Origin of the sequence: Lentzea albidocapillata subsp. violacea (assembly GCF_900100275.1) — a bacterium.
Classification (GTDB): Bacteria; Actinomycetota; Actinomycetes; order Mycobacteriales; family Pseudonocardiaceae; genus Lentzea; species Lentzea violacea.
In genome coordinates, this window is sequence record NZ_FNET01000017.1 from 54377 (window position 1) to 150916 (window position 96540).

General features: G+C 69.5%; 74 protein-coding genes and 1 pseudogene (1 of these 75 running past the window's edge). 31 read left to right on the plus strand and 44 right to left on the minus strand.

Annotation, left to right across the window (positions count from 1 at the left end; genetic code table 11):
* The 5 genes in view from BLR21_RS42820 to BLR21_RS30520 are tightly spaced (each overlapping or abutting the next) and all read left to right on the plus strand, a layout consistent with a single transcriptional unit that may run on beyond the window.
* On the plus strand, positions 1-55 hold the end of the coding sequence (locus BLR21_RS42820) for a hypothetical protein (RefSeq protein WP_176929864.1). Its footprint begins 95 nt before the window's first position; 55 of the gene's 150 nt are visible here — the last part of the coding sequence; the start codon falls outside the window, past its left edge; it ends in the stop codon at positions 53-55.
* Positions 52-1302, plus strand: a complete 1251-nt coding sequence (locus BLR21_RS30505; protein WP_090011380.1) for a glycosyltransferase family 87 protein — start codon at positions 52-54, stop codon at positions 1300-1302. The genes BLR21_RS42820 and BLR21_RS30505 overlap by 4 nt, the downstream gene beginning before the upstream one ends.
* Entirely contained in the window at positions 1299-2699 is a 1401-nt protein-coding gene (locus tag BLR21_RS30510; RefSeq protein ID WP_090011382.1) for an oligosaccharide flippase family protein, read from the plus strand. Before BLR21_RS30505 ends, BLR21_RS30510 begins: the two co-directional genes overlap by 4 nt.
* Positions 2696-3763 carry a glycosyltransferase gene (locus tag BLR21_RS30515; protein WP_090011384.1) on the plus strand — a complete coding sequence of 356 codons (1068 nt, stop codon included), beginning with the start codon at positions 2696-2698 and terminating at the stop codon, positions 3761-3763. The genes BLR21_RS30510 and BLR21_RS30515 overlap by 4 nt, the downstream gene beginning before the upstream one ends.
* Positions 3760-4857, plus strand: a complete 1098-nt coding sequence (locus BLR21_RS30520) for a glycosyltransferase family 4 protein (RefSeq protein ID WP_090011386.1) — start codon at positions 3760-3762, stop codon at positions 4855-4857. Before BLR21_RS30515 ends, BLR21_RS30520 begins: the two co-directional genes overlap by 4 nt.
* Here the strand turns inward: BLR21_RS30520 and BLR21_RS30525 are convergent.
* Both BLR21_RS30525 and BLR21_RS30530 read right to left on the minus strand, forming a co-directional pair.
* Positions 4838-6007, minus strand: coding sequence for a putative glycoside hydrolase family 15 protein (locus BLR21_RS30525; protein WP_090011388.1), 1170 nt, complete (start codon positions 6005-6007; stop codon positions 4838-4840). The two genes, BLR21_RS30520 and BLR21_RS30525, sit on opposite strands and share 20 nt — an antisense overlap.
* A gap of 47 nt (positions 6008-6054) precedes the next feature.
* Positions 6055-7398, minus strand: coding sequence for a sugar transferase (locus tag BLR21_RS30530; RefSeq protein ID WP_256335035.1), 1344 nt, complete (start codon positions 7396-7398; stop codon positions 6055-6057).
* Positions 7399-7736: 338 nt separating this feature from the next.
* Here BLR21_RS30530 and BLR21_RS30535 point away from each other — a divergent pair, with 338 nt between their 5' ends.
* The 5 genes from BLR21_RS30535 (at position 7737) to BLR21_RS30555 (ending at position 13725) form a co-directional block, all read left to right on the plus strand.
* Entirely contained in the window at positions 7737-8561 is an 825-nt protein-coding gene (locus tag BLR21_RS30535) for a glycosyltransferase (RefSeq protein WP_256335036.1), read from the plus strand.
* A complete protein-coding gene (locus tag BLR21_RS30540; RefSeq protein ID WP_090011393.1) occupies positions 8561-9895 on the plus strand; it encodes an NAD(P)/FAD-dependent oxidoreductase in 1335 nt (444 codons plus the stop codon). Before BLR21_RS30535 ends, BLR21_RS30540 begins: the two co-directional genes overlap by 1 nt.
* The gene (locus BLR21_RS30545; protein ID WP_090011395.1) at positions 9871-10827 is read left to right on the plus strand and encodes a lysyl oxidase family protein; all 957 of its coding nucleotides are present in this window, start codon (positions 9871-9873) and stop codon (positions 10825-10827) included. The genes BLR21_RS30540 and BLR21_RS30545 overlap by 25 nt, the downstream gene beginning before the upstream one ends.
* A 448-nt stretch (positions 10828-11275) precedes the next feature.
* Positions 11276-12298 (plus strand): tryptophan dimethylallyltransferase family protein, encoded by a 1023-nt coding sequence (locus BLR21_RS30550; RefSeq protein ID WP_256335037.1) that lies wholly within the window; start codon positions 11276-11278, stop codon positions 12296-12298.
* Positions 12299-12363: 65 nt separating this feature from the next.
* Positions 12364-13725, plus strand: coding sequence for a tryptophanase (locus BLR21_RS30555; RefSeq protein ID WP_090011399.1), 1362 nt, complete (start codon positions 12364-12366; stop codon positions 13723-13725).
* Between the two features lie 47 nt (positions 13726-13772).
* Here the strand turns inward: BLR21_RS30555 and BLR21_RS30560 are convergent, their stop codons facing one another.
* From BLR21_RS30560 to BLR21_RS30575, 4 genes are read right to left on the minus strand one after another with little or no spacing between them, the layout of a single operon-like run.
* A complete protein-coding gene (locus BLR21_RS30560) occupies positions 13773-14381 on the minus strand; it encodes a GTP-binding protein (RefSeq protein WP_090011401.1) in 609 nt (202 codons plus the stop codon).
* Positions 14362-14739 (minus strand): DUF742 domain-containing protein, encoded by a 378-nt coding sequence (locus BLR21_RS30565; RefSeq protein WP_030475699.1) that lies wholly within the window; start codon positions 14737-14739, stop codon positions 14362-14364. The genes BLR21_RS30560 and BLR21_RS30565 overlap by 20 nt, the downstream gene beginning before the upstream one ends.
* Complete coding sequence (locus BLR21_RS30570; RefSeq protein ID WP_030475700.1) at positions 14736-15173, minus strand: roadblock/LC7 domain-containing protein; 438 nt, start codon at positions 15171-15173, stop codon at positions 14736-14738. The genes BLR21_RS30565 and BLR21_RS30570 overlap by 4 nt, the downstream gene beginning before the upstream one ends.
* 25 nt (positions 15174-15198) lie before the next feature.
* Complete coding sequence (locus tag BLR21_RS30575) at positions 15199-17643, minus strand: sensor histidine kinase (RefSeq protein ID WP_338061078.1); 2445 nt, start codon at positions 17641-17643, stop codon at positions 15199-15201.
* A gap of 790 nt (positions 17644-18433) precedes the next feature.
* Here BLR21_RS30575 and BLR21_RS30580 point away from each other — a divergent pair.
* The 7 genes from BLR21_RS30580 (at position 18434) to BLR21_RS30610 (ending at position 27855) form a co-directional block, all read left to right on the plus strand.
* Positions 18434-18916 carry an AAA family ATPase gene (locus BLR21_RS30580; protein WP_256335038.1) on the plus strand — a complete coding sequence of 161 codons (483 nt, stop codon included), beginning with the start codon at positions 18434-18436 and terminating at the stop codon, positions 18914-18916.
* Positions 18917-19385: 469 nt separating this feature from the next.
* Positions 19386-20687, plus strand: a complete 1302-nt coding sequence (locus tag BLR21_RS30585) for an NsdA family TPR-like regulatory protein (RefSeq protein ID WP_090011406.1) — start codon at positions 19386-19388, stop codon at positions 20685-20687.
* 36 nt (positions 20688-20723) lie between these two features.
* The gene (locus BLR21_RS30590; RefSeq protein ID WP_090011407.1) at positions 20724-21680 is read left to right on the plus strand and encodes an AAA family ATPase; all 957 of its coding nucleotides are present in this window, start codon (positions 20724-20726) and stop codon (positions 21678-21680) included.
* On the plus strand, positions 21677-22846 hold the full coding sequence (locus BLR21_RS30595) for a DUF58 domain-containing protein (protein ID WP_218131003.1): 1170 nt from the start codon (positions 21677-21679) through the stop codon (positions 22844-22846). Before BLR21_RS30590 ends, BLR21_RS30595 begins: the two co-directional genes overlap by 4 nt.
* Entirely contained in the window at positions 22843-25050 is a 2208-nt protein-coding gene (locus BLR21_RS30600) for a transglutaminase TgpA family protein (protein WP_090011409.1), read from the plus strand. The genes BLR21_RS30595 and BLR21_RS30600 overlap by 4 nt, the downstream gene beginning before the upstream one ends.
* Positions 25047-27617, plus strand: coding sequence for a PKD domain-containing protein (locus tag BLR21_RS30605; RefSeq protein ID WP_143027924.1), 2571 nt, complete (start codon positions 25047-25049; stop codon positions 27615-27617). The genes BLR21_RS30600 and BLR21_RS30605 overlap by 4 nt, the downstream gene beginning before the upstream one ends.
* A 58-nt stretch (positions 27618-27675) precedes the next feature.
* On the plus strand, positions 27676-27855 hold the full coding sequence (locus BLR21_RS30610) for a hypothetical protein (protein ID WP_090011413.1): 180 nt from the start codon (positions 27676-27678) through the stop codon (positions 27853-27855).
* 4 nt (positions 27856-27859) lie between these two features.
* On the opposite strand, the gene BLR21_RS30615 is transcribed toward BLR21_RS30610, so the two are convergent.
* The 3 genes from BLR21_RS30615 to BLR21_RS30625 are packed head-to-tail and all read right to left on the minus strand — an operon-like array spanning position 27860 to position 30751.
* Entirely contained in the window at positions 27860-29245 is a 1386-nt protein-coding gene (locus BLR21_RS30615; protein ID WP_090011415.1) for a toll/interleukin-1 receptor domain-containing protein, read from the minus strand.
* Between the two features lie 37 nt (positions 29246-29282).
* Complete coding sequence (locus tag BLR21_RS30620) at positions 29283-30260, minus strand: MFS transporter (RefSeq protein WP_090011418.1); 978 nt, start codon at positions 30258-30260, stop codon at positions 29283-29285.
* Positions 30257-30751 (minus strand): magnesium transporter CorA family protein, encoded by a 495-nt coding sequence (locus tag BLR21_RS30625; protein ID WP_090011419.1) that lies wholly within the window; start codon positions 30749-30751, stop codon positions 30257-30259. Before BLR21_RS30625 ends, BLR21_RS30620 begins: the two co-directional genes overlap by 4 nt.
* 319 nt (positions 30752-31070) lie before the next feature.
* On the opposite strand from BLR21_RS30625, the gene BLR21_RS30630 reads away from it, so the two are divergent.
* Together BLR21_RS30630 and BLR21_RS30635 are read left to right on the plus strand one after the other, a co-directional pair.
* Positions 31071-31313: a hypothetical protein gene (locus tag BLR21_RS30630; protein WP_143027925.1), complete on the plus strand. Its 243-nt coding sequence runs from the start codon at positions 31071-31073 to the stop codon at positions 31311-31313.
* On the plus strand, positions 31307-32986 hold the full coding sequence (locus BLR21_RS30635; protein WP_176929865.1) for an HEXXH motif domain-containing protein: 1680 nt from the start codon (positions 31307-31309) through the stop codon (positions 32984-32986). The genes BLR21_RS30630 and BLR21_RS30635 overlap by 7 nt, the downstream gene beginning before the upstream one ends.
* A gap of 4 nt (positions 32987-32990) precedes the next feature.
* Here BLR21_RS30635 and fxsT read toward each other — a convergent pair whose 3' ends face one another.
* Genes fxsT through BLR21_RS44070 form a run of 3 tightly spaced genes read right to left on the minus strand, consistent with a single transcriptional unit; the run spans position 32991 to position 40371 of the window.
* Complete coding sequence (gene fxsT / locus BLR21_RS30640) at positions 32991-37226, minus strand: FxSxx-COOH system tetratricopeptide repeat protein (protein WP_090011424.1); 4236 nt, start codon at positions 37224-37226, stop codon at positions 32991-32993.
* On the minus strand, positions 37223-38257 hold the full coding sequence (locus BLR21_RS30645; RefSeq protein WP_256335039.1) for an AAA family ATPase: 1035 nt from the start codon (positions 38255-38257) through the stop codon (positions 37223-37225). The genes fxsT and BLR21_RS30645 overlap by 4 nt, the downstream gene beginning before the upstream one ends.
* The gene (locus BLR21_RS44070) at positions 38254-40371 is read right to left on the minus strand and encodes a VMAP-C domain-containing protein (protein ID WP_256335040.1); all 2118 of its coding nucleotides are present in this window, start codon (positions 40369-40371) and stop codon (positions 38254-38256) included. The genes BLR21_RS30645 and BLR21_RS44070 overlap by 4 nt, the downstream gene beginning before the upstream one ends.
* Before the next feature lie 153 nt (positions 40372-40524).
* On the opposite strand from BLR21_RS44070, the gene BLR21_RS30650 reads away from it, so the two are divergent.
* On the plus strand, positions 40525-41151 hold the full coding sequence (locus BLR21_RS30650; RefSeq protein WP_176929866.1) for a Crp/Fnr family transcriptional regulator: 627 nt from the start codon (positions 40525-40527) through the stop codon (positions 41149-41151).
* An 82-nt stretch (positions 41152-41233) separates the two neighbouring features.
* A complete protein-coding gene (locus BLR21_RS30655) occupies positions 41234-41557 on the plus strand; it encodes a hypothetical protein (RefSeq protein WP_143027926.1) in 324 nt (107 codons plus the stop codon).
* A 216-nt stretch (positions 41558-41773) separates the two neighbouring features.
* On the opposite strand, the gene BLR21_RS30660 is transcribed toward BLR21_RS30655, so the two are convergent.
* From BLR21_RS30660 to BLR21_RS30670, 3 genes are read right to left on the minus strand one after another with little or no spacing between them, the layout of a single operon-like run.
* On the minus strand, positions 41774-42799 hold the full coding sequence (locus BLR21_RS30660; RefSeq protein ID WP_090011431.1) for an NAD(P)-dependent alcohol dehydrogenase: 1026 nt from the start codon (positions 42797-42799) through the stop codon (positions 41774-41776).
* Positions 42796-43446 carry an iron-sulfur cluster assembly protein gene (locus BLR21_RS30665; protein WP_218131004.1) on the minus strand — a complete coding sequence of 217 codons (651 nt, stop codon included), beginning with the start codon at positions 43444-43446 and terminating at the stop codon, positions 42796-42798. The genes BLR21_RS30660 and BLR21_RS30665 overlap by 4 nt, the downstream gene beginning before the upstream one ends.
* Positions 43443-44456 carry an amidohydrolase family protein gene (locus BLR21_RS30670; protein ID WP_090011433.1) on the minus strand — a complete coding sequence of 338 codons (1014 nt, stop codon included), beginning with the start codon at positions 44454-44456 and terminating at the stop codon, positions 43443-43445. Before BLR21_RS30670 ends, BLR21_RS30665 begins: the two co-directional genes overlap by 4 nt.
* 149 nt (positions 44457-44605) lie before the next feature.
* Here BLR21_RS30670 and BLR21_RS30675 point away from each other — a divergent pair, with 149 nt between their 5' ends.
* Entirely contained in the window at positions 44606-46030 is a 1425-nt protein-coding gene (locus BLR21_RS30675; protein ID WP_256335041.1) for an AAA-type ATPase lid domain-containing protein, read from the plus strand.
* A 104-nt stretch (positions 46031-46134) separates the two neighbouring features.
* On the opposite strand, the gene BLR21_RS30680 is transcribed toward BLR21_RS30675, so the two are convergent.
* The 4 genes from BLR21_RS30680 to BLR21_RS42825 all read right to left on the minus strand — a co-directional run bounded on the left by BLR21_RS30680 (position 46135) and on the right by BLR21_RS42825 (position 51767).
* Positions 46135-46803 (minus strand): phosphoribosylformylglycinamidine synthase subunit PurQ, encoded by a 669-nt coding sequence (locus BLR21_RS30680; protein WP_090011437.1) that lies wholly within the window; start codon positions 46801-46803, stop codon positions 46135-46137.
* Positions 46800-49583: an AIR synthase-related protein gene (locus BLR21_RS30685; RefSeq protein ID WP_143027927.1), complete on the minus strand. Its 2784-nt coding sequence runs from the start codon at positions 49581-49583 to the stop codon at positions 46800-46802. The genes BLR21_RS30680 and BLR21_RS30685 overlap by 4 nt, the downstream gene beginning before the upstream one ends.
* 196 nt (positions 49584-49779) lie before the next feature.
* Positions 49780-51165: a DUF4407 domain-containing protein gene (locus tag BLR21_RS30690; protein ID WP_176929867.1), complete on the minus strand. Its 1386-nt coding sequence runs from the start codon at positions 51163-51165 to the stop codon at positions 49780-49782.
* On the minus strand, positions 51162-51767 hold the full coding sequence (locus BLR21_RS42825; RefSeq protein ID WP_176929868.1) for a hypothetical protein: 606 nt from the start codon (positions 51765-51767) through the stop codon (positions 51162-51164). Before BLR21_RS42825 ends, BLR21_RS30690 begins: the two co-directional genes overlap by 4 nt.
* A 146-nt stretch (positions 51768-51913) precedes the next feature.
* On the opposite strand from BLR21_RS42825, the gene BLR21_RS30695 reads away from it, so the two are divergent.
* Positions 51914-56371, plus strand: a complete 4458-nt coding sequence (locus BLR21_RS30695; RefSeq protein WP_143027928.1) for a tetratricopeptide repeat protein — start codon at positions 51914-51916, stop codon at positions 56369-56371.
* A gap of 3 nt (positions 56372-56374) precedes the next feature.
* Here BLR21_RS30695 and BLR21_RS30700 read toward each other — a convergent pair whose 3' ends face one another.
* The 3 genes and pseudogenes from BLR21_RS30700 to tnpA form a co-directional block, all read right to left on the minus strand.
* Positions 56375-57829, minus strand: coding sequence for a vWA domain-containing protein (locus BLR21_RS30700; protein ID WP_143027929.1), 1455 nt, complete (start codon positions 57827-57829; stop codon positions 56375-56377).
* A complete protein-coding gene (locus BLR21_RS30705; RefSeq protein ID WP_090011447.1) occupies positions 57823-58752 on the minus strand; it encodes a coiled-coil domain-containing protein in 930 nt (309 codons plus the stop codon). The genes BLR21_RS30700 and BLR21_RS30705 overlap by 7 nt, the downstream gene beginning before the upstream one ends.
* An 81-nt stretch (positions 58753-58833) precedes the next feature.
* A pseudogene (gene tnpA, locus BLR21_RS30710) lies at positions 58834-59261 on the minus strand (IS200/IS605 family transposase).
* A 23-nt stretch (positions 59262-59284) separates the two neighbouring features.
* Between tnpA and BLR21_RS30715 the strand changes: the two are divergent.
* Positions 59285-60472 (plus strand): RNA-guided endonuclease InsQ/TnpB family protein, encoded by a 1188-nt coding sequence (locus BLR21_RS30715; RefSeq protein ID WP_218131005.1) that lies wholly within the window; start codon positions 59285-59287, stop codon positions 60470-60472.
* A gap of 88 nt (positions 60473-60560) precedes the next feature.
* Here the strand turns inward: BLR21_RS30715 and BLR21_RS30720 are convergent, their stop codons facing one another.
* From BLR21_RS30720 to BLR21_RS30750, 7 genes are all read right to left on the minus strand, one after another.
* Positions 60561-61757: a hypothetical protein gene (locus tag BLR21_RS30720; protein ID WP_143027932.1), complete on the minus strand. Its 1197-nt coding sequence runs from the start codon at positions 61755-61757 to the stop codon at positions 60561-60563.
* Positions 61744-64233 carry a hypothetical protein gene (locus BLR21_RS30725; protein WP_090011453.1) on the minus strand — a complete coding sequence of 830 codons (2490 nt, stop codon included), beginning with the start codon at positions 64231-64233 and terminating at the stop codon, positions 61744-61746. The genes BLR21_RS30720 and BLR21_RS30725 overlap by 14 nt, the downstream gene beginning before the upstream one ends.
* Positions 64230-65282, minus strand: coding sequence for a hypothetical protein (locus BLR21_RS30730; protein WP_090011455.1), 1053 nt, complete (start codon positions 65280-65282; stop codon positions 64230-64232). Before BLR21_RS30730 ends, BLR21_RS30725 begins: the two co-directional genes overlap by 4 nt.
* A gap of 8 nt (positions 65283-65290) precedes the next feature.
* The gene (locus BLR21_RS30735) at positions 65291-67066 is read right to left on the minus strand and encodes a hypothetical protein (protein ID WP_090011457.1); all 1776 of its coding nucleotides are present in this window, start codon (positions 67064-67066) and stop codon (positions 65291-65293) included.
* Positions 67063-69624, minus strand: coding sequence for an AAA family ATPase (locus tag BLR21_RS30740; protein WP_090011459.1), 2562 nt, complete (start codon positions 69622-69624; stop codon positions 67063-67065). Before BLR21_RS30740 ends, BLR21_RS30735 begins: the two co-directional genes overlap by 4 nt.
* A gap of 12 nt (positions 69625-69636) precedes the next feature.
* Complete coding sequence (locus tag BLR21_RS30745) at positions 69637-71037, minus strand: hypothetical protein (RefSeq protein WP_143027933.1); 1401 nt, start codon at positions 71035-71037, stop codon at positions 69637-69639.
* A 65-nt stretch (positions 71038-71102) separates the two neighbouring features.
* Positions 71103-72053 (minus strand): effector-associated domain EAD1-containing protein, encoded by a 951-nt coding sequence (locus tag BLR21_RS30750; RefSeq protein WP_090011462.1) that lies wholly within the window; start codon positions 72051-72053, stop codon positions 71103-71105.
* 221 nt (positions 72054-72274) lie between these two features.
* Here BLR21_RS30750 and BLR21_RS30755 point away from each other — a divergent pair, with 221 nt between their 5' ends.
* A complete protein-coding gene (locus BLR21_RS30755) occupies positions 72275-72946 on the plus strand; it encodes a DUF6338 family protein (protein ID WP_090011464.1) in 672 nt (223 codons plus the stop codon).
* Here the strand turns inward: BLR21_RS30755 and BLR21_RS30760 are convergent.
* Positions 72876-73502 (minus strand): 4Fe-4S single cluster domain-containing protein, encoded by a 627-nt coding sequence (locus BLR21_RS30760; RefSeq protein ID WP_090011466.1) that lies wholly within the window; start codon positions 73500-73502, stop codon positions 72876-72878. The two genes, BLR21_RS30755 and BLR21_RS30760, sit on opposite strands and share 71 nt — an antisense overlap.
* Positions 73503-73808: 306 nt before the next feature.
* Between BLR21_RS30760 and BLR21_RS30765 the strand changes: the two genes are divergently transcribed.
* A complete protein-coding gene (locus BLR21_RS30765) occupies positions 73809-74012 on the plus strand; it encodes a cold-shock protein (RefSeq protein WP_030475722.1) in 204 nt (67 codons plus the stop codon).
* 94 nt (positions 74013-74106) lie between these two features.
* Here the strand turns inward: BLR21_RS30765 and BLR21_RS30770 are convergent, their stop codons facing one another.
* From BLR21_RS30770 to BLR21_RS30790, 6 genes are all read right to left on the minus strand, one after another.
* Positions 74107-75105: an ADP-ribosylglycohydrolase family protein gene (locus BLR21_RS30770; RefSeq protein WP_218131006.1), complete on the minus strand. Its 999-nt coding sequence runs from the start codon at positions 75103-75105 to the stop codon at positions 74107-74109.
* Between the two features lie 68 nt (positions 75106-75173).
* Complete coding sequence (locus tag BLR21_RS30775) at positions 75174-75347, minus strand: CsbD family protein (protein WP_090011470.1); 174 nt, start codon at positions 75345-75347, stop codon at positions 75174-75176.
* A 107-nt stretch (positions 75348-75454) separates the two neighbouring features.
* On the minus strand, positions 75455-76837 hold the full coding sequence (locus tag BLR21_RS30780; RefSeq protein ID WP_090011472.1) for a serine hydrolase: 1383 nt from the start codon (positions 76835-76837) through the stop codon (positions 75455-75457).
* Between the two features lie 9 nt (positions 76838-76846).
* The gene (locus BLR21_RS42830) at positions 76847-77023 is read right to left on the minus strand and encodes a hypothetical protein (RefSeq protein WP_176929869.1); all 177 of its coding nucleotides are present in this window, start codon (positions 77021-77023) and stop codon (positions 76847-76849) included.
* A 275-nt stretch (positions 77024-77298) separates the two neighbouring features.
* Positions 77299-77610 carry a hypothetical protein gene (locus BLR21_RS30785; RefSeq protein WP_090011474.1) on the minus strand — a complete coding sequence of 104 codons (312 nt, stop codon included), beginning with the start codon at positions 77608-77610 and terminating at the stop codon, positions 77299-77301.
* A gap of 129 nt (positions 77611-77739) precedes the next feature.
* Positions 77740-77976: a hypothetical protein gene (locus BLR21_RS30790; protein ID WP_090011476.1), complete on the minus strand. Its 237-nt coding sequence runs from the start codon at positions 77974-77976 to the stop codon at positions 77740-77742.
* Between the two features lie 482 nt (positions 77977-78458).
* Here BLR21_RS30790 and BLR21_RS30795 point away from each other — a divergent pair, with 482 nt between their 5' ends.
* Positions 78459-79622, plus strand: a complete 1164-nt coding sequence (locus tag BLR21_RS30795; RefSeq protein ID WP_176929870.1) for a glycosyltransferase — start codon at positions 78459-78461, stop codon at positions 79620-79622.
* A 221-nt stretch (positions 79623-79843) separates the two neighbouring features.
* Here the strand turns inward: BLR21_RS30795 and BLR21_RS44455 are convergent, their stop codons facing one another.
* The 5 genes from BLR21_RS44455 to BLR21_RS30820 are packed head-to-tail and all read right to left on the minus strand — an operon-like array spanning position 79844 to position 86955.
* A complete protein-coding gene (locus BLR21_RS44455) occupies positions 79844-82564 on the minus strand; it encodes a DUF5682 family protein (RefSeq protein WP_090011480.1) in 2721 nt (906 codons plus the stop codon).
* Entirely contained in the window at positions 82561-83673 is a 1113-nt protein-coding gene (locus BLR21_RS30805; RefSeq protein WP_030475730.1) for an ATP-binding protein, read from the minus strand. Before BLR21_RS30805 ends, BLR21_RS44455 begins: the two co-directional genes overlap by 4 nt.
* Positions 83674-83714: 41 nt before the next feature.
* Positions 83715-85079, minus strand: coding sequence for a VWA domain-containing protein (locus tag BLR21_RS30810; protein WP_090011482.1), 1365 nt, complete (start codon positions 85077-85079; stop codon positions 83715-83717).
* Positions 85076-86488: a hypothetical protein gene (locus tag BLR21_RS30815; protein ID WP_090011484.1), complete on the minus strand. Its 1413-nt coding sequence runs from the start codon at positions 86486-86488 to the stop codon at positions 85076-85078. The genes BLR21_RS30810 and BLR21_RS30815 overlap by 4 nt, the downstream gene beginning before the upstream one ends.
* A complete protein-coding gene (locus BLR21_RS30820) occupies positions 86458-86955 on the minus strand; it encodes a hypothetical protein (RefSeq protein WP_090011486.1) in 498 nt (165 codons plus the stop codon). The genes BLR21_RS30815 and BLR21_RS30820 overlap by 31 nt, the downstream gene beginning before the upstream one ends.
* A gap of 432 nt (positions 86956-87387) precedes the next feature.
* Between BLR21_RS30820 and BLR21_RS30825 the strand changes: the two genes are divergently transcribed.
* A complete protein-coding gene (locus tag BLR21_RS30825) occupies positions 87388-87678 on the plus strand; it encodes a hypothetical protein (protein WP_090011488.1) in 291 nt (96 codons plus the stop codon).
* Positions 87679-87753: 75 nt separating this feature from the next.
* Here the strand turns inward: BLR21_RS30825 and BLR21_RS30830 are convergent, their stop codons facing one another.
* A complete protein-coding gene (locus tag BLR21_RS30830; protein WP_090011490.1) occupies positions 87754-88953 on the minus strand; it encodes a S8 family peptidase in 1200 nt (399 codons plus the stop codon).
* A gap of 614 nt (positions 88954-89567) precedes the next feature.
* On the opposite strand from BLR21_RS30830, the gene BLR21_RS30835 reads away from it, so the two are divergent.
* Genes BLR21_RS30835 through BLR21_RS30845 form a run of 3 tightly spaced genes read left to right on the plus strand, consistent with a single transcriptional unit; the run spans position 89568 to position 92800 of the window.
* Complete coding sequence (locus tag BLR21_RS30835; protein ID WP_090011492.1) at positions 89568-90479, plus strand: alpha/beta fold hydrolase; 912 nt, start codon at positions 89568-89570, stop codon at positions 90477-90479.
* Positions 90480-90515: 36 nt separating this feature from the next.
* Complete coding sequence (locus tag BLR21_RS30840; RefSeq protein WP_143027934.1) at positions 90516-91811, plus strand: hypothetical protein; 1296 nt, start codon at positions 90516-90518, stop codon at positions 91809-91811.
* 26 nt (positions 91812-91837) lie between these two features.
* Positions 91838-92800, plus strand: a complete 963-nt coding sequence (locus BLR21_RS30845; RefSeq protein WP_090011495.1) for an SAM-dependent methyltransferase — start codon at positions 91838-91840, stop codon at positions 92798-92800.
* Between the two features lie 406 nt (positions 92801-93206).
* Here the strand turns inward: BLR21_RS30845 and BLR21_RS30855 are convergent, their stop codons facing one another.
* Positions 93207-95885, minus strand: coding sequence for a tyrosinase family protein (locus tag BLR21_RS30855; RefSeq protein ID WP_176929872.1), 2679 nt, complete (start codon positions 95883-95885; stop codon positions 93207-93209).
* 104 nt (positions 95886-95989) lie between these two features.
* Positions 95990-96540: MFS transporter (locus BLR21_RS30860; protein WP_143027935.1), on the minus strand; the 551-nt coding region annotated here is incomplete at its 5' end.

The following is a 96540-nucleotide window of genomic DNA, read 5'->3' on the forward strand; positions in this document are numbered from 1 at the left end:
CGCGGTCACCGCGGTGGCCGCGACCTCGATCGTGATGGCGGTGCTGCCGGAATGATCACCGCGACCAGCCGTGCAAGCCTCGCCAAGACGATCGGCATCGCCCTCGTCGCCCTCGCCGGCGCCCTCAGCGCATTCCGCGCCCTCAAGCCGTCGTGGGAGGTGCCGCTCCCCACCGAGGCGAACCTGCCGGAAGAACGCATGCAGGACTTCCGGGACGCGCTGTACTTCCCGATCCGCGAGTTGCTGGGCGGCGGCAACCCGTACGACCCGGCGGTGATGTTCGAGCACTGGCCGGTGCGCCAGAACTTCAACCTCTACCAGCCCTACCACCTGGTGCTGCACCTGCCGTTCGCGCTGCCGGAGTACCGGGTGAGCGCGGTCGCGTTCGCGCTGGCGTGCCTGGTGCTGCTGGTGGGTCTCGCGGTCATGGCCGCGGGGCGGGCGAAGCTGCCCTTGGTCGCGGGCACGGTCGTGATCAGCACGCTGCTGGTCACGAGCCAGGTCGGCAAGGCCCAGCTGTACGTGGGGCAGGTCAACCCGCTGATCGCGGTCGGCGCGGCCGGGGCGTTGCTGCTGCGCACCAAGAGCCCGGCGTGGGCGTCGGTGGCGCTGGCGCTGGCCTGGCTGAAGCCGCAGTTCGGGCTTCCGCTGGCGTTGCTGCTGTTCGTGCGCGGTGATCGGAGGGTCGCGCTGCTGGGTACGGTGATCGCGGCGGTGGCCAGTCTGCCCGTGGCCGCGCTCCTCGTCATCAGGGGCGGCGGGATCGGCGAGTTCCTCGACGTGATCTCGCGGAACCTGGAGTGGGCCGGCAGCACCGGGTACGGCGCGGTCGACTCCATGACGGCGCAACGGGTCGACCTGCCGGCGGTGTTCTTCCGCACGACCGGGTGGCTGCCGCCCGCGGCGGAACTGCTGGCGCTGTGCGGGGTTCTCGCGGTCACCGCGCTGCTCGCTCGCAGGCTCGACCGCACCGCGAACGGGTCGGAGGCGGCGGATCTGCTGACCTGCCTGGGCGTCGTGGTCGCGCTCGTGCACCAGCCGGGCGACGTGCTGATCGCGGTCCCGGCGATGACGGCGCTGGCCGTCGTGTGCTGGCGGCGGCGCAGGGACAGCCACTGGCGGTGGGCTGGAGTGGCCACTCTGCTGCTCGTGGTTCCGTTCGCGCACCTGTACTTCGTCGACACGGCCATCAAGAGCGTTCTGGGAGCGCGGGCCGCCGTCACCCTGGACGGGGTCGCGGTCGTGGCGGCCTGGCTTGTCCTCACGGTGTTCGCGACACGGCACGTCCGGCGCGCCGCATGACAGACGTGGCGGTGCGGGGGTCGCTGTGGCTCTTCGCGGTCAACCTGGTGAGCAAGAGCAGCCAGATCGTGGTGACCCTCGCGCTCGCCCTGTTCCTCACGGAGGCCGACCTCGGCGCGGTGGCGCTGGTCGTGTCGGTCGTCAACATCGGCCAGGTCGTCCAGGCCATGGGCGTCTACGACATCGTCAGCCGCACCGCCCTGGATCCCCTCAGGACGGCGGGGACCGTGCTCACGATGAGCGTCGTGACCGGAGCGGCACTCACTGTGGTCATCATCGCCGCCGCACACCCGATCGCCGCCGCACTCGGGGCACCGGAGGCCGCCGGGATGCTGCGGCTCGCGGCGCTGACCCTGCCGTTCACCGCGGCGGGCGGGGTGCAGATGGCGTTGATGCACCGCGACCTCGACTTCCGGCGGCGCATGCTCCCCGACGCGGGCGGCATGCTCGTCGGCGCGGCGGTCACGGTCACGCTGGCGGCGAACGGAACCGGGCCCACGGCGTTGGTCCTGGGCCTGCTCTGCACGGCGGTCGCGCAACCCGTGCTCGCCGCTGTGGCCGGAGCGCGGATCCGTCCGGTCTGGGACCACGAAGCCGCGGCGGAAGCGGCGAAGTGGCTGGCAGTCGTGGGTCCTGGCGCGTTGATCGCCGTGCTGCTGATCAACGTCGACTACCTCGCGATCGGGCACGTCCTCGGCCCCGAGGCGGTGGGCGGGTACTCACTCGCGTTCCGCATCGCCTGGGTGCCGTACATCATGATCGCGGTCGTGCTGGGCGGGGTGCTGTTCCCGATCTGCGCCGAGCTGGTCCGAAGTGGACGGAAAGACCGGCTGCCCGCCACCCTGCACCGGTTCACCATCGCCACCCTGGTGGTGACCGGCGGCCTGTACGTCGTGGTCGCGCTGTCCGCGCAGGGAATCGTGGTCCTCGGCGAGCAGTGGGCGGACGCGGCCGGGTTGCTGGTCCTGCTGTGCGGCTACGGACTCGGCCTGAGCCTGCTGCACGTCTGGTACCAGGTGATCAGGGCCGCCGGGCACGCCCGCCAGTACCTCGCCCTCGAAGCCGCCCACCTCGTCCTGCTGCTGACCGCGCTGGTCTTCACCACGCAACGGGGCCCGGCGGCGGTCGCCCTCACCCAGGTGACCGTGGTGTGGCTGCTGGTGCCGGTGACCTGGCTGGTCCTCGCCCGCAACGGCCTCGTGTTCCCCGTCCCGCTGCGCGCCCTCGCCGGCGTCGCCGGAGCGGCGGCGGCCTGTCTCGCCATCAGCACCGTCCTGCCGGACAGCACCACCCTCACCGGGCTGATCGCCACCGGCCTGCTGCTGCTCGCCACCTACTGCGCGATCGCCCTGCCGCTGAACCGCACCGTCCTCATCGGACTGAAGGAGCGCGCGTGAAGATCGTCCACGTGACGCAGCCGGTCGAGGCCGGCGTCGCCGTCGTGGTCCTGGACCTGGCCAAGGCCCAGCAACGACGTGGCTGGGACGTCAGCATCGCCTGCCCGGCCACCGGCTGGCTGCCGGAGGAGGCCGCCAGGGCCGGGATCCCGCTGCACCGCTGGCAGGCCACCCGAAGCCCCGGCCCCCGCACCGCGCTGGAACTCTGGGAACTCCGCAGGACCCTCAGAAACCTCAAGCCCGACGTCGTCCACCTGCACAGCTCCAAGGCCGGTCTGGCCAGGCTCGTCCTGCGTGGCCGCATCCCGACGCTCTTCCAGCCGCACCTGTGGTCGTTCCGCGTCGCCACCGGACTGCTCAGCCGAGCGTGCCGGTTCTGGGAGGCCCGAGCCTCCCGCTGGACGACCCTGCTCCTGTGCGTCAGCGACGACGAACTCAAAGCCGGGCGCGCCGCACAGGTGACCGCACGAGCCGAGGTCGTCTGCAACGGCGTCGACACCCGACGCCTGAGCCCGGAACCCAAGCCCCACGACACCCCCACGGCGGTGTGCGTCGGACGACTGGCCTTCCAGAAAGGCCAGGACCTGCTGCTCGAAGCCTGGCCCCAGGTGCTCGCGAAGGTCCCGGACGCCGAACTCCTGATCGTCGGCGACGGCCCGATGGCCGCACAGCTGCGTGCCACCGAACCCCCGAGCACCCGCTGGCACGGCCACAGCGACTCGGTCGCCGGCTTCTACGCCGAGGCCGACGTGGTGGTCCTGCCCTCTCGTGCCGAAGGCATGGCGCTGGTGCCGCTGGAAGCCATGGCCTGTGGACGCTCCGTCGTCGCGTTCGACGTCGAAGGCGTCGGGCAAAGCCTCGGCGACGCAGGCGAAGTAGTCCCCTCAGGCGATACGAAAGCCCTGGCGCAAGCGATTGCGCTCCGGCTCGCCGACCCGGAACTCGCCGCTGCCGAAGGAAAACGCGGCCGGCTCCGGGCCGAGACCCTGTTCGACCGCGAACGCATGACCGGCCGGATCGCGACGCTCACCGCGCGACTGGTCACCGAGGAAGGACGACGATGACACGGATCGCCTACCTGCTCACCCAGGACAGCGGTGGCCCGGTGGACGTGACGGTGCGCCTGGCCGCCGCGCTGGCCAAGTCGGGCGACGCCGAGGTGCGGGTGTTCGGCCCGCGGCCCCGGCGCGGCGCGGAGCTCATCGACCCGTACTTCGAAGAGACCCTGGTGACGCGCAAGGGAGACGTGGCCGCCGCACGGCAGGCGCGGGCCGCGATCAAGGCCTGGCGCCCGGACGTCGTGCACGCCCAGGACCGCCGGTCCGGACTGGTCAGCGCGGCACTCGCGACGACCGGCACCAAGATCGTGCACACCTACCACGGCGTGCCCGACGAGGTGGCCGAGCCGTGGTTCCGCAACGTCCGCGGCGCCACCCCTCCCCCGGCCTACACCAGGGCGGTGCTGGCCGCCGACGCCGCCGTCGCGCGTGTCGTGCACCGCACCGTGGTCCCGGCCAGGGAGATGGGCCGGTTCCTGCGCGAACGGCTCTACGTGCCCCCGCACCGCATGACCCACATCGACAACTGCGTCGAGGTCGGTGCCGCGAGCCCGCCCGCCGAACCCGTGCGCAAACTGGTGTTCGTCGGGCTTCTGGTGGAACGCAAAGGTCTGCTGGACCTGCTGGACGCGCTGGAGACCACCATGCCGGAGGACGCGACGCTCACCGTCGTCGGCGACGGTCCACAACGGACCCAGGCGGAGGGCCGGGTCACCCGCCGCGGCCTCGCGAGCAGGGTGACGTTCCTGGGCTTCCGCACCGACGTCCCCGCTCTGCTGCTGGAGCACGACGCCCTGGTGCTGCCGTCCACAATGGAGCAGCAGCCGCTCGTCGTCGCGGAGGCCATGGCCGCGGGCAAGCCCGTGGTCGCCACGGACACCGGCGGTGTCGCGGACATGCTGGGCGTTCCCGGCGACGACTGCCCGAAGCCCGGCGACGTGCCGGCGCTGGCCGCGCGGCTGCGCGCACTGTTCGCCGACCCCGACCCCGCGAGCACCGGACACCGGCTCGCCACGAGGGCACGGGAGCGGTTCACCCCGGAGGTCTGTGCCCGCAGGCACCTGGACCTCTACCGCAAGCTCACCGCTTCGGGCCGTTGACCAGCACCACCGCGTCGGCCGCCGGCAGGTCGAGCTGGGCCGGCACCGGTTCGCCCTTGAGCGTGACGAGACCCGGTGGAGGCGTCAGCAGCACGGACGTCTTCGTCGGGTTCACGGCCACCCAGCCACCCGAGTAGCGGCGGTTCCACACCCCGCTCGGCAGGCGGTTGGCCGTCTCGACCGCCTCGCCGAGCCGCGCGTCCTGGTACAGCGACCAGTACGGGTTCTTGTAGTCCGGCACGGCCCTGGTCCAGCACGTGTGGGGGCTCGCCAGAAGCGCGGCGGAGGCGTACCCGACGCGTTCCTCCTTGTCCGACTTCGTGTGCGTGATCAGCAGCAGCCAGGACTCGCCGAGCGCGGCCTGCGCGCGCTGCTCCTTGAACTGGTTGCCCTGGAACGTGATCAGCTCGCCGGTGCCGTCGTCGCCCCGCAGGCCGAAGTTCTCCTCCATCGCGCCCGCGTACCGGGAGTGCGCCGACCAGCGGCCGGGGGTCAGCTGCGACTCCGACACGTTGGGGATCAGCATCTTCCCGGACTTCTCCAGGGCGTCACCGGTGAGTTCGAGCATGGCGTCGAGGCCGTCGCGCAGCAGCCGGTCGGACCCGGCGGCGTCGGCGGTGCCCGCGATCACCGCGCTCGAGTAGTACTTGAGCGAGCTGAAGTCGTTGTCCGCCAGCACGCCGTCCCAGCCCTCGCGCAGCACCTCGCCGACGACCGCGTCCGCCCAGGCCTTCTGGTAGGCCGGGTCCCAGACCGTCATCTGCCAGTGCTTCGGGTAGCCGTCCCACTCGATGCGCTGCCCGAGCGTGCTGATCGCGAACCACCCCGGCTGGGTCCGTTCCGCGGCGTGGTACCCGATCCCGGTGGGCAGGTACCTGGCGTCGCGGTCGCCCTCGACGGCGCCGGAGTAGTTGCGCGTACTGGAGAAGTCCTTGTACACGAGCACTTTGACCTTGGGGTTCAGCTCGTGCAGCTTGCGCATGGCTGCCGTCTCCCACGCGTTGAGCACGACGACGTCGTAGTGCTTGGCGGCGGACCTGATCTCCCACTGCGTCGGCGAGTCGCCGATGCCGTACCACCACGCGCAGGGCGCCAGCGGTTTCGGCACCGGCCCGGTGACGATCGGGTCCGGGTCCGCCGCACTGACCATGCACGCACTCGAAAGAAGTACGAGAGCGACAGGTGCGAATCGACGTATCAGCGATTTCTCCGACAACACAACTCACCCGCTGTCATCAGTAGAATCCTCAGGTCGAGCCACAACGACCAATTCGCGATGTAGTAGTTGTCGTATCGAGACCTGTCGGCGATGGAGGTGTCACCTCGCAGACCGTGCACCTGGGCTAGTCCAGTCAAGCCGGTCGGAACGCGATGGCGCGCCCAATATAGCTCGTGAATAGCCGAAAACTCGCGAACGAAACCGGGACGCTCCGGGCGTGGCCCCACGACGCACATGTCGCCGCGCAGCACGTTCCAGAGCTGGGGCAGTTCGTCGAGCGAGGTGCGGCGCAGGAACCGGCCGACCGGACCGACCCTGGAGTCGCCGACGACCGACCACTTCACCTGCGAGTCGTCCTCGCCGGACTGCCGGACGCTGCGGATCTTGTAGAGGGTGAACGTGCGGTCGTCCATGCCGACGCGGACCTGCCGGAAGAACAGCGGCCGGCCGCTCTCGACCAGCACCGCGAGCGCGCACAGGCCGATCACCGGCGACAGCACGACCAGGGCGACCGCCGCCAGCAGCAGGTCGGCCGCGCGCTTGATCCACCAGGTGGGCCTGCTGGTCGGCGCCGTGCCGAGGCGCATCAGCGGGTAGCTGCGCAGCCGTTCGATGCCGGGCCCGTCGGGGTGCAGTTCGTACATGCGGGGCACGACGAGCGTCGAGCAGCCGAGCCGGTGCGCGGTGATCGCCGCGTCCACCAGCGGCGAGTCGCGGGTGTGCGAGAACGCGAGCACGACGGTGCCCGCCTTGAGCCGCACGATCGCGTCGGCCAGGTCGCCGTCGACGACCTCGAGCATCGGCGGCTGCCGGTCAGGGTCGGGGCCGGAGTCGGCGAACGCGACGGGCCGCAGCCCGAACTGGGGGTGCTCCAGCATGGTCCTCGCGAGGTTCACGCCGACGTCGCCCGCGCCGACGATGATCGTGCGGTCGCAACGGTCGAACCTGCGCCGGCACCACCGGCCGAACGCGAACACGCACCACCGCACCGGCTCGATGACCAGCGCGAACACGATCATCGCCCACTGCGCGGCGGCGAGGCCGGCCTGCTCGGTTCCACTGATCAGGCCGATGCCGGACAGCAGCGCGAAGGCCAGTGCCGTGCTCGCCGCGGACCTGGGGAGGTCCTGCAGCCACGACAGCCACAGCCGCCGCCGGTAGAGCCGCCAGGTTCCCCTGATCGTGACCACCGCGGCCAGGACGGCGCCGCTCCAGCCCCAGCCGAGACCGCGCTGCGCGCACAGCACGGCGAGCGTCACGGTGTCGGCGAGGACGAGCAGCACCGCGACCGCGTTCACCCGGCTGAGCAGGTCCCTGCCCACCGACGACGGCTTGAGGGGGCGCTGCGGCAGGCGTCCGGGATCAGCCTCGCGCGCGTGAAGTGGTCCAGCTGGAACGGCAACCGCCGAGAATCGCCTCATTGAAAGATCATCCGATCGAAGGAGTTATGGTCGCAGGAGTGCACGAAAGAGTGAATGAACTCTGAGAAATCATCTCTTCGGGTATCAACATCCCTCTTCAGTGTCCCGCGCGAACGCAATTAGTGAGGTTTCGACGTTGTTCCTGCCCTGAACTCACCCAGGGCCGCACTCAAAGCTTTAGCACGCCGTGTCAATAATTCATGCCACCATCCACGAGCCACCGAAGAGGGGGCGCCAGAGTGAGAGTCGACGAACACGGCATCCGGCATTCGGCCGGTGAACCGGTCGCGATCGTGCAGAAGCCGATCCGCACGTGTGGCGACGTGCACGTCGTCCTGCCCGCCTACAACGAGGCCGTGGCGCTGCCGTCACTGCTGGCGCGGATCGCCCGCACCGACCTCGCCGACCGGATCACGGTGTGGGTGGTCGACGACGGCTCGTCGGACGGCACCGGCGACAGCGTGACCGGCGTGCACGGGCTCGACGTCCGCCTGGTGACCCACCCGGTCAACCTCGGGCTCGGCCAGGCCGTCCAGTCCGGACTGCGGGCGGCGCTCGCGGTGGCCGCTCCCGAGCACGTGCTGATCGTCATGGACGCCGACGACACGCACGATCCCGGCGTGTTCCCCGCGATGCTGGCCGAGATCAAGGCCGGCGCGGACGTCGTGATCTGCTCCCGTTTCGTCGAGGGCGGCGACGACTCGACCGCGCCGCAGTGGCGCCGGTTGCTCTCGCGCGGCGCCCGCGTCGTGTTCGGCAAGGTGCTGCACTTCGACGGGGTCCGCGACTTCACCAGCGGCTTCCGCGCCTACCGGGTGAGTCTGCTGCGCCGGGCCACCGCGCACTGGGGCGAGCGCCTGGTCGAGGAACGCGGTTTCGCCTGCATGGTCGAGCTCCTGCTCAAGCTCCGGCACTGCGGGCCGATCGTCAGCGAGATCCCGCTGCACCTGCGCTACGACCGCAAGCCCGGCGCCAGCAAGCTCCGGCTCGGCCGCACGCTGCGGCAGTACCTGCTCCTGCTCACGCGTGACCGCCTCGCGCCCGTGCCGTTCCGGAAGCTCTGATGCCCCAGCGCGTCGTCGTGATCGGCGGGGGCATCTGCGGCCTCGCCACCGCGCACCGCCTCGCCCGCGAGGGCATGGCCGTGACGCTGCTGGAGGCGAGCGACCAGCTCGGCGGCCTCGGCACGTTCTTCACCTCGCGGGGCCGGTCGGTGGAACGCTTCTACCACTGCGTGATGCCGACCGACACGGCGTTGCTGGCGTTGCTGGACGAGGTCGGCCTGCGCGAGAGCGTCGGCTGGAACCCCACCTCGATGGGCATGATCGTCGAGGGCGAGCACCGCTCGTTCAACTCCGCGCTGGACCTGCTGCGGTTCCGGCCGCTGAGCCTCGTGAACCGGATCCGCTTCGGCGTGGTCTCGTTGCTGCTGCGCAGGCTGGGCAAGGGCAAGGACCTCGACGGGATGCGCACCGAGGACTGGCTGCGCGGCCTGTACGGCGACAGGATCTGGGAGCTGCTGCTCGCGCCGCTGTTCGGCGCGAAGTTCGGCGCCGCGTTCGGTGACGTGCCCGCGCTGTACGTGTGGCAGCGCCTGGGCCGCGAGAGCAACGAGTCGGTGCGCGGCTATCCGGCCGGTGGCTACGAGAGCGTGATCGACGCGCTGAGGGCGTCCATCGAGGCGCACGGCGGCGAGGTCCGTACCTCGGCCCCGGTCGGGCGGCTCGAAGCCGGCGAGGACCGGGTGCTCGTCACGCTGTCCGGCGGCGAGACGATCGAGGCGGATCACGCGGTCTCCACGGTCCCGCTGCCGGCGTTGCGGGCCATCGCGGACCCCGATCTCGTACCGCTGCTGCCCGACGTCCAGCTGCCGTACCAGGGCGTCGTCAACACGTTGTTCTTCCTGCGCAAGCCGTTGTCCGGGCACTACTGGGCACCGGTGATCCGCTCGGGCACGGACTTCGACGGCGTGATCGAGATGACCCCGCTGACGGGTTCCGAGCGGTACGGCGACCGGCACCTCGTGTACGTCATGCACTACACCGATCGCGAGTCCGCGCTGTACCGCGAGGACTCCGAGAGCATCGCCCAACGGTGGACCGAGCAGCTGCTGAGCCTCCACAAAGGACTCACGGCCGACGACGTCGACGAGGTGCGCGTGTTCAAGGCGCCGTTCGTCGAACCGGTGTACCCGCTCGGGTACCTCACGAAGCGCCCGGCCGTCGAGGTGCCCGGCACGCGGCTGCTGCTCGCCACCACGGCCCACGTCTACCCCGACGTCACGAGCTGGAACTCCAGTGTCGAGCTCTCCGGCTCGGTGACGGACACGCTCCTGCGCGCCGCCAGGAGTTCCTCGACCCAGGAGAACGCCGCATGGTCAGCAGATTCGGCGCGGTGATCGCAGCACTGGCGATCACCGCGGTCAACCTCGTCTCCTCGCAGCACGTCCAGGCCGATCCCGCGCCGCTGCTGCCCGACCTCCGCCAGGCGCCCATCGGCTGCCCCGGCGGCCACGACGGCTCCCCGCTGCTGTGCCGGGCCTGGGACGTGTGCCTCGTGGAGGACGCCTCGGCGCCGCGCGGCAAGTGCATGTTCCGCGGCGGCAGCGCACAGGCCGTGCGCCTGAGGTTCACCACCTCGATCGACAACGTGGGCGACGGCCCGTTGCTGCTGCACGCGCACCGCGACAGCACCGCCACACCGACGATGAACGTGCGTCAGGCCATTCAGTCCGGTGTGGACGGTTCGATCGCCGGGTCGTACAACGAGGCGCGCCGCGAGACCAGGTCCAGCGCCTACTACGAGCCCGCTCCCACGCACACGCACTGGCACCTGCTCAACTTCGAGTACTTCCAGCTGCGTGCGCCCGACGGCAGCGTGGTCGAGACGGACCGCAAGAACGGTTTCTGCATCGGCGACCGCTACACCGTGTCCGACCGCCTCCCGCGCCGGCCCGAGGATCCGGAGAGCCCCGAGGGCAAGCTCGCACAGCGCCTGGACGGTCACATGTGCGAACACCACAACCCGTCCGCTTTGGACGTCATGTTCGGCATCTCGGTCGGTTCCGGCGACGACTACAAGCACGAGGTCGACTTCCAGTGGCTCGACCTGACCCACGTGAAGTCCGGTGTGTACGACGTCGTGAACGTCGTGAACTCCGACCGTGCGTTGCTGGAGAAGAACTACGACAACAACGCGTCGTCGATCGCGATCTCCGTGCAGTGGCCCGGCGGCGCGGTGAATCCGCCGGGCACGATCGACGAGGCGCCGTCGGTGCGAATGATCCGCAGTTGCCCCGGCAAAGCGAAGTGCGCGAAGCCGAGGGGCTGAACAGTTTCCGCACAAGCCCCGAACGGGGGTGTCCGCGCCGCGGACACCCCCGTTTTTCTTGGGTACCGGGACAAACGGGCGTGATGCGGACGCTTTACCACGTGGGCCGCTAATCGCACAAACCTTACTCTGCGACACCATGAGCGGCCGCGCATAGCACACCCGTACTCGCAGACGCAATTACCCGCGAGAACAGTCGAAACGGTCAAGTCAATAGACCGAGTGGTGCAATCTTCATCACAGCGCAGAGTGTCGCACGCAACCCCCTTGGCTCTTGACCTGGGCATGTGGCGGGTTGAGAGAATTCACTTCGCGATTCCACCCCGTCAGGATTGCGACCCGACCTGATTCCCCGGCCGATCAGGAGTGCCCCATCTTGAGCGCGCCAGTCGTCTCGTTGCACGATTTCGCCATTGGCCAGTTACGCAACCTCCTGCGCGCCGTCGGTTTGGCGGACTCCGCTAATACGGCGACAAAACTGCTGGGTGAGGCATTAGGCCCCGGCTGCCGGATGCCCCTCTCCGCAGTTCCCCATTGGCCCTCATTCGTCGCCGACGACCACACTCCCGTGGAATTCTCGGTGGCTTTGGCCCAAAACGAACGGCCCGCCGTTCGCATGATCGTCGAGTCGCTCGCCGAGCAGCCCGGCAGGCAGACCAACCTGGCCGCCGCGCTCGGCGTCCTGGACCGCCTCGCGGACCGGCACGACCTGCGGCTCGGGCAGTTCGACCAGGTGCGCGACCTGTTCCTGCCGGACGACCCGCAGGGCGCGTTCGCGTTCTGGTACTCGCTGATCGTCCAGCCGTCGGGCACGCCGGCCGTCAAGGTCTACCTCAACCCCGAGGCGCGCGGCCGGGACAGCGCGACCGGCCTGGTCGCGGAGGCACTCGCCCGGCTCGGCCTGGACTCGGCGTTCCCCGTCGTCGCCGAGCACGGGTTGCGGCGCGAGGGGCTGGACCGGTTCTCCTTCTTCGCCCTCGACCTCACCGACGAGAACCGCGCACGGGTGAAGACCTACGTGTCGCACGACGACGCGATGGCAGCGGACGTGGTGCGGGCCGCGGCGGCGACCCCGGACGTCGATCCGGCGCTCCTGGCGGACGTCTGCGAGCTCGCCCGCGGCGGCGACGGGGCGTTCACCCGGCGCCCGCTGATGTCGAGCTACACGTTCCTGTCCGGCGACACCGACCGGCCCAGCGGCTACTCCCTCTACATCCCGGTGCGGGACTACGTGCAGGACGACCTGGAGGCGTGCGCGCGCGTGCTGGCGATCATGGCGCGGTGCGGGCTCGACACCACGCCGTTCGTCATGGCGCTCGCGAGCCTCGTCCAGCGGCCGCTCGGCGACGGTGTGGGGCTGATCGCCCACGTGTCCCTGCGCCTGGGCCGGCCGAAGCCCGGCGTCTCGGTCTACCTGTCCTCCGAGGCCTACGACGTCACGCCACCCCGCACCACCGCACTATCCGCTTAGGGGTCTGTTCCATCGAACGAGACCGATGGAACAGACCTCATCGCTGCACCAGGAAGGCCACCGCCGTGGAGCCGTACCGCATCAAGGTCGTCGAGCCCATTCCCATCACCACCCGCGAGTACCGGGAACGCCGCTACGCCGAAGCCGGGTACAACCAGTTCAACCTCACGGCGGAGGACGTCACGATCGACCTGCTGAGCGACTCCGGCACCGGCGCGTTGTCCGCGGAACAACAGGCCGCCGGCATGCGCGGCGACGAGACGTACGCGGGGTCGCGGTCCTGGTTCCGGTTCCGCGAGGTGACCGAGGAACTGACCGGGTACCGGCACATCCTGCCCGTGCACCAGGGCCGGGCCGCCGAACGGATCCTGTTCAGCGCCTTGCTGAAGCCTGGACAGCTCTCGGTCAGCAACACGCACTTCGACACCACCCGCGCGAACGTCGAACTGGCCGGCGGCGTGGTGCGGGACCTCCCGTCGCCGGCCTTCGCGGACCTCGACAGCGACGAGCCGTTCAAGGGCAACATCGACCTGGTCGCACTCGAGGAGGTGCTGGAGGGACCCGAGGACGTCGGCCTGGTGCTCATGACGATCACCAACAACGGCGGCGGCGGGCAGCCGGTGTCGATGGCGAACCTCAAGGCCGTGCGGAAGTTGTGCCGCAGGCACGACGTGCCGTTCATCCTCGACGCGGCCCGGTTCGCCGAGAACGCGTGGCTCGTGACGCAGCGGGAGGAGAAGTACCGCGGCCACAGTCCACGTGAGATCGCGAAGAAGGCGTTCCGGCTCGCCGACGGCTGCGTGCTGAGCCTGAAGAAGGACGGCATCGTCCACATCGGAGGGATGCTCGCGCTGCAGGACACCGACCTGGCCAAGCGGTGCGAACTCCTGCTGATCGCCACCGAGGGGTTCAGCACGTACGGCGGGCTGTCCGGCCGCGACCTCGACATGTGCGCGCAGGGCCTCCTGGAAGTCACCGATCCGCTGTACCTGCGCGAGCGCGCCGCGGCTACCGCGTACCTCGCCGACTGCGCGCGTGAGGCCGGTGTGGACAGTGTGCGGCCGGCGGGCGTGCACGCGGTCTACCTCAACGCGGGCAGGCTGCTGCCCCACATCCCGCCGAGCCGCTTCACCGGCCACGCGCTCGCGTCGGAGCTCTACCTCGCGGGCGGAATCCGTTGTGCCGAGGTGGGTTCGCTCTACCTCGGCGACATCGACCCGTCCGGCGACCTGATCACGCCCGCGCCGTTCGAGCTGGTGCGGCTCGCGATCCCGCGCCGTGTGTACACCCGCAGCCACCTGGAGTACGTGGCGGAGACGCTGGCGGGCATCGCCAAGGATCCCGAGCGGGTGCCCGGCTACCGGCTCACCGAGGTGCCGCCGATCCTGCGGCCGTTCCGGTGCCGGTTGGAGCAGGTCAGGTCGTAGCAGTGACTGAAGCCCTTGGCGCACAGCACCAAGGGCTTCAGTTCGTGTCAGGCCATCACGTCGAGCCGGTTCATCGCGTGCTCGATCACGCGGACCAGCACCGCCTTGCACGACTCGCGGTCGCGGGCGTCGCACAGCACCAGCGGCACCGTGTCGGCGACGTCGAGCGCCACGCGCATCTCCTCCGCCGTGTAGGAGTGGCTGCCCTGGAAGCAGTTCACCGCCACGACGAACGGGATGCCCCTGCGCTCGAAGAAGTCGATCGCGCCGAAGCCGGCGTCGAGCCTGCGGGTGTCGACCAGGACGACGGCGCCGATCGAGCCGATCGAGAGCTCGTCCCACAGGAACCAGAAGCGGTCCTGACCCGGCGTGCCGAACAGGTAGAGGACCAGTTCGGGGTTGATCGTGATGCGGCCGAAGTCCAGCGCGACCGTCGTGGTGGTCTTGCCCTCGACGCCGTAGAGGTCGTCGATCTCCTCGCCGGCCTCGGTGAGCAGTTCCTCGGTCCGCAGCGGGGTGATCTCGCTGACCGCGCCGACCATCGTGGTCTTGCCGACGCCGAAGCCGCCGGCGACGACGATCTTGACCGACGAGGGGACGAGGAGCTCTTCCCCGCCCTGCCCGGAACCGGGCCGATCAGATTGCACGGACACCATCGAGCACCTTCTGGAGTAGGTTCAGGTCGACCGGGGCCACCGTGGTGGCCGGGCCGCTGGTGATGACGTCGCCGCGCTGGATGAGGTCGCTCAGGAGCACCTTCACCACGACGAGCGGGGCGTGGAGGTAGGCGGCGACCTCCGCGACGGACAGCGGCTTCCGGCAGAGTTTGATGATCTCCAGGTGCTCTACCGACAACGTGCCCTGCTCCGTCGTCGTGCGCAGCGCCCGGACCTGGGTCGTCAGGGTCAGGTCCTCGCCGGCGGGCTTGGGCCTGGTGCGGCCGCTCACCATCGCGTACGGGCGGACCATGGGGCCCGCCGCCTCGTCGTACCACCAGTCGGAGGAGTTACTCATGACAGTCCGAGGGGGTTGGGCATCCTCGGCGACGCCAGTGTTCTCGGCGCCGACGAGAGGTACGCGCCGACACGCTTCACGAGCATGTTCATCTCGTAGGCGATCATGCCCATGTCCGCGTCCTCGTCACCCACCACCGCGAGACAGGCGCCCTGTCCCGCCGCGGTGACGAACAGGTGCGCGCGTTCCATCTCCACGATGGTCTGGCGGACCTGTCCCCCTCCGAAGTGCCGTCCGGTGCCGCGAGCGAGGCTCTGGAACGCGGACGCCATCGCCGAGAGGTGGTCGGAGTCGTCCTTGGATAGCTCGGGAGAGTGGGCGAGCAGCAGGCCGTCCGCGGAGAGCACCACCGCGTGCCGGGCACCGACCACTCTCGCGACGAGGTCCTCCAGCAGCCAGTTGAGCTCGGGGTGCCCGCCGGTCAGGTCGTCCACGGAAATTGCCCTTTCGGTTTCGTGATCACGGTTCCACGACGTCGTCGGCCTGGCGGGCGCTACGCGTGCCCTGCTGGAAGGCGGACATTCCGTCGCGGGTGCGTTCCGCCCGTTCCTCGGGGTCGAACTCCGCGAGTTCGGGCATCGGCCGGGGTTCGTCGTTGGCCAGCTGCGGTACGAGGTGCTGCTGGCGCCTGCGGCGGGGCAGCTCCGGCCGGGTGTTCTGACTCGTCGCCGCCTCACCTTCCGCCGGGTCGCCGACCGGCCAGACCCCGGCCAGGCGGTCTTCCCGGGGCAGCTCGATGTGTCCGCTGCTGCTGTCCAGGTCCCTGTCCGGGCCTGGGGTCAGGTCGTTTCCCACTGCCCTGCCGGCCCAGAACTCGTCCAGCTGGAAGGTCTCGGTGGACCTGTCGCCCAGCCGGGGGTCGTGCACCAGGTCGCCCTGCATCGGGACCGAGGCCTCCAGGGCCTCCGGTGACCGCGAGGCCTGCTGCAGCGCCTGCTGGCGGAACGTCGGCTTGGGCATCTGCTGCGAGTCCGCCGGATCGGCCGCGCCGACCTCGCCGACGATCAGCTCGGACGGGATCAGGACCAGCGCGATGGTGCCGCCGGACGGGCAGTCGCGCAGCTCGACGTGGATGTGGCGGCGCGCGGCCAGCCGGGCGACGACGAACAGGCCCAGGCGGGACTCGCCGCGCAGCCTCATCGCCTCGAAGTCCGGCGGCGCGGTCAGCATCTTGTTGTGCAGCTCGCGGTCCTCGGGCTTGATGCCGAGGCCGTGGTCCTCGATCTCGATGACGAGACCCTGCGGCACCTCGCTGCTGTGGATCTCGACCTGCGAGCGCGGCGACGAGAACGACGTCGCGTTGTCGACGAGCTCGGCGATCAGGTGGATGGTGTCCGCGACGGCGGCGCCGACCAGCGCGACCTCGGGCACCGGGTGCACCTTCACGCGGGCGTACTGCTCGGTCTCCGCGACGGCGGCGCGCACGACGTCCAGCATGCGCACGGGCTTGCGCCACTGCCGGCCCGGCTGCTCGCCGGTGAGGATGATCAGGTTCTCGGCGTTGCGGCGCGCGCGGGTGGCGAGGTGGTCGAGCTGGAAGAACGCGTCGAGGTGGTCGGGGTTCTCCTCCTCGCGCTCCAGCTTGTCGAGGATCTTGAGCTGGCGGTGCACCAGGCCCTGGTTGCGGCGCGCGATGTCGAGGAAGACCCGGTTCACGCCTTCACGGGTCTGGCTCTCCTTCACCGCCGCGGCGACGGCGGTGTACTGCGCGGCGTTGAACGCGTCGGCCACCTGCCCGATCTCGTCGTTGCCGTAGTCGAGCGCGGGCACCTCGGCGGCGACGTCGACGTGCTTGCCCTCGCGCAGCCGCTCGACGATGTCCGGCAGGCGTTCGTGCGCGAGCTTCAGGGAGTCGCTCTTCAGGCTGATCAGGCGGACGATCAACGCCTTGTTGACCAGCCGGTTGGAGACGCGCACCGCGACGAAGATGCCGGCGATGACCGCGATCAGGGCGATGAGGCTGCCGATCAGGACGGTGGTGAACTTCTCCTTGCCGTTCGCCATGGCGATGTTGACCGCGCCGGTGGACTGCTCCTGCACCATCGTGGTGAGTTCCTGCGACACCGCGCGGGTGGCGTTCTCGTAGTCCGCCAGCGTGACCTGCTGCCCGACGGGCCGTTCCGCGTTCTGCAGCAGGCGGTTCTCCAGGGTCACCAGCTGCTGGTACGGCGCGCTGCCGGTGAGCTGCTTGAAGTGCTCGCGCACGTTCGGCAGCGCGGTGGGCTCGATGACGTTGAGCGTGAAGTGGTACGCGCCGACCAGGCTGACGAACTCCCGGTGCTCCTCGGGCGTGAACCTGCCCGTGACGATCGCACCCGCGGCGACCGAGCTGGACCGCGACATGGCGTCGGAGGCCTGGAAGTACTGCAGCGCACCGAGTGCGCCCTGCACGGTCTCGGCGTCGGGCACGATGCGGGCCTGGGTGCCGAACAGCGAGCCACCGGCGTCGAGCACGCTGTTGTAGTAGCGGTAGACCTCGTCCTTGGACGTGGCACCGGACTCCAGGCGCTCACGCTGTTCCGGCAACTGGTCGAGCAGGCCATTGAGCTTGTTGATGCCGTCGACGATCTCCTGCGGTGCCTGGGAGGCGAGCTCCGCGAACGCCGACTTCATCTGCTCGACGTCCTTGTCGGTGTCCTGCTGCTGCTTGAGCAACGCCGACGTGCTCGAGCCGGCCCGGCTCAGGCTCGTCATGGACAGCTCGCGTTCCTTCTGCAGCGACGCGAACGACTGGACCGCGGGGATCGACGCGTCCCGCGCGCCGGAGGCGACCAGCTGGAGGTAGAGCCCCTCGAACACCGTGTAGGACGAGAACAACGCCCACATGGCCAGAAGGACGACGCTGGGAACCACCACGACACCAGTGAGCCGGGAACGAATTGTCTTGTAATTCGTCTCAGGCACGTTCTTCAGCTTCACAACGCTCCACGACCACCCGAATTGGCGACGGAAAGATAACACCACATGATCAACATGACCAACAGCGATGATCTTGAGGGGGTGAGTGCAGAGTACTCAGTCGGATGCACAACGCAACACCCCCCTTTCGTGGTTCAGTCAAGGCCGTTGTGGTGAAGGAACATGCTCTCGCGGGCAGGCCGGACCTTCGTGACCGAGCGGGCGAAAGGATGCCGAGCTGGGCTTTTGCCAACTGAACTGTGGAAACGCGGCGCTATTGACCGCGAACTTGACAGCGACGCAGGGCGTCTTCTACGCCGAACGGAGCGCAACCCGGTCGTCGCTATCCGTCACCAGCACTTATTCGGGAATTCGCATGACGATCACTGCGACCGGCCGTGATCAGCACAGGTCCACCGCAGTGGCCTCGGCCACAGCCGTACGGACGACATGTGGGGCGGCTCAGCCGCAGGGCCGGATCTGCGCGTTTCCTGCCTGATTTCTGCCCGCACCCGCCCGCGCCCAATCCGGCAAAGCGCGCGACTCTCCGATACCCGGCCGCTCGATTCCGGCGCGGGCCAAAAACTTTCGTCCGGTTCGGGCGTCTCCGGAAGTCCTCCGACGACGATGAGGCTCGGCGGTTGTCCTTCTGCCTGACCGGCGAGCACCTCGCGCGACACGGTGAATCAGCCCGCGACGGACAGTGACTACCGCTACGGTGGGTAGGTGCTTGCAGCGTGGGGGGCAGGCAACGATCGCGGGGCGCGCGTTCACCGCGTGATCCAACCCCTCTCACGTGGCGGGCGTGCTGCTCGACGCGGCGGCCGTCCATCCTGGACGGAGCGGCCGGAGTCAGCTGCGGATGGCGGCGACGCTGTCCGGGGTGCCCGCTCGCCGGGCCGACGAGGTGCTGGGGCCGGCCGACGCCGCCACCCGCAAGATCGGCAAGTACAGCCTCGGCATGCGCCAGCGGCTCGGCATCGCGCACCCGCTGCTCGCCGATCCGCCGTTGCTCGTGCTCGACGAACCCATCAACGGTCTCGACCCCGAAGGCATCCGCGCGGTGCGCAACCTGTTGCGGGGGCACGCTTTCCGGGGCGGCACCGTGCTGCTGTCCAGCCACTTACTGTCCGAAGTGGACCAGACGGCCGACCGCGTGCTGGTGATCGGCGGCGGGCGCATCGTGGCGGACGGGCCGCTGGCGAGCCTGACCACGTCCTCCCGTTCCCGCGCGGTGCAGGCCGTGAGAGCCGCGATGCAGGCCAGTAGTGCGGTGTAACGGATCGTGCGCGTGCCCATGCCGCTCAGTTCAGCACGTCCGTGATCTTCCGGCCCCGGTTCGGCGCGGTTGACCGGGTGCACGACCGGGTGACGCGTGATCAGGAGGGCGCGCCCGTCCAGTCCCTGTTCACTCTTCGGTTCCTCTTCTCCCCGTTTGTCTGTGGCGGCAGGACTGAGCCCCCAGCCCCGGCCTGCCGCCACACCCCCCAGAAACCGGACGACGTGTTCCGTGCCGTCCGGAACCAGCATGTCCCGCAACGGTTCCGCGGGGCAGGGGTCTCCCGTCTCCCGATCACGAAGGCGACGGGAGACGCCTGGGATTCGGCCGGGCGGCGGATCAGACTCGGAGGCGGCCAGGCGTCCGACGACGCCGGCGCTCCGGGGGACTGGGCCTGCGACCAGTGGCTCAGTAGTCTGCAACGGTCGATTCACCGGCCGCCGGGAGCGGCGGTCGAGGGCGGGGACGAATGGCTGAGCAGTCGGATGTCTTTGGGGTGGAGCTGCGGCGCCTGCGCACCGCGGCGGGCCTGTCGCTGGCGGCGCTGGCGCAGCAGGTCCACTACAGCAAGGGCTATCTGGGCAAGATCGAGACTGGCTTCAAACAACCAGGTGTTGATCTGGCCCGGCGCTGCGACGCGGTTCTCGGAGCCGGTGGACGTCTGGCAGCCCTGGTGGACCAGCCCGCCCCCGCGAGCCCGCTCGCTGCCGTCGAGGCCGACGGCGACGGCGAAGTGTGGGTGATGAGCATGGCTCCGGACGGGTCGAGCTGGATGGTTCCGATGCCTCGGCGCGAGGCGATCGCGACGGGCGCCGCCTCGTTGCTCGGGCTGACGCTCGGGACTCCCCGCGCCGCCTCCGCGAGCGCGGCCCACGACGGCACGCTGACGGCGTTCCGCTCGCTGTTCACCGAGGTCAGGAAGCTGGGGCAGACGACGAGCCCGAGTGTGGTGCTGCCGATGGTGACGGTGCACACCCACACGTTGCGCGGCATGGCCAACGGCGCGCCCACACCCGTTCGCGAGCAGCTGCTGGGGCTTGCCGCCCGCTACAGCGAGTACGCCGGGTGGATGGCCCAGGAGGCCGGTGACGACCGGGCCGCGATGTGGTGGACCCGCAACGCCGTCGAGATGGGCGCCGCGGCCGGTGACACCGAGATGGCCACGTACTCGTTGATCAGGCAGGCGTTGATCACGCTCTACCGCGAGGACGCCGCCGGCACCGTCGACCTAGCCCAGCAGGCGCAGGCCGCACCGGGCACCTCCGCCCGCGTTCAGGGGCTGGCCGCGTTGCGCGAAGCCCAGGGCCACGCGCTGGCCTGCGACTACGACCACTGCAGGCGGGCGCTCGACCGTGCCGCCGTCCTGCTCGCCAGGGCGGACACCGCCGACGGCATGGTCATGGGCTCGGCCTCGGTCAGCGGCGCCGACCTGATCAGCCTCGTCGAGGCCTGGTGCCTGCACGACCTGGGCCAGTCCCGCCAGGCGGCGGACGTCTTCGACCGGCAGCTGGCCCTGGTGCCGGACAGCGCCCACCGCACCCACGCGCGCTTCGGCGCCCGCCGCGCCCTGGCCTACGCCTCGGCAGGCGACATCGACCACGCCAGCGCGTTGACGGCGAAGGTCCTCGACGCCGCGGACCTGGTCGACTCGGCCACCGTGCGCCAGGACCTCAAGCAACTGGCCCGCCTCCTCGGCCGCGAACGCAGGCACGCCGCGGTCAGCGAGGTCTACCCCCGCCTCAACACGGCGTTGCGCAGTCAGCTCCACTGACGATTCACCGAACACCAGCACGATGGGGGCGTCGAAGTGTCCGATGCGGCGATTTTCCAGCGCAGGTTCGAGGCGCTGGCCGCGAACGTCGAGGACTTCATCCGGGGCAAGCCCGAGGTGGTCAGGCTGGCACTCGTGTGCCTGCTCGCCGAGGGACACCTGCTGATCGAGGACGTACCGGGCGTGGCGAAGACCTCGCTCGCCAAGGCGATCGCGCGGTCGATCGCGGGCGCGGAGGTGAAGCGGATCCAGTTCACCCCCGACCTGCTCCCGTCCGACGTGACCGGCGTGCAGGTCTACGACCAGGGCCGCTCGCGCTTCGAGTTCCGCCAGGGCCCGGTCTTCACCCACATCCTGCTGGGCGACGAGATCAACCGAGCCTCCCCCAAGACCCAGTCGGCACTGCTGGAGGTCATGGCCGAGGGCCAGGTGACCGTCGACGGCCGCCCGATCCCCGTGCCCTACCCGTTCCTGTGCATCGCCACCCAGAACCCGGTCGAGCACCAGGGCACCTACGCCCTGCCGGAAGCGCAGCTGGACAGGTTCATGATGCGCATCAGCATCGGCTACCCCGAGAACCTGGCCGACGAGATCAGCATCCTGTCCTACGGCGTCACCCGCCGCCGCCCGGACGAGCTCAAGTCCGTGATGGAACTCGACGACCTCCGCCTGATGATCCGAGCCGTCCGCGAACAGCGCGTGGCCGACGACCTCCGCGAGTACGTCGCCCGCCTGGTCCGCGCCACCCGAGTCCACCCGGACGTCGAACTGGGCGTGAGCCCGCGCGGCGGCATCGCCATGATCACCGCCGCCCAGGCCTACGCGCTGGCCGCCGGCCGTCCGTACGTGACGGCGGACGACGTGAAGGCCGTGGCCGTGCCCGTGCTGAACCACCGCCTGCTGCTCACCCCGGAAGCCCGTATCCAGCAACGCACCCCGCAGTCGGTGCTCGGGGACGTCCTGGCGACCGCGCCGGTGCCGGCGGGCCGATGAGCGCCACTTCCCGGCTCAGCAGAATCGGGCTGACCTCGACCGGGGCCTGGATGGCGATCGCCGCCGTGTGCCTGGTCGGCGCCGGCACGTGGGCGAATTACCCGGAACTGGTGACGCTCGGTCTCGCCGCGGCGGGCGCCCTGCTGGTCGCCGCCCTCTGGCTGGTGGCAACACCCCGGCTGACGGCCGTTCGGGAGGTGCGGCCGAGGCGCGTGTTCGAGGGCAGCGCCGCCCAGGGCACGCTGACCGTGACGAACGTGGGCAAGCGTGGGAGCCCGCCGTTGGTGATCACCGAGACGCTCGGGGAGAACCGCGCGACCGTCACGGTGCCCCCGCTGGCCGCCGGCCACGACTGCACGGTCAGCTACCCGCTTCCGGTCGGGCGGCGCGGACGCTATGTGATCCCACCTGTGCGGCTCGGGCACTCCGATCCGATGCGCCTGCTGCAGCGCGGCCGCGCGGCCGGGGGCGAACTCGTCGTGCACGTCTACCCGCGCGTGCACCTGCTGGCCATGAACACGCTCGGCGGAGCGCAGGACGCCGAAGGCCACACGACCAGCAACGCTCCGCTGGGCGGGGCGGCGTTCCACAGCCTGCGGGAGTACGTGCCGGGCGACGACTGGCGGCGCATCCACTGGGGCGCGACGGCGAGAACCGGCACCGTCATGGCGCGCCACGTGGTGGTGCCCGACGAGCCGCGCCAGCTGATCGTGCTGGACACCAGTTCCGCGCCGTATCCCGGAACGCTCTTCGAGGACGCGGTCCGCGTCGCCGCGTCGTTCTGCGTCGCCGCCGAGGGATCGAGCCTGCCACTGCTCCTGCGCACCACCGGCGGGGCGGAGCGGGAGTCGAGCGGTACCGCGCTGGAGCTGCTGTCCACCGTGCGGCGGGATAGCACCGATCGGGGACTCGCCGCGCTGTCCGATCTGGTGCGGGACGTGGTCACCGATACCCAGGGCGTCGCCCTCGTCGTCGTCACCGGTCGCGTGGACGCCGAGGCGGCCCAGCTGCTGATGTCGTTACGTCCCCGATTCCTCTCGGTCAGCCTGGCCCAGCTCGTCTCGCCGGACGCCGCGGTGCCGGCCAGGCCGCGCGGTGTGCTCGCGGTCGCCGCGGCGAACAGCGACCAGTTCGCCACGAACTGGAACCGGCTGGTGCTGCGATGAACTGGCAGAGGTTCACGCCGGGCAGCACGGCCGAGGTAGCGCTCGCCTTGGTGGCCGCCGCGGCGGGAACGCTCGTGTACCAAGGGTTCTTCGCCACCGCCGGCTACCTCCCGGTGCTCGCGCTCGCGTGCCTCGTCGGCGCGCTGACCGCCGCTGCAGGCCACCGGCGCATGTGGGCGACGGCGGTGCTGGGCTCCCTGGGACTGGCCCTCGTCATGGTCTACGGAGTGTTCGGCGGCGCAGCCTCCGCCGTCTTCAGCGGAACGCGCGGCAGCTGGAACCGCCTGCTCACCGTGACCGCCCCCGCCGACACCTGGCCCGAACTGCTGGCGGCGCCGGCGCTGCTGACGTGGGCGGCGGCGTTCTCATCGGTCCTGCTCGTCCTGCGGACTCGGCACCCGCTGGCACCGCTCGCCCCACCGCTGGCCGGCTTTCTGTTCGCTCTCCTGGCCGTCGGCAACCAGGCAGGCGGCCACCTGACCGCCACTGTCGTGTTCCTGCTCGCCGCTCTGCTCCTGGTCGCGGTCCGCACGCACCGAGGGAGCGCGGTGCGCGCCGCACGCCCGTCCGGCAGGCCGGTCATCGCCCTCGTTCTCGTGGCCGCGATGGTCGCCGCCAGTGCGTTGTCCGGTGTGGTGGGCGGGCAGGTGCTGCCCTTCGCGTCCGGCGATCGCCGCTTCGACCCGCGCGACGTGCTCGCCCCACCGGTCCTCGGCACCGACACGCTGACCCCGCTGGCAGAGCTGAAGAAACAGCTCAACGAGACCCCGCCGCGACCGTTGTTCGTCGTGCGAACGGACGCCGCGACCGCCGGGAAGGTCGACAGGGTCCGCACCGCCGCCCTCGACCGGTTCGACGGCACCACCTGGACCGCGGACGACACCTACCGCGTGGCCGGGAGCCACCTCACCGTCGACCCCGACATGACGAAACGCAGACAGGTGAAGATGCGGGTCGAGCTGCAGGAGCTCGCCGGTCCGTACCTGCCCGTCGTCGGCTGGCCGTCCCGGTTGGACGTGCGCGCCGGAACCGGTGGGAGGTTCGGGTTCGACCCGGACTCGGGCGTGGTCGTGCGAACCGGTTCGATCACGCCGGGATTGCAGTACGACCTCACGGCCGAGACCAATCAGGGGCACATCGAATGGGGACGGTTCACGCCGACGGCGAACCACTCGGCTCCACTTCCCGACGGCATTCCCGATTCGCTGCGCTCGCTGGCGACAAAAGGTCACGAACTCCACGCGCACGCCCGTAGCGACTGGCTGCTCTTCCTCGAGACTGAACTGAGGAGGTTGCTCTACCGGCTGGATCGGCCGCCGGGGCATTCGTACGCGGCCATCAACCGTGCGCTCATGGGTGGAGCCGGCGGGTACGCGGAGCAGTACGCCGCCGCGTTCGCGGTGGTCGCCAGGATGTGGGGATTCCAGGTCAGGATCGCGGTCGGCTACCGCCTGCGGTACCCCAAGGACGGCGCCTTCCACGTCACCACCGCCGACGCCCACGCCTGGGCCGAGGTGCACTTCACCGGACTCGGCTGGGTCAGGTACGACCCGACCGGTAGCAGCACCGCGAGCACGCCGCAGCCGCAGGAGCCACCCCGCGTGGTCCCGCCGCAAGCCGCCCCACCGACCGGAACTCCAGAGCCCGCGCCACAGGCGGAGGCGGAGGCCACCATCGCGCCGGAGGCGTGGGCGCTGCGCTGGAGCGACGTCCTGAACGGCACCCTGGTCCTGGTGCCGGCAGCGGTTCTGATCCTGCTGCTCGCCGGCGCGCTGGTGGCGCTCGGCAAAGCCGGCCGCCGCCGACGGAGGCGCCGCGGCGCGGACGACGCGGCGCGGATTCTCGGAGCATGGCACGAACAGCTCGACCGGCTGGCCGAACGCGGCGTCTCGCCACCGGTCTCGCTCACGTTCCACGAGGTGGCTCAGCACGTGCGAGGCAGTCGGGGCGACGTGGCGAACCCGATCGCCGCGACCGCTCAACTGGCGACCACGGCGATCTACGCACCGGAACTCCTCGGCCGGCCGGAATCGGACCAGGCCTGGGAACACGAGGCGCGGCTGAACGCAGGGCTCCACCCGCGACGCCTGTCCGCCGCACGGGTTCGTGCGGCGGTCGACCCGCGTCCACTGTGGACCTCGTGGAGCGTCGCACGGCGCAGGCGACGGGCAGGCGAAAGTCTGGAAATGGGGCGATACCGATGAAACCGAGACACGTCCGAATCCTGCTCGCCGTCGTCGCCGCGCTCACCGGCGCAATTGTGGTGGGAGGTCCTGGGTACGAGACCTCCCAGGCGCGGATGTACTCCGGGGCGGTGTGGCTGGCGTCCGAACGAGTCGGCCAGGCGACGCTAGTGGACGGCGCCTCCGCCGAGGTGAAGGCCCAAGTGGCGGTCGGTGATCCGAGCACGGCGCTGAACGTCACCCAGCAGGGCGACGCCGCCCTGGTCCTGAACGAGAAGACCGGTGCGCTGCGCCGAGTCGACAGTGCCACTGAGGAGGTCTCGCCGCCGGTGTCCGTTCTGCCCGCGAGCGACGGACTGGTCGTACTGCTCTCGCCGGACGCGCCGCGGGTGATCGACGTACACAGTGGAATGACCACGGCGGTCGATCCCGTGACACTGGCGCCGACCGGCGAACCCGAACACCTGGCCGACAGGATCAGGCCGGGCAGCGGCGTCGTCGACGGCGAAGGCCGGGTGTGGGCGATCGACGACGAGACCGGCGACGTGGTCTGGCTGAGCAAGGGCAAGCGGCGAGTGCGTGCCGCCGCCACCGGCAACGGCCGTCTCGCGATCACCAGGGGCCTGCCCGTGCTGGTGGACCCCGAGCACGGCACGGTCCAGCTGATCCACCCCGAGAGCGGGGGCGTCAGCCGATCACTGCGACCGGAACTCCGTCCCGACGACGACGTGATCGTCAGCGGCTCCCCCGGCATCGCCAGGGTGCTGATCGTGGTTCCTTCTCGCGGTGAACTGATCACGTGCGCCTTCGACGCCGGTTCCTGCGCCGCGCCCGTGAAAGTCGCTGCCGCGGGTGCCGACCTCGGCGCCCTGGTCGAGGCCGACAACTACGCGGTGGTGCCCGACCACTCGACCGGGCAGGTGACGATCGTCGATCTCGGCACGTCACGCGTGGTGGCCCAGCGCAGGCTGTTCGACCAGCCGATCCCGTTCGAGCTGGTCACCCGCGACGACATCGTCTTCTTCAACGACCCGGAGGGCAACAAGGCAGGCGTGCTCGACCTGTGGGGCGACGTGCGCACGATCACCAAGTACGCCGACGACCCCGCCACGCCCGCCCTCTCGCTGGTGCCCGAGAGCAAGCCGTCGGACGACGTGCAGCAGACCGGTCGGCAGAGGCCGGACGCCGGTCTGGGGCTGCCCGGCCTGACCGGCGATCCCAGCCAGAGAATTCCAGGCCCCGCGGCGTCCATCCTGGTCAAGCCCGGCAATCGCGGTGCGGTCGGCGACGAGTTCGAGCTGAGCTTCGTGCTGCGACCCGCCGTCGACGCCACAGTCCGGTGGTCGTTCGGCGACGGAGCCGACGCGTCCGGCTTGTCGGTCCGGCACAGGTGGACCGAGCCGGGCACCTTCACCGTCCGCGCGACCGCCACCTTCAGCACGGGCAAGCGTGCCGAGGCGGAGACGAGGGTGGTCGTGGACCCCCCGGATGCCCCACCGGCCATCACCGCGCTCGACATCCGGCGGCCGAAACCGGTGATCGGCGAGTCGGTGCGCTTCAGCGCCGACACCACCCGCGATCCGGACCGGTGGGAGTGGACCGTCACCAGGTCCGGCCGGTCGGAACCCGAAGTGACCGCGCGGACGGCCGAGTTCGCCCACGCGTTCGCCGCAGCAGGCCGCTACGTCGTCACGCTCACCATCACCAAGGGATCCCGGACCGCGCAGTCTTCGCGGCAGTTCAGCGTGGGGCGGGGTGCCGTCAAGGGCTGGGGTGACGAAGACAAAACCCTCCAGTCCGACATTCCGGAGGAGGCGGAGAGCGGTGTGATCGCGATCGACGCGGGAGAGAACCACAGCGTGGCGTTGAAAGCGGACGGCCGCGTGATCGCCTGGGGCGACGACACACACGGCCAGTTGAAGGTGCCCTCGCAAGCGTTGAGCGGCGTGATTGCGATTTCCGCCGGGGCGGCTCACAGTCTGGCGCTCAAGGCCGACGGCTCCGTCATCCAATGGGGCAGGAAGGACAACGGAGAGCGGGACGTACCGGACGAGGCACAGCACAGCGTCGTCGCCATCTCCGCCGGGCAGTCGGAGAGCATGGCGTTGAAGAACGACGGCCGCGTGATCGTGTGGGGTGGCGCCCAGATGCAACCGGTGCCCGAGGCGGTGACCAACGGTGTGGTCGGGATCGAGGTCGGGAACCAGAAATTCACAGCGTGGAAGGCGGACGGCTCCATCATCGTCTGGCCCTTCGGCGAGGACGCGGGCGGCCGGCTGGACGGTGGAGTACGAGCAGCCGGCTGGTCGGACTCCGTCACTCTGGCGTTGGGAGAAAACGGCTCGGTCACCAGTTGGGGCTTCCCCATGACCTCCCTCTACTTCGTGCCTGAGGCAGCCAAGAGCGGCGTCGTCGCGCTGAACTGGGGTCGACAGCACGTCCTGGCGCTTAAAGAGGACGCCACCATGCTCGGCTGGGGCCTCGGATACGACTTCAAGCCCCCGCCGCCGCCCGAGTACAACCGCGGGGTGATGGCAGTCGCGGCGGGCGAGGGGTTCACCCTGGTCCTGCTGGACGGGATCGACTGACCGATGCGACCGCGGCCGTTTGCTGGTGGGGCCCTGCTAACACGCGGACCAGGTGCGCATGCGCACCGGTACGGTCTGGCTCGCGTCCGGTCAGACCGGTGAGGTGACGCTGGTGAACGGTGCCGCCGCCGAGACGGTGGCCCGGGTGCCCGTCGCCACTCCGGCACGGACGTGGTCGACGTCCACAGTGGAATGGCGGTTGCGTACGGCCTGGCGGCGGTGGAGTGATCCGCGCTGAGCGGTTACAAGTAGCGGGCGCGGGTGGCCTGGCGCAGCTCCCGCCAGGCCGCGGCCACGTTGTCGTGCTCTCCTCCGAACGCCCCGGCGCGCAGCAGTGCCGAGTCGGCGTCCAGCCGCGCGACGTTGCGCTGGTAGATGACCGAGTCGTCGTGGTCGAGGCGCACCGCGAACTCACCCAGCGACGAGAACGGCGCGTCGTGCAGTTCCAGCAGGCTGCGCAGGAACTCGTAGTCGGCGAACGCCCAGTCGAACGCGCTGCCGTCCACGACGTTGAAGAAGACCCGGCTCAGGACGTGCCGCAGTTGCACACTCAGCGCCTGGTGAGGAGCGGCTCCTCCCCACGTGGGGAGCGCTGCCGCATGCCGGGGGTCGACCACGTTGCGCAGCGCCAGTTCCCGCAGCACCGGCGTCGTGCGGCCGTCTGCATAGGTGGCCGAGGTGCGGCACAGCAGGCGGTGCAGGAGATCCTCCCTGCCCGCCGCCACGGCGGCGACGCCGATCACGCAGGTCAACAGCAACGCCGGGTACGCGGAGGCGTTGACCCACACATCCTGCGCTCCGTGGTGCCGCGGCCTCGGGCGGAGGAAGCGTTCGACCAGACTGGTCCACACCTCGTCGTGACGCCGGTCGCCGGAGCGCACACCGATGGCGACCAGGCGCAGTAGCGGCGCCAGGTCGTGCTCGTAGCCGGTGAGCCGCTTCTCCAGGTCGGCGGGCAGGTCGCTGTCGTCCAGGTGGCCGGTGACGGGGTACCGCGACTCCGTCAGCAGTTCGAGCGCCGCCGACGCCGCAGCCTGGACGCGTTCGTACACCGACTGGCCCAGCGGCTCGGACAGGGCCTGGCGGAACTCGGTGATCGGGCTGCGCAGTTCGCCCTCGGCCGGGCGGCCGGGGCGTGGGCCGGACGACGAGCGCGGTGCGACGAGTTCCGGCACCAGTTCGACCAGTTCGTCGACCAGGCGGGGCAGGTCCAGGTCGTCGCTGCGGTGGTGGATGCGCAGGTACTGGCAGCGGGCCACGCGCTGCAGCGCGTCGGGCAGGTCGGCCTCGCGCAGCGGGTCGATGCCGTCCATCAGGACCGGGATGACGCGCAGGCCGCAGTCGAAGGCCTCGAGGATCTCGCGGCGCACCCAGTCGTCGGGCTTGTCGAGGCGGCGGACGCCCTCGCGGTCGACGGCGTGCACCCAGCGGGGGCCGATGAGGGCCAGCAGGACCTCGCACCGGCGCAGGCCGCTCAGGATCTCGCGGGAGAAGTCCTCGCCGAGGCGGATCGACTGGCTCGCGTAGAAGACCTGGTCGCCTCCGAAGCGCGCGCTCAACTCCCGCTTGACCAGGGCAGCCGCCCATTCACCGTCACCGGTGCGGTAGTTGACGAACACGCCAGGCATCGCCCAAACCCTCTCACGTGAGGCTGTGACGAGGAGATTACTGACCGCCTCCAAAGCGGTTTGCCACCCGGCGCTCTTCGCGGGCCTGCTCTACGCGTTCCTCCAGGGCCGCGAACCACTCACGGCCCTGGGTGCCGCAGTGGTCGCGGATCTCGTGTTTGAGGTCGGCGGTGTTGGCGTTCAACGTGCGGACCATGCCCAGTCCCTCGTCCACGTGGGTCCGCAGCTCGCCCTGGGAGCGGTCCAGGTGGGCCGCGGCGGCCCTCATCTCGGCGCGGGCCCGTCTGCTCACGGTCAACTGGTAAGGCGCGCGCCGGGCGTGGCGGACCAGGCTCGCCATCGTGCGCAGCGAGGTCTGGGCGGAGTGGTAGGCGAGGTGGGCGGTGTCGGCGCACTGGTACGACTCGCGGTGGAACACGCGCAGGGAGTGGAACTCCACTTCGGGCCGCTCCGAGCGTTGGAGTTTCTCCACGCGTGCGCGCACTTGCTGGGCCTGGCGGCGCACGCGGTCATTCTGGGTGCGGACGCGCCGCAACGCCTGGTCGGCCTCGGCGGCCGCCGCCCGCACCTCCTCGACGGTGACCCTGCGGGCGCGGCGGTCCCAGAGCCTCATCGCGACCAGGACGGCGACTCCGGTCAGTGCCGCGGCGAAGAGCGGTGTGCCGGCGTCGATGACGTGGTCGCCGGGGAGGGAAGGCTTCTTCCGCAGGAACACGAAGGCGTTCACAGCAGCCAGCAGCACCAGGCCGCGCAGCAGGAACCCCGGCCAGCGGCGCACCAGTGGGGAGCGGCGCAGCCGGCCGTGGCGGTTCAGCGCGAACCGGACGACCAGCGCGGCCAGCGGCACCGACACGGCCGAGCCCCAGAGCCACTCCTGCAGGTGAACCGCGTGTTCGGGCAGGCCGTCGACGACGATGCGTGCCGCGACCGCCGGTGACACCAGCACGATCGCCAGCGGCATTCCGAGGAACAGGGCGAGGAACGCGAACGCGCAGCCGCGCCGGTTGCCACTCACCGGGTGCGGCGCGGCTTGCGGCGGGCGGGTGCGAGCGCGGCGGCGCCGGATCCGTTGAGCACCTTGTCGATGACGTCCGCGACGCCTCCGGTGAGTTCGGAGTGGTGCTGCACGAGCATGGTGGTGAAGTGCCGGGTCAGGTCGATGTAGGCGCGGCGCTCCGCCAGCTCCAGTCCCGGCTTGACGGTCGCGCGCTGCATGTTGACCATGCATTCCCGCAACGCCGCCGCGCTCTGGCCGGCCCTGCCCAGCTCCTTCTGCATGCCGCGCAACGTGGCGGTGGACTCCCGGCGGCGCTGGTCCAGCACCGCGAGCCTGAGCTCCTTGTCCTCCACGGCCTTCGCCTCGCCGAGGCGGCGAATCTCGGTGGCCAGGGCGTACGACTCGGCGACGCACCGGCCGGCGTCGCCCAGCGGGCTCAGCTGCTCGGCGACACGTGACAGCGCCTCGGTGAAGCCGACGTGGCGACCCTCGACAGTGACCAGACCCATGGATCTCTCATCCCACCGCCCGCGCGGAGCGTTACACCCCCGGAAAGCACCTGGCCCGCAACGGGTTCGGCGGACATGACACCGCTATTCCGCTGTGCCGGGAATCCGTGTCCATGAATTGTCCATTTTGGCCTCCTACAAGGATTTCCGCTGGTCATGAGATCCTGAAGTGACCGAACATCACTCATCGTGCCGAAATTCCCGGTGGTGGCGCAGATGGAGCAGCACCCATGTACGCGAAAGGATCTCCCATACACCAGGCCGATTGGGCATGATGCAAGTGACATCGGTGTCACGGTCGGTAGTCGGGAGGGAACCCGTGGAAGAGGCTCCAGAGGTGAACTGCGCGCTCGTCGACCTGACAGGCATCTGCCTCGACGAACTACGGCACACGACCGACGGGTCGGTGGCCGCGTCGGTCCGCGCGGTGCTGCTCGACGTCGCTGATCCGGACGCCCGGGCGGCGCGGATGAACGACTCCGGCGGCAACAACGACTGCGTCGGGAGTCGGGTGCCCGAGCGCCGGGGCAAGCGGAAGCCGGTACCGCTGATCACGTGCTGACCCCGCACCGGCTGCCGCCCCGGTTCGTCGACCAGCTCGCCAGGGGCGGTGGTGACGACGCGGTCCTGACGTTGCTGAGCGACGGTCAGTTCAGCGCCCGGCTGGTCGCCCTGCGCGCTCTGCTGGACGAGGTCTCGGGCCGGTCGCTCCTGCTCGAGGTCGGCGAAGCGTGGGATCTGCTCGTCGAGGCACAGCGGAAGTCTCCTGGCCTCGTGCGGGAAACCCTGTTGCTGCCCCAGGTCGGCGTGTGGCTCACCGATGTGCTGAGAAGCCTGCGCGGGACCATCGAGTCCGCGGCGCCGCTGTGGGTGGACGTCGGCCACCTGAGGTGCGTGGCCGTGGTCGCGGCCCACCTGAGCGATCTCGACTTCTCCCTCGACGTCCCGGTGAGCCGGGGGGTGATCTCGCTGCCCTCACTGGGTGTCGCGACCTTTCCGGAGGTGCGCACGTGGGCCGTCGCACGAGCGGAGCGCCGCGCGGGCGTGCTGTCCCTTTCCCTCGGAGCCCGCACGATTCGCGTCCCTGACGACGAGGACTGGCTGCCCGTGCGGCGGATCGGCGCCGGTGGCTTCACTCCCCTGCTGGACGACGTCGAGCCGCACCGCGACTACCGCGCCGCGTCAGGACTGCACCGGTTGACCGACGCCGAGGTCGGGCACTGGGAACAACGGCTGCGGGCAGCGTGGCCGTTGCTGCGTGCCGAACACGCGGAGGCGCTGCGCGAACTGGTGAGCACGATGGTGCCGGTGCCGCCGAGGAACGGCGGCACTCCCTACAGCGGCTCGTCCGCGGACGCGTACGGGGCGGTGCTGATGTCGGTACCGCCCGACTCCTTCGCGTTCGCCGAAACGCTCACCCACGAGGTGCAGCACACGAAACTCGCCGCGCTCACGACCATCGAACCCCTTTGCACCGTGGGCGGAAGCGCGTACTGCTACGCCCCGTGGCGCGACGACCCGCGACCGGTGAGCGGGCTTTTCCAAGGGGTGTACGCCTTTCTCGGCGTGACCGACTTCTGGCGGGCGCACCGGGAGACGGACCCGTCGGAGCGAGCCGACTTCGAGTTCGCCTACTGGTGCGGGCAGACCCTGCACGCGGCCCGGTTTCTGCGCGGCTGCCGCGAGCTGACCGCGCTCGGGCGCCGTTTCGCCACGATCGTGGCGGCGAGACTGGCGTCGTGGAGCCGGATCCGGGTCGGCGCCACCGCCGCTCACACCGCGCGCGTCGCCGCCCGGGACCACCGCGCCACCTGGCTGGCCCGGCACCTGACACCGGAGCCCGCCGCCGTGGAGAGGCTCGCGGAGGACTGGCTGGCGGGGCGGCCACGCGGAGAGCTGCCGGTCTCGGCACTGACGCCCAGGCCGGCGTCCCCGTTGCCGCGCATGGAGTTGCGGCGCCTGCTGCCGCGAACACCGTCCGGCTTCACCGGTGCGACGGCCGCCGATCTCCGGCACCTGGCGGGCGACCAGGACGCCGCCGCGCGCCTCTACGCCGCCGACATCGCCGCGAATCCGGACGACGTGTCCGCGTGGATCGGCCTCGGGCTCGCCGATCCGTCGGCGCGGGCCCTGCTGCGCGTGCCCGCCGTGGTCATGGCGGTGCACGCCGAGATCCTCCGCCGTACCGGCGAGTTCCCCGACCCACGCGTGCTCGCCGCGTGGGTCGGGAGGTGATCGCTCAGCCCGTCGGCAGTGCTTCCAGGTCGCAGTCCGCGCGGGTGCTGCTGGCGGCCGCGACGGTCGCCGGGTGGTTCTTGCCGAGTGCGCGGCGGAACCTGCTGATCACGTCGATCTGGAGCGACTCGGCGTCCGCGGTGCGGCCCAGTCCGCGGAGGTCCAGGACGATGTTGGCGAGACACGCCAGCGTCGACGGGTGGTCTTCACCCAGCGCCCGCTGGGAGCGTTCGAGCACCCTCTGGTTGAGCGCGTAGGACTTCTCGAAGTCGCCGGACGCCGCGTGGTCGCTCGCCCTGTTCGTGGCGCAGACGAGCGTGAACGGGTGGTCGTAGCCCAGCGCGTCCTGCATCGTGACGAACGCGTCCTCGTTGAGCTCGGACGCCCTTTCGAGCTCTCCCATGAGCCTCAGGGTGACCGCGAGGTTCGTCTTGGCCGCCAGCACGTACGGGTGGCACTGGCCGAGCGTCTCCGCGTACCCCGCGAGCACCTGCTCGCCGAGTGCCCTCGACTCGGTCAGCGCACCGGCCTGCCGCAGGTCCACCGCGAGGTTCAGCGACGCGGCCAGCGAACCGGGGTAGGTCTCGCCGTACCGCTTCACGTACCTGAGCACCGCTTCCTCCGAGAGGCGCAGCCCACCGGGGTGATCACCCGCCTTGCGCCGCGCGACGGCGAGGTTCTTGATGGCCCTCAACGTGTCCGGGTGGTCGTCGCCGAAGAGCCTGCGGTGTTTCGCCACCGCGGTCTCGAGCATGTCCCTGGCCTGGACGTACTCACCGCACTCACGGATGTCCAGGCACAGGTTGTTGAGCATCGACAGCGTGAACCGGTGCTCGTCACCGAGGATGCGGGCGCGGTGCTCCCAGGTCGCCTGGTCGATGTCACGGGCCTCGGCGAACCGCCCGACGAGCCGCAGCGCGATCCCGAGGTTGTCCGCCGCGGCAAGAGAAAGACCGTCCTCCTCGCCGTAGACCGCCTTCGCGGTGCGGTACGCGCCATCGCTGAGCTGCCAGGCCTTGGTGAACTCACCCAGTGCGCGCACGTCCTGAGCGACCATGTTGGCGAGCACGAGGGTGTTCTCGGACTCCTCACCGAGGTTCTCCCGCGCCACCGCGTACGCGCGCTCGTCGACGGCGAGCGCTTCGGTGTAGCGGCCGAGCGCGCGCAGGCAGACGCCGACCTGTTTCGCCGTCGACAACGTGTCCGGCTTCTCCTCGCCGAACCGCTCACTCCAGTACGCGAGCAGTTCGCGTCCGTAGTCCAGACCGCCCTGGTCGTCGCCCCACGCGGCGAGGAACACGGCACTGTGCAGGGCGGTGCGCCGGACCCACGGGTCGTCGCATTCCTGCATCTTCGACGCACGCACGTGCGGCAGGAGTTCGATGTACTTGGCCCAGTTGTTCTGGGTGGCGGGACCACGTGGGTCGTCCGTGGCGAGCAGCACGTGGGCGGCATGGCGCATCTGCGCGCGTTCCTGCGGTGTCATGCGGTCGAACAACGCGCCCTGCACCAGCCTGTGCAGCAGGATCGTGCCCTTGCTCTGGTCGATCTGCGCCAGGCTGTACCTGTTGATCTGCCGCATCGCCTTGCCGAGCAGCAACGGGTCGCGCAGCGCCTCGCCGAGCTCGTCCGGCACCGGGATTCCCTGCAGCTCGATGAAGAGGCTGCGGCTGATCGGCTCGGGAGCGAAGAACGCGCACACCTGCAGCAGCTGCAGGGCCGCCGGGTTCTCCACGCTCAGGCGGTCGAACGACACGTTCCACGCGGCGGCGACCGGCACGTGGTAGTCCACGGGCAGTCCGGCTTCGAGCAGTTCCGCGCGTTTGCGCGCGAAGAGCGAGAGGTACTCGCCGGCGTTCATGCCGGTCTCCCGCAGCCAGGACGCCGCCTGTTCGATCGCGAGGGGCAGGTCGCCGAGCACGTCGGCGACCTGTTCCGCGTCGGAGTCGGTCAAACCCTGGTTGCGCCGTTGCAGGAGCTGTTTGCTCTCGGATCGGCTGAAGAGGTCGACCTCGACCGTCTGCGCGACGCTCGACCAATGCGTGTTCCGTGAAGTCACCAGGATGTGTCCTGATCCGCCGGTGGGGAAAAAAGGTCGGACGTCCTCGGGTTTGTCCGCGTTGTCGAACACCAGCAACCAGCGCCGATAGGGATGTCCGCGGCGCAATGATTCCCGTACCGCCGCAATGACGGAGTTGACCGCGCCGGTGTTGGGGATTCCGAGCTGTGCGGCCAGCTCCACGAAAACCGAACGGATGTGCGTCGGGTCTTCCGAGGGAATCCACCAGACGACGTCGTAGTCGTCCGCGTGCAGATACGCGTACTCGACCGCGACCTGCGATTTCCCGATGCCGCCGAGGCCGTAGAGCGCTTCGGGGAGCACCGCGGTCGGGTTCGTGTCACCCGAGGTCAAACGGGTGTTCAGGGCCGCCAGCATGGCGGTTCGGCCGGTGAAGTTGAAGTTGCGCGGAGGGACGGACCACGCGCGTGGCGCGTCACCCTGATGACTCAGGATCGTGGACGAGGCCTCATCTCGTACCGTCACTGTCCCTCCTGGGTCAGCTGCATTGATTGGCAATATTTGTGAGGGAGATTCCTCTTCGGCGGGAGCAGACACGCGCGCGATTGAATCAGCGGACTCGGTCTCCGGTTCGACCCGGTCGGCCGTGAGATCCGTGATCATCGCCCTGATACGATTAGACCGTTTGGCGTACGGCCCGCTCATCGCACGAAAGATCACCTGTTGCAGGCGCAGATGAGGGAGACTTTCCGGAGTCGCGTCCGAAATGGCGGAGTCCGGATCGTCGAGTGCTTCCTTGAGGTCACGAGTCGCCTCGCTTTTCGGGAGCAGGTCGGCCACCGTGCGCAGAACGCGGGCCGTGTCGGCGCGTGAGCAGGTGGAGAGCAGTTCCTGGCGCAGTCCGTCCCGGAACTCGTAGGTGCCGGGCGAAGAGGTGCCCTCGTCGCGTTCGATGAGGCCGCCGAGCAGCACCTCGGCCAGGTGCGAGAGGTTCGTGCCGGGCAGCACAGTCTGGCGCACGGCGCTCATCACCGGCAGCTTCAGCGGGACCGGGGTGGCGGCGAGCAGGCCCGCGAGGGCGAACGCCGGCGGGGAGGCGATGGTGCGGAAGCGGCTCACCCGGTCGGCCGGGCTCAGGTGCGGCAACGGGTCGACCTCGAACGTGCTCTCCTTGGCACTCGGGTCGGCGAACAACGTGGTGAGGCGGACGGCGGGGCCGTCGCCGGTGACCAGCCGGGTCCAGTGGCCCAGCCAGTCCGGGCGCAGTTCCAGGACGGGCACGGGCACGGCGGTGTCCGGTGGGCGTTCGTCGGAGGGGTCGGCGAGCCGGTAGCGGATGCGGGCGTTCGGCGCGCCCGCATCCGGCATCCGCAGCTGCACCCTCGTCGTCACGAGGCCGGTCCAGCTCCACAGTTCGTGCGGGAGCAGGTGCACCACGGACACGTGGATCGAACGGCCCCAGTAGCCGATGACGCGGTCCGCCGCGCCGGTGTGCCACGCCCTGCCCACGCCGTCCGTCACCACGAGCACGAGGCGGCCCCCGGACGGGTCGAGCAGTTCCGCCGGACCACGGGAGGGGCCGTTCGGGGCGCCGACGCGCACCAGCAGGTCGCCGGCGCTCTCCTGGTCGAAGTCGACGAAGTAGAGGCGGACCGTGCGGAACGCGCCCTGTGTCTCCAGCACCGCGCGGAAGTCCGCGATCTCGCGCTGCCAGATCTCCAGCGACGCCGTGTCCACGACGAGCGCGATCTCGAACGGCCGGGTGAGCGCGGGGAGGAAGGCGGGCAGCCACACGCCGGTCTCGGCGACGCGGAGCGCGGTGGTCTCCTCGTCGAACTCCACCTCGTGGCCCGAGGGCACGAGTCGCGCCAGCGGTCGCAGTGCCCGGGAGATCGCGCGGGTGTGCGGCAGGTTCTCGGTGACCGGTCGTGCGGCGCCCGGTTCGTGCCGCGGCGGCGTGCCGAGGACAAACCGCGGCAGAACGTCCTTTGTGGACTTCACCACCTCGGGGGGAACGTGCGGAGGTGTGGTGGACCGGAGAGCCGGTGGGACGTCCTCGGGAGGCGGAAGTGCCATCGGCAGAACGACGTGCTGTCGCTTCGGCGTGGCCGGCACCTCCGCCGGTCCCGCCACCTCCCTGCTCGCGTTCCACACCTGGCTCGCGAGCCACAGTGCGTCCGCCAGCTCTCTCGCGGTGAGGTCGCGCTCCGCGGCGCTCATTCGAACCCCGTCGTGGAAAGCCGGTGCCACAGGGCGTCGCGCAGGCGTTCCCACGCGATCCGGTCCGCGGTGAGCCCGCTCGACGACGCGAGCTGGATAGTGTTCAGCAGCTGGTCGATCGCGAGCCCGCCCTCGGACTCGCTGCGGCGCAGGAACTTCCGGATCAGTTCGGCCGAACCGCCCGACGCGTCGCGGAAGTGCGCCGCGACCATGCTCGCGAGCTGTTCCTCGTTCGGCGGCTGCATCTCCAGCTGCAGCGTCCTGCGCAGGAACGCCGGAGGGAACTCGCGTTCCCGGTTGCTGGTGAACACGATGAACGGGAAGGCGCGGCACACCACCCGGCCCTCGGTGATCTCCGCGCTGCCACCGGGGTCCGCGGTGTGCACGACGACCTTCGGCGTCCGGCGTGCGACGCGGGCGAGCTCGCGGATCAGGAACTCACCGTCCTCCAGCACCGCGAGCAGGTCGTGCGGCAGCGAGAGGTCGGCCTTGTCCACCTCGTCCACCACCAGGACCCGCGGCAGCTCGTACGGCAGCAGCGCCGTTCCCAACGGTCCTAAGTGGATGAAGTCGCCGATGTCCGTCGGCTCGTCGAGCACACCGCTCGCCCTGGCACTGGAAGCGTGCACGCGACCGATCGCGTCGTACTCGTACAGGCCGTCCTGCCGGAGCTTGGTGCTCGACGTCACCGGCCACGTCAGGACCGGTCCCAGCGAGAGCTCCCTGGCCACCCGGAACGCGAGCGACGTCTTGCCGGTGCCGGGCCCGCCGGTGACGAGCAACGGCCTGCGCAGCAGCAGGGCGGCGTTGACCATGTCGATCTCGTGCCGGTCCGCCGGGTAGGACGTGTCGGCGCCGGGCGCGCCGATCCGCCGACTGTTCTCGTGCTCCCCGCCGACCGGCAGGGGCAGCGCGGGACCGCCCTGGAACACCCGCCACGGCGGCGGTTCCGGCAGGTCGGTGCGCAGGTCGACCTCGGCACGCGGTTGCCCGGTGCCGGTGTAGATGTGCCAGTCCTCGGTCCGCGTCAAGGCGCGACCACCTCCTGCGGCAGGGGTTCCACCTGCCGGGCCGGGTCGTCCCACAGGACGCTGATGTGGCTGCCGGGGTGCGCGTCGCAGTCGTCGGCGTACTGGGCCTGGCCGCGCAGCTTCTTCACGTTCTCCAGCAGCTTGCCGAGCCCGCCGTCCGCCAGCAGGTCGTCGACGGCGGCGCGGAACGCCTTGCCGGCGCAGTCCTCCCGGTGCCAGATCACCACGGGCACGCCCGTCTTGAGCGCGATCGCCACCTCCATCCTGCCGACGCTGTCGCGGGCGGACGGCGGGTCGGCGAGCACGAGCAGCACGACGTTCTCGGCGAGTGCGAGCTTGGCACCGAGTTTCTGCAGGTGTCTCGGGCCGTCGAGCCGGCTGCGGTGCACCGCGTCGTCGATGGGACTGTCCCCTGCCTGGAGATGGCTCTGCAGGTGTGCCCATCGCCGCTTCCACCGGCGGTGTTTCGCCTTCTCCCTGCTCCGTTCCAGTGATCGCAGGGACACCAGGTAGTCGACCCCGATCGGTGTCGCCACCTCGTCGGAGAACGAGATCCACTGGTCGACGGGCAGGTTGAGCAGGTCCTTCGGCAGGATCATCTCGATCGAGACGCTGCTCGCGTTCTCCGCCCAGCCCTCGATCCGGCCGACCAGCTCGCCCACCCGCACCCGCAGCTCGGCGAGGCTGCCGGTGTAGTCGCGGCCGCGCTGCGGGGTCCACGTCGCCGAGTTCACCTGGCACCACTCGGAGAGCAGGTAGCGGCCGGGTTCGACGCCGTGCGGCTGCAGCCGCAGCACCAGGGACGCCTCGGCGGGCGCGACCGTCTCCGTGGTCTCCACCGAGATCGACCCGCGCAACGCGAGCAGGTCCGCGTGCAGGCCCATGGCCCGTGCCTGGTCCTCGGAGAACTGCCAGAGACGCTGGGAGAGCACGTCTCCCGCGTGCAGTGCCAGGTGTTCGAGCAACGCGAGCGCGGGTGGGACGCCGTCGGGCCGTGCGTTCATCCGCTCCAGCCGGTTCAGCACGTCGACGGTGTCGTGCCGGCCGGGCGGCAGGGGCGCGGCCTGGCTGCCCGCCGCGACCCGGTAGCACTCGGCGAGCTGCGGGAAGTCGGTGTCGCGTAACAGTTCGGTGATCGTGCGGCGGTCCTGGTCACCGAAGAGCTCCAGCGTCGCCATGTCCTCGACGAGGCGACTGATCCGGTGCAGTTCCTGGGCTTCCGGCTGCAACTGCCGCAGGGCCCGCAGCAACGTGCGCACGGCTCCCGGCCGGCGTCCGCAGGCGAGCACGATCGCGAAGACGTGCAGCCGGGCGTCGTCGAACTCGGCGACCCGCAGCCGTGGTTCGAGCGGGTCCAGCGCGCTGTTGACCAGCTGGAGGCACAACCTCCGGCCCTCGACCCGTCCCATCAACGGCATCCTGGCGATCAGCTCGGCCAGGACGCCGAGCGACTCACCGCCGCCGGCCACCGCCCCGTCGTCGATCTCCGCGGATGCCACCGGGGCCGGCGCGGGCGCGGCCGTGGCGTGCATCGACTCGGCCGACAGCCGGATCCACGCCGACGTCCTGGTCTCCTTGACCGCGACCTCGATCTCCCGGTACGCGAGCGGTTCGGCCGCCGGGTCGTGCCACAGCACTTCCTCGTAGAACGCCCTCGACACGATCACCGCGAGCACCGCGGACGAGCCGGCCAGCGCGGACTTGAGGGGGTCGGCCTCCAGCAACCGGAACGTGAGGTTCACGCAGTCGCCGACCGCGCCCTTGGCGTTGAACGTGACCTCACCGAAGTGCAGCGCGATCCGCAACCGGATGCGCGCCTCCTGGGTGACCGTGGCGTTGTAGCGCAGCAGGTTCGCGATCAGCCGGCGGAGCAGGAACTCGGACAGCACCTGCTTGGGCACCTCGGGGGTGAACAGGAACATCGCGCCGTCACCGCGGTCCTCCTGGTGCCAGGAGCGCTCCTCGATGTTGCTTTCGCGCAGCGCGGCGTGCAGCGCGTCGTAGAGTCCGCCGTGGGCGACGAGCTTGTGGTGGTTGGTCCGGCTGGGGTCGCTGAACTTCTCCACGTCGACAGCCAGCACGGCCCGCGGCTCGGCGCGTGGTGTCTGTTCCACGGGTTCTCCCTACCGGCATGGGCGATGGTCCATTATCCGGAGTTGATCTGAATATTGGTGCATTCCGGCCTGATTTAGATCAATCGGGGCAGTCAGGGGCGTGCGGTTGCCGGAATCATGAGAAGCATGATGATCGACCGGTCTTTCTGGGGGATGCTCGACGAGGCCGATCGCACAGCGTTGCGGAACACCGCGACTCGTGTCGAATTTGCATCCGGTTCGGTGATCTGCCATCAGGGGGACCAGTCGCGCAACGTACTCGTGGTGTCGCGGGGCAGGGTCCGGGTGAGCCGGTTCACCGTCACCGGCGACGAGACGGTGCTCGCCGTCCGCGGCCCCGGCGAGATCATCGGCGAGCTCTCCGCCGTGGACGGCCGCCGTCGTTCCGCCACCCTGACCGCGGTGGACGCCGTCCATGGCCTGGTGATTTCCCCTCGTGCGCTCAAGTCGCTGTGCCACGCGCGGCCCGGCATCACGTGGGCGATGCTGCGCGTCGTGGCGTCCCGCCAGCGGGCCATGGCAGGCCAGCAGGACCTCCGCACCGGACCGTCGTTGCACCGCGTGGGCGCGATGCTGCTCGACCTCGCGCACCGGGAGGCGGACGACCTGATCGCGACGGTGCCCCTCACTCAGCGCGAGCTGGCCGGAATAGCAGGCATTTCCCGTGAAACGCTCGCCCGCACGTTGAAAGTCCTGCGCGAAGGCGGAATCGTCCTGACCCGGCGCAACGGCATAGAAATTCTTCGTGAGGACGAATTGCGCGCCCTCTGCGGGATCTGACGCTGTGTGGCATCTGACGCAGACATCCGCGACCCGTGCCGTTTTCCTGGAGCCACAGTTCGCCGAGCCCGCAGGAGCCGACATGAAGCGCCGTTCACTGCCCGACCCCGACTCGCGTACTCAGGTCCTGCGGGCGCGTCGTAAGCACACGGAGCAGGTCGTGCTCGCGATCGTCTTCACGGTCATCGAGCTGTGGGCGATCGTGGCCGTCATCGTCCTGCTGGAGGCCCGCGGCGTGCTGGCCGTCGCCGTCGCCCTGGTGCTGTCGGCGTCGCTGATCGCCCTCTGGGACACCTGGCGCACGTTGCTGATGTTCGGCCGGGCGTTGCGCTCCTGGCTGCCGGACGAGGTCCCCGCCGCGGGCGCCGAACCACCACGACGACCGTCGAACCTGGTGCGGCTCTAGGGTCTGTATCGAAGTCTGATCCGCGATAGCCGGGCCCGAGGCGGCCCCTGGCGGCACGGCCGGACGACCCACATACAACACCGGTATGCGCGCCGTCCGGCCGCACCACCAGGAACCACCTCAAGCGCGACTCTCATCGCACCAGACCTCGATACAGACCCTAGGTGCCCGGCGTGGCCCCGGCGAGGGGCGGGGCCACGCCACTCCAGGGTGGCGTCAGGGCGTGAGGATCGCCCTGCCGCGCACCCGTCCGTTGTCGAGGTCGTCGATCGCGTCCTGGAACCGGTCCAGCGGGTACTTCTGGGTGTGCAGCGTGACCTTGCCCTGTGCCGCCAGGACCATCAGCTCGCACAGGTCGTTGTAGGAGCCGACCAGGTTGCCGATCAGGTTGATCTCCGTGGAGATGATGTCGATCGTGGGCACGTCGATGTTCTCGCCGTAGCCGACGACGTGGTAGTCCCCAGCCCTGCGCAGCATCGCCACGCCGTCTCGGGTCGCGCCGCCCTCGCCGACGAAGTCGATCACCGTTTCGGCGCCGTTCCCGCCGGTGAGGTCCAGCACCGCCGCGACGTGCGAGCCGTCCGCGACGACGCCGTGGTCCGCGCCGATCGTCTCGGCGAGCTTCACCGCGTCCGGGTTGCGGTCGACGACGACGATCTCGGCCGCGGTCAGCGCCTTGAGCACCTGCACGCCGATGTGCCCGAGCCCGCCCGCGCCGATCACCACGCACCGGTCCCCCGGCCGCAGCCTGCGGGCCGCCTTGGCCGCCGCGTGGTACGCCGTGAGGCCCGCGTCGGCCAGCGCGGCCACGTCGGAGGGTTCCAGCGCGTCGTCGATCTTCACGACCGAACGCGCCGAGGTCTTCAGGTACTCCGCGTAGCCGCCGGCGGTGTCGATGCCGGGGAACTGCGAGGCGGTGCAGTGCACGTCGTCACCGCTGCGGCAGGCCCGGCACAGGCCGCACGTGATCAGCGGGTGCAGGATCACCTTGTCGCCCTCCACGACGTTCGTGACGGCCGCGCCGACCGCGTGCACCCAGCCGGCGTTCTCGTGGCCGATCGTGTACGGCAGCGTGACGCCGGACTTCTCGGCCCACTGCCCTTCGAGGATGTGCAGGTCCGTGCGGCACACGCCGGCGCCGCCGATGCGCACGACGACGTCGAACGGGCCGGTCACCTCCGGTTCGCCGACCTCGGTGAGCTCCAGCCGCTGGTGGTAGCCGACTACCTGGACGGCCCTCATGCCGTTTCCTCCATTGCGTAACGGGTGCGGAGCAGGCCACGGCAGAAGTGCGCGTTGCCCTCGATGGAAATGCCGACGGACCTCGCGAACCGCAGGCGCAGCGGCAGGTCGCCCGGTGGCAGCGGCACGCCGTGGTCGTCGACCAGGACCAGCGCGTCCGGCGCGGTGCCGAAGCCGAGCGCGGACCGCCTGCGCCGCAACGCCTCCGTCGCCTTCGACTCCGGAAGGTCTTGCAGCGTCAACGTCCTCAGCCGTTCCAGCGGCACGGTGCGCACGGCCCGTTCCATCGCCGCCGCGTGGGCCTTGCGCTGGAACGTCAGCCGCAGCTCTTCCAGGTCGCGGGACGCCTCCGCGCCGTAGGTGCCGACGAAGCCGGCGTCGGCGGCGACACCCCGGTTGATCATGTCCGAGTCGTGGTGGTCCTCCAGCACCACAAGCACGTGCGGGGCCAGATCGCGCAGCACGTCCTTCGCGTCCGATGCCATGAGGTACGCGAAGTTCGGCGAGCAGAACGCGGTCGGCAGTCGCAAATGGACGGTCAGCACGTCACCGTCCAGCACCACGGACCGGACGAACCCGAGTGTGGTGATCGGCTCGTCCAGCTCGGGGTCCATCACCTCGTCGAGCGCCTTCCAGGCCTGCATCATGCGACCGACACCGCCTCCTGCTCGACCGGTGCGACGTCGAGACCGGCGGGCACCGGGATGTCGTACATGCGGGCCGCGTTGAGGCCGAGGATCTTCTTCTTCTGCGCCACGGTGAGCGGCGCGTACTCGGTCATGTCGGCGGGGATCTGGAAGTCCACGAACCGCTCGATCAACCAGCGCGGCGTCCACAGGGCGTAGTCACTCGAGAACTGGATCCGGTCCTCGTTCAGCCAGTACAGCAGTTCGCCGATGATCTGCGCGAAGTAGCGCGGCCGGGTGTGCATGAACGGCATGGCGACCGCGAGACCCGCGTGCACGTTCGGTTCCTGCGTGGCGATCCAGCAGAAGTCCTCCAGGCGCGGCAGCCCGCAGTGCTCGATCACGAAGTTCAGCTCGGGGAAGTCCGTCGCCGCGTGGTCCACGTCCGCCACGTCGAACGCGTCGCGGTCGAGCGGCCGGATCGTCGGCCCCTTGTGGATGTGGATGTTGCGGATGCCCAGGTCCTGCGCGGTCTCCAGGTACCGGTAGCTCCACGGGTCGTCGAGCCGCCAGCCGCGCGAGTCGCCGTACCACTCGGCGGTGTAGAGCTTCACGCCCTTGAGCCCGAACCGTTCCGCGTCGCGCTTGAGCTCGTCGAGCCCCTGCTGCTCGCGGCGCGGGTCCCAGCAGTGGTTGTAGGTCAGCTTGTCCGGGTGCTTCGACGTGAGCGCGAACGCTTCCTCGGTCTGCCCGAAACCGTTGCGGTAGAAGGCACCCAGGTGCGCGGGCTGGAAGATCGCGTGGTCCACGTACCCGTCGTCGAACAGGTCCTTCATCAGGCGTTCGCCGCCCTGGTACAGGTACTCCTCGTACGACCAGACCTCCTCCTCCGGCGAGAGGTTGCGGTGGTAGTCGTAGAAGCAGTCGATGAACTGCTTGCCGTGGATGTTGCGCTGGTTCTCCGGGCGGGCGTCCCAGAGCGCGACGTGCGCGTCGACGATGAAGTAGTTCTCGCCGTCCTTCGAGTACATGGCCGCCTCCTGTGGTGGTTGGGACGACCGTAGGAAGATCGGCGCAGCTCAGGCACCCACCCGGTGTCTCACTTTGAGACATGCGCCGCCGCGGCCCCCGCCGCTTCGAGTCGTACTCTGGGGTCCGGACGTGCGACGAGGAGGTCGACGTGGACGACCGGCAGCTTGCCGCGATCCCGCAGCGCCTGCGGGCGTCGTGGCTGCGCAGCGAGGGTTACGGCGTGCCGGAGGACGAGGTCCGGCCCGTCTTCACCGGCACGGTCGACACGACCTCGTTGTTCTACGAGTGCGGCCACGAGGTGCTGCGCGGCCTGCACGCCACGCTGTCCAACGAGCCCATCAGCCTGATGATCACCGACAGCGAGGGCCTGGTGCTGACCAGGCTGTGCACGGACCCGGCCATCGTCCGCTCGCTCGACCGCGTCTACCTGGCCCCTGGCTTCTACTTCGCCGAGACCAACGCCGGCACGAACGGCCTGGGCCTCGCGCTCGCGGACCGTACCGCGTCCCTGGTCAGGGCCGACGAGCACTACTGCACGGGCCTGCGCGGCTACACGTGCGCGGCGGTGCCGGTGCTCGACCCGGTGTCCGGCGCGCTGGCGGGCAGCGTGAACCTCACGACCTGGTCCGACCAGTCGTCCGACCTGCTGCTGGCGCTGGCCCAGGCCGCCGCGGGCACGACGGCGGCGTTGATGCTGGCCCGTGCCTCGGGCCGCAAGGTCCGTCCCTCACCCCGCGGTGAGGTGTTCCGCGTCTACGCGGACAGGGTCGCGCCGCCCCGGCTGTCGGCGGCGTGGACGTCCGCGGTGGCCACGGCGGTGGAGGCCATGCGGAACGACCGGGTGGTGGCCGTCGTCGGCGAGCCCGGAGCGGGCAAGACCGCGCTGGCCACCCTCGCCCTGCGTACCGTCCGCCCCCGCGAACGCCTGCTCAACGCCCGTCCGCCGGCCCCCGACGACGTCGGCTCGTGGCTGCGGCTGTGGACCCCGGAGCTCGGCAAGACCGACACCTGCGTCGTCGTCTCCGACGTGGACGCGCTGCCGGCGTGGGCGGCCTCGTCACTGGCCCCGCTGCTGACCGGCTTCGCGCTGACCGCGACCGAGGCCCTGCCCGAGGCCCTGGCGCCCCTGGTGGACGTCGTGGTGGAGGCCCCGGCGCTGCGCTTCCGCCCGGACGACGTCCTGCCGCTGGCCCACTACTTCGCGCACCGCGACCGAGGCCGCGAGGTCACGTTCACCTCGGCCGCCGTGCGCGCGTTGCTGTCCTACGAGTGGCCGGAGAACACCCGGCAGCTGCGCCAGGTCGTGCGCGTCGCCGCCGCCCGTTCGGACGTGATCGACGTGCAGCACCTGCCCGCCGAGGTGTTCACCAGCGTCGGCCACCGGCTGAGCAGGCTGCAGGCCCTGGAGCGCGACGAGATCGTGCGCTGCCTGACCGCGCCGGGCGCGACGATCGCGCAGGCGTCCGCCGAGCTCGGCATCGGACGGGCGACGATCTACCGCAAGATGGCGCAGTACGGCATCAAGGCCGACCAGCTGCGGGGCGGTGGCGTGGCCCGGAACGTCGCCGGGTGAGTGCCGGCCCCGCTCGCGGCAGGGCCGGCACCGCGCCGGCCGAGTCACGGCCATGGCGCTGGCCCCCGCGCTCGCAGCAGGGCCAGCACCAAGCCGTTCTACCGCTAGCGAACCGCGCGGACGCCGTTTTCGAAGAACGCCAGCCGGACCTCGCGGTCCATCGCCCGCTCCGGGTGGTCCATCAACCCGAACGCCAGGCCGTCGGCGCTGGTGATGCCCGCGATGTCCTCGAACGACCCGTCGGGGTTGGAGTCCTTCTCGTACCGCAGTGCGACGCGGTACCCCTCGGTCTCACTGCCCGGGTCGAACCGGCCCTCGCCGTGCGCGCACGGGAAGGACAGGGTCTGACCGCCCAGGCCGGTGAGCCACGGACTGTCGTTGTCGGCGTCGACCACGTGCCGCTGGTTCTCCTCGTTGCGGAACGTCCCGGCACTGTTGACCTTCAGGCCGACCTTGCCGAAGCAGCCTCCGCGCAGGGCGATCTGGAAGCCGTTGCAGATGCCGATCAATGGACGGGTGCGGCAGGCCTCGAACTGGTCCGCCAGGCGGCTGCGCAGCAACGCCGCCGCCACCGCGCCACCACCGAGGTGGTCGCCGAACGAGAACCCTCCGGGAATACAGAGGATGTCGGCGTCGTCGAGCCGTTCGGTGCCCGCCAGCATGTCGGCCGCGAACCGCATCCGCGGCTGCGCCCCTACCTCGGCGAACGCTCGGACGGTCTCCTCCTGGCAGTTCGTGCCGGGCAGGTACAGGACGTTGACGGTCGGCTTCATGCGATCCTCGCCGTGAACGAGTTGAGCCAGCCGTCGCGCGCGGCCGGGGCGAACAGGTCGATGCCTTCGAGCACGATTCCGGTGCCCTCCAGCGTGCCTTCGAGGACGCCGAGGACGACCGGGTTCAGCTCGGCGGGCAGGGCGGCGACGTCGCCGGGGGCGACCTCGACGACAGCGCCGACGCGGTGCTCGGCGAAGAGCGACTCGGTGGTCGCGGACTCCAGCCGCACGCCGATGCCGCTGGCCAGCACGCCCTGGGCGAGCGTGGCCGCGACGCCACCGGCACCGATGCGGGCACCGCTGCGCACCAGGTTCCTGCTCGCGGCGAGCGCGTTCAGGTAGCTGTCCACATCGGACAGCGCCAGGTCGTCCAGCGCGCCCGTCGGCAGGCTGAGCTTGCGCGCGGCGACCGTGCCGACCGGAGAGCTCGTGGCCAGACCGACGCGGACCAGCACGTTGCCCGGCGTGGTCCACTGCTCGCGCAGCAGGCCGTCGGTGTGCGGCACCTTGCCCAGCGCGCTCAGGAACACCGCGGGCGGCACGCTGACCAGGCCCTCGTCGGTCTGGACGGAACCCGCCGACGAGTCCTTGCCCGAGATCAGCGGCACGCCGAAGTGGCGGACCAGCACGGCGAGCTCGTCGACCATGCCGACCAGCCACTCACGCCAGTGCGGCGAGAGGTGCGGGGTGTAGAAGTTGTCGCACATGCAGACGTCCTTCACGGCGACGCCGGCGAGCACCTGGCCCGCGAGCACCGAGCAGAACATCTGGCGCGTCGCGGCGACCGGGTCGGCGTCGAACATCCACGGGTTGAACGCGGTGTTCACCACGGCGGCGGCGGGCGAACCCGCGACCGGCGTGCCGGCCCAGTAGGCCGTGCGGACCGAGTACTCGGTGCCGTAGTGCGGGCCGTACCAGGTGTTGCCCTGGACCGTGGAGTCGTACTGCGAGTCGGCGAAGTGCTGCGAGGCCACCTCCGCGTCGGCGACGACCTCCTCCAGCAGCCCGGCGAGCTGCGTGGGCGCCAGCTCCGGCCACTCGACCACGTCGGCCGGACGCGGCGGCGGACCGACCTCGAACCGTTCGACCTCGATGTCGAGCAGGTCGTACGCCACGTCGAAGCCCAGTTCGCCCTGGTGGGCGGGCACGACGTCCGGGGCGCCCGCGATCAGGGCCTCCTCGGTCAGGTCCGGGGCGTGGAACACGTGGTAGCGACCCGTGTCCGCGAACCGGCCGATGACCGTCGAACGCACCATGTGGCGGTCGAGGATCTTCTTCGCCCGCTCCTGGTGCTCCGGCGGCACGGCGAGCAGCATGCGTTCCTGCGACTCGGACAGCAGGATCCGCCACATCGGCAGCGCCGCGGTCTTCAACGGCACCAGCGCGGTGTTGATCCAGACACCGCACGCCTCGCCGATCTCGCCGACGGCGCTGTTCAGGCCCGCGCCACCGACGTCGGTGAGCGCGCTCATGCAGCCCGCCTCGCGCAGTTCGATCAGCGCCTTGCGGAACTTGACCTGCTCCAGCGGCGCGCCGATCTGCACGGCGGCCGTGTCCATCACCGCACCGGCGGAGCTCGCGGACGCGCCGTGGATGCCCTCGTTGCCGGTCAGGCCACCGATCAGCACCACGAAGTCACCCGGCCGCGGAGTGCCGCGCTGCGCCGCCGACACGGGCAGCAGGCCGATGCTGCCACCGAGCGCGAACGGCTTGGCGCGGTACGCGGGGTGGAACGTCATGCGCGACGACATCATCGGCACGCCGAACGTGTTGCCGTACTCCTTGATCGCCCGGATCGTCTCGCCGGCGAGCCTGCGCGCGTCCGGCCGGCCCTTGATGGGCGCGGGCGCCTCGGGCTCACCGATGGCGGTGTACTCGAAGCTGCCGATCGGGTCGGCGGAGAGCCCGGTGCCGAGGATGTCGCGCAGCACGCCGCCGAGCTTGGTCAGCTGGCCGAAGTAGCCGGAGATCGCCGACGGCCCGTTGTGCGTCTCGGCCTTGATGGCGATCGCGTGGCCGTCGTAGAAGTCCCAGACGCCGGCGTTGTCGTGGAACATGCTGAGCACGTTCGGGTTGTCGACGTCCTTCGCGGCCTGCACGAGCCGGCCGAGCAGGCTGCCGAGCGACTTCCACGTGGTGTGCGCGCAGTGGTCGCTCCACCGGGCGTCCAGCGCCTCCAGCAGGACGTCCGTGACGAACTCGTCGCCGAGCGTGTTCTGCACGTGCTGCACGTGCTTCATCTGCGCGAGCGAGAGGTTGCGCCCACCCGCCGTGCCGAGATCGGCGAGTGCCGCGTCGTCGAGCCCGCGCAGGTCGTACTGCACGGCCGACTCGTAGTGCCCCTGTGGCACGAGGGTGTCGTAGTGCGGTTCCTCGTCGTGCAGCTCTTCGATCGTCGCGTTGAACCGCGTGGCGACCACCAGGTCCCTCAGCGCGGGCGACGCGGACTTGTAGCTGGTGGCGACCTTGCCGGCCTTGGCCTCGACGCCGAGCAACCCGCACACCGTGATGATCGAGTCGCTCTCGTTGTCGACCACGCCGCGCTTGTAGGCGACCTGCACGGCGCCCGCGTCCAGCGGCTGGTCCAGGGAGACCTCGACGTCGAGCTGGTCGCCGAGCACGGCGGCCACCCCGGCGAGCGCGGCGGCATCGGGCGAGACCTCGAACTCGACGTAGTAGTCGCGCCACACTTCGAGGTCGTCGAGCTCCCACGATCGGCCGAGCTCACGGATGTCGGGCTCCGCTACCCCCGCGGAGCGAACCGAGAACTTGTGGATCAACAATCCTCCTGGAGCTGAACGGTCGGGGGCGATTGTCCCCGTCAGCGACCGCGCTCGTGGAAGCACCCAGGCAACCGGGCGAGGCCGCACTGCGACACATGCAGCACCCTAGGCGTTGAGCCCGCTCCAGCCCGAATCGGCGGAGGGCGACGCGCGTCACTCGGACGCGCGAAAACCTCCGCTCACCAGAGCCGGATCATCCCTCCTGCGGGCGCATCGGACGGGTCACCGGTTCGAACGGCGTGGTGCGCTCCGCGGCTCCTGGGGCGGCCGGCCTCGGACCCCCGTGGTGGCGGAACCACTCGCCCAGCTCGCGCTCGCTCTGCCTGCGCGCCTCCTCCGACCAGCGGCGAATGGCCTGCTCCGCGATGGCGGCCTGCTGGTCCACGAGCATCCGGTTCGCCTCAAGTCCCGCCTCGAACTGGCGTTGTGCCTGGTCGTGTTCCAGTTCGGCCTGCAGTTCCGCGTAGTTGTCGGCGATGTGCTCCTCGCGGGCGGCGTTCCTGGCCGCCACGCGTTTCGCGTCGGCCTCCATGCGGTCGATCAGCTGGTCGTAGGTGCTCGGAGGACCTCCGAGCTGGAGCAGCTTGGCGATCACCGGCAGCACCTCCAGCGACAGGAAGAGCAGGAACAGCACGAACTGCGCGAGCCCCAGGCGGGGACGCTTGTCCGACAGCGAGTTGAGCGCCTCGATGCGGGACAACAGGCCCTCGGCCTGCTGCAGGCGCTCCTTGAACAGCGTGCGGTCTCGTTCCCGGTCGGCGCGGCGTTGCTCGACGTCCGTGCGCAGCCGCTCTGCCTCCGAGCGCGCGGAGACCGACGCGGCGGCCGCTCCTTCGCGGGCCTTGGTCTGGGCGCCGTCGAGCTTGCTCTTCGCCGTCTCGTAGTCGGCGAGCGCGATGTCCCTGGTGCGCCTGCGTTCCTCCGCGGCCTGGGCGACGCCCGGCACACCGGTGCCGCACGTGCCGTCGATCTCGCACGTCGCCGCTTGCTGCGCGGTGTCGTAGGCGGCGCGTGCGCGCTTCACCTCCGCTTCGGCCGCCACCACACCCGGATCGGCGGCGACGGTGGCGTCCGGGCTGCGGTCGGCGACGGTCTGCTTGTCCGCGAGCTGCTTCTCGAGGTCCGGAATGACCTGGTAGCGCGGGTTCGCCTCCAGTTCGGTCGCGTACTGCGAGTTGCGCTCGTTCTGCAGGGCCTTCAACTCCGTGTCGATCTCCGGCTGGAAGATGCGCAGCACCAGCGGAGTCGAGATGACGGTGCCGAGCAGAACGGCGAGCGCCACGCGCGGCAAGGCGCCGGCGATGTTGCGCCACCAGCCGGCCCTGCGGGTCATGCCGACGATCAGCAGACGGTCCAGGTTCAGGATCACGACGCCCCACAGCACGCCGGCGATCAGCGCCGCCCACCACGGCAGGCGGACGGCCATCCGCAGCGCGAACGCGGCCGACACGGCGGCGACGGCGGCGGTGGTGAGGAGCACGCCACCGGTGGCCGTGTACCGAAGCCGATCGGTCGGCGTCTGTTCGAGGACGTCGTACCTGCCGCCCGCGAGAGTCACGAGCCACTTGCGCAAGATCACTGAGAAACTCCTCGGAATAGCCTGGTTCCCAGGCGCCGCAACACCGGCCACCGCGGTACCGGCGTCAGCCACCTGGTGTGACCCGCCCAGCGGGGCCGTCGGGGAGCCCGCTGCGGCACCACGGACGTCAACCCGGTCGGCGGTGTCGCCCAGCCGGGTCGCGGTGGCGCGGTGGCACGCTCGAGCGGTGCCAGGTCGAGCACGCTCCGTCCACGTGCGACCAGCGCGGGCGCCAGACCGGTGGCGCCGACGAGCCGGAGTCCCGTGCGGCCGAACAACGGCATCGGCGCATCGGTGAGGCCGGGCATCGGCACCGGCACGAACTCCGGCGGCTCGAACACGGCCACCTCGCGGACGACGGTGACCGGCGCACCCGATCCGTACGCGGTCGCGGTGACCGCCCCGGAAGTGGTGACCACAAAACGGAACTCGCCGGGGCCGCGAGCCGCGTCGAACTCGTAAACCATTCCATCCGGCAAAGAAACGACGACGTCACTCGCATTTTCGGTCTTCCACCTGGCCACCACGGATTCACCGGCCAGCAGCGCCACTCGGTCGAGCTGCATTTCGGTGAACCTGGGCAGGGCGGACGGCATCGACATCGGCACTCCGAGCGCGGGAATCGTTGCTGCGCCCCGGTTACGGCGGCACATTCAGCTTGTCGATCCGACCGTGCCGATCGTTACGGGGCTAACGAACTCGTTCTCGAACGCGATCGGTGCGTAGTGGCGAATTGTGCGGAGGGTCGATGAGCACGAGCGAGAATGGGAATCGCGAGCAGGAAGAACCTGTTGCGCTGCCCCGTTTCCAGAGCGCGTTCAACGCCGTGGGCGGATCGCCCCGGAAAGGCGAGGTCGCGGAGGAACTGCGACCCATCACCATCGAACCCCGCCTCAGCCTGCTGCCGAAACACCTGTACGGCCGGGACGCGGTGAAACCGGAGCTGGTCAAGGCGCTGAGGGAACGCGACGGCAAGATCTGGGTGCTGCACGGCATTCCGGGCGGCGGCAAGAGCACGCTCGCGCTGTGGCTCGCACGTCAGGCCTCCGACCAGGGTCGCAAGGTCTACTGGGTCGGCCACAGCGACGTCGAGCGATCGATGCACGCGGTCGCCCGGAATCTCGGTGTCGACCAGGGAAGACTCGGCGACGCGAACGCGCGAACCGTGGTGTGGCAGGCGTTGGAGAAGTCCGCCGAACCGTGGCTGCTGGTCTTCGACAACGTCGACGACGTGCATCGCGAGGACCTTTTCGGATCGTCGGGGCCCGAGCTCGACGGCACCGGGTGGATCAGGGCGAGCCGCACGGGCATGGTGGTGGTGACCAGCCGCCGCAGCGACCGCGCGCCGTGGGGGGAGCACGCCGAGTTGCGCCGCGTCGAATGCCTGAGCCACACCGACGGCGGGCTCGTGCTGTCCGGTCTGGCGCCGGGTGCCGGCACCGAGGCGGAGGCGCAGGCACTGGCGGAACGACTCGGCGGGTTGCCCCTCGCGTTGCGGCTCGCGGGGCGCTACCTGGCCGACGACCCACCGTTCAACCGCACGTTCGTGACTTATCTGCACGCTCTGGAACGCGACCTGGACCTGCTCGACGCGGCGGAACCGACCCAGCCGGCGCTGTCCGACGAGGAGGCCGCTCGCAGGTCGATCCGGCTGACGTGGGAGCTTTCCCTCGCACTGCTGGAACAACGCGAGCTGCACGCGGCACGACCGGTGCTGCAGCTGCTGTCCTGTTTCGGCGCGCCACACCCGATCCCGGTGGACCTGCTGTCCGCGGAACCCCTGCGGCTGCCGGCGTTCGACCGCGGTGGCACGCCCCTGACCGAGACCCACCTCGGCCGGGTGGTCCGAGGCCTCACCTCGTCCGCGTTACTGGACCAGACCGTCGAACCCGAGGACGAGGCGGTGTGCCTGCGCCTGCATCCGTTGCTGTGTGAGGTGATCTCCGCGTCACGGGACGCGTCAGCCGACGGTGGCGTGATCTGGTCGACCGCCGTGAGCCTGCTCGCCGCGTCCGACCTGCGTTCGGCACGGATGCCCGCCATCTGCACGTCGGTCGTCACGAACGTGCCGGTGGCCGACCTGGATGTGCTGGCCCACGCGGTGGACACCACCGACGAATGCGCCTCGCACCTGCTGCACTCCGGCGCGATCCGCGCGTCGCACGACATGAGCCGGCTGGCGCTGGAGCGGGCGAGTGTCCTGGAACCGCTGCACCCCGTGCGACTGCAGGCCAGGCTCGCCGTGGGACTGATCGGTCGCACCGAGGGGCACGCCACGGCCACCGAGGAGCTCGCCACGCTGTACGGCGACGCACAGCAGGTGTTCGACCAGGACGGCGAGTTCATGGTCACGCTGCGACAGCAGCTGGCACACGCCGCGTGGAACAGCAACGAGTACGACCTCGCAGACGACCTGTACGAAGATCTGATGGAGGCGCACGACCGCGGAGTGTGTCCCGGCCTGCGCAAGGCGACCCGGTTCGGGTACGCGCAGATGATGACGCGGCGTGGCGCGTTCGACGTCGCCGAACACGAGTTCCTCGCGGTGCTGGAGGAAGAACGCGCGACCTGGCCGGACGACCCCGACCACCCGGACATCCTCGTCACCAGGGCGATGCTCGCCGACGCCTGGGCCGGCAAGGGTGAGCTGGTGAAGGCGCGAGACGAGCTGAAAGCCGTTCTGCACGCCCAGGAACGCGTGCACGGGTCGGACAACCCGCTGACGCTGTCCGCCCGCGTGACGCTGATGGGCGTGCATTCCCTGCTCAGTGAGCAGGGAAACGCCGAGGCACAGCTGAACCAGATGCTGCGGATCCACCACAACGCGCTCAACCCGGAGGATCCGCTCGCCCTGCTGGGCATCGCGACGCTGATCAACATGCGGGCGCACAGCCAGGCTGCCGACGCCGACCCGCGACGCGATGCCGAACGGTTGATCCACGTCGCGGTCACCATGGCCAGCACGCTCGGGGACGACCATCCGTTCGTGCTGTCCACCCGGCTCGGTGCCGCGGTGCAGCGCCACCACTTCGACCACGCCGGCGCGAGAGAAGAGGTCGAGACGGTCCTAGATCTGCAGCTGGACACGCACGGCCCGCTGCACATCGCCACGTTGAGCACCCGGCTCGTCTACGCGCAGATGCTGGTCGAGTCCGAACAGGACAACGCCCAGGCCGAAGAGGAGCTGCGCGACCTGCTGGACGCGCAGATGCTGGCCTTCGGGCCGGACAACCCGCACACCTCCATGGTGCGGTCGGCGCTCGCGAACATCTCGCTGCTCAACGGCGACCGGGAAGGCTGCCAGGAACTGCTGCGGCAGTCGCTGGAGTCGCTGGAACGCCTGCACGGCCCCGACCACGACGACACCAGGGAGACACGGGCGGCGCTGGCCAGGTTGCTGGCCGAACTGCGCCGGTTCGCCGCCGCCGAACAGGAACTGCTGCTGCTCATCGAATCGCTCGGCAAGGACGGCCCCGAGTCGGACGAGACGCTCGGCGCGCGGCTGCTGCTGGCGCTGGTGCACTGGGCCGACGAGCGACACGCGACCGCGGAGACGGAAGTGCGGGAACTCCTCGCCGTGCTGGCCCGGTTGGAGGAGGACCACCGCTACGACATCGCCATGGTGAACACGGTGCTCGCGGGCATCCTGCGCGAGGGAAGCCGGCTCGGCGAGTCGGAGGCGCTGCTGCTCGGCGTGATCACGGCGTTGGAGGAGCTCGGCGATCCGGACGACGACATCGTGTACGTGCGACTGGCTCTGAGCGAGGTGCTGCACGAACTCGGCAGGCTGCCCGAGGCCGAACACCACCTGCAGCTGCTGCTGGCGAACGTCGACGCGGAGACCCATCCCGAGGAGGAGGACAAGGCCCGCCTGCTGCTCGACGTCGTCGCCGAGCAGCTCAACGCGCCCGCCGCCGGCACGCCCGCAGCCGGCACGCCCGTCGCCGGCACGCCCGCCGCCGTGGTGGCGGAGCCCGCACCCGCGGCGGATCCACCACCTGCCGCGGAGGACTCCGCGCGATGGCGGGCGTTCCTCACCGGGTCCGGCGCGGCACCGCACCAGGTCGCTCCGGCACCGCCACCCGTACCCGTCCAGACCGAGCAGGAGGTCGTGCCGCCTGCTCCGCCGCCCCGGACCGAACCCCTCGCCGCGCCGGCCGATCCGTTCGGCGCCGCGATGGCGTTGCTCGACCGGGGGCAGGCCGATCAGTCGGAGCACGCGCTGCGAGGGCTCCTGCGGACGGCGGACTACCGGGTGCCGCTCGCGCTCGCCAGGATCTGCCGGGCCGGCGGCAGACTCGCCGAGGCCGAGCGGCTCCTGTCCGCCGCGCCCGAGCACGCCGAGATCGCGGGCGAGCGGGCGGAAACGGCGCGGGAGCGACGAATCACCCACGCGGACGACCTCAGGCTGGCCGGCGCCCTCGCGGCGCTGCTGCGGCGGTCCGACCTGTCCGAAGTGGTGCGGACGGCCGTGCGGCGAAGATACGCGTTGGTGCTGGCGGACCAGGGTTTCCTCGCCGCGGCGCACGGCCAGCTGGCAGGAGTGCTCGCCGCGGTCCGCAGGCTCGGGCAGCCATCGTTGCCGTGCCTGGTCGATGTAGCCCTGGTGCGCCCTTACGACGAAACGACGGCGGCCCATCTCGACCGCACCTACCAGACCGTGGTCGACCAGGTCGGCGACGAGCACGCGCTGGCGCTGCGGGTGGCGCAGGAACGTGCCGTGCTGCGGTCGGAACAGGGCGACGTTCCACGAGCGGTCGAGGAACTGAACGCCGTGCTCAGCGCCAGGATTCGGCTGTCCGCCTCACCGGACCGCGTCAAGTCGGTGCTCCGGCGGGCACTCGCGGTGGCGTTGCGGCGCGGCGGTGACCTCGCCGCCGCACGCGACCTGCTCGGTGAGGTGCTCGGCGAACTCCGTCCCGCGCTCGGCCCCGAACATCCGGAAGTGCTGCGCGCACAGGCGGAACTGGGTGCCGTGACGAACGGCGAGCTTCGCCCGGTGCTCGCCGCCCAGCTGCGCAGGCGTGGCGAGTGGCACCCCGACGTGGCGGTGACCAGGCACCACATCGGTGTTCTCGCGGCCGCCGGGGGTGAACGCGAGACCGCACGGGCAGAGCTGGCCCTCGCGGTGCGGATCAGGGCCCGCAGCCTCGGATCCACGCATCCGGCGACGCGGGCGAGCGAGATGGAGCTCGCCCGCGTCTGACCGTCAATGCGTCGCGTTCCGGTGATATCGGAACACCACGCCGTAGAGATCGAGGTCGCCGGCATCCGGCGGGCACATGCGGGACTGTCCCGCCGTACCGTCGGGTTTGAGGTAGGTGAGCACCGGCGTACCACGTGGCGCGGTCGCACCGCGCACGCGGAACCGACCGCCGAGCCCGCCTGCTTCCGGGCGGGGAAACGTCACCCGGCGCGAGCCGTGCAGCGGGATGCGGTGGGTCGTGTCGTCCCCGCCGATCGCGACCAGCACGCCGCGCATCACCGGGTTGCGCCGCGCCCAGAGGAGGAACCCGGTCAGCGGCAACGTGATCAGCGCCACGAATGCGAACAGGAGGTAGAGCCAGCGCACACCTTTGGTCAGCACACCGTTCCACGTGCCGCCGGCACTCGCGGCGGGATTCTCGAGCCGTACTCCGAGATCGCGCTCCAGCACCGGCCGCCACGACGTGCCGACGTCCGCGGCGAACCTGAGGTCCGCCCGCACCGGGTGTGCGACACGACCGATCCCCTTCCAGGCCGGCTCGGTCGAGCTCATCGTCAGCTCCAGCTCACGCCGTTCGCCCGCGGCCAGCTCGACGCGGTCGGGCAGGCCGCGGACTTCTCCCGGCAGGCCTTGGGTTTCCACCCGCAGGTTGCGCAGTTCGAGCGGCATGGCCCGCGCCGTCGACCTGAGCACGAGCTTCGCCGCGACCGGGTCGGCCAGGTCCGCCCCGTCCGGCACCGACCAGCTCACCTCGACCCCTGAGGTGAGGTCGTCCCCCAGCGCACGCCGGGCGTTGCCGCGCTTGACCTGTTCCTGCAGCCGGCTCAGGAAGTCGCCCACGCCCTCGGCGTACGGCAGCAGAACGGTGCCGGGCACCACCGACCTCATCTGGTCGGTGCCGGACTCGCCGGACGCGACCGGCACCACGTAGCCACCCGTCCGCGACGCGAGACCCCGGCCTCGTGCGGCCAGCTCGCTCCACGCGGGACCTCCCTGCTCGTGGTACCGGCTGGCGGCGGGAGGCCGCGCGATCCCGTCCGTGATCAGCACGATCGCCCCCGACAGCCCCGGTTTTCCGCCCTCCAGCAAGGACACGGCGAGCTCCAGGGCAGCGCCGATGTCCGTGGCGGCACCTCTGGGCACGACGGGCATCGCGTCGACGGCGGCGACGGCGCTCTTCGGGGAACCGCTGTGCACCATGCTCGGCACGACGTCGAACGTGACCAGGGTGACCAGGTCGCGGTCCCCCAGCTTGCCGAAGAACGTGCGCAGGTTGGTGCGAACGTTGTCGTACCGCTGGTGTTCGGCCATCGAACCGGACGTGTCGACGAGGACCACGTAGTCGGTGGGCGCGTCGAACACCCCCAACGCCCGGTACACGTCCTCGGCACCCGGTTCCGCTGCCGCCGGGCTCACCATCGTGACCAGGAACGCGATCACCGCCGCAAGCCTCACCACGGCAACACCTTGCGGTTCTGCTCGACGAACTCGTCGTACCGCACCAGCGCGTCACCGAGCGCGGTCTCGACCTGGTCGAGCGTCATCCGCACGTCTGCCAGCAACGCGCGCACGCGGTCGAGCGCGCCGCCTTCACTCACCTCGCTGAGCCTGGCGAGCAGATCCTGGTCGCACTCGTGCTGTGCGGCCACCGCCCGCAGCAGGCCGTCCCGTTCGGCCTTCAGCTTCTCGTACTCGACGTTCTTGTCGGCCAGCGCTGTCGTCTTCTCGGCGAACTCCGCGTGCAGCGCCGCCCATCTCGCCTCCGTCCGGCTGAGCCGGTCGAGCTGGTCTCTGGTGCGCTGTCCGAGATCGGCGACCAGTTCGTCGCGGAGCACTACCACCTGATGAGCGGTGTCGGCCAGTGCCTGTTCCGCCTGCGCCGACTCGGACGTCATCGTCTGAAGCCGCCGCTGCAACGTCTCGTGCTGCGCCCGGATCTCCGGCAACGCCTCGGACAGCCGCCGCAGCCGGTTCAGCTCCTCGACCTGGGCGCCGATCCTGTCGTGCTCCTCGCCGCACGCCCGCAGCTCCTCCTCGACGGCGAAGAGCGCCTCGTGCTCACGCCGCAGTGCCGCGACGCGCTCAGCCAGCTCGGTCAACGCCGACGCCTGCCGCGCCAGGTACGCGGTGACGGGTACTCCGGCGACTCCCGCGTCCGCCACCGCGACCACGTGTTCCACCAACGCGTCGACCTGGGTGAGGGCGTCGTCCAGCACGATCACCAGCTCGATCACGGCCGGATCCGTGTGGTCGCGCGGATGTGCGGACGCCACCGCCCGCGCCGACCACGCCAGGGCGTGCCGCAGCACGAGCAGCGCCGTGTGCGGTCCGTCGTCACCTTCAGCCGCGGCGAGCAGTGCGGCTCGTGGATCGTCGTTCACCTGAACTCCAGTCGGCGGAAGGCTGGTCGTTTACGGCCAGGAGGAGCCGGTCCCGGCTTGTGCGGCCTGCGCGGCGGGCCGTCAGTCGGGATGCTTCTGCTGGTCGATGTATTCCTTGATGAGTGACAAGGGCGCGCCTGCGCACGACCCGGCGAAGTAGGCGGGCGACCAGAAGTGCTGCCTCCGCAGGTGCCGGCGGATGTGTGCAGGGAACTCCTGCCGCAGGCGTCGGGAGGAGACGCCTTTGAGACTGTTGACCATTGTGGACAGGGCCAGACTGGGCGGTAGTGCACGAGCAGGTGCACGTGGTCGGTCTCGCCGTTGAACTCGCGCAGCTCCGCGCCCAGGCCGGCGCACACGTCCCGCATGATCTCCTCGCAGCGGCGCAGGATCTGATCGGTGAACGCGCCACGCCGGTACTTCGTGACGAAGACCAGGTGGACGTGAAGGTCGTGGATGACACCGCGTCCCCTGCGTACGTCGGGGTCGGGTTCCCATCGCGGTGACATAGACCGACGCTATGGTGATCAACGTGAAGCAGGTTGTGCAGGTGCGGTTGCTGCCGACGCCCGAGCAGGCGTCGGCGCTGGGCGATACCCTGCTCGCCTGCAACACGGCAGCTTCCTGGCTGTCCGAGCGGATGCACACCGACCAGGTGTTCCGGAAGTTCGACGTGCAGAGACGCCTCTACACCGAACTGCGGGAACGGTTCGGGCTGGCCGCCCAACCGGCGATCCGGGTCATCGGCAAGACCGTGGACGCCTACACGACACTGCGGGCCCACCTCAACGCAGGCAATTACGGGCCGCCTGGGTCGCAGCGGCGCCGAAAGGCCGAGGACACCCCGATCAGGTTCCGCCCGCAAGCGGCGCAGCCGTTCGACGCCCGCTGCCTGTCCTGGCAACTCGGTGACGCGGGCCGCGACGGGACCGTGTCGATCTGGACGGTCGCCGGTCGGCTCCGCACCGTGCGGATCGTCGCAAACCCCCGGCATCTCGCCCTGCTGCGCTCCCGACCGGCGATCGGGGAAACCGACCTGCTGCACCGGGACGGGGTGTGGCTGCTGCACGCCGTCGTCGACAGCCCCGAGGCCGCCCGGCGAGAACCGGTGAACGGGTTCCTCGGAGTCGACCTGGGCATCGTCAACATCGCGACCACCTCTGACGGTGACCGGTTCTGCGGGTCGCGTCTGAACCGCTACCGCAAGCGTCAACTGCGACTGCGGAAGCGGTTGCAGGCCAAGAAGACCTCCTCCGCGCGACGGCTGCTCAAGAAACGCCGCCGCAAGGAGGCCCGGTTCGCGGCCGATGTGAACCACCGGATCAGCAAGAACATCGTGGCCGAGGCTGAACGCACCGGACGCGGGATCGCCGTCGAGGAACTGACGGGAATCCGCGCCAGGGTACGGCTTCGCAAGCCCCAACGGGCCGCGCTGCACTCCTGGGCGTTCGCCCAGCTCGGTCAGTTCCTGACCTACAAGGCCCAGCAGGCTGGAGTCGTGCTGGCGAAGGTCGATCCGGCCTACACCTCGCAGACCTGCCACGCCTGCGGGCACGTCGACAAACGCAACCGCCGCAGTCAGGCGGTATTCCATTGCGGCCGGTGTGACTTCGTTGGGCACGCCGACCACAACGCAGCACACAACATCGCGGCACGCGGTGTCGTGTGCTGGGGCGAAGTCATGCGCCCAGACGCAGCGCCTATCCTGGCAGCCAGCTAGGACGGCAGCAGCAAGCCTGAAAACCGCCGCTCGCGGCGATTGGCAAGCTCGTCCCTTCAGAGACGAGTTCATGATTGCCGGCCTCTCTTCAACTCGTGCCGTCGAACGCGGGCCCGGCCTCGGCGCCCAGCGGCACAACGATGTCGGCGCCCGGTCCGGCCGGGCGCAACAGCACAGCTCCCAGGCCGCCTCTGCGACCCAGCGCCGTGACGCGATAGGTTCCGCGCGGCACCCGCACCGGATCGGCCTGCCCGGCCTCGCGCCAAGGCCCCTGCCCGTCGATCCGCACGCGCACGGGCAAGTGTCCGAAGTGGTCGGTCTCGACCTCCACGGTGATCGGCACACGTCCGTCGACCGGCATCGTGACGGACTCCAGCAGTCCACTCACGACCTGCCGCACGCCGATGCCCAGTTCGTGCGGGTACCCGTCGAGCGCGGTGGCCGCGCCCGTCGCGATCCGCCACGCCCCCACCGCCGCCTGTTCCGGTGCCAGCACCCGCACCGGCCGTGTGGCCGCCGCGCGCACCGCCGCCTCGACAGGACCGAGGACGTTGCCACCGGTGAGCAGCACGAGCTCCACCGGTTCCCCGACCCGCGCCAGCACCGTGCCCACGACCTCGGCCGCGAGCGTCGCAAGTGGACGGAGGACGGACAGGGCGGCCTCGGCCGTGACGTGATCACGTCCGTACAGGTAGACCGGAGTGCCCAGATAACGCTCGTGGGTCCGTGCCCGCTCCAGCACCACGGCGGCGCGCCCCGCGGCGTGGCACCGGTGATCCTCGAAGGCCGCGGCCTCGGCAGGATCGACACGCGCCGCGCGCCGCAGCGACTCCCGCACCGCGGTTTCGGCGCTCTCGCTGTCGAGGAGCCGCGACGTCGTTGCGTCGCAGGAGTAAACCGCGGCGGTGACCGAACTTCCGCCGACGTCGCACACCAGCACGCAACCTGACGTGCCGCCGTGCGCCGCGACGACGCACTGCGATGCCGGCACGAGACGAACCGAGGCGAACCCGGCACGTTCGGTGAGCACGCGAGCCAGCTCGGCGCCCTCCGCCGTGCGTTCGACCGCGCCTGTCCACATGCCGTCCACGCCGGCCGTGGTCCACCTGTCCGGCACCGCCACGACCACAGCGGCCGCACCCGGTTCGGTTCCGAACTCACGCCTGGCCACCTCCGGCAGGACGCCGGCGGCGTCGGCGCTCGACGGTCCGTGCCAGACCTGGTCGCGGCACGCCACCTTCGTGCGCACCGAACCGATGTCGATCCCGAGCTCAACGGTGGTCACGGTGACCATCGCCCGACCGGAACATCCTGCCGAGCCACCCCTTGGGCATGATCTCCCTGATCCGCCGCACCAGCTGCTCGAGGAGTTTGCTCAGCTCGTCACCGCTGCCCGCCACCTGCTGCACCCGGAAGGCCTCGCGGCAGATCTCCACGGTGAGATACCCCTGCTGCATCATGAAACGCGGCAGGAACTGGGTCACCTCGCGCCGCGTCTGCTCGCCGAAGTCGCCCCGCATCAGCGCGTGAACGAACTTCGTGCAGAGCTCCGGCCCGCGGTCGTCACCCATCCCGGCGAGCCGGATGTTGAGCACGCTGAGGAACTCCGCCCAGCCGTGGGGACTGGTGCTCCACCGGTGGCTCAGCACTTCCACGACGTCGTTGGCGGACACGATCTTCCCGTGGAGGATCTTCGCCACCAGGACCGCGACGTACGCCGCCGCCCGATCCTGCTGCAGTCCGCGCAGCTGGGCCATCAGCACCAGGCTGTGCAGCTCGGGATCGACCTCGAACCGGGGCAGCCACGCGTTCAGGCGAACGTCCTCCAGCCGCTGCGGCGCTCTGCGGACCTGCTCCGCGATCGACCTCATCAGCGCGGGTGTCAGCACCTCCTGGCCGCCGAGGGCGTCCGAGAGCTGCCACAACGCGGCCATGATCTCGAAGAAGCGACCTGACTCGTTCCCCCAGGCGTGGCCCAGCCACACGGCCAGCGCGTCACCGCACTGCCGCCGCTGCTGGTCGTCGGCGAACGAGGCACGCGCCGCCTCGACCAGGCCCGTCCAGTAGGTGGCCCCGGCGCGGCCGAGGTCCTGCCCCGGCGCCTGTCCTCGCAGGCACAGCGCGACGTCGACCCTCGCCCGTTCCGAGGGCTCCATCGGCTCGAGTCCGTTGCGCAGCAGCTCGATCCACGACTGGGAGATGACCCTGCACCTGCGGACCAGGTCCAGGAACCACCCCAGCAGCTGCGACCACCACCCCGGCTCCGCACCGAGCCGGGCGTTGCGCATCACGTCGGCGACGGCATCGGGATCGATCTCGTTGAGGGCGCCGAGGTGCTGTTCCTCGATGTGTCGCGGGTGCAGGTACGGTCTGCCGTAACGCTCCCAGCTGCTGTTCGGGTAGTCGGCGTGGAGAAGGGCCAGCAGGGCGTTGCTCACACCCGCGCCGTCCGGCAGCGCCGCCCTCATCACCGCGACGGCGAGCTGGTCCGAGTGTGCGATCACCGGGGCCAGCGACGCGCTCCAGCCCGCGTCCCTGGCCAGTGCCGTCACGAGTGCGCCGAGCGAGGCTGACCTGCGTTCGCCCGCCCACCAGCGCAGTACGTTCGCGAAGCTCTCCCGCGCATCCACCTCGGCGGCGAACTCGGCGGCACCGAGAAGGTGCCCCGCCGACCAGGTGCCACGGTGCAGCCGCTGGCGGACGAGGTCCTCGAACCCCTTGCCGAGCCGCGGCCGCCAGTTCTCCGCCAGGACGGCGCGGTCGAGCCTCAGGTCGTCCGCCGCCGCGAACTCGAGGTACGTCGCGAGCACCGTCTCCCGATCGGACTCGCTCATCCTGCGGAACCGGGCCGCGCCGAGCCTGCGCAGCATCACGGGCCTCAGCGTTCCGTCGAACGCGGCCTTGAGCAGCGCATGCTCCTGGTCCAGGTCCCGCAGCGCGACGACTGCCTCGGCCGCGCCCCACTCCCGGCTCTGGGTCAACGTGGCCAGGTGCGCGCGGACGGCATCCGCACCATGACTCGCCACGAGTTCTCGCAGTGCCGAAGCGTAAGCGCCTTGGACCTGTGGTGCTGTGCCTCGCAGGTCGACGCCCAGCGAGGGATCGCGCGCCTGAGCGGCGAACCCGAGTCGCAACGGGTAACTCGTGGCGAAGTCCGTCCATCCTCCGGCGGTCAGCCATGCCTTCGCCCCGGCCGGCAGGAACGCCATCACCTCGTCCAGCACGGCGATCCGGGCATCGAGCGAGAGAGGCCCGCCGATCAACCCGACCTGCCGGTCGAAAACGGCCCCCGCGGCGGCGATGGCGTGGCCGTCGCTGAGGACGGGCGGCTGTGGCGAGGCGGGTTCCACCACCAGCCGGACGGGAGCATCCGGGAGCCCGGCGTGCAGCGGAACCCGCAGCGCGGCCCGGTAGAAGTCCGAATAGGACAGTCTCGAGGCAAGCAGGTCGTCGGTGCGCAGGCAGAAGAACCGCGTGGACACGATCGGCCTGTTGGTCGCGTCCAGATCGTTCGACCACTCGCTGATCGACAGGCACACGTAGGAGACGTCGTCCACTCCCAGCGCGAAGAACCAGGCCCAGGGCATGGCTCCAGGCCCGGTCTCCTGGACCGACGGCGGGTTGCCCGGTCCGCGCTCCACCACGAACTGACGAATGGTGCGCGGGGTGAACGGATCGCGGCTCGCGGCGAGCACGGCGTAGTCTTCATAGCTACCAGGGGTTTTGCCGATCAGTGCCCAGCCGGCCTCGACAGTGCTCATGGCCGGGCCGGGAGGATGCTCTCGTACAGCCACAGCAGCGGCTCCAGCACGTTGATGGGGTAGATCCTGCCCTTGATCCGGACCCCCTCGTGGCCCGGACCGACACGTTCCACGTTCATCGAGTCGTGCAGCCGGAACCTGTTGCCGGGCACGTAGAAGCCGATGGACGACGTGATGAAGTAGTTCAGGGTGTTGAAGTGCTGCCGCAGCCCCTTCTCCACGAGGTCGCTGTTGCTCTGCGGGTCCGAGCACAGCAGCTTGAAGAAGTCGGCCGCTCCCTCGTTGGGTACGCGCGGCAGGAACGGTGGTTGCTCGTCCGACACCGTGTAGCCCTTGACCTGGGCGTGCCGATGGATGTTCGGCTGGTCGAACTTCGTCACGCACACCGCCACGTGATGCGGCAGCTTCGCACGGCTGATGTGCGACTGCGACATCATCCTCTCGGTGAGCCGGTTCAGCACCGGGTGGAAGTAGCGGAACGCGTCCTGCTCCAGTGAGTCGCGCTCCGGGTCGAACAGGTAGACGATGCCGTGGCACATCTGCAGGTGGTCGATCAGGCGGTTCTCCTGCTCCATCAACGAGAGCGGAGGCGCGTGCTGCCTGTCCGCGACCGGGGGGCCGCCTGGCCCAGGTACGTTGACGTGCTGTTCCTGGCCCTGTTCCCGGCTGGGGTTGTCGTACATGGCACCGGGTACGTCGAGCACGTCGAGCTCGAACGCGATCGGCTCCATCTCGACGAGTCTGCGGCCGATCTTGCTGCGGCGCACCACCTCTCGCTCACCGGTGAACCGGAAGAGCATGTTCGTCTCCTGCTGGGTCGCCACCGGAAACGTGCGCTGAGTGGTCAGCTGGTGCGTCGAGCGGTCCAGGAAGCTCGTGGAGACGTCGTCCAGGCCACTCATGATCCAGCTGCCGACACCGTCAGGGCGGCGCGTCGTCGCGACGTTGAGCGCGGCCAGGTAGGTCGTCTTGCCACTGCCGGGCGGCCCCCACAGCCCGATCCGCAACTGAGTCGGCGGCGCCGGTCGGCTGTTCTGCGGCATGGTCATGGATCTCCTCAGTTCTTGATCGCCAGGGGGAAGAGAAGGGACGCCTGCGGTCCGGCGTCACGGACGGCCTTGGCCTCCTTGACGACGAACGCGGCGTCGACGTGGTGGAGCAGCATCGGTCTCTGCGGACTGGCGAGCGCGTGCCAGGCCTGGGTGGCGCGCCGTGCCTCCGGGTTGCCGCGCTCGGTCCAGTCCGGCCGGTCCCAGATCGCCGCGTGCACGACGCGATCGGATTCCAGCTGCCGCAACAGGAACTGCCAGTCGTGCTGGTTCGGGCACCTGCTGATGGCGGCGTCCGCGGCCGGATGAGGTGGCCTGCCACCGACCAGGACGAGCCTGCGCGCGACGGGCAGCGAGCGCCACGGAAGCCCGCGTGCGACGGCCAGCGCGTCCTCGACGGGAGCACCTCTCGGTTCGATCGCCGGGCTGGGCAGGAGGGCGGCCGCGAAGTCCTCCGCGTCCTCCAGCGACACGAAACCGGACGTCGTGTGCAGCACGTTCCGCGCGCGGAGGTGGTCGTCGTAACCGATGACGGCGGCTCTCACGGCCGCGGGATCGGGGTGGTGCGCGGAGAGGTGCGCCAGCACGTCCACGACCAGCTTTCGCCTGGGCGCCACCGCTTCCGCCGCACCGCCCAGTTCGACCGCGATCGCGAAGTCGAGTGCGTCGGCGTCGCTCTGGTAGCGCGGTGGCATGTCGTCGAGCAGCTCGGGCCACCGGTTCGCCGTGGCGTCGTCGGCGCTACCTCCCGGCCGCACCAGCGTCACCTCCCCCGGGCCGTCCAGCCGGAACTCCAGCTCGTGCCGCTGGGAGGGGCGCAGTTCGCAGCGCACCACGGAGATCGGCGCGCACTGGCGTGGCGGGGTGCCGGCGGGCCCGCTCACCACCGCCAGCACGAGCGGCTCACGGCCTCCCGCCGGGGCGTCCACGGTCAGCCGCGCCACCGGGAGCTCACGCGCCGTGGTGCCCGCGGTGAACAGAGTCCTGGTCATCGGGTGCGTGACGCCCTGAGGGTCCACGTCGACCAGCACGAGGCTCAGGTCGTGGTGCAACGGGGCACGCGCCACCCACGAGGCGATGACGCGGTCGTCGAGCGCCGGTTCGGTGCGGGCCACCAGCCACACGTCGGTGTACCGCGAGACGAGGGCGTCCGGTACCGGCAGACCCGGAAGCCGGTTCAGCACCAGGACGTCACCGTCCAGTCCGAGGTCGGCCAGGCCGGTGTGCCGCGTGGCCTGCCCGAGACCGGCACCTCCGGCGAGCACGATTGCCAGCTCGTCCGCGTCCTGCGGCAACGTGGGCATCAGCTCGCGCCACGGGTGCAGCCGCACGGGTCCGGTCAAGCCCGGAACGTGCCGTTCGCCGACATCGATGCGGGCCACCGCGACGCCGTCGAGACGAACGTCCACCACCGCCAGTGCGCCGTGGCGTGCCAGCCGGGACAACGCCGCGGCGCCCGCCACCGCCAGCGGTTCGGTGCGGTGCCGCGCCGAGGTCCGCCGTGCATCGGCCAGTTCGGCCTCCTTCGGCGCGCCGCCCCTGAGGAGTTTCAGGAGGCGCGCCAACAGCTCCTGGTCCCCGCCGGCCGCCAGCACCGCGGCCGTCAGGTCGAACCTCCGCCGGGCCGCGGTCAGCTCGGCGTGGAACTCGAGCCGCCGGTCGTCCGCGGCGATGTCGACCCACGGACCGCCGAACAGGACCCAGCCGCAACGGCCGCAGGACGGGTCGGGTGGCACGACGTGCGTGCACACCGGGCAGGCCACCTCGGTGAGAGCGGTGCTCACGACGCCTCCGGATCCGGGACGTCGGCGCCGATGACGAGACGGGCCTTCGCACGGCGCTCCTGCACCGGCAGCTTGAGCACCCGCACGGCGAGCCTGCGTTCCACCGTCGCGACCAGGTTGCGCACGGTGCGGGCGTTCGCGAACTCCCTGCCCTGGCGGGCCATCAGCGCCCGGTCGTGTTCCAGCCAGCGCACCGCCCGCGCGGGCACGGCCGGTTCGTACTCGTACCCCATCTCCTCGACCATGGCGATGAAGATCGAACGGAGCTCCGGGAGCTCGTAGTCGGCGAAGTAGAGCCGTTCCGCCCTGGACAGCACGCCGCTGTTGCTGCGGACGAAGTCGTCCATGCGGTCCGGATAGCCCGCGGCGATCACCACGAGCCTGCCCCGGTACTGCTCCATCAACGTGATCAGCTCGGCGACCGCCTCCGACCCGAAGTCGTTGCCCTCTCCCGCGAGCTCGTACGCCTCGTCGATGAGCAGTACGCCGTCCAGCGCCTCCAGCACCTTCGCCCTCGTCTTCGGCGCGGTCTGGCCGACGTACTCCCCCACCAGGTCCCCGCGCGTCGTCGTCACCACATGACCGCGGTAGAGCAACCCCAGCGAGGCGAAGGCCTTGCCGAGCAGGCCCGCCACCGTCGTCTTGCCGGTGCCCGGCGAGCCGAGGAACAGCATGTGCGGTGCCGCGACGCCACCGGGCTCGTGTTCCTGCAGCTTGCGCAGCTCCAGCACGGCGGCCAGCTCACGCACGGTGTCCTTGACCGTCTTCAGCCCGGTGAGCTGGTCGAGCTCGGCCAGGACCTCGTCCAGCGGTTGCTGCTCGGCGAGGTACGAGCGGTAGTGCGCCGGCACGTCCTCCGCGGTCGCCGGCATGATCTCGCCGTCGCGGGTCAGCCTGGTGCGACCCGCCCACTCCCTCCGGATCTCCGCGGCGAGCTCGCGCATGGTCCGCGCGTTCGCGAAGTCGGCGGACTTGGTGCGGTACAAGGCGTTGGTGACCGTGCGCAGCGCCGTGACGAGATCGTCGGCGCACTCGATGCCCTGCCCGCGGAGCCGGCCGAGCAGGATCTCGTGCAGCTCCTCCGGGGTGTAGTCGGGAAACACCAGGCGGTTGCCGCGCGGGAACCTGCCCGAGAGGCCCTGGTTGGTGGCGAGGAAGTCGTCGATGCGGCCGGCGTAGCCCGCGATGATCACGACCAGCCTGTCGCGGTGGTTCTCCATCTCGGTCAGCAGCACGTCGATCGCCTGGATGCCGAGACCGTGCGGGTCCTCACTGAGCCGATACGCCTCGTCGATGAACAGCACTCCGTCGAGCGCCTCGCGCACCCGTGCGGACGTCTGCCGCGCGGTGCCGCCCGGGATCGACGACACCAGGTCCTCGACCTTCGCCTCGACCACGTGCCCCCGCCGCAACAGTCCCAGGTCCCGGTACAGCTCGCCGACCATGCGCGCCACCACGGTCTTGCCGGTGCCGGGGTTTCCGGTGAACGTCAGGTGCAGCGCGGCGGGTTCGGCGTCGGTGTCCACACCTCGAGCCCGCAGCGCGATGCTCGCCTCCAGCACGTACCTGTGCCGTGCCAGGAACTCCTTCACCGAGGTCATCCCCACCATCTCGTCGAGCTTGCGCCACACGTCACGGGCGTCGGCGACCGCGACCTCCGCGACTCCGTGCTCCCGCAGCACGTCGACGGACAGCGCGGAACGGCCGGCGATCCGGCGCAGCACCCGTTCCCACACCTTGACCGGGATCTCCTGTGCGGCCATCACGCGCAACAGGTGCGGCAGAGCGTTCCAGTCGGAGAGGCGGAGACCGTGTCTCAGCCGGATGCCGTGCAGGAGCCCGGCCAGTTCGGCCTCGTCCGGAAACCCGAGATGTCCCGCCACCCGTCCCGACCGCCTCGCCTCGAGCGCGGCCAGCTTGTCGGTGAGCTGCGGCAGATATCGCTGGCCGCGCACGAACTCGACGATCGCGCCGAAGTCGGGCTGGCTGAAGAGCAGCACGCACACGTTGCCGCCGCCGACCACACCGGCGCTCCAGCGTCCGATCATCTCCGCGAACGGGCGGCGCATGTCCGGCTGGATGTTCTCCAGCCACGTCTCCGCGTTCGGGACCACCACGGCACTCGAGATCGCCGCGTCGACCATGATCCCGTCGAGCATCCGCACGCGTTCGGTGTCGGTGGAGGCGGACGGGCGGCGTGGCCGCGCGGGAGGTTCGGACAACAGCATCGTGTCGCCGAACGGGCCGCGGAAGTGCCGCATGGCGTTGCGGCGCCTGGGCTGCCGCGCCGAGTCCTGTTCCGGTGCCCGCGTCAGGTCGCGTGAGGCGTCGTCGCGGAAGTAGACCGCGTCGCGGTAGCCGCTGAACACGATCCGCTCGTAACCGGCGGCGTGCAGCACCTCCCACAGCATCTCCTCCGCCGACCGGACGTGCATGTCCGCGCCGACGAACCTGTCGTCCACACCGGGACCGTGCAGGATCCACAGCGGCTCACCGGGCCGTGGTCCGCGCGCACCGGTGAGCCGCGCCGGCACGGCGCCAGAGGAATCGATGGTCATCCGGTTCTCCGGTCAGGCGCGTCCGCCGGTCTGGCCCGGCGTCGGCCGGACGGTGCCGCGGGGTAGTTCCGCTCCGGCGGCGAGCAGCGGTTCGATGTCGCGCTTGCGGTCGTCGGGCTCCGCGAACTCCTCCGTGGCGCGCAGGTCGATGCCGCTGTGCTCCAGGACGTTGCGGTGGATCGACTTCGTCCGCGCGGCGCGTTCCGCCTCGGAGGCGCCGTCCGCGTCGAAGTTGTGCAGCCGCACCAGTGGCGGTGCGTCGGCGCGTTCGCCCGGCTCGACCTCGATCACGATCTCGCTGCCGCTCACGTGGTGCACGGACTTGGCGAGGAAGGTCTCCCGCTGGTCCTCGCTCGCGAACCCCGCCGTGGTGACCTGGTAGTGGTGGTGGTGGTCGAGAGCGCCGGCGATCAGCTCGGCGAGGTTGGTGCGTAGCTGAGCCGCCTGCATCGCCGTGACCGCCTGCGTCACCACGGTTTCCAGCCGCTGCTCGTACTCGGGCACGGTGTCGACGACGACGAGGAGCGCCTCGGTCGTCATCGGTTGCGCGTCGTCGCGGACCTGGGCGAGCAGCGAGTCGACCTCGGTGGCGAGCCTCGACAACGCGCCGCGCGACCAGTGGTCGACGTCGGGCAGATCGGTCGTCGCGAGTCGTCCCCTCAGCTCGATCTTCTCGTTCTGGGCCAGCAGCTCGCGCAGGCGGACCAGGTCCCGTTCGGCCGCGATCCGGCACGTCCGCCACTCCTGGTCGAGCCGGTCGAGGTCGAGGCGCAGCTCGCTGAAGGACAGGCAGAGCTCCTGCGCGGCGCTCAGGCTGTGAGCACCCAGACCGCTGTCCACGTTGGACAGGAGCGTGGTGAGCCTGGCCTCCAGCGAAGTGAACCTGTCCGGCAGATACCGCTCGTGCGGGTACTGGGCCACCTGGTCGCGCAGGACCTTCGCGTCGGAGACGTACTCACGCGCGATCCGTTCCGCGCGGTCGTGGTGGGCACGCATCACCTCGACCTTCGCGCCGATCTCCGCGTGCTTACGCTCGCGTTCCCGCCGTTCCCTGTCGATCGCCCTGGTCAGGTTCTCCTGCTGCTGCCGCAACGCCTCGGACGTCTCGGCACGCAGCTGCTCACCCTGCGCGGCCATCTCGCGGTGCACCCTGTCGCTGTTCTCCCGCATCCGGCGGGCGGTCTCGCGCTCGACCTCGCGGGTGTGCTCACTCAGCTCGCCCATCGCCTGTTCGAACCGGGCGTGCCGCTGGTCGACCTCCCGCATCGAGGTCTCGATGTCGGCCTGCGTCCGAGCGCGGATCCGATCCACGATCTTCGGCATGTCGCGCTTGAGCTCCGCGAGCTTGCCGGCTTCCTGGCGCAGGCGATTCCATTCACCTTCATCGACGTAAATACGCTTTCTACCGCTCACCGAGCCACCCCTAGACGCACACCACGGAACAAGCACCCGTCTTGTCACCGAAGAGCAGAGATTCGTTACATCGATCGCACGTAGAGCTGTTCGGGAAGGTTCCGGCATTCCCCGTCAGTGGTGCCGACCTCTTCCACGGCCACTCTGGCGGCCGCACCGAGTGAACGTACCGAGCTTTGACTCAGGTGCCTGTACATCGCCGCGGAGAACGCGATCGCGCAGTCGTCGTCGAGGTCGTTATTCCACGCGACGACGGTTTTCGCGAGGCCGTCGAACAGGCCGGCGAACTCGGCGCTGCGGCACGCGGAAATGACAAGGCCCGAAAGAGTGAAATCGGCATGGTCGCGATATGCGCGCAGCCGTTGCGCCAGTGCGGCCGCCGGAATCGGGTGCGGATCGCCGTCCGGGTCCTCGAACTGCAGCAGGCCGTCCACGGCGTGGCAGCAGAGGTGCAGCACGTCCGGCTTCTCCTCCAGCACGTCGGCCAGATCGGCGATGGTCGCGGCGATCCTGCTGACGACGCGCAGCACACCCGGTCGTTCGGCTCGTTGCACCGCACGGAACTCGCGATCCGCGCGCAGCCGGTCGAGGTCGATGTCGAAAGGGCTGGCACCGAGAAAGAAGATGCTGGTAGCAGGCTTTTCGGCACGCTCGCGCTCCGCGCCGGACGGCTGGGCGTACACCGTGACGGGACCTTCGGCCCGCTCGATCACGACCATGTCGCGGTCGGCGCGAAAGGTCCTGCCCGTCTCCTGCCGCCGCTCGCCGAAGAGCGGGCTCCCCGGATATCGCCTGCGCACGACCTCGAGCAGCCGGCGCCGCCCGGCGATCATCACGCCGTCGGCGAGCCGTGCCGCGGCCGTCGCCCAGAACGCCCTGGCATCGCCTGAATGCGGGATGCCGAATACCACCTCGCGTGGCATGCCGCATTCTTCGAGAACCGCCCGTGCCGGCTCCTCGGATGCGTACAACCGCGCGAGCTGGTCTACCTCGGCAGCCGAGAGCTCATCACCCATAGCACCTCAGATCACTTTCCGACCTCGGTTTCGGAGCCTGGAGGGAACGCGGGAGGATCGGCGTCCGCGTCGAGCACCGGGAAATCACTCTGCGTCCGCTTCTGACCGCGCACGCGACGCGCTCGTGCTTTCTTGCCGGACCCGGCGTCCGGAGCCCGTGCTGAATCAGCCATGGTGATGACCTCGTGTTCGGCGGAGGCGAAGTATGGCATGGTTACCGCGTGCCGTCGACGTTGCTGGGCCTTCTCGTATTCGCGGTGTGCATGACACCTGGCCTGATGTTCGCATTGGCCCGCCAACGCGTCGCGCCACAACTCCAGGCGTCACCGGTCCGGGAAACCGCGCGGCTGGTGTGCGTGAGCCTGGCGTTGAACGTGGTCGTGCTGATGCTCTTCGGCTCGGTGCGCGCCATCTGGCCGTCGATCACCCCGGACGTGGGCAGGCTCGTCCGCGAGCCCGCGGCATATCTGAAGGAGTCGTACCTGGCGGTCACCTGGTGGACGATCGGCCTGCTCGGGCTCGCGACCGCCCTGGCCGCGGTGATCGGCTCGATCCGCACCCGCCACGTCGCCCCGCACGAGTCGGCGTCCTCCGCCTGGTGGCTGATGTTCGAGGAGAAGCCAGGCCGGCGCATCCACGTCGGCTGTGCGATGGAGGACGGCTCGTTCATCTCCGGACTCCTCGCGTCCTTCAACACCTCGATCGACGAGACCGGTGACCGGGACCTGGTCCTGGCCGCCCCGATTCGCTTCCGGGCCGGCAACACGGCCGCCCCCACGACGCTGACGGACACCAGTGGAGTGATCATCAGTGCCCGCCGGGTCATCTCTCTCTTCGTGACCTACCAGGCCCACCCAGCACAGGAGCGAGACGCTTCAGCAGATCAGCCGTAGGCACCCCGACGAGCGCCACCTCCCGCTCCCCCACCCGGACCTCCGCCGTCCGCGGGCGGCCTTCGAAGTCGTAGCCGACGTCGGCGAGCCGTCCGGTGAGGTGATGCACCACCTGGTTCGTGCTTCCGCGCAACCCGAGGCCGTCGTCGCGTTCCCGCACGTACTGACCGTCGATCAGGACGTCCACCTCGGACAGCAGCTCGGCCACACCGGGCAGTCCGCTTTCCTTCAGCCGCGGCAACGTGAACCCGGTGAAGCAGACGACCGACACGTCGCGCACCTCCCTCGCGGCCCGAGCGAGAGCGGCGAGTCCCTCAGCCTGAGCCATGGGTTCCCCACCGCTGAACGTGAGGCCGTCCACCCGCTCGTCGGCCAGCAGCTCGCCGGCCAGCTCGCCGACCCCTGCCAGCCGCGCGGGCACGTCGGGAATCCATTCGGGGGCGACACATCCCCGGCAGCGGAACGGACACCCCTGCACCCACACGACCGACCGCCATCCCGGCCCCAGCGCCGGGGTGCCGACACACGTGGAGGCGACGTTCAGCCTGAGCACCATGCCCCGACTGTCGCCAGGTACCCAAACGATCGTTACACCCCGCCCCGGCACACCACGGTGAACGCCGTGCCGTGGTCGTCCGCCGTCACTCTGTGAGGCGATCTTCGACACGATCCGGGAGATTTGGGCACTCCGATGCTGGATGTTGGGGCCCGCCGGTGTACGGTATTCACATCTGTCATGGTTCCGAAGTACCGTTCGCCCGTGATCGCAGGTCACGGGCGTTTTGCTGTTCAGCGTCTCCGGCCATGACGGATCACCCGGCCCCGCACAGTGCGGGCGCCAAATTCATGCTTGGAGTGCACCATGGCCACCGGAACCGTCAAGTGGTTCAACGCTGAAAAGGGCTTCGGCTTCATCGAGCAGGACGGTGGCGGCGCTGACGTCTTCGCCCACTACTCGAACATCGCCGCTCAGGGCTTCCGTGAGCTCCAGGAGGGCCAGAAGGTCTCCTTCGACATCACGCAGGGCCAGAAGGGCCCGCAGGCGGAGAACATCGTCCCCGCCTAGTCCCCACTGCCGTTAGCGGCACGCAGGACTGCTGAAGCCCGGCCGGATGATCTATCCGGCCGGGCTTTGTCGTGCCTGGACGACCCGCAACGCCTCAGATCAGGTTGTGCGTGCCGGAAGTGAGCGCGCTCAGCTGGTCCGCGTACTCGATGCGCGCGACCCAGTCCGCCGGCCAGGCGGCCAGACCGTGGGCGGCGCCTACGAACGCTCCGGCCAGCGCGGCGATCGAATCGGAGTCGCCGCTGGTCCGGGCGCCCCGGACCAGGCATCGCACCGGGTCGCCGGCGTGCCGGATCGCGCAGTGCAGACCGCTCGCCAGCGCCTCCTCGGCGATCCAGCCCTCGCCGGTGGTGAGGCACACGTCCAGGCCGTCGTCAGGCCGGGCAAGAGCAGCCACCAGCCGCTCGAGCACCACGACGCACTCGTCCCAGCCGCGGGCGATGAAGTCGGCGGGTGTGGTCGCGCCCGGCAGCTGCCACAGTGATCCCAGCCACTCCTCCAGGTAGACGGAGCGCCGTTCTGCACATCGGGCCAGCAGCGCGGCGGGCACGTCGGCCAGGTCGGCGCCGTCGACCAGCAGCCGCGTGGCGTAGGCGGTGAGCTCGGACGCGGCCAGTGCCGTGGGATGGCCGTGGGTCATCGCGGCCTGTAGCTGCGACACCCCGGCGAGCACGTCGAGGTCGAGTCCGGGCACCAGACCGACCGGGGTCACGCGCATGTTCGCGCCACATCCCTTGGATCCGGCGACGGTCGCCTCCACCCACGGCGCGCCCTCCGCCAGGCCGCCACACGCGCGCAGACACGTCATCCCAGGCGCACGGTTGTTCTCCGGACTGTGCGCCCAGGCCACGAACCGCTCCCGCAACCGCGGCTCCAGCACGTCAGCGGTGTACCGGTCGACACCGTGCAGCGCCCACGCGACCGCGAGCGCCATCTGCGTGTCGTCGGTGACCAGTGCGGGATCACCCACCAGGTCATCCGGCCCGGCAGGACCGAACCTCCGGTCGATCTCCGCAACGGTCAGGAACTCCGTCGGCCGGCCGAGCGCGTCCCCGAAAGCCAGCCCGTACAACGATCCCGCGATTCGATCCACGGCGCGACCCTAACCGAGCCCGGGAAGGGTGCATCCGCGAACGCACGTACCCTTCCCGGGTCCGCGGGTCACTTCTTGAAGACGTCCTTGACCTTCTCGGCCGCCTCCTTGAGGTGGCCCTTCGACTGGTCGGTCTGGCCCTCGGCCTGCAGACCCTGGTCGTCGGTCGCGTCGCCGACACCTTCCTTGACCTTGCCCTTGAGCTGGTCGGCCTTGGCGTCGAACTTGTCATCGGTGCCCATGTCGTCCTTCCCCGGCACCTGAGTCTCAGGTGCGACATCCACCTACGGATGCCCACGCGACCGAGCCTCAATCCTGGATCGCCACGCTCACGGCTAGACCTATTTGGTCACGAAGTCTTCAGGATGGCATCGATCGCCTTGCCGAGCTGCGCGTACTTCTGCGTGTAGAGGACGGGAAAGACGCCGGGCGGGTCGGCCGGCCGGGCGGCGTCGGCGTAGTCCATCCCCAGGTTGCCGAACACGACGACGATGTACTCACGCTTGTCCTTGCCGGGCAACGACTTCACGATGCCCGCGTCGGACCCGGCGGTGGCGGTCCAGCCGGTCTTGTGCGCGAACGTCACCTCGGCGGCCTCGTTGCACGGACGCACGTCACGGTCGTAGACCGCGTCGCCGACCGTCACGGTGCCGTCCGGCTCGATCCAGCGTGATGGCACCTGCTGCGGGATGCCCTGCACCGGGTAGTCGCGCCCGCACCAGTTCGCTGTGGACAGCATCTCGTTGTGGCCCTGGGCCGCCAGCGTGTCCAGGAAGAACTTCCGTGACGACGGCGAAAGCTCGTTGGCGGTGACCGGCTTGCCCTCGTTCGTCGTCCACAGCACGTCCGCCCCGCCGTTGATCAGCAGCAGGAGCTTGGCGGTGTCGAGACCGCTCATGTTCGCGCCTCCCCAGCCGCCCCCGTTGCCGGGAATCGTCCCGGTGACCATCAGCGTCGGCATGCCCAGGTCCGCGAACGTCCGGTTGACCTGGTCCCACGCGTTCAGGTCGTGGAGCAGCTTCACCAACGCGCAGGTGGACTCGTTCTGCGACTTCGTGATCATCTCGTCGAAGTGCTGCCGGACCCTCTTCACCGACGGTCCGCCGCACGCCTCACGCGCCGGGCTGGGTTCGAAGACGTAATCGGCGTCGAGATCGATCCTGCCCAGATCCACCAGCCGCAGCACACCGAAGCCCACCAGCAGCTTGAGCACCGACGCCGGGTACGGCGAGGCGAAGTCGATCGGCGCGTGGTCTCTGCCCGGCAACACGTCCCGCGTGCCCACGCCGCCGTTGGTGTCCCACTCAGCGTCATCCCACCAGCGATAGCGGACCTGGTCGGTGGACAACGCCTGGGGCTGGACCGGCACAACCACGCCGTGCGGGTGCTGCGGGCTGAGCAACACGTTCGCCACCGCCGCCGGCCGTCCGGCGGCGTCGAGTTCGATGACCGCCACGTCCAGGTTCGGGGTCTGGTGCAACGGTGTGCCGCCGGGACGCGTCCGGGCCCGGCTCATCAGCTCGGCAGGCGGAGCGTCGTACTCCTCCTGCCTCGCCGGGCGCGTGCCAGGCTTCGGCGGGGTCAGGTCGATGACGTCCCTGAAGTTCTGCGCCACGACCGCTTCGCGCAGACGCTCGGCCAGCGGCGGGCCTTCCGCACCGGCCACCGGCGTCGTGGCGGCGGCCGTCACCGTGAGCGCCGTACACAACAGGCTGATCCGCTGGAGCTTCATCCCGGCCCGCTACATCGGACGTCGATGGCTCGGCGGACCGGCCGGATCGAGCGAACCGGTCACGGCGCTGCCGCAGGCGGGCAGCACGTCGTCGGTTTCACCTGGCCACTGCGGAACTTGCGCACCTCTCGCGGGTGTGTCCACGTACTTGGCGTAGAGCTCGTCGAAGATCGGTGTCCTGGTCATGCGCACAATGGTGATGAGGCGAGATCACAGATCAGAAAAAAACGGGCCTAAACCGCTAGAACGGGTGATCCCGGCATTACCCGGAAACCCTTGTGGCGCAACAACAATCGGATACGCACGAAGCGCCCTGCTGCCAGTGGCAGCCGGGCGCTTCGCGAGATACAGGTTGTCCAGACCATCAACACCACGTGCGGGCCGCGTCAGGCGTACCGGCCCCCGAAGTGATCAACCGGTAGGAGCCAGTTCGTCGCCGACTTCACGTGATGTGCCGCGAGTCAGCGGTCCGAGTCGTCCCCGTGGTGGTGGTGGTGGTGCTCGATGTCGAGATCGGGGTTCGTGCACGGTCCGCTGTCGTTGTTGGAGAAGAGCGGCACCGCGATGACGTTCACGTCCACGTGGCAGACGTTGATGTCGCTGAGCAGCTCGGAGTCTTCCATGTTCACGAGGCCGACCTGGTGGTCGTGCTCGTACTTCGTGGCGAGATCCATCATGTCATCCATCGCGCCGCCCTGAGTCGCGAAAGCGGGCGTGCCCATCATCAGAAAACCCGCGCCAAGAGCGGCCACGGCAAATGCCTTCTTCAGCATGACGATTTCTCCTAAGAGCCAGTCGTTGATCTGCACGTGCAACAAAGAGAGGAACGGAGCCGGCACCCTGTGCCGAACTCCGCTCCCCACGAAAGAACGGCGCGCCGCCGCAGCGTGCGCCGCCTTACGTCACTTGTCGTCGGGGTTGGCGCACAGGCCGCTGTCGTTGTCCGACAGCACCGGCACCGCGATGACGTTGACGTCGATGAAGCAGGCGTTCAGATCGCTGACGACCTCGGAGTCGTTCAGGTCGGCAACGCCGACCTGGTCCGTGATGTCCAGCTCAGGGGAATCGGCCAGCGCGGTGGAACCAAAACCGAGGAATGCGCCCGCGATAGCGACGGCCGCCCCTGCCTTCTTCAGCACAGAAATCTCCTTGTTTGACCTGTCAACAAAAGGTTTGCTTCGGCAACATGCCAGCCGGAAGTCCGACAGGACCGTATCCAAACAATCGGAGAAGACCAAATTAGCAATCACGCGATGGTGTGAACACCGCAGCCGCGCATCACACCATCGGGTGATGCTCCAATATTGATGTTTAGAACAATCTCATCGGATGAGCAGGGCAGAATCCGCGTATTCCACGTCCGCATCCTGCTATGGGGTGAATGCCCGCCCGCCCGGCGCCCGAGTCTCGGCCCAGTGATCAGCAGGGCCCTTGCCCCGGCGGGCTCGCTACCACGCTTGAACAGCGCTTCGTCTCGCATCGAGCGAACCTCCGAAGCGGTGGCACGCGCCCGTCACCTGGCTCTGGACCAGCGCACGGGTGCACAGCGCAGGAGTGCGCACCCTTGTCGCCGGCGCCGAGAAGCAATACGGTCGCTCTATTCCACCGGAGTTTGGTCGAGTTGAGCCGGCAGCTCGGAGTCGCGCTGGAGACCGAGGATGCGGCCGGGCGAATGCGAATAGCGATGGTGTCAGTACAGGCAGGCCCACACCCTGAAAGCGCGGCGCAGGCCGCGCACGTCGCGGAGCTGTGCGCGGGATTGAGCGCTTCGGGACATGAGCTGGTCGTCTACACCCGGCGTGACGATTCCACGTCACCGACAGCTCTCTGCTCCGACGACGGTTACGACATCGTGCGTGTTCCCGCCGGACCGGCGCGCGCACTCGCGGAGAACGAGGTCGTAGGCCATCTCGGTGATTTCGCCGAGTTTCTCGCCGAGCAGTGGCAGACGCGACCTCCGGACGTGGTGCACTCGCATCACTGGACGTCCGGGCTGGTATCGGTAATCGGCGCGCATCGCTTTCGGATTCCGGTGGTGCACTCCTATCACGGGTTCGGCGAGACCGAGGTGGAACAGCGCTCCGACGCCGAGGCGCTAATCGCGCGCCGGGCGGCGTGGATCACGGCGACGAGTTCCGCGGAAGCGGCGCAGCTGTGGCAGGTGGGCGTGCGGCGCACCCAGGTGTCCGTGGTTCCCAGCGGTGTGAACTCGGATTTCTTCGACCCGGAAGGTCCGGCCGCCGTCCACGATGGACGAATGCGCGTCGCGGTTGCCGGAGAACTGGCTTCGGGTACCAGCTCTCTGGCACTGGATGCCGTCGTGTCCACTGTGGATCATATCGAGCTGGTGGACGCGAACGCGGTTCCGCGCACCGACCGGCCGGCGATGTTGAGGTCAGCCGACGTCGCGGTGTGCGCACCGGCCGTCGAAAGGTACGGCACCGCGGCACTTGAGGCGATGGCCTGCGGTGTCCCGGTGGTGGCCACGGCGGTCGGTGCGCTGAGCGACATCGTGCTGCCGGACGTGACCGGCCTGCTGGTCCAGCCGCAGGACGGCCGACGGCTGGCGCAGTCGCTGAAAGCGTTGCTGGCCGACGAAACGCGACGGGAGCAGTTCGGCATCGCCGCCCGCGACCGCGTGCTGGGCCGGTACTCACGAAGCCGGCTGGCGAAGGAGGCGATGGCCGTGTACGAGCGCGCCACGCTGGCGGAGCCACCCGCGAAGGCACACCGTCCACGAAGGCCAGCCGCAACGGCCGGCCTTCCCGCTCGAACCCGGCCGTGAACTCGGGCACAGGTCGCCCGCTCACCCACCGTCCACAGTGGTGCCTGACGACGCTCCGGTCGTCCGCTCACCAACCCGTCCACAGCGGTGCCTCACGACGCGCTGGTCGCTCGCCCACCAACCCGTCCACAGCGGTGCCTGACGACGCGCCGGTCGCCTGCCCACCCACCCGTCCACAGTGGAGCATGACGACGCTCCGGTGGCGCGCTCCGACAACCGAATCAGGTGGCCAGCAGCGCCTCCAGTGCCACCGCGGTGTCCGGATGACGGCTCAGCAGCACCGCCCCGCCCGGCGCGGCCTGCCAGGAACCCCCGCAGCCCAGCAGGTCCGCCACCGCGTCACAGGTCGCCGGATGAGCGGCCAGCAGTGCGAGGCCGGTTCCGGACGTCGTGCGCGCCGCGAGCGGTGCGGGCTGGTCGAGCCAGGGCGGGACCCACTCGTCGAGCGCGGGGAGCCGGCCGGGGAACAGCCGGCCTGCCTCCCGGATGAGCAGCGGGACGAACTGCGCGCCACGGGAACGCAGGGTGCTGATCAGGGTGGGCAGCCACGGCAGCAGCAGCGGGTCCGGCAGGTGAGCGAACGCGTTGGACATCGTCTCCACCACGAAGTCCACCAGGCTCGGCACCGGGTCGAGGGCGTGCACGAAACCGCTCAGGTAGCGCGGATAGCTCGGCAGCGACAGCGGGTTGCCCAGCAGGTCGTCGCACCGGACGCGCAGTTCGGCCCGGGACAGGCGGCCGAGGTGGACCCGGGCGGCCCACAGCAGGGCCACCTTCGCCGGCTCTTCCGGGTGGGACTGGGCCACCGCGAGTTCCAGCTGGGTACGGTCGCAGCCCAGGGACAGGGCCAGGGACTCCATGCTGAACAGGAAGCCGAGCATGGCGGCCACCTGGTCGACGCCTGCTTCCTCGTCGGTGAACGCCGTCGGCAGCAGGGTGCAGTAGTGGGCGTAGCCGGTGCGGACGAAGGACTCGATCCATTGCGGTAGAACGGGTTCGTTCGTGCGGTAGTAGGCGAGCAGGCGGCGGGACCGGCGCAGGACCTCCGGCGCGCCGTCCACCGTGCGTTCGCCGGCCAGCACCTCCAGCGCTCGGGTGCCCAGGTCGCCCGCCAGGCGTGGGCTGTGCAGGTAGCGGACGGCGTCCTCGACGGCTTCGAGGACGCTCGCCGTGGTGGCCTGCGGGTCGTAGGCGCTGCGGCGGAGGCGTTGTTCCACGACCTGTTCGACGCTGACGCCCTCGTAGCCCAGTTCGATGAGGGCCCGCTGGTGGGTGCCGAGGGCGAGGTCCCACGACTCCTGGATCGGGCGTTCGCCCAGCTTCCGCTCGCCCATGATCGGACGGGCGGCGCCGCGTGGCAGCAGGTAGCGCAGCATCCACAGCAGGTTCGAGCAGGGTTCGAGCTCCGGCCGGGAGGCGATGTCGAGCAAGGCGCGCTGTACGCCGCGCTGCTGGAGCTTGAGGTCGAGCGGGGCGAGGCGGTCGTGCACGTCGCGGGCCAGGGGTGGCAGCGCGTCGTAGCCGACCTGGCCGATGCGGTCCCCGCCCATCATGATCTCGACCAGGCGCCCGACGTCCCGGCGTCCGGGGACGACGTCCTTCTCGATGCAGGTGACAGCGGCGTCCTGGAAGTCGTACGGCGTCGGCCGGGCCCGGTCACGCATGCCCGCCAGCAGGATCGAGGTCTCGAAGACCGCGATGGCGTCGGCGGTGGAGGCCAGATAGCCGTTGCGGCGGGCCGCGCGCACGATCTCCACGGACCAGCCGAGCAGCTCGGCCTCGTCGAGCCGGTCCAGCACCGGCGAACGGCGCAGGAAGCCGGAAAGCTGGTCGGCCGCGGCGAGTTCCGGGCCCGGACCGGGCAGCGCCGCGGGCTTGCGGGCCTTCTTCCCACCGGCCTGCCCGGCGAGCTGGCACGGGGTCACCCTGGTGCGCCGCAGGTTCTTCGCCCACTCGGTGGCCGCGATCGACACCGAGCCCGCCGCGAGGCCGAACTGCGCCTCGATCGCCGCGTGGCTCGACGGGATCAGGCCGTGCTGCCACACCGTCGCGCTGCGCGGGCTGATCACGAAGCCGTCGCTGCCGTCGACGCCGAACTCCGCGACCCGGCTGGCCGCGTGGAAGGCGCCACAGACGTACAGGCAGTCCGCCGGGTCCGCACCGCTGACGGCCAGGTGCTCGCGCATCCGCGTCCACATGTACCGCTCACGGTCCTCGTCGACCCGTACCCGGCGCGGATCGCCGGGGGCGAGCCGCCGGAACAGGCTGCCGATCAGGAACATCACCTGGCGGTAGGTGTCGTGGTCGCTGTCGCCGAGCGGGAGCTCGACGTACTGGTGCCACCACTCCGACCAGTGCCGCACCTTGCCGTGGTGCAGCAGGTACTCCTCCAGCTCGGCGAAGCGCGGCCGCAGATCACCGATCTCCACGCCGACCGCGTCGCCGTGCAGTGCGTCCTCGTCCGCCGGTCTGGTCTCCGGTGGCTGCCACTGGAACACGTGGTCCGAGGAACGGTCCACCAGGACCAGCTCGACCCCCGGTGTGTCCAGCGCGTAGGCGATCGCCTGGTACTCCGCGGACGCCTCGGTGATCGGCGCGACCACCGACAGCGGCGCCCACTCGGCCGGGAACCCGTCGACCTCGCTGGAGAACGCCTGCACCGCAACGGGAAGACGGCAGTTGCGCAGCTCGGTGAGCAGCGGCGCCATGTCCTCGCAGAGCTCCAGGTAGATCACCTTGGGCTGCTTGTCCCGCAACCGGCGGGCCATGGCCACCGCGGAGGCCGGGGAGTGGTGGCAGACCGGGAAGATCTCCAGCGGTTCGGAGACCGCGCGGTCCACGTCGTCGACCATGCCGAGCAGGATGCCCTCCAGGGCACCGGGTCCGTCGGCGAAGGTCGTCGCGGCCTGCTGCAGCTGCGTGCGCAGCGACTCGAAGCTCACGAGAGGGTGGCGATCGTGTCGCGGCCGCCGGCCAGGAACTCCGGCCACAGCCCGCCCTCGTCCTTGCCCCGCGGCTCGACCACGCCGTGCAGGTACTTGTTCATGATCGCCAGGTCCTCTGGCGCCCGCCGTGACAGCGACCCCACCAGCGAGGAGCCGAGCGAGCGCGCGGTCAGCTCCCGCTCGCCGAAGAAGTTGCTGTGCAGGATGGCGTCCTCCAGCACACCGATCTGCTCCGCGGTGGACAACGCGGACTCCAGCTTCTCGTCGTCGCTGCCCGCCGCCGCCGATGCCGCGCGCAGGTCGGCGAAGCTGCGCAGCAGCACGTCCAGCAGGGTCGGCGGCACGTCCAGCTCGATCTGGTGCCGGCGCAGCAGTTCCTCTGTCCGGAACCGGACGATCTCGGCCTCGCTCTTCTTGTTCGTCACCACCGGGATGCGCACGAAGTTGAACCGCCGCTTCAGCGCCGAGGACAGGTCGTTGACGCCGCGGTCGCGGCTGTTCGCGGTGGCGATGATCGAGAAACCGGGCTGGGCGAAGACGATGTTGTCGGTGTCCAGCTCCGGCACCGAGACGTACTTCTCGGACAGGATGGAGATCAGCGCGTCCTGGACGTCGCTGGTGGAGCGGGTCAGTTCCTCGAACCGGCCGATGGTGCCGGACTCCATCGCGTTCATGATCGGCGACGGGATCATCGACTCGCGGGACTGCCCCTTGGCGATCACCATCGACACGTTCCACGAGTACTTGATGTGGTCCTCGGTGGTGCCGGCGGTGCCCTGCACCACCTGGGTGGAGTTGCGGGAGATGGCGGCGGCCAGCAGTTCGGCCAGCCAGCTCTTGCCGGTGCCGGGGTCGCCGATGAGCAGCAGACCGCGGTCGGACGCCAGCGTCACGATGGCGCGTTCGACGATGCTGCGGTCGCCGAACCACTTCTGCGCGATCTCCCGGTCCAGGCCGTCGGACCGCTCGGCGCCCAGGACGAACAGCCGGATCATCTTCGGCGACAACCGCCAGGAGAACGGCTTGGGGTTGTCGTCGACGGACTCCAGCCAGTCCAGTTCCTCGGCGTACTTGAGCTCGGCGGGGGCGCGCAACAGGTCGGACATGTCTTCGTGGTGCCTTTCGGGGAAGTCGGCAGGGACAGAAGTCAGATGGTGAGGAAGGTCTTCAGCTCGTGGACGAGCTTGCGGATGTGGCCGGAGATCACCGGCGTGCCCAGGTCCTTGAACCGCTCGCGGAACCACGGGTTCACGCTGCCGCGGCCGGAGCTCGTCACCGAGCCGACCGGGATGAACTTGGCCCCGGAGCGGTGGATCGCCGCCATCGAGTCGTAGAGCTGCTCGCAGTGGCTCTCGTAGAAGTCGGAGATCCACACCACCACGGTGTTGCGCGGCTCGGCGATCTTCGGCTGGGTCAGCGCCATCGCCACCGTGCCGTCGGTACCGCCACCGAGTTGGGTGCGCAGCAAGGTCTCGAACGGGTCCGCGACCCACGGGGTCAGGTCCAGCGCCCTGGTGTCGTAGGCGATCAGGTGCACGTCCACCTTGGGCAGCCCGGCGAAGATCGAGGCCAGGATGGTGCAGTTGACCATCGAGTCGACCATGGAGCCGGACTGGTCCACCACCGCGATCAACCGCTGCGGTGTGGTCTTGCGGGCGGTGTGCCGGTAGTAGAGGCGGTCGACGTAGAGCCGTTCCTCCTCCGGGCTCCAGTTCGTCAGGTTCTTCCAGATCGTGCGGTCGAGGTCGAGGTTGCGGAACACCCGCTTCGGCGGCACCGACCGGTCCAGCGCGCCGGCCGAGGCCTTCTCCACCTGCGTGCGCAGCACCTCGGCCACCTCATCCACGAAGCGGCGGATCAGCGACTTGGCGTTGGCCAGCGCCACCCCGGAGAGGTTGTCCTTGTCCCGCAACAGCTGCTCGATCAGCGACATGCTCGGCGTGAGCTGGGCGGCGAGCGCCGGGTCCGCGAGCACCTCGCGCAGGTGCATGCGCTTGACCAGATCCGCTTCCAGGGCCCCGAGTTCAGGACCGATCCGCGGGATCAGGTTGCTCAGGTCCGGCGTGCCGGAGCCCGTCCCGGTGCCGGTCTGGCCGGCCTGCCGGCCACCACCACGCAGTTGCCCCGGCCGGCAGCCCAGCGCACGTTCCAGCCAGCCCGCGTCGGCCTGCCACCGGGACAGCTGCCCGGCGGTGACGGTGCCGGACCCGGTGGCGAAGACGTTCAGCAGCACCTTCGACACCAGCGCGGCCCGCCGCACCTCGGCCGCCTTGTCCCGTTCGTCCCCAGTCTCGGGAACCATCACGCCGTCGAACTCGGCGGCGAGCCCAGGGTGGCGCTGCACGATCGAATCGACACCGGCCTGCGGGTCCAGCAGTGCGGGCGGCAAGCCGATGTCCTGCAGCACGGCCAAGCTCGCCGACTCCAAAGTGGACTGTTCCTCGTGGTCGAACAGCCGGGACAGCAACCGCCAGTAGAGGACCTGCCGGCGGTTCTCCTGTGCGTCGGTCATCTGCGCAACAACCTTCCGGCACGCTCGCGCAGCACCGTCGCGGCGTCGGTCGCGGCCTTCTCCGCCTTGACACCCGCCTTGTCCACCGCGCCACCGGCCCACGCACCGGCGTGCAGGGCCACGACCTTCTTGCGCGCGGTGGTCTCGACGGCGAGCGGCTGAACCCGGAACATGCCCGCCTCCCAGCGCAACAGGCCGATGCACGCGTTCGACGTCGCCACCGCTTCCGGCGTGAGCGGCCCGGCGGCCGGCACCCGGTCGGTGTCCACGGCGACAGGCTGCCCGGCGAGGGAGAAGGTCAGCGTCTCCCCCGGCTGCTCGGCGCTGTGGCCCTCCAGGAACACGGGCACGGCGATGCGCGCCGGGTGCCGGTCCAGCGGCGCCGTCGGCAGAGCGCTCGCGGCCGGCAGGACGACCCGCGCGGTGACGAACGGATCGGCCGGCTCACCGAGCCTCGCGTGCTCGTCGCGCCACACCAGGTCACCCTCGCCGGTGATCGGCATGTCGGTGAGGTCCATGGACCTGCCCTCGCTGACGGCCGTCAGCAACGACAGGTGCGGCCGCAGCAACTGCCAGATCCCGGCACCGATGATCGTGTCCGGCTTCGGCGCGGACACGCTGGCGCGCACCAGGAAGGGCGTGCCGCCAACCGGCTCGAACACCGCGTGCACCTGGGCCTGCGCGGCGGTCGCGTGCTCGTGCAGGTCCACTCCCAGCGGCAGCAGCCGCCCGGTCACCGTGCTCGCAGGAGCCTCCGTCGCACCGGGCAACGTCAGCAGCATCGCGCGTGACCACAGATCTCCCCAGCGGCGCAACGGAATCCGCTCCAGGGCGGACCCGGGGCACGAGGCGGCCAACTCGGCCGCGAACCCGTCCAGCAGCGCGGCCAGCCTGCGCAGCCGAGGTTCGGGCAGCAGCGCGGAGATCACCGGTTCGGCACCGGAGACCAGGTCGTGGTCGATGCCCTGCCAGCCGGCTCGAGCCAGGTCGGCCAGCCAGGACCGAGCCGCCAGCACCAGGTTCTCGGCCTGACCCCCGCCCGGCACCGGCACGCTCGAGCCGCCCTGAGCCCGTCCGGTAGCCTGCTCGACCCGCACCATCAGCGCGTCGTGCACCGACCCGAGCAGCGCGGTCCGAGCCGCCGCAAGGGAAAGGAAGTGTTCCTCGCCCGCAGCGCCGGCCGCCGCCTTCTCCACGGCCTCCGCAACCCTGGCACTCAGCGGGGACCCAGTCACCGCGTCGGCCAACGCGGCCAGCCCGGCGACCTGGGCAGGCTGCGGCCGCAACAGCCCGGCGGCCAGCGCCTGATCAACGCCGGCGACGGCCACCAGCACCTCGTCAAGCCCGTCGACGGGATCTGCCAGCAGATCGGCGCGCATCACACCACCACCCTGGTCGGCGGGAACCACTGCATCTCCGGCAGCGGGTCAGTCGTCGCGGGAAGCTCCACATAGGCCAGATGACGCAGAAAGCGACTGAACACCTGTGCCGCGGCGGCACTGTCCGCCTGCGACGGCCGCGCGCCCATCATGAGCGCGTAGATGGCCTGCGCGTCCATGTCCGCGGCGTCCACTCGCAGGTACCGCGCCACCCGTTCCACCCCGTACTGCAGCACCGCCTCCGTGATGAGGGCGAAGATGTGGTTGCAGAACGACCCCCGCGCACCACCACACGGCCGGTTGTTGTTGGTGCTGCAGGCAAACTCGTAACTGCCCGCGGCGACCGAAGAGACATACACCCGCTCGATGTCCGACCCACTGGACACCACCCCCTGCAACCGCCCGTCAGCCAACTCGACGAACGGCACCTTGGCGAGCTTGCGCGGGCGTGCGGGTGGCAACACCCGCGCCGTGCTCGCACTTTCCCAGTCTGACAACGATCCCTCTCCCTGCCCCCGAGCGAGTCGATCCGCCGGTCCGGCGGCGCAGGAGAGACGTTAGCGCCGAGCACCGACAATTTTCGGCGGCCAGCGCCGGCCGGCCGAAACCCGCAGGTCGACGAGGCGGCGTCACCGCGGGCACTCGCTGGCTGCACCCGAAGGGCGCAATGACCTTGCGCCATCTCGCTTGGAGTCATTCCAAGCAGTAAGACGAGCAGCGAAGGATGCTCGATGCGCCCAAGCTGAAGGAACACGCTGAGCTCGCATCTCAGCAAGGCCGACGCGCAGTTCCGGGTGTGGATGCACGAAAATCTCAGACGAGTGGTGGGCCGAACTACGCAGAACGAGCGAGTCGACCACGTCAACGCCGACCAAGCCTAGGTCACCGGCCGGATACAGCAGCAGTTCGGGAACTGGGTGAACCCCGTTGTGCGCGAATGGGAAACGGTGCACGGCGATCTGCACTGGGCGAACCTGATGGGCCCGAAGTTCGGTCTGCTGGACAGGGAATCGTGGGGCCGCGGTCCAGCAGGAACGGACGCGGCCACCCTGCTCAACTACAGCCTTCTCGTACCGCAGACCGTTGAGCGAGTGCGCGACACGACCGACGCCGGACTGCCCGCCCAGTTCTACGTGGCCGCCCGGCTGCTGCACCGCGCAGACAGGGGCGATCACCCGGATCTCGTCGCGCCGCTCAGAAGGCACGCCGACAGCTGGTGACGACTTCGTTCGGCAACCCGGAAGGGGAGTCTTCGCATCGCCGAAGCGCCGCGAAGATTCCCCTTCCGGATCAGATCAGGCGCTCGGAGCCAGGTACAACAAACGGTTCGGTGAGCCCGACCCGGCACCGGTGACCTTGCCCGTGGTCGCGCCCGAGGTCAGCGCGCTCGACACCTGGGCGGGCGTTGCCGACCGGTTGTTCTGCAGGTACCGGGCAACCACGCCCGCCACGTGCGGGGCCGCCATCGACGTGCCGCTGATGGTGCTCGTCGCGGTGTCGCTGGTGCTCCAGGCCGACGTGATCGAGGAACCGGGTGCGAAGATGTCCAGCACCGAACCGTAGTTCGAGTAGCTGGCACGCGCGTCGGTGCTGGTCGTAGCGCCCACCGTGATCGCGGCGGCGACACGGGCCGGGGAGTAACTCGACGCGTTGGCGTTGCTGTTGCCGGCGGCGACCGCGTAGGTCACGCCGGCGGCGATCGAGCGGTTCACGGCGGCGTCGATGGTGCTCGACGCGCCGCCGCCCAGGCTCATGTTCGCCACCGCGGGCTTGATCGCGTTCGCGGTCACCCAGTCGATGCCCGCGACGACACCGGCGGTCGTGCCGCTGCCGTCGTCGTCGAGCACGCGAACCCCGTACACGGTGGCCGCCTTCGCGACACCGTAGGTGCTGCCGGCGATGGTGCCCGCCACGTGGGTGCCGTGACCGTTGCCGTCCTGCGCGACCGCGTCACCGTCAACGAAGTCGTAGCCGTTCCTCGCCCTGCCACCGAAGGTGGAATGGCTGATCCGCACGCCGGTGTCGATCACGTACACGTTCACGCCGCTGCCGGTCGAGGTGTAGTTGTAGGAACCGCTCAGCGGACGCGACGCCTGGTCGATCCGGTCCAGCCCCCACGACGGCGGGTTGCTCTGGGTGGTGCCGGCGCGGAAGACCTGGTCCTGCTCGACGTACTCGACCGCGGGGTCGGCGGCGAGGCGCTTGGCCTGCCGCTCGGACAGCTTCACCGTGAAACCGCGCAGTGCGGTGCCGAACACGCGGTCGACGCCACCGCCGTTGCGGGCCGCCACGGCGTTCGCGGTGGCTTCGGTGGCCGACACCGATGCCGGCGTGTCCTTCAGCTTCACGACGTAGCTGCCCGGCACCTTTTCGGCGGCGTCGGCGGAACGGATTTCGCCTTCCGCGGCCTGAGCGGGCACGGTCAGCAGGGAAACAGCGACGGTGCTCACAATTCCGACTCCGACCAGGAACCGGACGTTTCGTGACTGTTGCATCAGGGTTTTCCATTCTCGGACAGTGACGAATGGCGCGCCCACGCAGGTCTGCAGGGGCGGGACGCGTACCCGTCACTTGTTCGGCTTCACTCAGGACAACAGCGCCCTCAACTCGTTCGCAGAGCGTAAGTATTCGAGCCGCTCGATGGAAAGCCATGGAAATTGCCAGTTTTGACGAGTGTCAAAACAACATTCCTGTGCGTTTTCTGTGAGCAAACTGTGAGCGGCTTACCCAGCGGAAACATTGCGGAAATCGGACTGATACAGAAAGCACTCCGGTGACCGTGTACGTGACGGGACTGGCGGTCACGCGGCCGTCGTGCCCGAACCACCGGTGCCACGGAGCCCACGGCAGCGTCGACGAAGAGACCAGCTCGGGCTGCGTGGGCCTGCGGACCGCGGGCCGTAACGGACCGCAAGAAACTGCGATATGAGCACTACCAGAACACCCGAAAAATACGGAACCAAGCGAACCCGAAATACCAGAGGATTCCACACTCAGAGGAGCATTAGGGCCTGCCGGACGCCGATCAGCCAGGCTTTCCATTGGCGCCGCAAGGATCGATACGCTACGGACGATCAACTCTCGTGGCCAGCTCAGGAAAGGAGCTGACGTGGACTACTGTCCATTTGACATCGTCTCACGCGAAGACACCTTCGGACTGGAAGCCCGCAGCGTCCCCACCCACTATGGATCCATCAGAGCCAGGGTGAGCAAGACCCAGAATTCGGATTCGGCCACCCTCTACATTCACGGGGTGGGCGCCGACTGGACCACCTGGACACCCATGATCAGGGCCGAGGCCGCCTGCGGCTTCCGCACGCACGATCAAATATTCATCAATATGCCGGGATTCGGCGATTCCGACAACCGTCTCGACAAGCTCGACATAGCCGACGTCGGCGACACCATTCTTTCGGTAGTGGCAACGCTCGGCTATTCGAGCGTCAGAGTCGTCGGCCACTCGATGGGCGGTTTCCTGACTCTCGACATGGCGAGCCGGCGGTCTGACCGCATCACCTCGATTCACCTTATCGCGGGCCCCTACTTCTCAATTTTGACCAGCATCCAACATCCGCTCCTCAGCTTCGGACACGATCCGATTGTCGCGGCGACTTTCGGCGCCCAGTATCTGCTCGCCCGAGCCGGCAGGCTGCAGACCAGTTTGCTCGCGCTCAGCTACCGCATTGGGTTTGCACGTGCACTCCTGGCCCCTTTCGTCACCCACCCCTCAGCCTTGAGGGACTCCATAGTAAAGAACCTCTGCCAGCAGAGTAACCCTCGCGGCTTGATCCTTACCGCCGCAAATGGCGATGGATACGAAGCCGACGAGCAGTGGTCAAAGATATCCTGCCCGATATGGGCCGTTTTTGCCGATAAAGACAACCTTGTTCCACAGAAGGATATGAAGAGATTTCTAAGATGCCAACCCGGTGCGCACTGCACCACAGTGGAGGACGCAGGACATCTGTTGCATCTGGAGCGTCCGGTACCCGTACTGAAGTCACTTGGCCTTTGGACGTAAGAGCACATCGAGATATCAGAGACACCGGGACGCCTCATGGAATCCGAGCAGGTGCAGGACAAGATTGAAGTTCAGCCTTCAGCGGAAGGCAAGGTTCCAGATGCACGACACACATCCATCACAGGTGCCATGTCCAGATCCTGGGCATCCTTTCGGCGCGGCCTGAGCCTGACAGTCGAGTTCGCGAGACGGTTGGACCCCCTCTCGGCGACCGGCAACGTAAGTGGCAAGCGGGAAATTTTTCTACTTTTCTTCATACCGGTACTCTGCTTCTGCGGCGTACTCACCGCAGCGTGGCTCGCCGGCGTGGCCTACGCTCCAGGCTGTAACAGCGCAAGCAACTTCATCGCAAACTTGTTCTTTCAACCGACTCGGGATTCCACCTGCCGGTTTGTTCCTTTCCTGTCGGACGTACCGATGATCATCCTGTCGATCACGAGCCCGTTTGCGTTTGTTGCCTATCGACTTCTCAGACGAAGACTCGCCTCACTGTTCAACGCCCTGAAGTCGACCGGACTTTTGCTCAACTCGCACGAGTCGACATCCAAGATCTCTGGTGGTATCGAACGACTCGAGCGGGTCGTCGACCTGTCCCCCGTCCGGTGGATCGGCATCTTCAGTGCCTCGGTCGCAATGACGACGTGGCTCTATTGGAGGAACCTCCGCGAGGGCGACCTGTTCAATACGCTGGCGACCACCGCCGCCGACGGATCGACCAACACGGCGCAGCTACGCGACTCCTGGTGGGCGAACTACCACCATCACCCGCTGTTGGCGGCTCTCTGCGTCTTCATTGGCTCGATCGGTGTGATGTACGCCTTACGAGCCGGTTGGCTGTACCTGCGACTCGGCTTCGTACTGTGGGCGACTCGAAAAACCACACCGGAGGATCTTCCGATTCACTACGTCCCTCGATGGCAGGACAAGAGCTACGGCTGGAGTCCCGTCACCGGCGTACTGATGTTGGTCTACGTTTCCACCATCAACTTCGGAATATCCATGGTTTCGGTCTTTGACATGCTGCGGAACGAAAAATGGACGCTGGCCGTTGCCGGAGCCTTCACCTTGCTGGGAATCGTGTCGAACCTGACGATCATCTGGACATCGATCCATCGCATCCTGGCGGCACACAGCGCGGTCGGAGTTCGGCTCCGCAAGGAGCTGTCGGACCGAACCGCGCCACCTACTCTCACACCAGAGGAAGCGTTCTTCGCACGCCAAGAGCTGGCTACCTGGCGCCGGATTCCGGTAGCGAGCTTCGTCGGTAGCGCCATCAAGATCCTTCCTGGCCTGTACGCACTCGTCCAGTTCGCTCGAATCTTGTTCACCTAGTCAACCGATGCGTGAAAGGACCGCGAATGCGACGAACCGAACATGCTGACGCGTTAGATCTCGATTGGCCACACCTCCGGCCGCGCGGGGCAAACCCTCTGCGGGCCTACGTGGCACGTCGCATGTTCTTGTGGAGTGTCCGCAAGCTGCCCCTCTCGGTTCTTCTGCCCAATGGCGAGAGACATGGCGGAGGCAATGGCCAGTTCAAGCATGGCGGAGATCCGGCGCTACTGATCTCCGATCCTGAAACCTTCTTCAGCCGCTTGGGTTCGGATGGCGCACTGGGCTTCGGTGAGTCGCACCTGCTGAATTCCTGGACAAGCGGTTCCTCACCCGAGATCAACCAGATCGCCTACGACGAACTGGCGGCCTGGCTGGCGATCTACGGACGCTGGCTGAGGAAGAAGGAATCGGCACTCACCTATCAAGCTCGCGCTATCTGGCAGCTCGGGTTGCCGAGATCTGAAGCCAACAGCAGACTGGGTGCGAGGTCCAATGTTCGCGCACACTACGATCTCGACTCCCGCTTGTTCGAGCTGTTTCTCGACGAGTCCATGACGTACTCGTCGGCCTGGTTTGAACCGGGCGACGACTTGGCCACGGCGCAGCGGCGCAAAATCGATGCGATCCTGGACCTGGCCAGAGTCGGACCGGGTAGCCGGCTGCTGGACATCGGTAGCGGGTTTGGGGCTCTGGCATGCAGAGCAGCCAGCGAACGCGAAGCGAACGTAGTCGGGCTGACGCTGTCATCGAACCAGCTGAAGCATGCGACAACGCACTCGGAGGAGCGTGGAATCGGCGAACTCGTACGCTTTCGACTGGAAGACTATAGGGAACATTCCGGCTCGTACGATTCCGTCGTCAGCGTCGAGATGATCGAGGCAGTCGGGTCGGAGTACTGGGAAGAATACTTTCAGACGGTGGATCGACTCCTTCGGCCGGGAGGCTGGTTCGCACTTCAGGCGATCACGTTTCGCACCGGAAGATGACGTCGTCCCGTCGCGACTTCAGCTGGGTTGACCGCTATATCTTCCCGGGCGGGCAGCTTCCCAGCCTGCGGGCCATTTCCAGGATAGTTCGATCGTCCACCACGCTTGAGATCACCGAAACCCGACGACTGAGCGACTCTTATGCGCAGACCCTGAGGGAATGGCGACACCGGTTTACCGAGGCACTGCCGACGGTAAAAACGCTCGGATTCGACGAACGGTTCTGCCGCCTGTGGAATCTTTACTTGTCCTACTTTGAGGCATCCTTCCGGGCACGGTACTGCAATGTATGGCAGATCGGAATGCGCAAGCGAGCCTGATGCCTTTTCTCGAGCCTCGACGGACGCCGCCGTGCTCGACCGCGTCGTCGAGCACGGTGGCCTGTTCAGCCGATCGGCGCTGTCACCTAACGACAAGCGGACTTGACGCAGGCGGCGACCCGGTCGGGGTCGATCTTGTTCCGTTCCAGGAGCCGGCGCACGCCGTCGTTCTCCAGCAGGCAGAGCAGGAACGCGCAGCCGTCCAGATCGCGGCCGGGCCGGGGACGGGGGTCGATCACCAGCGGAGGCGCCTGGTCACCGCGCGACCAGACGGCGAAAGTGCGGAGCTCCTCGCGAGTGAACGCAGTGCCGCGCAGATCCGCGCCTCTCGCCCGGACCAGCACCCGGTACACCCCCGGCTCCGCGGTGGGAATCGAGACGGCGAACATCCCAGGCCCGGACAGCGGCATGACCACCTGGCCTCCGCTGGGACCGGTCACCACGGCACTCACGGCCGCGGAGGACAACGGGATCCCGCTGTCCGTCAAGGTCGCCGTCAGCAGCGCCGGAGTGCCAGGCAGCCGCGAGCCCTGGCTCAGCGCCACGCCGAGCCGCAGTGCGCTGCGGGCCTGCACCGACAACGTGAACGGCACGCCGTGCGCCTTGATTCCCGTCACGATCCGCTCGAACAGCTGCCCGCCGCGTTTGCGGTCAGCGAGGCGCTCGCGCAGTTCGGTGATCCAGCCATCAAGCTCGCGCCCCTCCACCGACAGCACCGCCTGCCACTCCCCCGCCTGACCTGCCACCCGCAGCACGCGGTAGGCCTCGCCGACGACCTCCACCGGGCTCGCGGTGGAGCCGTCCGGTGCGATGAGCTCGACGCGCAATGCCCGCGCCGTCTCACCGAGCACCAGCACGTCCGCGCGGATGTCGGCGGCGGTGAGCAGGAACGGGACGACGACCTTGCCGCCGACCGGGACGAAGCCGTCGGGGTCGACCACGATGGCGGCGTTCGTCGCTCCGGCCAGCACCTGGGCGAAGTACTTCTGCAGCAGGAGCTGGTCGTCCGCGCCGGGGTTGCCGGTGAGCAGGAGGTAGCCGCCGGTGCCGTTGGCGATGTCGGCCAGGGCGCCGGGGTTGAGCTGGTCGGCGGTTCCGAGGCCGATGGCGAAGACGCGGCTGTGCACGGAGGACGCGGCGGCGGCGATGGTCTTGTCTGCTGTTTCGTGGCCGTCGGTGAACACCACGGTGGCCGTGTGGTCGTAGTCCATCGTGATCGGTGCGAGCTGGGCGGCGGCGCTCTCCAGGCCGTCGCCGATGGCGGTGAGCCCGCTCGGGTCGGTGAGCGTCCCGGTGATCGCGGTGGACGCGGCGAGACGGCCGGCTCCGCCGATCATGGGACCGGCGTCCGCGACCGGTGCGGCTTCGGCGGCGTCGGTGTCGAAACGGACGACGCCGATGGCGTCGTTGTCGTCGAGCAGCGTGACGAACAGCGGCGCGGAGTCGTGCAGCACGTCCATGCGGGTCTTGCCCAGCAGGCCGGAGCTGAGGCTCATGCTGCCGGAGCGGTCCAGGACCAGTGAGGTCGCCACGGTCGGGTTCCCCACCACCGTGGCGGTCACCGGGACCACGAACACGTCACCGGTCTCGTCGATCGTGACCGTCAACGTCCCGGAGTCCGACGAGCCCTCCGCGCCTGGCGTGTAGAGCACCCAGACCAGCAGGTCGGTGGCCTCGAAGCCGTTGGGGTGCGGCGAGGTGACCGAGGCGGACAGGACGGTGAACGGGGCGGTCACCGACGCGGTGGCGGTCACCTCGGTGCAGCCGCGGACACGCAGCCGCAGCGCGCGGGCGGTCGGCAGGTGCTCGATGACGTCGAGGAACCGGATCGGGTCGCCGGCCACGGGCGAGAGCTGTTCCACGGTCAGCGGGAGGGTGTCGTAGCAGGGCGGGCGCACCACGGACGGGTGGCGGCAGTTCTTGCTCTCGACCGCGGGCGATGCGCCGACCCACGGGTCGAGCGGCGCGCCGAACTGGACGGTGCCGTTCCAGGGCTGCATCGGGTCCAGGATGCTGCCGGGTCCGGTGGTGTTCGACTGGTCGCCGTACACCTGGTCCGGATCGAGCCGCCAGTCCTGCCCCGGCTGCGCCTGCCACATCGCGAACAACCGGTCCACGTTGCTGTGCAACAGGAACACGAACGGATCCTCGAACGCCTGGTGCTGGCCACCGATGTCCCCGCCGACGTAACCGTGCGCGCTGCCGTGCCACCCCTCCAGCTCGTTGCGGAACGCTTCCCACTGCTCGGCCTGGGGAAGGCCGTCGGCGCTGCCGATGATCGCCGCGTCGGAGTCGATCCCCGGTGCGCCGAGACCCGCGTCCCGCTCGACGGACTGGGGAGGATCGGCCGGGTTTCCGGTCTGTTCGCGGCTGCCCGCGAGCACGCCACCGTTGTGCAGCGCGGCGAGCGGTCCGTCGACCATTCCGTTCATCGTGCCGTAGAGGGTGCTGGAGGAGAGGTCGACGGTGCCGCCCTGACCGTCGGACGCGGCGCGCGGGTCCTGCGTCCAGTCCCAGTAGTGCAGGGCGACATCAGGGTTCGACTGCTGCAGCAACGCCTCGAACCGGTTGCAGAGCTCGCGGTGCCACGGCAGGAAGGAGTTGCCGCCGTGGTTGTGCGTCGACTGGTGGATTTCGTCCTGCTTGTCCCAGTAGGACACTCCTCCGGGGAAGGCGTGCAGGTCGGCCTGCAGCAGGGCGTCGATGAACGCCTGCCGCTCGGCGGTCGTGAGGTGAGCGATGTTCCGTCTGACCGGTCCAGCCATCGTGGGCCCCCTTCGTGCGGATAACTCGCGGAGGGCGGGCGGCGCGCGCAAATACACCATCGCCGCCCGCCTTCGTGAGGCGGGCGGCGAACCGAGGTGGATGATCAGACGCCGGCAGGCTCGCGCTCGGCGTCCCGGGCAGCCGCACGGCTGCCGCGCAACGTCCCGGCCGCGATGAGCGCGCCCGCCACCGCGATGCCGGCGGCACCGATGAACGCGGCGGACACACCGGTGGTCATCGCGGTCGCGTCACCGAGCTGACCGGCTCCGAACGAGGCGGCCAGCGCGGTCATCGCGGCCAGGCCGAGCGCGGACCCGATCTGGTAGCTGGTGTTGACGATGCCCGACGCGAGGCCGCCTTCCTCCGGACGTGCGCTGGAGATGGCGGTGCCGAGCGAGGGGATGAACGCCAGCGCCATGCCGGTCGCGGCCAGCAGCGACGCGGGCAGCACGTCCACCCAGTAGTTGCCGTCCGGGCGCACCAGGGCCAGCCACCCCAGACCGGCGGCGAGCACGACGAGCCCGGTCACCACCATCGGCTTGACGCCGAACCGCGCGGTGAGCCGAGGCGCCACGACCACCATCAGCACCATGATCGCGGTGGTCATCGGCAGCAGCGCCGAGCCGCTGGCGAAGGCACCGAGACCCAGCACCT

Coding starts and splice junctions, on each gene's coding strand:
- BLR21_RS30565 (WP_030475699.1), bottom strand. CDS start 14,739: ATGAGTAACTCCTCCGACTGGTGGTACGACGAGGCGGCGGGCCCCATG.
- BLR21_RS30585 (WP_090011406.1), top strand. CDS start 19,386: ATGGCTGAGCAGTCGGATGTCTTTGGGGTGGAGCTGCGGCGCCTGCGC.
- BLR21_RS30730 (WP_090011455.1), bottom strand. CDS start 65,282: ATGACCATGCCGCAGAACAGCCGACCGGCGCCGCCGACTCAGTTGCGG.
- BLR21_RS30805 (WP_030475730.1), bottom strand. CDS start 83,673: ATGTCCGACCTGTTGCGCGCCCCCGCCGAGCTCAAGTACGCCGAGGAA.
- BLR21_RS30625 (WP_090011419.1), bottom strand. CDS start 30,751: ATGGGTCTGGTCACTGTCGAGGGTCGCCACGTCGGCTTCACCGAGGCG.
- BLR21_RS30695 (WP_143027928.1), top strand. CDS start 51,914: ATGAGCACGAGCGAGAATGGGAATCGCGAGCAGGAAGAACCTGTTGCG.
- BLR21_RS30655 (WP_143027926.1), top strand. CDS start 41,234: ATGAAGCGCCGTTCACTGCCCGACCCCGACTCGCGTACTCAGGTCCTG.
- BLR21_RS30660 (WP_090011431.1), bottom strand. CDS start 42,799: ATGAGGGCCGTCCAGGTAGTCGGCTACCACCAGCGGCTGGAGCTCACC.
- BLR21_RS30760 (WP_090011466.1), bottom strand. CDS start 73,502: ATGGTGCTCAGGCTGAACGTCGCCTCCACGTGTGTCGGCACCCCGGCG.
- BLR21_RS30845 (WP_090011495.1), top strand. CDS start 91,838: ATGCGACGAACCGAACATGCTGACGCGTTAGATCTCGATTGGCCACAC.
- BLR21_RS30615 (WP_090011415.1), bottom strand. CDS start 29,245: ATGCCTGGCGTGTTCGTCAACTACCGCACCGGTGACGGTGAATGGGCG.
- BLR21_RS30610 (WP_090011413.1), top strand. CDS start 27,676: ATGCGCACCGGTACGGTCTGGCTCGCGTCCGGTCAGACCGGTGAGGTG.
- BLR21_RS30510 (WP_090011382.1), top strand. CDS start 1,299: ATGACAGACGTGGCGGTGCGGGGGTCGCTGTGGCTCTTCGCGGTCAAC.
- BLR21_RS30725 (WP_090011453.1), bottom strand. CDS start 64,233: ATGAGCACTGTCGAGGCCGGCTGGGCACTGATCGGCAAAACCCCTGGT.
- BLR21_RS30855 (WP_176929872.1), bottom strand. CDS start 95,885: ATGGCTGGACCGGTCAGACGGAACATCGCTCACCTCACGACCGCCGAG.
- BLR21_RS30520 (WP_090011386.1), top strand. CDS start 3,760: ATGACACGGATCGCCTACCTGCTCACCCAGGACAGCGGTGGCCCGGTG.
- BLR21_RS42825 (WP_176929868.1), bottom strand. CDS start 51,767: ATGTCGATGCCGTCCGCCCTGCCCAGGTTCACCGAAATGCAGCTCGAC.
- BLR21_RS30775 (WP_090011470.1), bottom strand. CDS start 75,347: ATGGGCACCGATGACAAGTTCGACGCCAAGGCCGACCAGCTCAAGGGC.
- BLR21_RS30560 (WP_090011401.1), bottom strand. CDS start 14,381: ATGGTGTCCGTGCAATCTGATCGGCCCGGTTCCGGGCAGGGCGGGGAA.
- BLR21_RS30525 (WP_090011388.1), bottom strand. CDS start 6,007: ATGGTCAGTGCGGCGGACCCGGACCCGATCGTCACCGGGCCGGTGCCG.
- BLR21_RS30750 (WP_090011462.1), bottom strand. CDS start 72,053: ATGGGTGATGAGCTCTCGGCTGCCGAGGTAGACCAGCTCGCGCGGTTG.
- BLR21_RS30785 (WP_090011474.1), bottom strand. CDS start 77,610: ATGCTGAAGAAGGCATTTGCCGTGGCCGCTCTTGGCGCGGGTTTTCTG.
- BLR21_RS30665 (WP_218131004.1), bottom strand. CDS start 43,446: ATGATGCAGGCCTGGAAGGCGCTCGACGAGGTGATGGACCCCGAGCTG.
- BLR21_RS30680 (WP_090011437.1), bottom strand. CDS start 46,803: ATGAAGCCGACCGTCAACGTCCTGTACCTGCCCGGCACGAACTGCCAG.
- BLR21_RS30670 (WP_090011433.1), bottom strand. CDS start 44,456: ATGTACTCGAAGGACGGCGAGAACTACTTCATCGTCGACGCGCACGTC.
- fxsT (WP_090011424.1), bottom strand. CDS start 37,226: ATGAGCGCCGCGGAGCGCGACCTCACCGCGAGAGAGCTGGCGGACGCA.
- BLR21_RS30830 (WP_090011490.1), bottom strand. CDS start 88,953: ATGCAACAGTCACGAAACGTCCGGTTCCTGGTCGGAGTCGGAATTGTG.
- BLR21_RS30600 (WP_090011409.1), top strand. CDS start 22,843: ATGAACTGGCAGAGGTTCACGCCGGGCAGCACGGCCGAGGTAGCGCTC.
- BLR21_RS30545 (WP_090011395.1), top strand. CDS start 9,871: ATGGTCAGCAGATTCGGCGCGGTGATCGCAGCACTGGCGATCACCGCG.
- BLR21_RS30595 (WP_218131003.1), top strand. CDS start 21,677: ATGAGCGCCACTTCCCGGCTCAGCAGAATCGGGCTGACCTCGACCGGG.
- BLR21_RS30650 (WP_176929866.1), top strand. CDS start 40,525: ATGCTCGACGAGGCCGATCGCACAGCGTTGCGGAACACCGCGACTCGT.
- BLR21_RS30765 (WP_030475722.1), top strand. CDS start 73,809: ATGGCCACCGGAACCGTCAAGTGGTTCAACGCTGAAAAGGGCTTCGGC.
- BLR21_RS30505 (WP_090011380.1), top strand. CDS start 52: ATGATCACCGCGACCAGCCGTGCAAGCCTCGCCAAGACGATCGGCATC.
- BLR21_RS42830 (WP_176929869.1), bottom strand. CDS start 77,023: ATGACCAGGACACCGATCTTCGACGAGCTCTACGCCAAGTACGTGGAC.
- BLR21_RS30740 (WP_090011459.1), bottom strand. CDS start 69,624: ATGACCATCGATTCCTCTGGCGCCGTGCCGGCGCGGCTCACCGGTGCG.
- BLR21_RS30605 (WP_143027924.1), top strand. CDS start 25,047: ATGAAACCGAGACACGTCCGAATCCTGCTCGCCGTCGTCGCCGCGCTC.
- BLR21_RS30540 (WP_090011393.1), top strand. CDS start 8,561: ATGCCCCAGCGCGTCGTCGTGATCGGCGGGGGCATCTGCGGCCTCGCC.
- BLR21_RS30810 (WP_090011482.1), bottom strand. CDS start 85,079: ATGACCGACGCACAGGAGAACCGCCGGCAGGTCCTCTACTGGCGGTTG.
- BLR21_RS30840 (WP_143027934.1), top strand. CDS start 90,516: ATGGAATCCGAGCAGGTGCAGGACAAGATTGAAGTTCAGCCTTCAGCG.
- BLR21_RS30780 (WP_090011472.1), bottom strand. CDS start 76,837: ATGAAGCTCCAGCGGATCAGCCTGTTGTGTACGGCGCTCACGGTGACG.